General features: G+C 33.1%; 115 protein-coding genes, 1 tRNA gene and 1 pseudogene (2 of these 117 cut by a window edge). 46 read left to right on the top strand and 71 right to left on the bottom strand.

Going from position 1 to position 115,343, the window contains the following annotated elements; genetic code table 11:
• The 5 genes from ACNQF6_RS01080 to ACNQF6_RS01060 form a co-directional block, all read left to right on the top strand.
• A protein-coding gene (locus ACNQF6_RS01080; RefSeq protein ID WP_417962445.1) for a hypothetical protein crosses the window boundary here: on the top strand, positions 1–116 show its 3' portion. 55 nt of this gene lie to the left of the window's left edge; 116 of the gene's 171 nt are visible here — the last part of the coding sequence; its start codon lies off the left edge, out of view; the stop codon is at positions 114–116.
• 384 nt (positions 117–500) lie between these two features.
• Positions 501–917, top strand: coding sequence for an HlyD family secretion protein (locus ACNQF6_RS01075; RefSeq protein ID WP_417962443.1), 417 nt, complete (start codon positions 501–503; stop codon positions 915–917).
• Positions 918–1,312: 395 nt separating this feature from the next.
• Entirely contained in the window at positions 1,313–1,492 is a 180-nt protein-coding gene (locus tag ACNQF6_RS01070) for a hypothetical protein (RefSeq protein ID WP_417962441.1), read from the top strand.
• A gap of 643 nt (positions 1,493–2,135) precedes the next feature.
• A complete protein-coding gene (locus ACNQF6_RS01065) occupies positions 2,136–2,312 on the top strand; it encodes a hypothetical protein (RefSeq protein ID WP_417962439.1) in 177 nt (58 codons plus the stop codon).
• A 158-nt stretch (positions 2,313–2,470) separates the two neighbouring features.
• A complete protein-coding gene (locus ACNQF6_RS01060; protein WP_417962437.1) occupies positions 2,471–3,613 on the top strand; it encodes an HlyD family secretion protein in 1,143 nt (380 codons plus the stop codon).
• 43 nt (positions 3,614–3,656) lie between these two features.
• On the opposite strand, the gene ACNQF6_RS01055 is transcribed toward ACNQF6_RS01060, so the two are convergent.
• A complete protein-coding gene (locus ACNQF6_RS01055; protein WP_417962435.1) occupies positions 3,657–4,019 on the bottom strand; it encodes a four helix bundle protein in 363 nt (120 codons plus the stop codon).
• Between the two features lie 63 nt (positions 4,020–4,082).
• Here ACNQF6_RS01055 and ACNQF6_RS01050 point away from each other — a divergent pair, with 63 nt between their 5' ends.
• A complete protein-coding gene (locus ACNQF6_RS01050) occupies positions 4,083–6,233 on the top strand; it encodes a peptidase domain-containing ABC transporter (RefSeq protein WP_417962433.1) in 2,151 nt (716 codons plus the stop codon).
• Between the two features lie 91 nt (positions 6,234–6,324).
• Here ACNQF6_RS01050 and atpG read toward each other — a convergent pair whose 3' ends face one another.
• The 16 genes from atpG to ACNQF6_RS00970 form a co-directional block, all read right to left on the bottom strand.
• Complete coding sequence (gene atpG / locus ACNQF6_RS01045; protein WP_417962431.1) at positions 6,325–7,185, bottom strand: ATP synthase F1 subunit gamma; 861 nt, start codon at positions 7,183–7,185, stop codon at positions 6,325–6,327.
• Between the two features lie 71 nt (positions 7,186–7,256).
• Positions 7,257–8,834: a F0F1 ATP synthase subunit alpha gene (atpA, locus tag ACNQF6_RS01040; protein WP_035669021.1), complete on the bottom strand. Its 1,578-nt coding sequence runs from the start codon at positions 8,832–8,834 to the stop codon at positions 7,257–7,259.
• 38 nt (positions 8,835–8,872) lie between these two features.
• Positions 8,873–9,406: an ATP synthase F1 subunit delta gene (gene atpH, locus ACNQF6_RS01035; RefSeq protein ID WP_417962430.1), complete on the bottom strand. Its 534-nt coding sequence runs from the start codon at positions 9,404–9,406 to the stop codon at positions 8,873–8,875.
• Between the two features lie 5 nt (positions 9,407–9,411).
• Positions 9,412–9,912 (bottom strand): F0F1 ATP synthase subunit B, encoded by a 501-nt coding sequence (locus tag ACNQF6_RS01030; RefSeq protein ID WP_099713990.1) that lies wholly within the window; start codon positions 9,910–9,912, stop codon positions 9,412–9,414.
• Positions 9,913–10,028: 116 nt separating this feature from the next.
• Positions 10,029–10,220 carry an ATP synthase F0 subunit C gene (gene atpE, locus ACNQF6_RS01025; RefSeq protein WP_073353856.1) on the bottom strand — a complete coding sequence of 64 codons (192 nt, stop codon included), beginning with the start codon at positions 10,218–10,220 and terminating at the stop codon, positions 10,029–10,031.
• A 115-nt stretch (positions 10,221–10,335) separates the two neighbouring features.
• Entirely contained in the window at positions 10,336–11,466 is a 1,131-nt protein-coding gene (gene atpB / locus ACNQF6_RS01020) for a F0F1 ATP synthase subunit A (protein ID WP_417962428.1), read from the bottom strand.
• A gap of 120 nt (positions 11,467–11,586) precedes the next feature.
• Positions 11,587–11,979 carry a hypothetical protein gene (locus ACNQF6_RS01015; RefSeq protein WP_315205813.1) on the bottom strand — a complete coding sequence of 131 codons (393 nt, stop codon included), beginning with the start codon at positions 11,977–11,979 and terminating at the stop codon, positions 11,587–11,589.
• Positions 11,980–12,085: 106 nt separating this feature from the next.
• Entirely contained in the window at positions 12,086–12,313 is a 228-nt protein-coding gene (locus ACNQF6_RS01010; RefSeq protein ID WP_417962426.1) for an AtpZ/AtpI family protein, read from the bottom strand.
• Entirely contained in the window at positions 12,279–12,689 is a 411-nt protein-coding gene (locus tag ACNQF6_RS01005; RefSeq protein WP_305629049.1) for a bactofilin family protein, read from the bottom strand. The genes ACNQF6_RS01010 and ACNQF6_RS01005 overlap by 35 nt, the downstream gene beginning before the upstream one ends.
• Positions 12,690–12,691: 2 nt before the next feature.
• Positions 12,692–15,265 (bottom strand): type IX secretion system periplasmic lipoprotein PorW/SprE, encoded by a 2,574-nt coding sequence (porW, locus tag ACNQF6_RS01000; RefSeq protein WP_470303383.1) that lies wholly within the window; start codon positions 15,263–15,265, stop codon positions 12,692–12,694.
• A gap of 379 nt (positions 15,266–15,644) precedes the next feature.
• A complete protein-coding gene (locus ACNQF6_RS00995; protein WP_417962422.1) occupies positions 15,645–16,340 on the bottom strand; it encodes an ABC transporter ATP-binding protein in 696 nt (231 codons plus the stop codon).
• A 48-nt stretch (positions 16,341–16,388) separates the two neighbouring features.
• A complete protein-coding gene (locus ACNQF6_RS00990) occupies positions 16,389–17,858 on the bottom strand; it encodes a DUF5687 family protein (RefSeq protein ID WP_417962419.1) in 1,470 nt (489 codons plus the stop codon).
• A 214-nt stretch (positions 17,859–18,072) separates the two neighbouring features.
• Positions 18,073–18,612: a hypothetical protein gene (locus ACNQF6_RS00985; protein ID WP_417962417.1), complete on the bottom strand. Its 540-nt coding sequence runs from the start codon at positions 18,610–18,612 to the stop codon at positions 18,073–18,075.
• A gap of 6 nt (positions 18,613–18,618) precedes the next feature.
• Positions 18,619–19,287 (bottom strand): hypothetical protein, encoded by a 669-nt coding sequence (locus ACNQF6_RS00980; RefSeq protein ID WP_417962415.1) that lies wholly within the window; start codon positions 19,285–19,287, stop codon positions 18,619–18,621.
• Positions 19,284–19,964: a hypothetical protein gene (locus ACNQF6_RS00975; RefSeq protein ID WP_417962413.1), complete on the bottom strand. Its 681-nt coding sequence runs from the start codon at positions 19,962–19,964 to the stop codon at positions 19,284–19,286. Before ACNQF6_RS00975 ends, ACNQF6_RS00980 begins: the two co-directional genes overlap by 4 nt.
• A 10-nt stretch (positions 19,965–19,974) precedes the next feature.
• Positions 19,975–20,316 carry a PadR family transcriptional regulator gene (locus ACNQF6_RS00970; RefSeq protein ID WP_417962411.1) on the bottom strand — a complete coding sequence of 114 codons (342 nt, stop codon included), beginning with the start codon at positions 20,314–20,316 and terminating at the stop codon, positions 19,975–19,977.
• A gap of 172 nt (positions 20,317–20,488) precedes the next feature.
• Between ACNQF6_RS00970 and ACNQF6_RS00965 the strand changes: the two genes are divergently transcribed.
• Together ACNQF6_RS00965 and ACNQF6_RS00960 are read left to right on the top strand one after the other, a co-directional pair.
• Positions 20,489–21,541, top strand: a complete 1,053-nt coding sequence (locus tag ACNQF6_RS00965; protein ID WP_417962409.1) for a 2Fe-2S iron-sulfur cluster-binding protein — start codon at positions 20,489–20,491, stop codon at positions 21,539–21,541.
• A gap of 175 nt (positions 21,542–21,716) precedes the next feature.
• On the top strand, positions 21,717–22,262 hold the full coding sequence (locus tag ACNQF6_RS00960) for a GNAT family N-acetyltransferase (RefSeq protein WP_417962407.1): 546 nt from the start codon (positions 21,717–21,719) through the stop codon (positions 22,260–22,262).
• 237 nt (positions 22,263–22,499) lie between these two features.
• On the opposite strand, the gene ACNQF6_RS00955 is transcribed toward ACNQF6_RS00960, so the two are convergent.
• Both ACNQF6_RS00955 and ACNQF6_RS00950 read right to left on the bottom strand, forming a co-directional pair.
• A complete protein-coding gene (locus ACNQF6_RS00955; protein ID WP_417962405.1) occupies positions 22,500–23,519 on the bottom strand; it encodes a glycosyltransferase family 9 protein in 1,020 nt (339 codons plus the stop codon).
• 119 nt (positions 23,520–23,638) lie between these two features.
• Entirely contained in the window at positions 23,639–24,244 is a 606-nt protein-coding gene (locus tag ACNQF6_RS00950; RefSeq protein WP_417962403.1) for a DUF4254 domain-containing protein, read from the bottom strand.
• An 88-nt stretch (positions 24,245–24,332) separates the two neighbouring features.
• Here ACNQF6_RS00950 and upp point away from each other — a divergent pair, with 88 nt between their 5' ends.
• Positions 24,333–24,986, top strand: coding sequence for a uracil phosphoribosyltransferase (gene upp / locus ACNQF6_RS00945; RefSeq protein ID WP_417962401.1), 654 nt, complete (start codon positions 24,333–24,335; stop codon positions 24,984–24,986).
• On the opposite strand, the gene ACNQF6_RS00940 is transcribed toward upp, so the two are convergent.
• Entirely contained in the window at positions 24,981–25,910 is a 930-nt protein-coding gene (locus ACNQF6_RS00940) for a DUF6427 family protein (protein ID WP_417962399.1), read from the bottom strand. The two genes, upp and ACNQF6_RS00940, sit on opposite strands and share 6 nt — an antisense overlap.
• A 142-nt stretch (positions 25,911–26,052) precedes the next feature.
• Here ACNQF6_RS00940 and ACNQF6_RS00935 point away from each other — a divergent pair, with 142 nt between their 5' ends.
• Positions 26,053–26,283 carry a DUF6341 family protein gene (locus ACNQF6_RS00935; protein ID WP_099713975.1) on the top strand — a complete coding sequence of 77 codons (231 nt, stop codon included), beginning with the start codon at positions 26,053–26,055 and terminating at the stop codon, positions 26,281–26,283.
• Between the two features lie 31 nt (positions 26,284–26,314).
• Here ACNQF6_RS00935 and purD read toward each other — a convergent pair whose 3' ends face one another.
• Complete coding sequence (gene purD / locus ACNQF6_RS00930; RefSeq protein WP_417962396.1) at positions 26,315–27,589, bottom strand: phosphoribosylamine--glycine ligase; 1,275 nt, start codon at positions 27,587–27,589, stop codon at positions 26,315–26,317.
• A gap of 142 nt (positions 27,590–27,731) precedes the next feature.
• Between purD and ACNQF6_RS00925 the strand changes: the two genes are divergently transcribed.
• The gene (locus ACNQF6_RS00925; protein ID WP_417962394.1) at positions 27,732–29,042 is read left to right on the top strand and encodes a phenylacetate--CoA ligase family protein; all 1,311 of its coding nucleotides are present in this window, start codon (positions 27,732–27,734) and stop codon (positions 29,040–29,042) included.
• On the opposite strand, the gene ACNQF6_RS00920 is transcribed toward ACNQF6_RS00925, so the two are convergent.
• The 15 genes from ACNQF6_RS00920 to ACNQF6_RS00850 form a co-directional block, all read right to left on the bottom strand.
• Positions 29,032–29,808 (bottom strand): glycosyltransferase family 2 protein, encoded by a 777-nt coding sequence (locus ACNQF6_RS00920; RefSeq protein ID WP_417962392.1) that lies wholly within the window; start codon positions 29,806–29,808, stop codon positions 29,032–29,034. The genes ACNQF6_RS00925 and ACNQF6_RS00920 overlap by 11 nt on opposite strands.
• 1 nt (position 29,809) lies before the next feature.
• Positions 29,810–31,300 (bottom strand): undecaprenyl-phosphate glucose phosphotransferase, encoded by a 1,491-nt coding sequence (locus ACNQF6_RS00915; RefSeq protein ID WP_417962390.1) that lies wholly within the window; start codon positions 31,298–31,300, stop codon positions 29,810–29,812.
• A 220-nt stretch (positions 31,301–31,520) separates the two neighbouring features.
• Complete coding sequence (locus tag ACNQF6_RS00910; RefSeq protein ID WP_417962388.1) at positions 31,521–32,504, bottom strand: UDP-glucuronic acid decarboxylase family protein; 984 nt, start codon at positions 32,502–32,504, stop codon at positions 31,521–31,523.
• A 28-nt stretch (positions 32,505–32,532) separates the two neighbouring features.
• Complete coding sequence (locus ACNQF6_RS00905; RefSeq protein WP_417962385.1) at positions 32,533–33,681, bottom strand: glycosyltransferase; 1,149 nt, start codon at positions 33,679–33,681, stop codon at positions 32,533–32,535.
• A complete protein-coding gene (locus tag ACNQF6_RS00900; protein WP_417962383.1) occupies positions 33,668–34,846 on the bottom strand; it encodes a hypothetical protein in 1,179 nt (392 codons plus the stop codon). Before ACNQF6_RS00900 ends, ACNQF6_RS00905 begins: the two co-directional genes overlap by 14 nt.
• A complete protein-coding gene (locus ACNQF6_RS00895; protein ID WP_417962381.1) occupies positions 34,843–35,640 on the bottom strand; it encodes a glycosyltransferase in 798 nt (265 codons plus the stop codon). Before ACNQF6_RS00895 ends, ACNQF6_RS00900 begins: the two co-directional genes overlap by 4 nt.
• On the bottom strand, positions 35,633–36,637 hold the full coding sequence (locus ACNQF6_RS00890; protein WP_417962379.1) for an O-antigen ligase family protein: 1,005 nt from the start codon (positions 36,635–36,637) through the stop codon (positions 35,633–35,635). The genes ACNQF6_RS00895 and ACNQF6_RS00890 overlap by 8 nt, the downstream gene beginning before the upstream one ends.
• A 385-nt stretch (positions 36,638–37,022) precedes the next feature.
• The gene (locus ACNQF6_RS00885) at positions 37,023–38,105 is read right to left on the bottom strand and encodes a glycosyltransferase (protein ID WP_417962377.1); all 1,083 of its coding nucleotides are present in this window, start codon (positions 38,103–38,105) and stop codon (positions 37,023–37,025) included.
• Between the two features lie 11 nt (positions 38,106–38,116).
• The gene (locus ACNQF6_RS00880; protein WP_417962375.1) at positions 38,117–39,391 is read right to left on the bottom strand and encodes a flippase; all 1,275 of its coding nucleotides are present in this window, start codon (positions 39,389–39,391) and stop codon (positions 38,117–38,119) included.
• Between the two features lie 75 nt (positions 39,392–39,466).
• Positions 39,467–40,012, bottom strand: coding sequence for a hypothetical protein (locus ACNQF6_RS00875; protein WP_417962373.1), 546 nt, complete (start codon positions 40,010–40,012; stop codon positions 39,467–39,469).
• A gap of 107 nt (positions 40,013–40,119) precedes the next feature.
• Positions 40,120–41,109: a hypothetical protein gene (locus ACNQF6_RS00870; RefSeq protein ID WP_417962371.1), complete on the bottom strand. Its 990-nt coding sequence runs from the start codon at positions 41,107–41,109 to the stop codon at positions 40,120–40,122.
• Between the two features lie 9 nt (positions 41,110–41,118).
• On the bottom strand, positions 41,119–42,798 hold the full coding sequence (locus ACNQF6_RS00865; protein ID WP_417962369.1) for a DUF6909 family protein: 1,680 nt from the start codon (positions 42,796–42,798) through the stop codon (positions 41,119–41,121).
• 43 nt (positions 42,799–42,841) lie between these two features.
• Positions 42,842–43,720: a carboxypeptidase-like regulatory domain-containing protein gene (locus ACNQF6_RS00860; protein WP_417962367.1), complete on the bottom strand. Its 879-nt coding sequence runs from the start codon at positions 43,718–43,720 to the stop codon at positions 42,842–42,844.
• Positions 43,721–45,232 carry a GH3 family acyl-acid amido synthetase gene (locus ACNQF6_RS00855; RefSeq protein WP_417962365.1) on the bottom strand — a complete coding sequence of 504 codons (1,512 nt, stop codon included), beginning with the start codon at positions 45,230–45,232 and terminating at the stop codon, positions 43,721–43,723.
• A gap of 39 nt (positions 45,233–45,271) precedes the next feature.
• Entirely contained in the window at positions 45,272–45,769 is a 498-nt protein-coding gene (locus ACNQF6_RS00850; protein WP_417962363.1) for a peptidase, read from the bottom strand.
• Positions 45,770–45,981: 212 nt separating this feature from the next.
• On the opposite strand from ACNQF6_RS00850, the gene tatA reads away from it, so the two are divergent.
• The gene (gene tatA / locus ACNQF6_RS00845) at positions 45,982–46,155 is read left to right on the top strand and encodes a twin-arginine translocase TatA/TatE family subunit (RefSeq protein WP_131914599.1); all 174 of its coding nucleotides are present in this window, start codon (positions 45,982–45,984) and stop codon (positions 46,153–46,155) included.
• A 38-nt stretch (positions 46,156–46,193) separates the two neighbouring features.
• Here the strand turns inward: tatA and ACNQF6_RS00840 are convergent, their stop codons facing one another.
• Entirely contained in the window at positions 46,194–48,317 is a 2,124-nt protein-coding gene (locus tag ACNQF6_RS00840; protein ID WP_417962361.1) for a Tex family protein, read from the bottom strand.
• A gap of 64 nt (positions 48,318–48,381) precedes the next feature.
• Between ACNQF6_RS00840 and ACNQF6_RS00835 the strand changes: the two genes are divergently transcribed.
• Positions 48,382–48,651, top strand: coding sequence for a DUF1294 domain-containing protein (locus ACNQF6_RS00835; RefSeq protein WP_417962359.1), 270 nt, complete (start codon positions 48,382–48,384; stop codon positions 48,649–48,651).
• Here the strand turns inward: ACNQF6_RS00835 and ACNQF6_RS00830 are convergent.
• From ACNQF6_RS00830 to ACNQF6_RS00820, 3 genes are all read right to left on the bottom strand, one after another.
• The gene (locus ACNQF6_RS00830; RefSeq protein ID WP_417962357.1) at positions 48,630–49,772 is read right to left on the bottom strand and encodes an ATP-binding protein; all 1,143 of its coding nucleotides are present in this window, start codon (positions 49,770–49,772) and stop codon (positions 48,630–48,632) included. The genes ACNQF6_RS00835 and ACNQF6_RS00830 overlap by 22 nt on opposite strands.
• A 129-nt stretch (positions 49,773–49,901) precedes the next feature.
• Positions 49,902–50,330 carry a ribose 5-phosphate isomerase B gene (rpiB, locus tag ACNQF6_RS00825; protein WP_099713954.1) on the bottom strand — a complete coding sequence of 143 codons (429 nt, stop codon included), beginning with the start codon at positions 50,328–50,330 and terminating at the stop codon, positions 49,902–49,904.
• 743 nt (positions 50,331–51,073) lie between these two features.
• Entirely contained in the window at positions 51,074–51,307 is a 234-nt protein-coding gene (locus ACNQF6_RS00820; protein ID WP_417962355.1) for a DUF2007 domain-containing protein, read from the bottom strand.
• Positions 51,308–51,425: 118 nt separating this feature from the next.
• Between ACNQF6_RS00820 and rnr the strand changes: the two genes are divergently transcribed.
• The 3 genes from rnr to ACNQF6_RS00805 are packed head-to-tail and all read left to right on the top strand — an operon-like array spanning position 51,426 to position 55,074.
• Positions 51,426–53,615 (top strand): ribonuclease R, encoded by a 2,190-nt coding sequence (gene rnr / locus ACNQF6_RS00815; RefSeq protein WP_417962353.1) that lies wholly within the window; start codon positions 51,426–51,428, stop codon positions 53,613–53,615.
• 5 nt (positions 53,616–53,620) lie between these two features.
• A complete protein-coding gene (locus ACNQF6_RS00810) occupies positions 53,621–54,355 on the top strand; it encodes a head GIN domain-containing protein (protein WP_417962351.1) in 735 nt (244 codons plus the stop codon).
• A gap of 41 nt (positions 54,356–54,396) precedes the next feature.
• On the top strand, positions 54,397–55,074 hold the full coding sequence (locus ACNQF6_RS00805) for a LysE family translocator (RefSeq protein ID WP_099713951.1): 678 nt from the start codon (positions 54,397–54,399) through the stop codon (positions 55,072–55,074).
• A gap of 508 nt (positions 55,075–55,582) precedes the next feature.
• On the opposite strand, the gene ACNQF6_RS00800 is transcribed toward ACNQF6_RS00805, so the two are convergent.
• Positions 55,583–55,653 (bottom strand) — tRNA-Cys (locus tag ACNQF6_RS00800).
• 93 nt (positions 55,654–55,746) lie between these two features.
• Positions 55,747–56,106, bottom strand: a complete 360-nt coding sequence (gene folB / locus ACNQF6_RS00795; RefSeq protein WP_417962348.1) for a dihydroneopterin aldolase — start codon at positions 56,104–56,106, stop codon at positions 55,747–55,749.
• A 125-nt stretch (positions 56,107–56,231) separates the two neighbouring features.
• Here folB and ACNQF6_RS00790 point away from each other — a divergent pair, with 125 nt between their 5' ends.
• The 4 genes from ACNQF6_RS00790 to ACNQF6_RS00775 all read left to right on the top strand — a co-directional run bounded on the left by ACNQF6_RS00790 (position 56,232) and on the right by ACNQF6_RS00775 (position 59,616).
• Positions 56,232–58,334 carry a glutamine--tRNA ligase/YqeY domain fusion protein gene (locus tag ACNQF6_RS00790; protein ID WP_417962346.1) on the top strand — a complete coding sequence of 701 codons (2,103 nt, stop codon included), beginning with the start codon at positions 56,232–56,234 and terminating at the stop codon, positions 58,332–58,334.
• 303 nt (positions 58,335–58,637) lie between these two features.
• Positions 58,638–58,967 carry a YtxH domain-containing protein gene (locus tag ACNQF6_RS00785; protein WP_099713948.1) on the top strand — a complete coding sequence of 110 codons (330 nt, stop codon included), beginning with the start codon at positions 58,638–58,640 and terminating at the stop codon, positions 58,965–58,967.
• Between the two features lie 40 nt (positions 58,968–59,007).
• Positions 59,008–59,358 (top strand): phage holin family protein, encoded by a 351-nt coding sequence (locus tag ACNQF6_RS00780; RefSeq protein WP_099713947.1) that lies wholly within the window; start codon positions 59,008–59,010, stop codon positions 59,356–59,358.
• A 3-nt stretch (positions 59,359–59,361) separates the two neighbouring features.
• On the top strand, positions 59,362–59,616 hold the full coding sequence (locus ACNQF6_RS00775; protein WP_282713219.1) for a DUF6327 family protein: 255 nt from the start codon (positions 59,362–59,364) through the stop codon (positions 59,614–59,616).
• Positions 59,617–59,643: 27 nt separating this feature from the next.
• On the opposite strand, the gene ACNQF6_RS00770 is transcribed toward ACNQF6_RS00775, so the two are convergent.
• Positions 59,644–60,633: an SPFH domain-containing protein gene (locus ACNQF6_RS00770; RefSeq protein WP_121343140.1), complete on the bottom strand. Its 990-nt coding sequence runs from the start codon at positions 60,631–60,633 to the stop codon at positions 59,644–59,646.
• A 79-nt stretch (positions 60,634–60,712) separates the two neighbouring features.
• Here ACNQF6_RS00770 and ACNQF6_RS00765 point away from each other — a divergent pair, with 79 nt between their 5' ends.
• Entirely contained in the window at positions 60,713–61,354 is a 642-nt protein-coding gene (locus ACNQF6_RS00765) for a PorT family protein (protein WP_417962343.1), read from the top strand.
• A 29-nt stretch (positions 61,355–61,383) separates the two neighbouring features.
• On the opposite strand, the gene ACNQF6_RS00760 is transcribed toward ACNQF6_RS00765, so the two are convergent.
• From ACNQF6_RS00760 to gltX, 3 genes are all read right to left on the bottom strand, one after another.
• A complete protein-coding gene (locus ACNQF6_RS00760) occupies positions 61,384–61,683 on the bottom strand; it encodes an STAS-like domain-containing protein (RefSeq protein WP_417962341.1) in 300 nt (99 codons plus the stop codon).
• 64 nt (positions 61,684–61,747) lie between these two features.
• The gene (locus ACNQF6_RS00755; RefSeq protein ID WP_282715487.1) at positions 61,748–62,635 is read right to left on the bottom strand and encodes a hypothetical protein; all 888 of its coding nucleotides are present in this window, start codon (positions 62,633–62,635) and stop codon (positions 61,748–61,750) included.
• Positions 62,636–64,144: a glutamate--tRNA ligase gene (gene gltX / locus ACNQF6_RS00750; protein WP_282715489.1), complete on the bottom strand. Its 1,509-nt coding sequence runs from the start codon at positions 64,142–64,144 to the stop codon at positions 62,636–62,638.
• A gap of 153 nt (positions 64,145–64,297) precedes the next feature.
• Here gltX and ACNQF6_RS00745 point away from each other — a divergent pair, with 153 nt between their 5' ends.
• From ACNQF6_RS00745 to ACNQF6_RS00720, 6 genes are all read left to right on the top strand, one after another.
• Positions 64,298–67,600 (top strand): hypothetical protein, encoded by a 3,303-nt coding sequence (locus ACNQF6_RS00745; protein ID WP_417962338.1) that lies wholly within the window; start codon positions 64,298–64,300, stop codon positions 67,598–67,600.
• Positions 67,597–68,016 carry an rRNA maturation RNase YbeY gene (ybeY, locus tag ACNQF6_RS00740; RefSeq protein WP_417962336.1) on the top strand — a complete coding sequence of 140 codons (420 nt, stop codon included), beginning with the start codon at positions 67,597–67,599 and terminating at the stop codon, positions 68,014–68,016. Before ACNQF6_RS00745 ends, ybeY begins: the two co-directional genes overlap by 4 nt.
• A gap of 142 nt (positions 68,017–68,158) precedes the next feature.
• Positions 68,159–70,030 carry a tRNA uridine-5-carboxymethylaminomethyl(34) synthesis enzyme MnmG gene (mnmG, locus tag ACNQF6_RS00735; protein WP_417962334.1) on the top strand — a complete coding sequence of 624 codons (1,872 nt, stop codon included), beginning with the start codon at positions 68,159–68,161 and terminating at the stop codon, positions 70,028–70,030.
• A gap of 211 nt (positions 70,031–70,241) precedes the next feature.
• The gene (locus ACNQF6_RS00730; protein ID WP_417962332.1) at positions 70,242–71,090 is read left to right on the top strand and encodes a class I SAM-dependent methyltransferase; all 849 of its coding nucleotides are present in this window, start codon (positions 70,242–70,244) and stop codon (positions 71,088–71,090) included.
• A gap of 245 nt (positions 71,091–71,335) precedes the next feature.
• Positions 71,336–71,950 carry an OmpH/Skp family outer membrane protein gene (locus ACNQF6_RS00725; RefSeq protein WP_417962330.1) on the top strand — a complete coding sequence of 205 codons (615 nt, stop codon included), beginning with the start codon at positions 71,336–71,338 and terminating at the stop codon, positions 71,948–71,950.
• A 514-nt stretch (positions 71,951–72,464) separates the two neighbouring features.
• On the top strand, positions 72,465–74,732 hold the full coding sequence (locus ACNQF6_RS00720) for a helix-turn-helix domain-containing protein (RefSeq protein ID WP_417962328.1): 2,268 nt from the start codon (positions 72,465–72,467) through the stop codon (positions 74,730–74,732).
• Positions 74,733–74,789: 57 nt separating this feature from the next.
• Here ACNQF6_RS00720 and ACNQF6_RS00715 read toward each other — a convergent pair whose 3' ends face one another.
• Positions 74,790–75,737, bottom strand: a complete 948-nt coding sequence (locus tag ACNQF6_RS00715; RefSeq protein ID WP_417962326.1) for an HU domain-containing protein — start codon at positions 75,735–75,737, stop codon at positions 74,790–74,792.
• A 102-nt stretch (positions 75,738–75,839) separates the two neighbouring features.
• Between ACNQF6_RS00715 and dprA the strand changes: the two genes are divergently transcribed.
• Positions 75,840–76,940 carry a DNA-processing protein DprA gene (gene dprA, locus ACNQF6_RS00710; protein WP_417962324.1) on the top strand — a complete coding sequence of 367 codons (1,101 nt, stop codon included), beginning with the start codon at positions 75,840–75,842 and terminating at the stop codon, positions 76,938–76,940.
• Positions 76,941–77,137: 197 nt separating this feature from the next.
• Here dprA and ACNQF6_RS00705 read toward each other — a convergent pair whose 3' ends face one another.
• The 7 genes and pseudogenes from ACNQF6_RS00705 to trpS all read right to left on the bottom strand — a co-directional run bounded on the left by ACNQF6_RS00705 (position 77,138) and on the right by trpS (position 81,794).
• Complete coding sequence (locus ACNQF6_RS00705) at positions 77,138–77,536, bottom strand: hypothetical protein (protein WP_417962322.1); 399 nt, start codon at positions 77,534–77,536, stop codon at positions 77,138–77,140.
• A 26-nt stretch (positions 77,537–77,562) separates the two neighbouring features.
• The gene (locus ACNQF6_RS00700) at positions 77,563–77,925 is read right to left on the bottom strand and encodes a hypothetical protein (protein ID WP_417962320.1); all 363 of its coding nucleotides are present in this window, start codon (positions 77,923–77,925) and stop codon (positions 77,563–77,565) included.
• Positions 77,926–78,004: 79 nt separating this feature from the next.
• Positions 78,005–78,250, bottom strand: a pseudogene (locus tag ACNQF6_RS00695) (tryptophan--tRNA ligase); the annotation flags it as partial.
• Between the two features lie 241 nt (positions 78,251–78,491).
• A complete protein-coding gene (locus ACNQF6_RS00690) occupies positions 78,492–79,100 on the bottom strand; it encodes a hypothetical protein (RefSeq protein ID WP_417962319.1) in 609 nt (202 codons plus the stop codon).
• Positions 79,101–79,111: 11 nt separating this feature from the next.
• Entirely contained in the window at positions 79,112–79,720 is a 609-nt protein-coding gene (locus ACNQF6_RS00685) for a hypothetical protein (RefSeq protein WP_417962317.1), read from the bottom strand.
• 322 nt (positions 79,721–80,042) lie between these two features.
• The gene (locus ACNQF6_RS00680; protein ID WP_417962315.1) at positions 80,043–80,573 is read right to left on the bottom strand and encodes a hypothetical protein; all 531 of its coding nucleotides are present in this window, start codon (positions 80,571–80,573) and stop codon (positions 80,043–80,045) included.
• Between the two features lie 246 nt (positions 80,574–80,819).
• Positions 80,820–81,794, bottom strand: coding sequence for a tryptophan--tRNA ligase (trpS, locus tag ACNQF6_RS00675; RefSeq protein ID WP_417962313.1), 975 nt, complete (start codon positions 81,792–81,794; stop codon positions 80,820–80,822).
• A 137-nt stretch (positions 81,795–81,931) separates the two neighbouring features.
• Here trpS and ACNQF6_RS00670 point away from each other — a divergent pair, with 137 nt between their 5' ends.
• Positions 81,932–82,693, top strand: coding sequence for a lysophospholipid acyltransferase family protein (locus tag ACNQF6_RS00670; RefSeq protein WP_417962310.1), 762 nt, complete (start codon positions 81,932–81,934; stop codon positions 82,691–82,693).
• Here ACNQF6_RS00670 and ACNQF6_RS00665 read toward each other — a convergent pair.
• From ACNQF6_RS00665 to ACNQF6_RS00635, 7 genes are all read right to left on the bottom strand, one after another.
• Positions 82,677–84,122, bottom strand: a complete 1,446-nt coding sequence (locus ACNQF6_RS00665) for a hypothetical protein (protein WP_417962308.1) — start codon at positions 84,120–84,122, stop codon at positions 82,677–82,679. The genes ACNQF6_RS00670 and ACNQF6_RS00665 overlap by 17 nt on opposite strands.
• A complete protein-coding gene (locus ACNQF6_RS00660) occupies positions 84,119–84,661 on the bottom strand; it encodes an RNA polymerase sigma factor (protein WP_099716227.1) in 543 nt (180 codons plus the stop codon). The genes ACNQF6_RS00665 and ACNQF6_RS00660 overlap by 4 nt, the downstream gene beginning before the upstream one ends.
• A 14-nt stretch (positions 84,662–84,675) precedes the next feature.
• Positions 84,676–85,086 (bottom strand): lipoprotein, encoded by a 411-nt coding sequence (locus tag ACNQF6_RS00655; RefSeq protein ID WP_417962306.1) that lies wholly within the window; start codon positions 85,084–85,086, stop codon positions 84,676–84,678.
• Between the two features lie 135 nt (positions 85,087–85,221).
• On the bottom strand, positions 85,222–86,229 hold the full coding sequence (gene recA, locus ACNQF6_RS00650) for a recombinase RecA (RefSeq protein ID WP_099716226.1): 1,008 nt from the start codon (positions 86,227–86,229) through the stop codon (positions 85,222–85,224).
• Between the two features lie 198 nt (positions 86,230–86,427).
• Positions 86,428–86,937: an acyl-CoA thioesterase gene (locus ACNQF6_RS00645; RefSeq protein WP_099713930.1), complete on the bottom strand. Its 510-nt coding sequence runs from the start codon at positions 86,935–86,937 to the stop codon at positions 86,428–86,430.
• 47 nt (positions 86,938–86,984) lie between these two features.
• Positions 86,985–87,368, bottom strand: coding sequence for a DoxX family membrane protein (locus tag ACNQF6_RS00640; protein ID WP_417962304.1), 384 nt, complete (start codon positions 87,366–87,368; stop codon positions 86,985–86,987).
• A gap of 4 nt (positions 87,369–87,372) precedes the next feature.
• Positions 87,373–88,521 carry a DNA polymerase III subunit gene (locus ACNQF6_RS00635; protein WP_417962301.1) on the bottom strand — a complete coding sequence of 383 codons (1,149 nt, stop codon included), beginning with the start codon at positions 88,519–88,521 and terminating at the stop codon, positions 87,373–87,375.
• A 220-nt stretch (positions 88,522–88,741) separates the two neighbouring features.
• Here ACNQF6_RS00635 and ACNQF6_RS00630 point away from each other — a divergent pair, with 220 nt between their 5' ends.
• The 8 genes from ACNQF6_RS00630 (at position 88,742) to ACNQF6_RS00595 (ending at position 97,383) form a co-directional block, all read left to right on the top strand.
• Positions 88,742–89,797 (top strand): sensor histidine kinase, encoded by a 1,056-nt coding sequence (locus ACNQF6_RS00630; protein WP_417962299.1) that lies wholly within the window; start codon positions 88,742–88,744, stop codon positions 89,795–89,797.
• Positions 89,794–90,483 (top strand): LytR/AlgR family response regulator transcription factor, encoded by a 690-nt coding sequence (locus tag ACNQF6_RS00625; RefSeq protein WP_417962295.1) that lies wholly within the window; start codon positions 89,794–89,796, stop codon positions 90,481–90,483. Before ACNQF6_RS00630 ends, ACNQF6_RS00625 begins: the two co-directional genes overlap by 4 nt.
• Positions 90,484–90,628: 145 nt before the next feature.
• Positions 90,629–91,360 (top strand): dioxygenase family protein, encoded by a 732-nt coding sequence (locus ACNQF6_RS00620; RefSeq protein ID WP_417962293.1) that lies wholly within the window; start codon positions 90,629–90,631, stop codon positions 91,358–91,360.
• A 90-nt stretch (positions 91,361–91,450) separates the two neighbouring features.
• A complete protein-coding gene (locus ACNQF6_RS00615; RefSeq protein WP_417962291.1) occupies positions 91,451–92,137 on the top strand; it encodes a pirin family protein in 687 nt (228 codons plus the stop codon).
• A gap of 178 nt (positions 92,138–92,315) precedes the next feature.
• Positions 92,316–93,503: a phosphoglycerate kinase gene (locus ACNQF6_RS00610; protein ID WP_417962288.1), complete on the top strand. Its 1,188-nt coding sequence runs from the start codon at positions 92,316–92,318 to the stop codon at positions 93,501–93,503.
• 300 nt (positions 93,504–93,803) lie between these two features.
• Positions 93,804–95,864, top strand: a complete 2,061-nt coding sequence (locus ACNQF6_RS00605; protein ID WP_417962286.1) for a LysM peptidoglycan-binding domain-containing protein — start codon at positions 93,804–93,806, stop codon at positions 95,862–95,864.
• A 48-nt stretch (positions 95,865–95,912) separates the two neighbouring features.
• Entirely contained in the window at positions 95,913–96,890 is a 978-nt protein-coding gene (locus ACNQF6_RS00600) for a DUF4837 family protein (protein WP_417962284.1), read from the top strand.
• Between the two features lie 49 nt (positions 96,891–96,939).
• The gene (locus tag ACNQF6_RS00595) at positions 96,940–97,383 is read left to right on the top strand and encodes a GNAT family N-acetyltransferase (RefSeq protein WP_417962282.1); all 444 of its coding nucleotides are present in this window, start codon (positions 96,940–96,942) and stop codon (positions 97,381–97,383) included.
• On the opposite strand, the gene ACNQF6_RS00590 is transcribed toward ACNQF6_RS00595, so the two are convergent.
• The 3 genes from ACNQF6_RS00590 to rnpA all read right to left on the bottom strand — a co-directional run bounded on the left by ACNQF6_RS00590 (position 97,384) and on the right by rnpA (position 100,343).
• Positions 97,384–98,190: an OmpA family protein gene (locus ACNQF6_RS00590; RefSeq protein WP_417962280.1), complete on the bottom strand. Its 807-nt coding sequence runs from the start codon at positions 98,188–98,190 to the stop codon at positions 97,384–97,386. It lies immediately after the preceding gene.
• On the bottom strand, positions 98,190–99,824 hold the full coding sequence (locus ACNQF6_RS00585; RefSeq protein ID WP_417962278.1) for a S41 family peptidase: 1,635 nt from the start codon (positions 99,822–99,824) through the stop codon (positions 98,190–98,192). The genes ACNQF6_RS00590 and ACNQF6_RS00585 overlap by 1 nt, the downstream gene beginning before the upstream one ends.
• Before the next feature lie 108 nt (positions 99,825–99,932).
• Positions 99,933–100,343 carry a ribonuclease P protein component gene (rnpA, locus tag ACNQF6_RS00580; protein ID WP_417962276.1) on the bottom strand — a complete coding sequence of 137 codons (411 nt, stop codon included), beginning with the start codon at positions 100,341–100,343 and terminating at the stop codon, positions 99,933–99,935.
• A 125-nt stretch (positions 100,344–100,468) separates the two neighbouring features.
• Between rnpA and ACNQF6_RS00575 the strand changes: the two genes are divergently transcribed.
• The 3 genes from ACNQF6_RS00575 (at position 100,469) to ACNQF6_RS00565 (ending at position 102,947) form a co-directional block, all read left to right on the top strand.
• Positions 100,469–101,203, top strand: coding sequence for a lysophospholipid acyltransferase family protein (locus tag ACNQF6_RS00575; RefSeq protein ID WP_417962274.1), 735 nt, complete (start codon positions 100,469–100,471; stop codon positions 101,201–101,203).
• Between the two features lie 10 nt (positions 101,204–101,213).
• On the top strand, positions 101,214–102,203 hold the full coding sequence (locus ACNQF6_RS00570; RefSeq protein ID WP_099713914.1) for an acyl-ACP desaturase: 990 nt from the start codon (positions 101,214–101,216) through the stop codon (positions 102,201–102,203).
• 90 nt (positions 102,204–102,293) lie between these two features.
• Positions 102,294–102,947 carry an HD domain-containing protein gene (locus ACNQF6_RS00565; RefSeq protein ID WP_417962271.1) on the top strand — a complete coding sequence of 218 codons (654 nt, stop codon included), beginning with the start codon at positions 102,294–102,296 and terminating at the stop codon, positions 102,945–102,947.
• A 51-nt stretch (positions 102,948–102,998) separates the two neighbouring features.
• Here the strand turns inward: ACNQF6_RS00565 and ACNQF6_RS00560 are convergent, their stop codons facing one another.
• From ACNQF6_RS00560 to ACNQF6_RS00530, 7 genes are all read right to left on the bottom strand, one after another.
• On the bottom strand, positions 102,999–103,412 hold the full coding sequence (locus ACNQF6_RS00560; RefSeq protein ID WP_417962269.1) for a hypothetical protein: 414 nt from the start codon (positions 103,410–103,412) through the stop codon (positions 102,999–103,001).
• Positions 103,413–103,561: 149 nt separating this feature from the next.
• A complete protein-coding gene (locus tag ACNQF6_RS00555; RefSeq protein ID WP_417962267.1) occupies positions 103,562–104,344 on the bottom strand; it encodes an enoyl-CoA hydratase/isomerase family protein in 783 nt (260 codons plus the stop codon).
• Between the two features lie 11 nt (positions 104,345–104,355).
• A complete protein-coding gene (locus ACNQF6_RS00550; RefSeq protein WP_417962981.1) occupies positions 104,356–105,771 on the bottom strand; it encodes a sensor histidine kinase in 1,416 nt (471 codons plus the stop codon).
• A gap of 58 nt (positions 105,772–105,829) precedes the next feature.
• The gene (locus ACNQF6_RS00545) at positions 105,830–106,384 is read right to left on the bottom strand and encodes a CopD family protein (protein WP_282713249.1); all 555 of its coding nucleotides are present in this window, start codon (positions 106,382–106,384) and stop codon (positions 105,830–105,832) included.
• On the bottom strand, positions 106,371–107,726 hold the full coding sequence (locus ACNQF6_RS00540; protein ID WP_417962263.1) for an MATE family efflux transporter: 1,356 nt from the start codon (positions 107,724–107,726) through the stop codon (positions 106,371–106,373). The genes ACNQF6_RS00545 and ACNQF6_RS00540 overlap by 14 nt, the downstream gene beginning before the upstream one ends.
• A complete protein-coding gene (gene hemH, locus ACNQF6_RS00535; protein WP_417962260.1) occupies positions 107,727–108,782 on the bottom strand; it encodes a ferrochelatase in 1,056 nt (351 codons plus the stop codon).
• Between the two features lie 131 nt (positions 108,783–108,913).
• A complete protein-coding gene (locus ACNQF6_RS00530) occupies positions 108,914–109,789 on the bottom strand; it encodes a helix-turn-helix domain-containing protein (RefSeq protein WP_315205562.1) in 876 nt (291 codons plus the stop codon).
• Positions 109,790–110,017: 228 nt separating this feature from the next.
• On the opposite strand from ACNQF6_RS00530, the gene hemA reads away from it, so the two are divergent.
• The 6 genes from hemA to hemF all read left to right on the top strand — a co-directional run.
• Positions 110,018–111,274: a glutamyl-tRNA reductase gene (gene hemA, locus ACNQF6_RS00525; protein ID WP_417962258.1), complete on the top strand. Its 1,257-nt coding sequence runs from the start codon at positions 110,018–110,020 to the stop codon at positions 111,272–111,274.
• Complete coding sequence (gene hemC / locus ACNQF6_RS00520) at positions 111,271–112,236, top strand: hydroxymethylbilane synthase (RefSeq protein WP_417962979.1); 966 nt, start codon at positions 111,271–111,273, stop codon at positions 112,234–112,236. The genes hemA and hemC overlap by 4 nt, the downstream gene beginning before the upstream one ends.
• Complete coding sequence (locus tag ACNQF6_RS00515; protein ID WP_417962255.1) at positions 112,236–112,913, top strand: uroporphyrinogen-III synthase; 678 nt, start codon at positions 112,236–112,238, stop codon at positions 112,911–112,913. Before hemC ends, ACNQF6_RS00515 begins: the two co-directional genes overlap by 1 nt.
• Before the next feature lie 83 nt (positions 112,914–112,996).
• Complete coding sequence (hemE, locus tag ACNQF6_RS00510) at positions 112,997–114,064, top strand: uroporphyrinogen decarboxylase (RefSeq protein WP_417962253.1); 1,068 nt, start codon at positions 112,997–112,999, stop codon at positions 114,062–114,064.
• A 126-nt stretch (positions 114,065–114,190) separates the two neighbouring features.
• Complete coding sequence (locus tag ACNQF6_RS00505; RefSeq protein WP_417962251.1) at positions 114,191–114,742, top strand: transposase; 552 nt, start codon at positions 114,191–114,193, stop codon at positions 114,740–114,742.
• A 159-nt stretch (positions 114,743–114,901) separates the two neighbouring features.
• Positions 114,902–115,343 carry the start of an oxygen-dependent coproporphyrinogen oxidase gene (gene hemF, locus ACNQF6_RS00500; protein ID WP_417962249.1) on the top strand. It continues 467 nt past the right edge of the window, so 442 of the gene's 909 nt are visible here — the first part of the coding sequence; its start codon is at positions 114,902–114,904; its stop codon lies off the right edge, out of view.

Raw genomic sequence — 115,343 nt, 5'->3', positions numbered from 1 at the left:
AGGGTGGGGTTCTTCCTTTACTAGCAATACCTGTTTTAATTAAGGGTATCGGACTAGGATTTGCGGCTGCAGCTGCTGTATATGGTATGATTGCATTAGGAAATCAAATGGACTAGTTATGAAAAAAATTAATATAGAAAAAATATTTCATGGTATATGCAATGGGTTTTTATTAACTTCAGTTATCTATATTTGTATATTTTTATTAAGATTTTTTTGACACAAAAATTTCGATTTTTTACTTACATTCTAAATATTTAAATTGATCTCTAAATTAACTTCATGAATATAAAAATTCATGAAGTTAATTTTTTCTTAACAAGAAAAAATTGAAAATATCTTTTACAGTTTATAGCACAATTCAATCAAATTATATCTTATTGGGTAGTATTATTAGGCACATTTTTTTACTCTTGCACAAAATAAAAGCCAATTGATTATTTAAATTAATGTAGCTGTTTTATTGCTATTTTTCTTATAGCTTACCATTACACTTTATTATGAACATCACTCAAGACCCCATAAACACCCTCGAAAATCTTATTGCCAAAAACAAAACCAAGAGTATTTCTATTTACTTGGTATTGATTATGACTATACTTATTTTTCTGGCACTATTGCCTGTTATTAAAATCGATATCAGTAGCCAGAGTCGAGGCATAGTACGCAGTACCACGGATAATGTTCCGGTAACCAGCTTGGTGAATGGAAAAGTGACATTTGTCCATCTCAAAAACAATAGTATCGTGCAAAAAGGCGATACATTGGTGCAACTGACCCAGGAAAACCTGGATACGGAGAAAGCCACCAATCAGGAGGTTTCTTCAACTGTTCAAGATCAAGTTCATGATTTGTCTCTTGTAGTTTTGGGCAGAAGCAATACGCTACAATTGTCAAAAAATGACAATCACGCCTAAATCACTAATTTTTATACGTTTTTTACTAAAATGTTAATCCATTGTTTTTCAATTAATTAAAAATTACTAAATAAGAAATCCAGAAAATAAGTATCGGAATTCACGGAATTCCGATAACAACAGTTTGCGTAGAACCGCTTCTTACTCTAGTTTTGGCATCAGAAAAGTGAGATAGTTTTTTTTAGTAAGACGTTACTGTAAAAACGGAATCATTTTCTAAATTATAATCTGGCCGATTGTGAGGGAATAATACAGCTGTTTTGTAACCCTATAAAAAACAAAGCAAACGGAATTTACAGCTGCCGGAATAAAGACTGTACCATGAATAAAAAGAAAGTTCTCGAGAAACTCCTTTTGTTAGAAAAAAAAATGTTTAATTTTAAAAAATAGAGATTATGAATTTAAATAATTTGAATTTATTGGAGCTGAATGCTCAGGAAGTACAAGAAGTTGAAGGGGGAGGAAAAGGAAAATGGATTGAAAAAATTCTTAATGCCGCAGGTGTATACGATGCTATTGATGATTTTATGGCTGGTTGGAATTCCGTACCTAGTGGTAGTCAAGGTACTTGGTAATTAGAAAATTTAATTAAAAAAAACTTTAGTAAAATTATGAATAAGAATGATGTAGTATTTGTTTTAAGGCATTCATTTTTAATGATATCAACAATCTTATTAATAGAATTGCTAAAAAATATTTTTAATTATAATGAATCTTCTGTAAGTATTATTGAAGAAGAATTCAAAAAAAACTTTTTTTTCACTACTATTGGGGTGTTAATATTTGCACCAATAATTGAAGAATTAATCTTTAGGGTACCTTTAAAAAAAAACAGTTTAGTTTGGTACAGTGTTGTATTTATTAGTATTTATATTTTTTCGTCTAATTTATTGATAATAAAGATTTTGTGCTTGATTTATGTATTGAGTATAATTTTATATCAGTATTATGATAAATCAAAATTAATTCTTTATCTAATTATGATTTTATCTACAATATCATTCGTGGCTATCCACATTGATAATTATGATATTACTGCAATTGAACATTTTACTGTTTACAATTACATAGTCCTATTTTTACCTCAATTTTTTTTATCAGTAGTGCTCATCAAAGTTAGAATGCAAAAAAATGTATTAAGCGCAGTACTAACTCATAGTTTATATAACTCCGTCATGTTGCTTCTTGCATTATTATTTAACCTTTAATAATTAAATTATGAATTTATTAGAAAATATTACCGTAGAATTAGATTTTAATCAAATGATAGAAATCTCTGGAGGGGATGGTTTTTTTAATACTTTAGGGGCAGCAGCTCATAGAACTTGGAATTCTTTTGATGCATGGGCTGATTCCGTTAGAAGTACTCATGAACAGTATGGATATATTAAATAAAAATTATCCCAATTGAATTCAAAAAAGTAAGTTGCTTGAAAAAGCGACTTACTTTTGTACAATAAATTTAATTTAAATACTTGATTTTCTGAAATAACCAATAAATACATTATTCTGAATCGTATTTCAAGTTAAAAATTTTAAAATTACAATAGAAAATGAACTTCAGTTCAGACCCCATAAACACACTTGAAAATCTTATCGCCAAAAACAAAACCAAAAGTATTTCTATTTACTTGGTGCTGATTATCGCTATACTTATTTTTCTGACACTATTACCTGTTATCAAAATAGATATCAGCAGCCAAAGTCGTGGCATAGTACGTAGTACTACAGATAATGTTCCGGTAACCAGCTTGGTCAATGGTAAAGTGACATTTGTCAATCTCAAGAACAATAGTATCGTGCAAAAAGGCGATACACTGGTACAACTTACACAAGAAAACTTGGATACGGAGAAAGCCACTAATCAGGAGGTTTCATCAACTGTTCATGATCAAGTTCATGATTTGTCGCTGGTAGTTTTGGGCAAAAGCAATACGCTGAAAACACCTGCAATACAACAAGAGTGGTATAGCTATGCGAGCAAACAAAGTGAATTACAAAGTAAAATTGCCCAAGCCAAAATAGGCTATGACCGCAACAAGCAATTGTATGACAAAGGTGTGATTGCCAGAGCAGAATTCGAAAAATACAGTTTCGATTATACGTATGCCCAACAAGCACTTTCCGGATTCGAGAAAAACCAGCGCAGTGTGTGGCAAAACAAAAAAAGAGAACTCGAAGAGCAACTCAAAAACCTAAACGGAACGCTCCAAAAAATAACCGTTGAATCCAAGAATTACGTTATTACTGCCCCTTTATCGGGCACTATAGAAAACTTCTCGGGGATTCAAACCGGTTCTTTCCTAAATGCCTCTCAACCTATTGCCACTATTTCAGCAGTAGATCAATTGATTGTAGAAAGTACCGTTTCACCTAACGATATTGGAATGATCCAGAAAAACCAAAAAGTAAAATTCCAATTGGATGCTTTCAATTACAATCAATGGGGATTACTGGAAGGAAAAGTGATCGATATTGACCGTAATATTACTATTCAAGGGGAACAAGCTTTTTTTAAAGTACGATGCGCTCTGAATTCTACCGCAATGCAATTGCAATCCGGTTACAAAACCCAAATTACAAAAGGAATGACACTCACTACGCGGTACATCATTACAAGAAGAAGCTTATTTGATTTATTGTTTGATAAAGTAGATGATTGGCTCAACCCGAAACAATTAGAAATTAGGAGTTAGAAATTAGTAATTGGCGAAATTGCTAATTTCTAATTGCTAATTTTTAATTACCTAAACTTTCTTTTAATTTTTTTGTTATGGCCACCAATAGTTTTATTATTTCAAGACAATCATTAGACAAGGAATCAAATTCTATTTTTGTAATGTATTCCGTTTCAAACAATAGTTCAATCCAATATTGGGTTTCGTTTGCTTCCTTTAAAGCGATGTACAATTTGTTCAGAAAATCTTTTCTGCTTTGGGCAAATTCACTTTCTTTAATTAAAGCACCAATTGCTGTTCCGCTTCGAAGCATTTGTTTAGACAAAACAAATTCTTTTTTCTCTGTTTGTAAATACTTAAAAGTATTGATGATTCTAATTGCAAATTTTTTTGACTTTACATGGATAAAATTATCGTTTTTCATAAAGAAATTAATTTATAGAAAATCAAAATTACTAATTTCTAACTACTAATTTCTAATTATATAATGGCCTCGATAAAAATAAAACAACATGATATCAAAGATTGTGGTGCTGCTTGTCTCGCTTCTATTGGCAATCATTACAAAGTTAATCTGCCAATAGCGCGAATTCGTCAATATGCCAATACCGATAAACGAGGTACCAATGTGCTGGGGATAATTGAAGCTGCCGAAAAAATGGGGTTTTCTGCCAAGGGAGTAAAAGGAGGCATGGATGCTATTGATAAAATTCCACTGCCTGCTATCGCTCACGTTGTAGTAAAAGAACAATTGCATCATTATATTGTGGTATATGCTGTTAGCAAGACTAAAATTGAAGCAATGGATCCTGCCTATGGCAAAATGGAAACCTATACGTATGAAGAATTTCAAAAAATCTGGACTGGTGTATTGATTCTTTTTGCACCGAATGATGATTTCAAGGAATACAGCGAAAAAGTTACTCCATTAAAACGCTTTTGGAATCTGGTACAGCCGCATAAAACCATTTTAATTCAGGCTTTAGTGGGTGCTATACTTTTTACCGTTTTAGGATTGGCCATGTCCATTTATATTCAAAAAATTACCGATTATGTTTTGGTGGAAGGCAACAGAAATTTATTGAATCTGCTGAGTGTTTCCATGATTATTATCATCATATTGCAAGCCTACATTGGTTCTAAAAAGAGTGTTTTTGTCATGAAAACGGGGCAATTAATTGATGCCAAATTAATTTTGGGATACTATAAACATTTGCTCCATTTGCCACAACGTTTTTTTGACACGATGCAAGTGGGCGAAATCACATCACGGATTGGCGATGCCGTAAAAATTAGATCCTTCATCAATGAAGTGGCAATTGATATGATTGTCAATATCTTCATTGTAATTTTTTCCTTCACGCTGATGTTTACGTATTATTGGAAATTAGCGCTGGTAATTTTGTTGGTGATTCCTTTTTATGGAGCTATTTATTTTATTTTAAATAAGTTTAATAAAAAAGTGGAACGCGTTATCATGGAAAATGCTGCCGAGTTACAAACGCAATTGGTGGAAAGTGTCACGCATATCAGAACCGTAAAAGAATTTGGAATCGAAGAATTTTCAAATCTAAAGACAGAAAATAAATTTGTAAAACTATTGTTTACTACCTACAAATCAGGTTTAAACAGTGTTTTTTCGGGGACCTCTACCCAATTTCTAGCTTCCGTTTTTACCGTTATTCTAATGTGGATTGGTTCGGGTTACGTGATTGACAGAGCCATTACTCCAGGGGAATTGTTTTCATTTTATGCTTTGATTGGATATTTTACTTCGCCTGTTGCTTCGTTGATTGGGATGAACAAAACGGCGCAAAATGCACTGATAGCAGCCGACAGACTTTTTGAGATAATGGATTTAGAACGAGAAGAAACAGAAAATAAAGTCGAATTGCAACGAGAAAATATGGGAGATATAAAATTCGAAAATGTAACTTTTCGTTATGGCTCTCGAACAGAAGTTTTCAAAAATTTTAATGCTGTTTTCAAGAAAAATGAAACCACAGCTATCGTTGGCGAAAGCGGAAGCGGTAAAACAACACTGATTTCATTATTACAAAACTTATATCCCATAAAAGAAGGAAAAATTTATATTGGAGAGTATGATTCTCAATTCATACATTATCAAAGCCTACGAAATTGTATCGGCGTCATTCCGCAACAGCTCAATCTTTTTTCGGGAAATATTATCGAAAACATTGCTTTAGGTGATTCATTTCCTAATATTCAACGCATTTTAGATCTATCCAAACAATTGGGAATTACAGAATTTGTTGAAAAATTACCCAATGGTTTTGAAACTCAAATTGGTGAGAATGGTGCCATGCTTTCCGGAGGACAAAAACAACGTATTGCCATAGCAAGAGCGTTGTACAAAAAACCTGAAGTTTTATTAATGGATGAAGCCACTTCTTCATTAGACACTAATTCGGAGCGCACTGTAAAAGTAGTGATCGACAACTTTAAATCTCAAGGAAAAACAGTTATCGTCATTGCCCATCGTTTGAGCACCATAGCTAACGCAGATACTATTTTGGTAATGGAAAATGGAACTATAGTAGAGTCAGGAAACCATAATGCATTATTAGAACAAAAAGGAAAGTATTATGATTTATGGAGTAAACAAGGATTACAGTAGTTAAAAAAAATCCCTTAACAACAATTTATTTAAAACAAAAAAAGAGCCAACATCTGTTGGCTCTTAGAATATATTTTGAATCAATAATGTATTACCCATTCAATGCTTCAGCGCCACCAACAATCTCTAAGATTTCATTAGTAATAGAAGCTTGACGTGCTTTATTATAAGTCAACTTCAATTGATTTCTCAATTCCGTTGCGTTATCAGTTGCTTTGTGCATTGCAGTCATACGCGCTCCGTGCTCTGAAGCAAATGAATCACGAATTCCTTTATACAATTGTGTTTTTAATGATTTTGGAATCAAAGTCAACACAATTTCTTCTTTTGAAGGTTCAAAGATATAATCTCCAGTCGAAACTGTAAGATCTGATTTAATTGGTGCTAATGGCAAAAATTGTTCTGTTTGAACGATTTGTGTCGCAGCATTTTTAAATTGGTTGTAAATCAACTCAATTTTATCGTATTCACCAGAAACGAATTTCTCCGTTAACAGGTCAGCAATTTTAGCTACATTATCAAAAGTCAAATCGTCAAAAACAGTACTTTGATTATCTACTACTGACAATGTTTTGCTCAAAACATCATTTCCTTTTTTACCAATAGCAAAAATATCAACTTGTTTTCCAGCATAAAACTCGGAACGGCTTTTTGCTTCTTTGATAACATTTGTATTAAATGCACCACATAAACCTCTATTTGAAGTTATCGCTACCACTAAAACTTTTTTAATCTCACGTTGTGTTGTAAATTCTCCACCTGCATCACCTTCAAGGGTAGCAGAAAGATTTTGCAATAATTCCGTTAATTTTTCGGCATAAGGGCGCATTGCTGTGATTGCATCTTGTGCTTTCTTTAGCTTTGCTGCAGAAACCATTTTCATTGCCGATGTAATTTGCATCGTAGATGAAACGGAAGTAATTCTATTACGGATTTCCTTTAAATTTGCCATTTTATTTATAGTGAAGAGTGATTCGTGAAAAGTGAATAGCCAAAACTACTCACTTTTCACTTTTCACTAAATTAGTTATATTTTGCTGATAATTCTTTTGCTACAGTTTCGATTACATCTGTAATTTCGTCTGTTAATTTTCCTGCTTTCAACGCATCAAGAGTAGCTCTGTGTTTGTTGTTCAAGAATTCCAAGAAATCTTTCTCAAATTCTCTTACTTTGTTCACAGGAACATTTCTCAATAAGTTTTTAGAACCAGCATAGATAATCGCAACTTGATCTTCAACTGTATAAGGATCGTTCAAACCTTGTTTCAAGATTTCAACGTTTCTTTTTCCTTTTTCAATTACATTTAAAGTAACTGCATCTAAATCAGAACCAAATTTAGCAAACGCTTCCAATTCACGGAATTGTGCTTGATCCAGTTTCAAAGTACCTGCTACTTTTTTCATTGATTTAATTTGTGCATTTCCTCCAACACGAGATACCGAGATACCTACGTTAATCGCTGGACGAACCCCAGAGTTAAACAAATCTCCATCAAGGAAAATTTGACCATCTGTAATCGAAATTACGTTTGTTGGGATGTATGCAGAAACGTCACCAGCTTGAGTTTCAATAATAGGTAAAGCAGTTAATGAACCACCACCTTTTACAATTGACTTCAATGAATCTGGTAAATCGTTCATGTCTTTAGCAATTCCATCATCTGCAATTACTTTACAAGCACGCTCTAATAATCTACTGTGTAAGTAGAAAACGTCTCCAGGATATGCTTCACGTCCCGGTGGTCTTCTTAATAAAAGAGAAACCTCACGGTAAGCAACAGCTTGTTTAGATAAATCATCATAAACAATTAAAGCCGGACGACCTGAATCTCTAAAATATTCTCCAATTGCAGCACCCGCGAAAGGAGCATAAACTTGCATTGGAGCTGGATCAGAAGCATTAGCAGCAACAATAATGGTATACGCCATTGCTCCTTTTTCTTCTAACATTTTAGCAATTCCTGCTACAGTTGACGCTTTTTGTCCAATTGCAACATATATACAGAATACTGGTTTCCCAGCATCATAAAATTCTTTTTGATTTAAGATAGTATCGATACAAACAGTTGATTTACCTGTTTGACGGTCACCAATAACTAACTCACGTTGTCCACGACCTACTGGAATCATAGCATCTACTGCTTTAATACCTGTTTGTAATGGCTCAGTAACTGGTTGACGGAAGATAACTCCAGGAGCTTTTCTTTCCAAAGGCATCTCGTATAAATCTCCACCGATTGGTCCTTTTCCATCAATTGGAAAACCAAGAGTGTTTACTACACGACCTACCATTTGTTCTCCTACTTTAAGAGAAGCAATACGTTGTGTTCTTTTAGCAGTTGAACCTTCTTTGATTCCTGTTGATGGTCCTAAAAGTACCACACCCACATTGTCTTCTTCAAGATTCAAAACAATAGCTTCTAATCCATTGTCAAATTCAACTAACTCTCCATATTGAACATTAGAAAGCCCGTAAACACGAGCAATACCATCTCCAACTTGAAGTACTGTTCCTACTTCTTCTAGTGTAGCACCAGATTCAAAACCTTCTACTTGCTTTCTTAATATTGCTGAAATTTCAGCAGGTTTGATTTCCGCCATCTTAATTTATAATTTAGACACTTAAATGTGCAATAAAACTAATTACTTAACTCTCTTTTTAATACTTGTAATCTGTTGGCTACTGAAGCATTGTATTGCTTGTCGCCTATTCTTAGAATAAATCCTCCAATGATTGAAGCATCTACTATATTTTCTATAGTGATTTTTTTATCTGAAAGGGTTGCAATTTTAGCCAAAACTTGTGCTTCTAATCCTGCATCCATAGGAATTGCTGTAGTAACCTGAGCTACTTCAATACCATTCATAATATCAGATAATTTACTGTACTCTATTGCAATTGCTTCTAGAATTTCGAATCTTTTGTTTTCAAATAACAAATGAAACAACCCTTGAGTTACGCCATTGATACCTGCAAAAACTTCTAACAGTGCTTTCTCTTTCACTTCCACTTTCATGGTTGGATTTTGAATAAAAGTACTCAATTCCAAATTACCATTAATTGTCGAAGCAATGAATTTCATGTCGCTATTTACAACTTCGGCAACACCTTTTGAGTTTGCTAAGTCTAGAATTGCTTTTGCATAACGAATTGCTGCTCTTGTACTTGCCATAATTGTTAGTTTAACTTTACGTCACCTAACATTTTCTCAACTAATTTAGTTTGAGCTTCTTTGTTAGATAATTCGTCTTTCAATATTTTTTCTGCGATACTCAATGATAAAGTTGAAACTTGTAATTTCAATTCTGCCATAGCTGCATTTTTTTCGCTTTCAATTGCTGCTTTCGCTTGCTCAATCATTTTCAATCCTTGAGCTTGCGCTTCATTTTTAGCATCAGCAACCATTTTCTCTTTCATTTCACGAGCATCTTTAAGCATGTTGTCACGCTCTAATCTTGCTTCTTGTAAAATACGTTGGTTGTCAGCTTGAAGATTTTGCATTTCTTTTCTAGCATTTTCAGCAGAAAGTAATGCATTTTTAATTCCTTCTTCTCTATCATTAACTGCATCAAGAATTGGTTTCCAAGCGAATTTTTTTAATAAGAGTATTAATCCAACAAATATTGCTATTTGCCAAATAAACAAACCAAACGAAAAATCATTTATTAACTTATCCATTATATCTAATTATAAATTTTAAAGTATGAATTGCTTTTAATCGCAATTTGTAATGTTTTAATTTTAAAAACAATAGTTACAACCAACCGTTGTAACTATTGTTTTTTAAGTTTTAATTACGATGCGAATAACGCAGCGAAACCAATACCTTCAATAAGTGCAGCTGCGATAAGCATAGCTGTTTGGATTTTTCCAGAAGCTTCTGGTTGACGAGCGATAGCGTCCATTGCTGAACCACCAATTCTACCAATACCTAAACCTGCTCCGATAACAATCAATCCTGCTCCTACAATAGTTGGAATTTCCATAATATATATATTAAAAATTAAACATTCAATTTGATTTAAGATTGAAGATTAACGATTTTAGATTTCAGAATGGCGCAAATCTGCATTCAAAAATCTTAATTCAAAAATCTGCAATCTAATGAGCTTCGTCGTGATGATGCTCTTCGTTTCCTGCTCCAAAATAAAGTGCAGATAACATGGTAAAAATATACGCTTGTAAAAACGCAACTAATATTTCAAGGATAGAAAGTGCAAATGCCAATCCGAATGACAAAGTACTTCCAATCCAGCTTTTAAAGATAAACATTAAACCAATAATACTCATCAATACAACGTGTCCTGCTAAAATGTTAGCGTACAAACGTATCATTAATGAAAATGGTTTGATGATTGTTCCCAATAATTCAATTGGAGCCAAAATAAATTTCATTGGAGTTGGCACACCTGGCATCCAGAAAATGTGTCCCCAGTAATTTTTATTAGCCGTAAAAGTTGTAATTAAATACGTCAACAAAGCTAGTGATGCTGTAATAGCAATATTTCCAGTTACGTTAAATCCTAGCGGAGTTAATCCTAATATATTTAAAAAGAAAATAAAGAAAAATATAGTCAATAAATAACTCATGTATTTTTTATATCCTTTTTCTCCAATGTTTGGAATGGCAATTTCATCTCTTACATAAAGCACAAGTGGCTCAAAGAAACGACCAGCTCCTGAAGCTATACCGCCATTTTTAGCATACGATTTTGCTAAACTTGTAAACAATACAAACATTAAGATTGCTATTCCTAAAATACCAACAACGCTTTTAGTGATTGATAAATCTAAAGGTCTAACATTTGTAGGGTGACCGTGCTCTTCTGTTAAAGTTCCAGAAGCATCCGTTTTGTATATTTTTTCGTGGTGTAATACGTAGAAGTTTCCATTGTGTTCAGCAACTTCTTCACCATGATGAAATTTTGAAGAAGAAAATACTTGCAAACCATTATCCCAAAGAATAATTGGCAATGAAAAACCATAATGCGCGCCTGTTTCTTCATTTGCTGAAAAGGTAAAATCATGCGCATCCAAAAGGTGATGATTAATAAATGCCTTAATTTTAGATTTTACATCTGTTGGTTCAGCATGAGCTCCTTCGGCTGCCTCATGGGCAACTTCTGTTTTCACTTTTACAGTATCCTGTTCAGGATTTGCAAAACTAATTAAAGGAAGACACGCTACTAAAGTCGCTAATATAAATCTAAGTGGTTTGTTTGAAATCACCATAACAGTTAATTATCTTAATTTATTACGTTTCTGAAATTTGGTGCAAATGTACATCTTTTATTAATATTCAAAAGAATATAAAAAATTATTTTTGATGGATTTGTTCCTTGAATAACATATTTATTGCTTTTCGTTTAATATACGTATTGTTAGTATGGTTTCAATTGCTAAAAAGAGAATAAACATCATAAAAAAATTCTTTTTCTCTATTGCATTGTTTTGAGCTGTAACCTGCAATATAGGCTTTAAAATCAGATAACAAACAATCATTTTAATACTGGTACTCAAAAGAAATGACATCCCCACATTATCAAAACTGCGTTCTTTGACTTTTAACAGAACTACAAATACCATAATAGACAAAACCAGAAATAACATATAGAGGGTTTCTATCGAATAATAAAAAGTCGCATCATTTATATCTAATAGATAAAAAGCAACTCGATGAACCACATAAGCCAATCCCGCAAGTGCCAATAAAGGCAGAAGCGGTTTGTAATTTTTTAAATTCATTGTATTTATTTTTTGCCGCAACGGCACTAAGGCGCAAAGTTATTTTAATTTATTCGACCATCCGGACGCTTACAGCTCGTTTTTATTCCTTTTCCCTCTTGAAAAATTACTGCATTTTATTGATTTCGTTTACCTGTCGTATCACATTATACAAAGCCAGTGCAACGCCTACCATTACTAAAATTTTACTGTAATATACTTTTGGATGCGGATGATTTTCGTCTAACCAGTCTCCCAGATAGGAAAACAGAAAGATGATGGCCCCCATTTGAATCGGAATGTTAATCAGCGCAAGCCATTTATTCGCTCTTTTTTTGTTGGGATTGTTGTCCATCGTTCTGGATTAGATTTTTTACATTAGTCTTCATTGTACAAGAAGCGCTAAAATCAGCTCCCGGCTCCACCGATAATTTTCCAGTGGTAACTTCTCCATGAATACTCGCTTTTGATTTTACATTCAGCACTTCGGTTACTTGAATTTTTCCGTCAAATTTCCCTTCAATATCTGCATTTTTACACACAATATCTCCGGTAACGCTTCCAGCTGGGCCAATTACAATTTTCCCTCCAGACTGAAAATTACCTATCAAGTTTCCGTCTAATCTAAAATCAGCGTGCGAAATAATATCGCCTTTTATAGTAGTTCCTTCAACAATTCTATTGGTTTTACCCAAAAGATCGGTGTATGATTTTTGCTTTTTATCAAACATATTTATTGATTTTTTGGTGCTAAATAAGTGTCCATATTTTTCTTGATTTGAATCACTTTGTAGTTCTCACCCGAAACCACAATAGCAGGATCGACCAATTTATATTTTACATTATCCTTCAATACAAATACAATGTCTTTAGCATAAAGTTCTGATTTTATTCCGTGAATGGTGATGAAATTTTCTTTTTCAGTATAAATATCATAGGAATAATATAGTTTTTGAGGGCTTTCTGCAGCAACTAACATTTTGATTTTTTCGGCTATTGCTTTTGTATTTTCATCCTCTTGTGAACCTACTCGATATAAAATTTTCCAATTATATGAGTCCGTTGTACTCAACTCCATTTTCTCTAAAAACGGAATCTGACTCGTCAGGATTTCTTGTGCATTTTTGCCTTCTTCACTGTTCGGATAATTATCCGCTACTCCTTGTAATGCATTTTTGTAAGCAGTTAGTCCTTTTAGTTTTCCAATGGTATTTGCTTTAAGCAGTTCGAATTTTGATACAATTTCATCTCCCGAAAACTGATTAATCAAAGTGTCTGAGTTCTCTAAAACCGCTACAAATTGTTCTTGTTGGTATAATTTATACCATTTAGTATAGGCACTTTCCGGTGTTTCATTTACTGAAGCCACATTGGAGCTTGTGTTGTTCATAATTTGCGCATAACGAGAATCAGGATATTGAGCCGATATTCTTTTTCTCATCGCTTCTGCTTTGCTTGCATCCGTAATTTGGTGTAGTTTATACAAATTATACATCGATGGCAGTACTAGTTTCTCCTCTGGATTATTGTTTAATAATTGTTCCAGTTTAGCGATGGCCAAATTATTTTCTTTGAATTTTTCTTTATAAATAATCCCTAATTGGTAATACGCAAAATTACGCTCTTTACCTATGCTGTCTATCTCCGTTTGTGCTATGGGAAGTTGTTTCAAATAAAAATCAGTAGTGTATTGCTCCACGATTTTCTCCGCTGTGACTCCTTTCTCAAGGGTTTCTTTTTCATCACTTAAAGGATCTACCGATGTTGGGTTTCCAGTACTGGATGAAATTCTCCAATTGCCATTTGGAGTTCTGTCGCCCCACGTTTTTTTGAATTCTATTTTTCCAAAAGCTACGGTTGTAGGATTATAAAAATAGAAAATACTTCCTGCTTGTTGTGAGGAAACATTGGGAATAGCTGGCGGCATAAACGTTGATTTTTTGGCCGGTTTTCCAGGTTCCTGATTAGAAGCCGGATCAATAGAACTAGTTGTACTATTTCGTTCTATATTTTCTAGTTTTTCTTTTCGTTTTTCATCTAAAACTCTCTTGATTTCATCTTGCTCTTTTAATTTGACGATGTATTTTTCGAAATAAGCTATTTTATCACTCTCATTCAATGCAACCACATTCAAAATACTGTCATTTCTTTTGGCAAGAGCCTCATACAAAATCACTTCATCTAGATTAGTTCTAATTTTTTTTATTTTATTATGCTCTCTCGTTTTGTCATTGAGTTTTACCAATGTACTGTCATAATATTTTGCAGCAGCAGGATATTCCGCATTTCTAAAATACATATTTCCTAAATTTCGGTAATTTGAAGCTACTAAATAGGAATCTTTTGAATCTGTTCTTAAGGATAAATTGTAAAAATCCAACGCTTTCTTCTGGTCGTTTTTCTGATCATAAAAAACTGCCATCTGATGAAAAATTAAATCTTTATAGGGGCGGTTTTCTCTGTCTTTTGCCAGTTTATCAAAAGTTTTTGTAAAAGAATTGGAATCACCGTTTTGATAATCAAACAATTCTGCTTTTTTAGCATGCGCCTGAATGACAAATTTTCTATCCGCTTTTCGGTTCATGTCAATCACTGATTGATACGAAGTCACGGCACTATCCTTATATCCTAATTGCTGGTACAATTGTCCCAAAACAAAACGATATCGCGCTCTTTCCTGATTTACCTTGGTAAACGCTATGGCTAATTTTAGTTTAGCAACCGCACTATCTTTTTCTTCTAAATTTAAAAAAGACTCTGATAGAAGCGCATTTGCATCCGCAAAAACTTGTTTTTTTACTTCGTGATCTTCTAATAATTTACTTATATTTTTTATGACCAAAGCATCATTTCCTAAGCGCATGTTTGTTTTTTCACGCCAAATTTTAGCTTCATAAATCTTGCTGCTGTTGGGATATTTATATAAAATATAATTAAATGCGTCAAGTGCGGGAACAAATCGTTGGTCGTAATAACGGGCTTTTCCAAGCATAAGATACGCTTCGTCAATTTGAGTGTTTTTCTCTCTACCGCCAATATTCATGGAATGCTTTTGAATGGCTTTAGTCGCTTTAGCTTCTGCCAATTCAAAATTCGTATTTTTAGGTTTTGTTGTGGAAGTGAAGTCTTCTACAATTTGCATTTTTTCTATTGGCAGACGTTTCCAGAAATCGTCATCACTGTTGGATTTTATTTCCTTAACTCCTTTGTCTAAACCTACTTGACCGTTGTACAAAATATTATACTTTGTACTCAAGGCGTGGGAATTTCTGGCCATAAAAGTGTCTTTCTTAGTAGAACAGGCCACTAAAAAACCGAAAAATAAGAGGAAAAATAACTGTTTGAATCTATTGACTTTCAATGGAAAACGTTTTTATCAATTAACTTTTAAAAATGCATTTTAGTATACTGACTTGTAAAAATACGTTTCTTTTTGATATCGTGAAAATTATCGGGGTTTATTTGAGTCTCTTGTGCGCGTGAGGGATGTAACGGAAATCCTTTTTTATTCTTTTTTTTAAGAATAAAAAAGATTGAGAGTGAAAGCCCGACCCGGATTTTTTTTCCGGGTCACGCCCAAATTAAACTTTATGGATTTGAAGACTAAAAAAAAACCGCAAACTCGCTAATTACATAGACTCATTAGACTATATAATTAGCGAATTTGCGGTTGAGTTATTTTATGTTTAAACTGCAAAAAACAGCTCTAACTCCTTTAAGGTTTCCTCAGAAGTTTGAATGTCTTTAACTACTTCGCCTTTGTGCAACGCGACAATCCTGTCACTTACCTCAACGGTGTGCAACAAATCGTGGCTGGAAACTAGTACTGTAACATCCGGATTATCAGCTAAATCCTTGATTATTTTTTTTAATCTAAATTGTGTGGTTGGATCTAAATTAGCAAACGGTTCGTCAAGAATAATTACTTCCGGATTCCCGATTAAGGTGGCGATGATGCCCACTTTTTTCTGGTTTCCTTTGGATAAATCGCGTAAATATTTCTTGTTTTTAAGGATTTCTCCGTTGAAAAATTCTTCGTGCTTGGCCAATAAAGCATCGACATCGGCTTTATTTTGTCCGCGTAAATCGCCTATGAAATAAAAATATTCTTCGGGCGTTAAGTAGCCAATCAGGAAGCTTTCGTCCAAGAAAGAAGCCGTGAATGGTTTCCAGTTTTCGCTGGTGTTTACTTGTACCTCGTTGTTGACAATATTCCCTGTTGAAGGCTGGATTAAATCCAATAAAAGGCTGAAAAAAGTGGTTTTTCCGGCTCCGTTATTCCCCACTAATCCAAAGCTTTCGCCTTTTTTTATTTCTAAAGTATCTATTTTTAATACGGTTGTTCCGTTGTATGTTTTCGAAAGGTTGTTTACTTGTATCATTTTTGAAAAAGTTTATTCGGTTATTTGTTGATTTCGTTAATCGCTTGATTATCCTTTTTGTTTGTATGCAGCAATGGTCGCGTATTTCTCTGATTTATAGATTTTTTCAATCAAGAAAAATGCTTTCTCTTTGAAGGCAAATCCAATTACTCCTACCCCTGCTACTAGCGCTAAGCCTATGTTTGGGTTTCCAAATTTTGAACCCAACCAATACAGTAAAACCGGCAATCCTAATTGCGGAATTGAGATGAGCATGGTTTTTACGTTGAATGCTTTTTTGTCACCAAAAGCGCCTTTACCGGAACTCAAATCGATTGGTGTTTTAGTGTATGCACCACCCAGTAAAACCAAATGAGAATTGACTCCGATATTATAAATTGCACCTACAACAATGGTTAAATATACCTGAACTCCAAAATAGAGATAGAACGACGCAATGGTTGTGGTAACTATTGTAGCGATTACCATGAGCCACCATTTAGAACTCAAATAGCCTTTGTACGGAATGTTTTGGGTCATCATTAATGGATAATAAGCACTATCCCAGCTGGGTACAAATTGTCCGAAAGTGATAAGAAATCCACCAGAAACGAAAATCCCCGCAAAAATGTGCATTGTAGGATTGTTGTAAACTGCAATAGCATTGGTAAAGAAAAGAAAACCATAAAAAAGAAACATGACACTCAATCCAACAGTAGTTTTAGATCGTTTGTTTCTTTTGATTAATTTAATGTCATTTTTCAAAAAGGTTCCGATGGTTCCAAATTGGTTTAACCAAGTCAGCTCCTCTGTTTTGGCTTCATCGTGTTTGTTAGACAATCCCGCATCCAGATATAAATTCTTTTTGAAATACTGGAACGTGACATAATATAAAGCAATTAAAGCCACTACTGGAATGGCAAAAGTCCAATATGTATTGAAAATAGCATCAAAAAATGGCGCTGTATATTCTGTGATATTGAACAGTCCATAATACTGTAATCCTCCTAAAACGGCTGCTAATGCTAAGAAAATAGCAAATAAATTGTCTTTATTACTCAGTAGAATATTTAAAAAATTATTGATGTACAACAATGAAAACAACGCAGTATACCAAAGTACTACAGAGACAGGATCATAACCTTCGATAATTAAAACAACACTAAACGGAATCAGGAAAAAACCATGCACCAAATTAAAGAAGGACAAAACCGTCTTCCCTAAAGAGAAATGAACAATTGTGGATTTTTTTATGGGGAAAATCAACATCGGGCGAATGTTCATCACCGGGATTTTTTGCAACAGCAATCGGACGATTAAATCCATCAATACATAATAAATCATGAATTGATTCACGGTAACAATTGGGTCCAGATTCATTTTCTTTAGAATATAAAAGGCCCCGACTCCTAATGCCAAGAAAATTAAAATGAAATAAACGGCGACAAAACCCATCAGGATTTTCAAAGCCAGATTAGTTGCGAAGGAAGCCGACCTAAAAAATGCTTTCCATTCGAGATAAAGAAATTTTTGAATCATAGTTTGGTTCTTTTGGTTTTGTAATATGTAGTCAAAATAAGAAAACGTTACAAATTTTCTAATTTATATTCTGGGTAGGTTTGTTCTAGATAGGTTTGTGCTTTGGAAGGGATGACTCTGAATAAAATATAATTTAAAATTACAAAAAGCACTATCATAAAACTCAAGGTGAAAATCCAATACTCATTTAATAAATACCTTTCTGCACGACTGATTATTTGAATAAAAAAATAAAAGGAACCGAAAAAGCGCCTGAGGAAACACCATATTGGTTGATGATTTCTTCAAACAACCATTTCTTTTTATTGGTCTCTTTTTGTATCTTTTTGATTTTCTTATTCTTGTAAAATTCATGAAAAATAAATCCAAAATAAATAATACAAATACCTATTAAAATATAATCGTTGTAAATGCTTCTTTTCAGAATATTAAAAAGTAAAAAGGTCATTACTATCGTTAATAAAATTTTCGGCACTTTAAAAAAAGTTTTAAAATGTTGAAACACTAACCGATTGTATTTTTTCCCTAGAGCAGTTTGCCGACTTTCTACCACATCCATAAACCCAAAAACGCCAAATTTCTTGAATTCTTTGTTTAAAACTTCGTCAAAAGTTAGTTTAGGATTTTGTTCCCATTCAGTTTCAATGGCGTTTGCCAAATGATCGACTAATTCCGTTTGCAAATCGTAATATTCTACATAATGCTGGCGGGTAAAAAGGTAGAGTTGATCTATTTGTTGAGGGGTTAGTTTCATAAGTATTTAATTCAATTGGTATTGTTTTTTGATTTTCGCTACAATTTTAGTGTTAATATTTAAACCCGTGATACTAAATAAAACGCCTACAACCCAAAAACAAATAAATGGTATCACTAGTAGATGATTCCGTTGGATTTCCTCCTTAAATATTTCAGACAAGTTTGTTCCAAATTGAGGAAACACTATCACACTGATATAAAAATTCTGACCGTTAATTGCTAAAAAACGTTTCCCATTTATTTTTTGATTTTTAATCCAACTGTAAATAAATGGAATCGATAATGCCATAAGTAACATATTTAACCGAACAATAAATTCATGCGGCTTATCGAAGTAAAAAGATACTTGATAAGCTAGAAATCCCAACAGAATGCTTCCAAAAATTTTAGGGAACTTCAGATACTCAGTTATCATTTTTCGTTGAATTCGATTGTATTCTTTTCGAAGAATCTCGATTCTTTCTTTTTCTATGGCTTTAAAACCGTTGCGACCAAAATGATTTTCAGCATACTGTTTTACTTGATGAAAAGTAAGTTCCGGATCTTTCTCCCAAATTTCCTCCATACTATTTACCAAGTGATCCGTCAATTCTACTTGTAATTCATACCATTTGATATCAAAAGATTTGACATAATCAGATACATATTCTATTTGTTCGGTGGTTAGTTTCATGGTTTGGTAAATGATAATTTTTTTTCAAATTGAAAATGTTTGTAAAAAAGTTTTAAATTCCCAAAAATTAAAAACAAATAAGCTAAAGTTACAATCAAGGAACCGACTTTTATTTCTATATTTTTATTTGTAGGAAGGATAGGAAAAAAACCAAACCCAATGAGCAAACCGTAGAGCAGAATCAAATAAAAATTTTTCTTAAACCAGAATAAATATGTTGTTTTTGCTTTAGAATTTAAAACAAATAATCTTGCGCTTGTAATCAATAATGCACCTAGTACGGATGTCGTTTGTAAAACAAAAACAATGCTCGATAGAATCGAAGCGCTCTGAAATTTGTTCTTAATCAATAAAATTAAAACCGTAAGCATACAGACAGTAATTCCTGCAACAAAAAGTTCTTTTTTCTTGTCATCGGCAAATTTATCTGAAATAATCTTTGGGGCTAAAAACCCATAACCAAGCAATAAATTATGCGAAGTTGGTTTTAATTGTAGCTTCCATTTATCAAACACCTCTTTTAAAATAATCTCAAAAGGTTTCGCTTCACTCATGGCTTCCGCCTCAATTTCTGAAGCAATATGATCAATCAATTCTATTTTAATATCGTCATAAACAACGCCGTTCAAAACCAAAGTTTCTTCTATTTGAGCAATTTGTTGGTTGGTTAGTTTCATTTTCACAAAATTAAAATTCTAAACTAGGCTTTGGGTTCACTAAACTCTGCATGTTTCGAATGAAATCTTCGAGTTCTGTGAGTCGGTTTACGGTTTCTTTCTGACCGCTTTCCGTGAGTTTGTAATATTTTCGCATGCGGTTATCCACCTTTTCAATTTCTACATCCAGCAAACCTTCGGCTTCCAGCTTGTGCAAAGCCGGGTACAAAGCGCCTTCGGTGATGTTGAGTTCGCCTTGTGTAATCGCTTTTACTTTCTGGGTGATTTCATAGCCGTACATCTTGCCGTTTTCCTCCAGCAATTTCATGATAATTGTATTCAGACTTCCTTTATATAATTGTGAATTTTTCATTTTGTTGTCATTGCGAGTAGCCTGCACAGAGCGAAGTCGAAGTGAAGCAATCTCATTTTGAAAAACAAATATACATAAGATTCTTATACATAATAGTTTTAGGTATTAAAATTTTCAAATATTTTGAATTCAAAAAACCTATTCTGTTTACTATATTTGCAAAAAAAATATCATGTCATCCTTTCTGAAATTAATCATAAAAAAAGTAAAACGCGAAACCAAAGACGCTGTTTCCATACTCTTTAACGTGCCTGAGGAATTAAAAGTGAATTATGCTTTTGTTGCCGGTCAATATATCAATCTAAAATTAACCTTGGACGGTGAAGAAATCCGTCGTGCGTATTCTATATGCTCAGCTCCTGACAGTGGAGAATTACGCATTGCAGTAAAAGCAGTGAAAAACGGTGCTTTCTCTCAATTTGCTAACACAAAACTCAAAGCTGGAGATGTTCTTGAAGTAGGAAAACCAGAAGGGAAATTCACTTTTGAACCACAAGCGGACCGACAAAAAAACTACGCAGCTTTTGCTGCCGGAAGCGGAATCACACCTATGATGTCTATCTTAAAATCAGTGTTGAAAAACGAACCGAAAAGTTCTTTTGTGTTGATTTACGGAAACAAAACGCCAGAAGAAACCATCTTTCACCAAGAATTACACAATTTGCAATTGCAATATGTGGGTCGCCTTTTTGTACATTATGTTTACAGTCAAGCCAAAGTAGAACATGCTTTATTTGGGCGAATTGAGAAATCGACAGTGAATTTTGTTTTGAATAACAAACACAAGGAATTGGAATTTGACAAGTTCTATTTATGTGGACCGGAAGAAATGATCAATATCGTTTCCGGAGTTTTGAAGGAACATAATGTAAAAGAATCTAATATTAAATTCGAATTATTTTCTTCTTCTACCAAAGAAAATAAAATAGAGCAATCATTAGGCGGCCATTCTAAAATCACCATTATGGTGGATGACGAGGAAACGACTTTCGAAATGTCACAAAAACAAACCGTTCTTGATGCCGCTTTAAAGCAAGGCATTGATGCTCCGTATTCTTGCCAAGGTGGAATTTGCAGCAGCTGTCTAGCTCGGGTAACATCTGGAACTGCCGAGATGACTAAAAACTCCATCCTAACCGATAAAGAAATCGCAGATGGTTTGATACTTACGTGTCAAGCGCATCCCACCTCTGAAACACTTTATGTTGATTATGATGATGTTTAGGAAATAGTATAAATGATACTGAAAACTTCTCTGAAAAGGGAAGTTTTTTTGTTTTAAGAAGGTTTTGGTTTGTACTATATTAGCAGAATAATAGTACAGTGAAATTTACGCTGTTTTTGAATCCTATGAGGTAACACCTCATATATATTTACTTTGATAATCTTTTACAAAAAATATGAAAATTAAAAAAATTGAAATTGAACAACTGTTAACTAAAAATTTAATACTTAAACCTTTTACAATTCCATTTTGTCAAAACATTTTAAATAATGATTTTAGTGATTTAGAAAAATGGAGCTATCAAAAAGGGAAAAGTTGGCCAGACATGGATGTTTTAGAAACCTTGCCAAAAATTATTAATAATTTAACCAAAATAGGGTATCCAACCGGTTTTGAATCTTGGATGATAATCAAGAAAGATACAAAGGAAATAATTGGAGATTTAGGATTTAAAGGATTTAACAATAAAGAAGAAAATATTGATATAGGATATGGCATAATTAAAGAGGAAAGACGAAAAGGTTTTGCAGAAGAAGCCGTACGAGAAATAATAAAATGGGCTTTCTCAAACGAAATAATAAAAGAAATCACTGCAAATTGTTTAACCGAAAATAGTAGTTCGATAAATCTCCTCAATAAATTTAATTTTACACAAATAAGAATAGAAAATGATATGATATATTGGAATTTAATTAACAATAATGATAAAAAAACTAACTAAAATTACCTCTAAGGACAGTTTTACTTTATTTGATTTTAAGCTTAATTTGAAGTTATCTTATCCTTGAATATCGAGTAATCAATAAAATTCAGTATCTCCTTTTCCTAAGCTGCAAGAAACTGGGAAATATTAAGTTTTCAGGTGAAATATTTCAAATATTACTAAATTTTGTTGTTAGAAAAGCAATTAAAACTATTACATAATTAAGTTGCATCACACCTTAAATTTCTTAATGGTTCAAATAAAATTTTTTATTTTTAAAACTATTGTATCTGGCAAAATAGTTCGCATGGCACCTTCATAACCATTCACTTTTTTATTGCCATAAACTGAAGTGGGTAGTTTTGGAAACTGATTCCTATCCGAAACCAACGCATTTTCTAAAGGCTGATTAAAGGGAGAAAATCCCGCATATGGATGCGTAGCGCCCCAAAGCGTAATGACTTTAACGCCCAACATAGCCGCAATATGAGCATTCCCTGAATCCATGGAAAGCATCACATTTAGATTACCGATGAGTTGCAATTCCTGTTGGAATTTAATTTTGCCCGCCATATTGATGACGTTTTCTTTATTAACAGAAAACGAATCCAGAATTTCGATTTCCTTTTTCCCACCGCCAAAAAGTAAAATTTTATATTCTAAATTTTTCGATAATTGATTAATGACTTCCTGCATTAAATCCAGCGGATACACTTTGGAATCGTATTGTGCAAAAGGAGCAATCCCAATCAGTTTTTGATTTTCAGCTCCAATTAACGCTAGGATTTCCGTACTCAAAACTGCTTTTTTAGCAAAAACTGTCCCGACACTTCGGGATGATAAATCAACTATAAAACCAAGTTGTTCAAAAACCTTTACGTGTCTTTCAAACATAGTGGGCAGTTGCTTGAACACTTTGTTTTCGGGTTGCGTCAAGGCTTTTTTTTCTGCTCTTCCTTTATCCACCGATGCTGTTTTTTTTCCGCTTAAAGCAAAAAGGTTTCGAATGATTTTAGAGCGCAACACATTGTGTAAATCGGCAAAAGCATCAATATTTAAACCTTTTAAATCTTGGAACAAAAGCAACAACCCCAGAAATCCTTTGTGTCGTTCTTTTTCATCAAAAGCAAAAAAAGAAAGATTGGGAATTCCTTCAAAAAAAGGTTTGAAAAACGGTCTGGAAATAACCGTGATTTTAACTTGTGGATACTGGCTTACAAAAGCCCGTAAAACAGGAACCGTCATGGCGACATCTCCCATTGCGGAAAGTCTCATGACGGCTATATGTTTAATAGTGGTTGACAATAAATTATTGTTTAAAAACCATTAAGGTATTAAGGTTCATTAAGTTTCTCTTAATTTTCTTAATACCTTAATGGTTCAAAATATCTTTTTTACTTCTTGTTTTGGTACAAAACAGGATTCAAATCATCATCGTTGTACATTTTCATTTGCTTGTACACTTTCATGAATTTATCTCCATTTTCGATGTCTGTCAACAAATCATCAATGGCCAAAGACAAGTCTGTTCTTTGTTCCAATAAAATATTCAATTTTGCCTGACATTTATCTCTGTGCTCTTGTGAAGCTTCGGCACGAGTAGCTTCTTCTTGCATGTGATAAATTTTCAATGCTAAAATAGACAATCGGTCAAAAGCCCAAGCCGGACTTTCTGAGTTAATTTTTGCATGGTCTTTTACCTTTACAGAACTGTATTTTTGAAGAAAATAACTGTCAATATATTCCACCATATCCGTGCGTTCCTGATTAGAAGCATCGATTCTTCTTTTCAATGTCAAAGCAGCAACAGGGTCAATATTTGGGTCGCGAATAATATCCTCAAAATGCCATTGAACGGTATCAATCCAGTTTTTATGATACAACAAATGTTCAAATTTATCTTTTGGGAAAGGGTTATTAATCGATTGGTCAACATTGTCAAACTGATGATAATCTTTAATACTTTGTTCGAATACGGAGTACGCTAATTTTGAAAACATATCTTTATATTTTAAAGGACAAAGATACTTTTTTATACTTTTATAGATTATAAAACTATTTATAAGTTTAACAGCAAAAAATAAAAACATGCAAATTCACTATTTATCAGAAGACAATAGCATCCTAAATCATTTTTTGGGGCAAATACGAAATGTAAATGTTCACAATGACAGCATGCGTTTCCGAAGAAATATTGAACGTATTGGCGAAATAATGGCGTATGAATTAAGTAAAAATTTACAGTACAAAACTGTCGAAATCCAAACGCCATTAGGTATAAAAGCAACCTCTGAAATTAAGGATAAATTGGTATTATGTTCCATTTTACGTGCTGGATTACCCTTGCATTTAGGTTTTCTGAATTATTTTGACAATGCCGAAAATGGTTTCATTTCCGCCTTTAGACACCATCCTAATAATGATGATTACTTTGACATTTTAGTTCAATACCAAGCTATTGCTGCTATAAATGAAAAAAATCTACTATTAGTTGATCCTATGCTTGCTACCGGTCAATCTATTGTTGCTGTTTTCAACAAATTAATGGAAAGAGGTACACCTAAAGAGATTCACATTGCCGTTGTTATTGCCGCACCAGAAGGAATCGACTATCTTGAAAAACATTTGCCGGCAAACTGTCATCTTTGGGTTGCTTCTTTAGACGAAAAGCTAAATGAGCATAGTTACATAGTTCCAGGATTGGGAGATGCAGGAGATTTAGCATACGGTGAAAAATTATAATTGGGAGAAAAACGCAAAAAGAGTACAGGCAGTCAGCACATACATCACTAATTCCTGATTTAATTTTTCTTGAGGAATTTCAATGTGACTGGTTGCCATTATGGCCAATGGCGCAAATGTAAATAGCAACAAATCATTACTTTTGTTGGCCGAAATTAGAAAAATCACTACTCCAATAAAGAAAGACGCGATGACTTTTTTGAAGGAAGTATGTAACAATTGTGGTCTATTTGATAATGTGGCAAACATGGAAACCAAGAAAAACAAAGCTACAGTCGCGTAAATTGACAAAGCTCCGTTTTGATAATTATTCGTGAAATAGTTAATTTCAAAATTGATTTGTACACTTTTAAGGATGTATTCAAGAACATTCAAATTGAAAACTGTTGCATAAATCATAAATAGAATTCCAACAATAAAAAAAGCGATAAAAGGTAATATCCAGTTTCTATAATCTCTGGAAACATGAAAAATTATGGATATAAAAACCAAAACTATAAAAATTATACTCCAAAAATGAAATAATGCCGCTAAAAAAACCCATAAAGAGGCATCAAATATTTTTTCTTTTGAGGCTTTCAGGGATTGCAATGAAATCAATCGGCGAAGCGCCAAAAGAATGAAGAAATTAGATAATATGAGGTTTAAATTATCTAGTGCTGAAGGGAAAAAAAGTAAAAACAAAAAGTAAAAAAAAATCGTGTACGTACTGTCTTTACTCAATCCATTTTTCTTAGCAACAAAATCTGTAATAAAAACAGATGCTAATAAAACACAAAACAACATTCCCTTTTTTGAAATTAATAAAAAGGAATTTATCCAAAATAAATCTTGAAATTCATAGATAGAAAAGAAAACCAGCATTAAAATTACGACCAATGAAAAATTTAATGGTGTAGATTTTCTAAAAACACTTGTTATCATAAGGATATTTTATACTTTTGTGTTTGTAAATATAATACTTGTTTAAAAAAGTAAACCCTGCAAGTTCAAAAAGATTCTTCTAAATAAGAACTTTTAACACCCAGAGTTCCTCAAAACAATTAATAAATTAATTTTATACATTATGAAAGCATTTTTCGAAGGAATACAATACTTATTTGTAAATATTTTATTTGCTCCTCTAGACTTTTTACGCTCATTAGAGCTATCATCTTGGTTTGCTGCTAATACAATCAATTGGATTTTCATGATTATTTGCGCTTCGGCAATGGTATACTGGATCAAACAATTGAAAATTTTTGAAGACGCTGGAACTGAGAAGCAAGATACTACCGCTCACTCTTTCTTAAAATAAGAATTAAAAAAAAGTGAACGATAATTGGAAACTATTTTAAGTCGTTTCCAATATCTTTTCTAAAATACATCTTATCAAAATGTAGTTTATCTATGTTTTGGTAAGATTTTTTTATGGCCTCTTCGAAATTATTTCCATAAGAAGTTACGGTTAAAACCCTTCCGCCATTAGAAACAACATTTCCATTTTCTAATTTTGTTCCTGCGTGAAAAACAATCGAATCCTCAATAGTTTCTAATCCTGAAATTACTTTTCCTTTTTCAAAATCTTCTGGATATCCCCCAGAAACTACCATAATTGTAGTCGCACTTCTTTCGTCAATTTCCAGATTGATTTCGTCCAGTTTTTCATTGGCTACAGCCAAAAATAATTCCACTAAATCCGTTTTTAATCTTGGGATAACCACTTCGGTTTCCGGATCACCCATTCTCACATTGTATTCAATTACGATTGGCTCGTTTTTCACATTAATCAATCCAATGAAAACAAATCCTTTGTACGGAATTCCATCTTTCTGGAAACCATCAATAGTTGGTTTTACGATGCGTGTTTCTATTTTTTCCATCAAAACAGCATCAACATAAGGAACTGGAGAAACTGCTCCCATTCCGCCTGTATTTAAACCTGTATCGCCTTCACCAATACGTTTGTAATCTTTAGCCGTTGGCAATATTTTATAATTTTTTCCATCAGTAAGAACAAAACAGCTTAATTCTATTCCGTCCAGGAATTCTTCGATAACCACTTTAGAACTCGCATCACCAAATTTTTGGTGTACTAACATGTTTCTTAATTCTTCTTTGGCTTCTGCCAAATCTTGAATAATCAAAACCCCTTTTCCAGCTGCTAAACCATCGGCTTTCAAAACATACGGAGGTTGCAATGTTTCCAAAAATTCACAGCCTTTTTCGACCGTTTCAGCAGTGAAACTATCGTAAGCAGCGGTTGGAATGTTATGTTTGATTAGAAATTCTTTTGCAAATTCTTTACTTCCTTCCAGTTGCGCACCAATTTTTGAGGGACCGATAACAGGAATATGACTTAATGCGGCATCGTTTAGAAAGAAATCATAAATCCCTTTTACTAAAGGATCTTCTGGTCCTACGACAACCATTTCTACTTTTTCCTGGATAACAAACGTTTTTACAGCCTCAAAATCAGTTGGACTGATAGCAACATTAGTAGCTATAGAAGCAGTTCCAGCATTTCCTGGTGCTACAAAAAGTGTATCACAAAGCGGACTTTGAATCATTTTCCATGCAAAAGCATGTTCTCTTCCGCCCGAACCCAGTAGTAAAATTGTCATGTGTAGTTGTGTTTAGTTGTGTTTAGTTGTGGTGCAAAAATAATTGCTTTTGAACTTAAAAAATAATTAATTTTCAAAAAGTTGTTGGTTCTCCGTCATTAGTTGTTGGTAAATATTATTTTTGGTGAAATATCCCTTTAAAATGTTTCGACTATTCGACTTATCGTTGCATATAAATGGCTTCCAAATGAAGGAAGCTAAAGCCGAATTGCGTAAAATTGTGGCACTTTCTGAAAAAGAAAATGAAGTTTTCGTTGAAAACAAAAAAATGGAAATTGTCCATTTTCATTTGCAAAATAATGCTTTTTATAAAGATTTAGTAGGAATGACAACTTTTACAAACTGGGAAGAGTTACCCGTTTTGAATAAAAAAAATTTACAAAAACCTTTAATGGAAAGGCTTTCGGAAGGCTATTCCGCTAAAAACAGCTACATCAATAAAACGTCTGGTTCTAGCGGTACTCCGTTTATTTTTGCCAAAGACAAATATTGTCATGCCTTGACTTGGGCTTCAAACATGTACCGTTTTGGTTGGTATGGGATTGATTTTAATACTTCCTATCAAGCGCGTTTTTATGGTATTCCGATGGATTTTATCGGAAACAAAAAGGAACGTTTCAAGGATTTTTTGAGCCATCGATTTCGCTTCTCCATTTTTGATTTATCGGATGAAATTTTAGAAGGGTTTTTGAATCATTTTAGAACTAAAAAATTTGATTACATCAATGGTTATACGAGTTCCATTGTTTTATTTGCTAAATTTTTACAAAAGAGAAATATCGTATTAACTACAGTTTGTCCCACTTTGAAAGTATGCATGGTAACTTCTGAAATGCTTTTTGAAGAAGACAAACTCCTTTTAGAAAAACAATTTGGTATTCCTATTGTTAATGAATACGGTGCTTCGGAATTAGATTTGATTGCTTTTCAAAATAAGGCAGGAGAATGGCAAGTCAATTCAGAAACGTTGTTTGTAGAGATTTTGGATGATAATAATAAAGTGGTTCCAAATGGTACTTCTGGGCGTATCGTCATAACTTCTTTGTTCAATAAAGCGCATCCATTTATACGCTATGACATTGGCGATATTGGAATTCTGGATGAAAAAAGCACGTTACAAAAACCGATTCTCAGAAAATTAATAGGCCGAAACAATGATGTTGCCATTTTACCTAGCGGGAAAAAATCACCTGGACTGACCTTTTATTATGTGACAAAAAGCATCATCGAAGACGATGGAAACGTAAAAGAATTTGTGATAAAACAAACCAAAATAGATACTTTTGAAATTGAATATGTGAGCGAAACCGAATTAAATTTGGCACAAATTGAAAAAATTGAAAATGCGATTGCTTTGTATTTGGAACCAAATTTAAAATTTAGTTTTCTTAGAAAAAAATCTTTAGAAAGAAGCAACAGAGGCAAATTGAAGCAGTTTAAATCTATGCTTTGATTTTCTTACTGTAGCCTGGTTTTATGATTAGTTGAGTGAATAAAAATCCTGTCATACAAAGTGTCGAAAGAACTGTATTATATCCATGAAACTTCCTGTAAACGGCAAAATTGTGTTTTAGAAGCTCATATTTAGAAGCCGAAATTGAGTTTTCTCTAATTCTATATAAAGCTAAACTTTCCGCAACAGGTTGAGCGGTTTTTAATTTCTTGAGAATAATAAGCCAGTGTATCCAATCTTGGCGTTTTCGAAAAGAAGAAATGGTGATTTTTCCAAAGTAGTTTACATCGTAGATTCCCGTTAGATTCCCGATATAATTACAAAAAAATAACTGACGATAAGAGAGATTCCTTGGTGATTCTATTCTTCTATTCAGCGATTCTCCTGCTTCATTAATGCATTCGTAAAAGGAAAAAGTAAACGGTAAATTATGTTTTTTGAGAAAATCAATTTGTAGTTCTAACTTAAGCGGCTTCCACAAATCATCTGCGTCTAAAAAGGCTATATATTTTCCAGTTGCTTTAGCCAAAGCAAAATTTCTGGCAATTCCAGTTCCAGAATTTGTCTCAAGTTGAAAAAGTTGAATTCTATTATCCTGACTGGAAATCTCTTTTATTATTGAAACCGTTTTATCAGAAGAACAATCATCTACGATAATCATTTCCCAGTTTAGGTAGCTTTGATTCTGAACGGACAAGATTGTGTTTGCGATAAATTTTTCGCAGTTAAAGGATGGTGTTATTATGGATACAAGAGGTTTTTCCATTCTAATAAGCTTTTTCTTCTCCTTTAAAAATATTGATAACCGTTTGGAAAATTATTTTTAAATCTAAAATTAAGGACCAATTCTCAATATAAAAAACATCAAATTTTATTCTGTTAATCATATCGGCTTCTGTCTCAATTTCGCCACGGAAACCACTCACCTGAGCTAATCCAGTAATTCCTGGTTTAACATAATGGCGTACCATATATTTTTTAACTTTATTTCCATAGACTTTATTTTGAGCCCAAAGATGTGGACGCGGCCCCACAACTGACATGTCACCCAGTAAAACGTTTAGAAATTGAGGCATTTCGTCTAAACTTGTTTTTCTCATAAACTTCCCTATTTTAGTAACACGCGGGTCGTTTTTCGAGGCTTCTTTTTCTGTTGTTTTATTGATTTTCATAGAACGAAATTTATAACAGAAAAATTCATTTTCATCAATTCCAGGTCTTCCTTGTTTGAAAAAAACCGGACCTCTGGATTCTAACTTTATTAAAATTGCTAATAATGGAATGAGCCAGGATAAGAGAACTATAATAATTATACTGGAGAAAACAATGTCAAAAACCCTTTTAAATACCATTGTAGCAGGTTCATGAAGCATGGTTTTTTTTAAAGATAGTACTGGGAAAAATTCGTAATAGTCAATTTTCAAATTTTTAGAAAAAATCTCTTTTGTATCCGGTATAAATTTTATCGTTTTATTGTTTTCATCAGCAAAATCAATTAAATCTTTCAAATGCTCATTGGAAATTTCGTTTAGTGAGCAATAAATTTCATCTACACAGTTTTGAATTACAAAAGGTTTTAAATCTGCTAATTTTCCTTTAATATTTTGATTTGTTTTGCTATCTGAAAAATAACCTAAAAAACGATAGCCATAATCTTTTCTGGCTTCGAAAAGATTTTTTAATTCTATTGCCTCAGGAGTATATCCAATAATGACAGCGCTTCTATAATTACTTCCAGTTATTATTCTGTATTCTTTTAAATAGTAAAATAATAAAAATTTTGAAATAGTAATTAGTAACATTACAAAGGAGATAAACATGGCAATCACCATTGCGTTAAAAACAACTTGCTTTGAAAACGGAAAAAAAGCTATAGTTATTAAAAGAAACAGAACTCCTTGTTTAACTAGTTTTGATATTATTTCAAGCGGAGTTGTAAAGCGGTATATTCCGTAGAATCTTATGAAAAACGCAATTATACTCCATCCAATTAGCTGGTAAATAATAAATTGCTCAATCTTAAAATTGAGGTCTTTGAAAAAGAAAAAACCAAGAATCATAATAACGATTAGATCTATTGAGATACTAATGGGTCTAATGTACTTTGAATATCTTCCTGTTTGAGATGCACTCATAATTAACGAATATAACCTATTTGGTTTTTTATCGGTTTTAAAAAATTTCCTGTTACTATTGAATTGAAATAGTTGCAGGTAATACCTGTCATTTCTGATAGTTTTACTTTCGTTTGCTAACATATCATTTGTTTTTACTTTTGGTAGCAAGTGAAAATTATAAAATGCAACGAACAAAAAAATGGATAGAATTCACTTTATTGGATTTACCGTTCGCTTGATTTTTTAACCTATTGAAATAGCTACGCAAAATTTAGTGCAGTAAATATGTTACTATTTTTTTATTTTCAGTTACATTCAAAGTATATTAAAACTATACAATACAAACATTAAATAAATTCATTTACTTAATATAACTGGAAAAATCTTTATGCTCCTCTTTAGAAAGCTCCTCTTTAGATAAGGATTTAAAATAATCATAAGTAATTTTCATTCCCTCGGCGCGACCTATTTTAGCTTCCCATCCAAGCAGTTCTTTTGCCTTAGTAATATCAGGCTGACGTTGTAAAGGATCATTTATTGGCAAAGGATGGTATACTACTTTTTGATTGGTACCTGTCAGTTTTATAATTTCTTCTGCAAAATCTTTGATAGTGATTTCATCAGGGTTTCCAATATTTACCGGATACACATAATCAGAATGTAATAATCTAAAAATACCTTCTACCTGATCATCTACATAGCAAAACGAACGGGTTTGCATTCCGTCTCCAAAAATAGTTAAGTCTTCCCCACGAATTGCCTGACCTATAAAAGCGGGAATTACTCGGCCATCATTAAGACGCATTCTTGGTCCATACGTATTGAAAATTCTAACAATTCTTGTTTCTACACCATGAAACGTATGGTACGCCATAGTTATAGATTCCTGAAAACGTTTTGCTTCGTCATAAACTCCTCTTGGACCTATGGTGTTTACGTTTCCATAATACTCTTCCGTTTGTGGATGAACCAATGGATCTCCGTAGACTTCAGAAGTAGATGCAATAAGGATTCTAGCCTTTTTAACACGTGCCAAACCTAAAAGATTATGCGTTCCTAGTGAACCCACTTTTAAGGTTTGTATCGGGATTTTCAAATAATCTATTGGACTTGCAGGCGATGCAAAATGAAGAATATAATCTAGTTGACCCGGAACATGAACAAATTTTGTAATATCATGATGATAAAATTCAAAATTCTCTAGTTTGAACAAATGTTCTATATTTTTTAAATCTCCTGTAATGAGATTATCCATTCCAATAACAAAATAACCTTCTTTAATAAAACGGTCACAAAGATGTGATCCTAAAAATCCAGCTGCTCCGGTGATGAGTATTCTTTTCATAAACGTTGTTTGTTTAGACAAAATAAGACTATTTATGCGACTTTTTATATTTTAAATTTGATTGTTTTAGGTAAATAGTTTCCAGATTCACAATTTTTTTTAAAATATTATACTCTTGTTCAAAGGATTTTTTTGTGTTTTTTGAAAACACTGACTGTGTTTCCTCTTCGTTCCATAATTTAATACATTTTGCCGTAAAATCTGCGGTATTATTTTCTTCCACTAGATACCCATTAAAATCATTGGTTATCAAATCTCTATTCCCATCACAATCTGAAACTATGCAAGGCGTTCCCAATGCCATGCTTTCGATAATAGAATAAGGCAATCCTTCATATCGTGCAGTTGAAATATAAAATTTGGCGTCATTAATTATATTAAAAACATCCGTTCTTTTCGTCCAATTCAAAAGGGTGATGTCAGTTGACATGTCTAACTCCTTTATAAGGTTTTTAACGGAATCTAAATTATCCGAAACTGGTCCTACTCCCATTAAAACTAAATGAATATTGGTCGTTTTCTTTATTTCGTATAAAACCCTTATCATGAATTCAATATTTTTCTGATAAGACGGACGACCGACGGTGCAAATATAATTATCAGGCCAGCTTTTTTTTATCGATAGTGAATCGATTGCATTAATAGGTCTTATTGCATTATTAAAAAGCAACACGTTTTCTTTTTTAAATCCTACTTCTTCGATTGCTCGTTTCATTTCACACTTTGAAGAAGCTAAAAGAGTGCTTTTTCCTTTGGATAATAATTTTTCAATTAACAGAAAAGCTGATCTTTTCAAGTTATTATCTGTACTTAAATAGGAAAATGCCTGTGGAGTATATACAACTGGAATTCCTGTTAAAATTGCAACTATTCTTCCAATTACGCCTCCTTTTGCACTGTGGCTGTGAATTAAATCCGGGTTTTCCTTTTTTATAATTCGGTACGTTTTTACTATCGAGATAAGATCATTTACAACCGCTATTTCTCTGGATATAGGCAATTTATATTCCTTAACAAGTACTTTATTTTTATCATAAAAGCACTCTTTTGTATCAACAATTCCGTGAATTACGATGTTTTCGAATTGTGACGGATTGCTGTTTTCAAGAATTAGCCGTAAGGAAACATCAACACCTCCTATGGAATGAAGAATATGGGCAATTTTAATTTTTTTCATCTCTATATTTTGCGGTTATAGAAAATACGATTGCGGTCAAATAACAACCAAATTGCCTGTGCAATACATTTTCCATTAAAAAAAATAACGTTAAAGAAACAACAATTGAAAAAAAGTAAAAATTTCCTTTAGCATTTTTCATCATAGAAAACACAAAAAATAAAAACAGTCCCAATCCTAAAAAACCACCAATTAGAAAAAAATCAATAAATTGGTTATGAGAATTATATTTTATAGCTAAAAACCATGCTTTTTTACTTTCATTTGCAATAGAATCAGCATAGCATTGAACATATTGTTCCTGCATCCAATTGAAGCTTTTACTTCCAAAAATTAAATTAAAATCAGAGGAACGAATTATCTCTGATGCACAACTCCAAATTACAACTCTTGGCTCATAATCTTGCATCGTTTGAAAACTGTCGGCAATAAAAAATCTATTTGACAAATTTTTATAACTCAACAAAGCGGTAAATACAGCCATAAAACAAACTGTAATAATGACTGCTTTTTTTACAGCGGATAAACCTGAATAGAATAAAAGATAAATTAAAGCGACTCCAATTAATGTTATTAAAGACAATCTGGCCGCAATAAAAAAGATAAAAATTCCAAAAAACAAACCCAAAGCTAATAGTGCTTTTTTAAATTTCGGATATTCTTTTGCCATGAATAAACATAAAATTAATGCAACAAGACATATAAATCCCATGTAAGGCCTTTCTATTATCAAAATTCTATTTACGTCTTCTCCAGTACTGAAAGGAAGTGTTTTATTGTGTAAATAATAAATGAAGGTATGAATTAAAGCAATACTGACAGCGATAAAAACCGATGCTATAAAACCCCAAATTATTTTATTTCTTGGAACGGGAATAAATACTATTGGAAGTACAATTACCATTAAAAATCGACTGAATACATTTACTTCGTTACCAATTGAGGATTGGAAAACTGCCTTAATCAGCAGGTACAGCAAAAGTAATCCAAAGGGGAAAAAATAGTGCTTTTTTGGAAAAACTACTTCTTTCTGATAAAGCAATACGGCATAAAACAACAGAGCAACCCCTAAAATAATATTGGGTATTGATTTTGAAAAAGACAATGCCAATAATAGTAAGAGAATAATGTTGTTGTAACTTTCTTTCTTTAAAAATATGCTCATTCTTTTAACCTTTTTATTTTTTGAATGATTGAATGGGGTAAAATATACAAAATCAGGTTTCTTATAATTCCATAAACAGGCCAAAAACCAAAATAAAAATTATCCTTAATAACCTTTATTCTGCTCCAGACCTGTACTTTCCTCTTCGAAAAGGAAATCCCTAATGGATTAATTTCATATTGCAGCAGAAATTCCGGCAGATTAGCCGTTTCGAATTTTTTTACAATTTTAAAGAAAAAAGCATAATCTTCAGCTGCTTTATAATTTGTGGGATACTTCCCCACAATAGCTATAATTTCTTCTGAAAACATAACCGTTGGATGAAGAAACATAGCGTTAATAAACATTTTGTTCTTTATATCTTGGTTCATTTCCGGAAATAAAGTCTTGTATAAAAAGTTGCCCTTTGGGTCCACCGCAATAGCATTCGAACCCACTAATTTTATTTCAGGATTTTCAATTAGAAATTTTTGTTGTATTTCAAACCTTTTACCAATGCAAGTATCGCCACAATCCAATCGAGCAATAAATTGATATTGATTTGTTTTTACAATATAATCCAAGCCATGATTCAGCGCAGACTCAACACCTTCATTGTTTTCTAAATAAATATAAGTGATTTTTCCTGTTGATTTGAAAGCCGCATTTGTAGCTGTTTCGTTAATACTTTCATTGATGCTCCCATCGTCCACAACAACAATGTCAACTGTTTCTGAAGCCTCTATTGATGCCACAGATGCCATTAATCCAAGCGGATTATTATAGTGCGGAATTAATAGAACGACCTTATTCATTTATCATTATTTTTTCTTGAGACAATCGTATCAAAATAGCTAGGGAAAGCCAAATGCCATAAATTCTAAAAGTATCAATCTGCAACCAATTAATAAATAGACCTGACAGAGAAATTAATAGTATATAAGACAGTATTTGCTTCTCTCCAGTACTGTTTTTTATAAATCTTTTTGTTTGCTTTATAGAATAATAAATCAATACCAATAGAATCAAAAAACCAATTATACCCGTTTCTGCCAACAATCTGGTATAAAGATTATATCCCGGAGGGAATGATTTTACATTCTTATTCTTATACATCAAATCAAACTCATAATTATCTTTTGTAGCCCAAGTTGGATAATGTGTTCTGCTATGATACGTCTGTTGTCCAAAACCAACCCCAATAATAGGATTTTCCTTGAAAACTTGTAAGGAAGCATATTGCAACCCAAACCGGGACTGATTAGATTTATTGCTTTTTAAATTTCCAATAAAATTTAATGAAACTACTTTTTCTGAAATAGCTTTTACTGTTTTTTCTCCATTGAAAATAAGCAACATCGAAAATAGAATCAAAAACCCGTAAAAGGATTTTACAAAATAACTTCTAATTTTTCTGTTTTTGTAGACAATCGTTACAAAAATAATAAATTGGAAAAGAACAACCATTAAACCTGTTCTTGATCCTGAAAAAAAGGTAAGCACTAAAACCAAAATGGCTGGTAGAAATTTCCAACTCTTTTTTTCAGTCAGAATATAACTAAACATCCAACCGGTAATTGTGATTAAGTAAATTGCAAAAAAAGGTGGTTCATAAGCAATGGAAGAAATACGTCCTTTATCATGAATTAAGACTTCCAAAAAAGGAAAATAATCAAATAATTTTAAAATCGGATAAAAGAATCCCAACCCAAAATAAGAGACTAAAATTTCCAAAAAACCATAAACAGAAGCCACAATTAAAGACCAGAAAAACACTTTCCTTATTTTAAAAAGTAGGCCTTTCAGTTCCATTTTTCGGAGAACATTATAGTAAAAAAGGAAGAATATAATACTCGAAAGTAATAAGGCAAAATATTGTCTGATAAATCTATTTATTCCTCCTGTGTGCTTAAAATAATTAGATTCTACCGTTTGAATATTTAATATTGTAGTAATAAAACACCAAAACAGAAAAAGTAACACGATTTGAAAAATTGGGTTTTTTAAAGGAACCATAATTTTTTTAGCAAAACCAGATTCAATAATTAATAGTAAAAATCCCAACAAAAAGAAAACTGCACCAGCCTCACTTTTAAACTCTCCAAGTATTGGCAGACCTTCATATTCGTTAAACGAAAAAAAGAAAAGGCCTAGAAAAAAAAGGGTTGTATATGATTTTCTGAGCAATTTTTTGTTTTTAGGTGTTTTGTATTCTTGGATTATTTAAAAACCGAATGGTTTCTGAAATTTTGGGATGGTAAAACGTTTTAATTGATAAAACTAATAAATTTAAACCAACAATCGACTTGTTTTTTATAATTTTCAAAACCAGAAATTCGAATTTCCCTTTATTATTCAATATTTCATTGCTGTATTGATTTGACAAAGAAAAGACTGTTGGGTGAAAAACCATGTTTTTAATATAGCTTGATTTTTTGTCGAAAGTAGTTTCTGCTGTGGCGCATTTAAATACTAAATAACATACTCTATGGATGAAACGAATGGCTTTTAGCTTTTCTAATTCTTGATAAGTGATGGAAAGATTATATTCCTTTTTATAATCAAAATGGAATTTTTGCAGCGCCTTGTCAAAATAATCATTTTCAATTGTTTTCTTAGATTCGCCTGTAACTACCTCTCTATAAAAATAACCACTGTAGTCTATGAAAATCACTTTAGAAGCCTTATTAAATGCTTGAATATTAAACATATTGTCTTCTTCAATAACCCTTATTTTTGGGAATCGAATTTGCTGCTGAAACACTAAACTGCGTTTGTAAATTTTATTCCAAACGGCAAATAAATCTTCCTCGCGCAATAAACTTGGAATAATATTTTTCTGGATAAACTCCCCATCATATATTTTTTCTACAGGGAAAACGGCTTGCTTAATGATATACTTACCATCTCTGCCTAAAATGGTTTTAGAAACTACAATGTCGAAATCGTTGTTTATGGCGTTGTTGTATAACGTTTCAAACATAGTTTCCTTTACTGAGTCATCATTATCAACAAACCCAATATAAGTGCCTGTTGAGGCCTCAATTCCTGTATTTCTGGCGCCGCTAATGCCTTTATTTTCTTGATTAATCAGGATAATCCTATTGTCTTTTTTCTGAAATTGTTCTATAATTTGTTGGCTGGAATCCGAGGAGCCGTCGTTGACAAAAATAAACTCACATTCCTGTAATGTTTGACTTATCAAGGATTGAATACAATCCCCTAAAAATCCTTCTGCATTGTATACAGGAATAATGACGCTTACTTTAATTTGTGTCATGGCTCATTTTATTAGCTGAATTTATCCGTTTCTATTTTTGCATAAAACCACATTCCTACTACTATAAAAATTTGTGTTACAGTAAGTGCAATGGCCGTTCCAAGTGCTTCATAAAAGTAGGTTAATCCTAAATTTATACAGATATTTAAAACGGTTGCCCATAAAATGACACGAAAATATAAATTATCCTTCCCTAAATTTAATAAAATTTGTTTACCGAACATCGTATCCAGAAATGAAGCAAGTGGAATAATTATCAATATTTTAAATAAAATGATCGCTGGATTCATCGCTTGTCCATAAACTAACGTTATAATTTCCTTAGCAAAAAAGAATCCTAAGAACATTATAATCGAAAAAAATAGTGCGCCAATTCTTGTTATCTTATTTATTTTATTAATCGTATGTGTTTTATTTGAAATCATTTCATTTGCCAAAAAAGGAAATAAGGCATTGGAAATAGGATTTTGAAAATTTCCAATTGCTCTGGCTAATTTTTCTGCAGCGCTAAAGTAACCAACTGCTTGATTGCCTACAAAAATCCCTAATATCAATGTATTGGTATTGGTAAACAAAGAAATTTTTAATTCGGACAAAAAAACATACTTCCCTTTAATTAATTGGTTTTTGATTCTTTGAAAGGATTGTAATTTTAATTGTAAATCAAAGTGTTTTTTCACAAAATAAAAAGATAGAATTCCAGCGGTTATAAAGCCCAAAGCATTGAAAATAGGGACTAAAAAATAATCCTCTCGTTGTTTAACAAAAACAAAAATTGCGATTGTGAAAATGATTTTTGTAAATAGATTCAGATAAGTAATATACCGCATCTTTTGCATTCCTTGGAAAAACCAAACTGGAAAAATAGCCTGTCCAAGAACAGATCCAAAAGAGAAAAAATAAATTTCCCAATGATTCCTGAATATTTCAAAACTAAAAACGATAATTGACATCAAAAGGAAACACAAAAAAAGCAAAAATAACTTTGTAGACATTACATCATTAAAGATATCTTGCTGCATTTTTTTGTCTTCAATTGCCACTGAAATATCTCTGGTAGCAATTGAGTTGAATCCAAAATCTGTAATAATCTGAAAATAAGTAATTAATGCCAATGAAAAAGACAGTAATCCAAAATTTTCTATCCCTAAAACTCTGACTAAATAAGGGAAAGTAATTAATGGTAAAAGTAAATTTAAACCTTGGAGTATAGCAAGGTAAACAAAATTAGAAACTAATATTTTGTGCTTTTTATCGTATAGAACTTTATTAAAAAAACTAAACATTATTTCATCTGTTTTTTATAAAAAGAAGGCTAAACCTTGTCAGGAATAGCCTTTGAAAATTTTGTTTATTATGGACTATAATTTAACCCCTCTAACTTTTTCTAACTCTACGTAAATTGCTGGTTTTGTATTAAAAATTGGGTCATATTGATCTCCTTTTAGAATAAAGGTCGCTGTTGAAGAAGCTTCATCAAATGTTATAAATTCATTCGGTGTAAAATATTTCAGTAAATCCTTTTGATCAACTCTGAATGTTCTTCCTTCAAAACTTAAAGTTATGGCGTTAATTTTTACCGGTTCTTGCTCTTTTTTCGAACTTATATCAAAACGAATATCATTTGGTAAAACTCCTTCAGGAATGCTGAATATTACGGTTTGTGACTCTTTTTTACCTTTTAAACCATAATAAACGGTATTTTTTTCGTCAAAATAATTAATTGAGGGGTCTTTATAAAAAAGGATTAATTCGTCATCTTTTTTTATCACCAACTCAACTGCAACATCAAATGTGTTGGCTTTTACTTCTTCAACCGGGGCAACCACACCTTTATTATCTTCTTTTTTACAAGAAACTAATGCTAACGTTAAGAAAAAACTTGCTACTATTAATTTTATTTTCATCTGTGTTTTTTTACAAAAATATATTTTATTTATTAAAGAGAAATCTGTTTTTATATATTTATCTGTTCTTGAATTATTTTTTACTTTATAATCGTTTACCCAAACAATTAACTGTTTTGTAGTGCTTTCAAAGATTGTTTTCTATAAAAAGCACCAAACAATCGAAAAAGAATAAAGCATAGGATAAACAAAATTGGCAGAACAAATTTTAATTTTCCGTTGATTGAACTCTTATTTTCAATATTTAGTGTTGAACTATTGTCTTTAACAATTTTATCTAATCCTATCAAACTAACTCTATTGGTTCCTTGTTCATTAATTAGAGCTTCTTTAGTCTTGATAATATCATTAAGCTGCGTGTTTTCATTATAATAAACCAGCTTATCACTTTTTGTAGCACCATTCATCCTAGTAGAAAAGCCGTTTAAAACTCCATTTATTTGTGAAATAATAGAGTCATTTTGAACTATCTTAATTTGAATATTGTTTATTACTCCTTTCTGAATTTTCTTGTAATAATCCGTTTCGTTCAAAAAGTTTAATAAAGGTTGAACTGTTTCTTTATCATTGGTTAATTTACCGGTGATCAATGACAACTTATGAAATGTATAATTTTTACTGGTCAATTTATCCTCGACGGTTTTTTTAATATCTCCATCTTCGGCCATCAACTTGATTAGTTCAAAATTTTCTGGTTTATTTTCAATAAATTTATAAACATCTTCTATTGGATTGATTTCTATTTTCTTAATTTCTTTAGGTTTTTGTATCCCGACCACTTCTTTCAAAAAAACAGTGTCCTCCTCTTGGATTTTTGATTCAATCAAGTCTATTCTTGAATATAAATAATCCGTGCTGCCAAAATTTGGAGTTACTGTAATTTGATGATTATAGCTTTTTTTTGTCACATCTAAATAAAACCCTACTCCAACTCCAATTACTAACAGAATTGAAATTACAATCGCATTTTTTACAAAAAACTGAATACAGTTAAATAAAAACGTATTAATATTTTGAAAAAAACTTCCTATTTTTTTAGAAATTTGCATCAAATCAATCTCTTGATCCTCTTGGTTATTGGGTTGGTTTTTGTTCATCCTATGTTTTTATTTTACGTTGAAAATTTGTTCCAATATTTTAATAGTAATCAAATATGTTGGCTTTACACCCGTAGTTCCAAGTCCGCCTGAGGCCAATGTACTTCCAGTTTCTAGCGGATTATCAGAGGCATAATACGCGTATCTCACCTTCACATCATGAGGAACACTTTTTCTAATTTTTGAAGCCGATTGAATTGCTTTTTGATAGTAAGAACCTTCCATTTCTAATCCAATAACTCCCCAAGTTGATTCGTAGAAAAATTTTAATAACTCTCTATTTTGTAATGAAGTTCCCAAAACAGTAACCATTGGTCCGGCAAAAACAGCAATATCATTTCCTTCAAACATTTCGGCAGTCAATTCATTTTCGAAAAAATAATTATCTGCTGTTCCCTCATTGATGTGAGCATTGGGAATCATAATGTCCCCTTTACCGCCTTCCAGAATTCCTGCTTTCCCCATGATAGAAACTGATTCTACATTAAGCAAAATCGCTTTTTTATACGGTTTCAATAACTCATCAATGGTTTCATACGCTTGTTCCCCAAAAGCGTAATCCATAACAATCAGCACTGGTTTTTTATCTCCGGTATTTGCCCTTGGAAACGATGTTTTAGACCAGTCAATTTTGGCAGTATCAAAAATCTGTACATCTATATTTGTTCCTGAAGTATCCGGCAACGAAATCATTCCTTGTTTCAACGCTACTGCCGAAACTTGATTTCGAACTTCATTAGCTCCAGACTTACTCAATTCTTCATAAATAAAGAAATCAGACCTGTCTTTAAACTTCGTTTTTAAAACATCGGTGGCAAAAATAGAATTCATCACACTGTGCATGTTCGCACTAATCACATGAATTGGTCGGTCTAAAAGTTGGTTTTCTTTTAAAACCTCCTTGATATTTGTAGCCCAAATTTCGCCGTGAATATGATGTCCCAAACGTTCTCTTAAAATAGGACTAAACGTTATTGTTCTCTTGTTATCGTCAACTATTTCTTCAATGGCTAGTTTTCCTAACCAAAAAATAACATGCAAAAATCGATCTGGCGCCGTAGTTGAACCAAATGCATCATAAATATCCAACACTTCCTCAAATGTTCTTCCCAGAATATTTGCAGCATGTGAAATGGCTTTTTCTTTTTCTACCAGAGTCAGTTTTTTCTTTTGAGAGACGGCTTGTTCCAGTTTGAACCAATCGCGGGAAACTTCGCCGGCATCATCCAGTAAAACTCTGTTTCTAATTTTGTGAGACTCAATGAAAATAAACGTCAAATGCGTCAAAATATCATAAATATCGGAGCGTCCGCGGGTAATTTCCACGTTCATTTGTTCCTCATCTATACGGTAACAATTGCGTCTTCTTTTTGGAGGAACAATCGCTTGAAAATGAGATTTTGAATACCCTTCTTCCGAAGTTAAATTGATAAATCTACATTCTTCAATTCCTACCGGAAGACGCTCTATAACATACAAAAGTCCATTTAATTCTACTTTTTCATCTGCAATATTTCCATATATTTCTGGTCTTAATGCCAATAATGCTTCTCTCAATGTATCTCCGGAAACTCCCATTGGCTTATAAAATCCTCTATTGAAAAGATGGCGCATGGTGATGTACATCTTTTCAATTGCCGCCGATGATTCTTGCGCTCTGGAGCGTGATATATTTTTAGTCTCTTTCATTTTCTACTTATTTTCTAACCTTCAAAGGTAGTTTTTTTATTTTCTAATTCGTTAAAGTAAGATTAATTGCAGGTTCAATAACTTTATTTTTATAAATATTTTCAGTAACTGATTTTTTTCTTTGAATCCATTTCCCTCCACTATATTCAAACGTATTTTCTAGTTCTACTGCATTGCAAACAATATTGGGAGCGTATGCTACTTGTTCTCTTATTTTTTTTGAATTGCTTTCTTTATATTTGAATTCAAACTTATTGCTTTCTATAATCATTGATTCGAAAGCTATAAAAATTCCGTTTTGGGGAATTAGCAAATTATAATTAGTTAAATCAATTTTATTTTCTCTTTTCCCTTTTTTAACATTTACAATAATATCTTCATTTAATAAATCTAAACCTGGGCCACCTTCTTTGTCTACTCCATAAATTCTTAATTTGAAATTGGCATTTTTTATTTCATTTTTCGTAAAAATAATAGTGTTTTTAATATATGGTGTTTTTGAAAAATCACTACTATAATTAAATCGTTTAGCAAAAATCAAAGGTTTAGCAACTGATAAATTTGACAAATTTTTATTTTTAGAGCCTCCAATCTCTATTTCTACTGTTCTTCTACTTTTAGAAATAACCACTTCATCCAACTGAAAAGTTATTCCTTTCAAGACTACTTTTTCTGCTTCCGAAACTTTAACTTTCTTGGTTTCAAAACCCAAAGCGGAGAAAATCAAAACCTTATTTTGATTTTCGACATGAATAGAAAACGAACCATTTTCCTCGGATGTCGTCCCGATATTTTCATTTTCCACCCAAATATTAACATAGGGAATGGATTGGTTTTTGTCATCAACTACATAACCTTTGATTTGAGCCGTAATTGAGAAACAAGTTAAAAATAATAATACCCAATATCTTTCTTCTTTCATCTATTCTCTTTTTAACAAATCCACTATATTTCTATCATTAGAGAGTCTCGGGATTTTATTTTGGCCACCCAGTTTACCTATCGATTTCATATAATTTTGGAAGCCATTTTTAGCCACTTTGGTGACAACCACTTTGCGCAACACTTTACCCACAATCAAATCATCATAATACATATTTTGTTTTCGCATCGCGTTGTCTATCGCTTCCGCAAAACACTTTAAATCTTCTGGTTCACCCGATGATTCGGTATCAAATTCGATGAACCATTCGTGATACGGCAATCCTTCTGCCGGCGTGATTTGTGGCGCCACCGTAAATTCATTGACGCGTATATCTGTTCCAATAATTGCTTCCTGCAACGCACTTTCCACTTCTTTACCAATGACATGTTCTCCAAAAGCCGAAATATAATGTTTGATTCTTCCCGATACTATAACTCTATAAGGTTTTAAACTCGTAAACTGAACGGTATCGCCTATATTATATCCCCAAAGTCCCGCATTGGTAGAAATGATTAAAACGTAATTTACGCCCAATTCTACTTCGCCAATCGTATAACGTCTTGGTCCCGTCCCGGCGGAATCAGTATAGAATTCGTCACTTTTTATAAATTCATAGAAAATTCCAGATTTCAAAAGCAGCAACATTCCTTTTTCTTTTTGCGAATCCTGATAGGCAAAAAATCCTTCCGAAGCAGGAAATAATTCAATACTATCGACTTTTCTTCCTATCAAATTCTCAAATTTAGCGCGATACGGTTCATAGTTCACACCGCCGTAAATAAACAAATTGAAGTTTTTGAAGATGTCTCCTACTGGCTTCCCTCCTTTTTGATGCAATTTCTCAAAATACATTTGAACCCAAGACGGAATTCCGGAAATAACCCTCATGTCTTTATTAAATGTTTCCTCGACAATTGCGTTTACTTTGGTTTCCCAATCTTCGATACAGTTGGTTTCCCAAGAAGGCATTCTATTTTTTTGAAGGTATTTTGGAACAAAATGAGCCACAATTCCAGACAATCGGCCTAATTTAACGCCGTTTTTTTCTTCTAACAATGGGCTTCCTTGTAAGAAAATCATTTTACCATCAACAAAATCAGCGTTTCCAGTTTCATGAATGTAATGTAGAATTGCATTTCGAGCCGCCTCAATATGAAAAGGCATGGATTCCTTAGTCAACGGAATGTATTTTGCCCCAGAAGTAGTTCCTGAAGTCTTGGCAAAATAAAGCGGCTTTCCTTTCCAAAGGATGTTTTCCTGACCTTTTACCACCTTATCAACATACGGTTTCAAAGCCTCATAATCTCTTACTGGAACTTGCTTTGCAAAATCCTGTTCGTTTTTTATTTGATCAAAATGATGGTCAATACCAAATTGTGTTTTCTTCGCATCTTTGATTAATTTTTGTAAAACTTTCTTTTGAGTTTCAACAGGATTATTGGCCCAAAGTTGTGTTTTCTTGTATATTTTTTGTGCAAATAATTTTGCAGCAGTAGATTTTATTGACATTTTTATTTTTGTTCTTTAAAAGATAAAAGTCGGTTTTTTTTACTCCGTTTTTGATTTTTTAGAAAGCGATTTTTTTTCCTCTTTCGTTACTTGCTCTCTCAATTCTAATTCTTTCTTTGATGCCGATAAATCCGCTTGAGAAAGCACTTCATCCGCAGCCGAAAGTATTGAATCTTTATTGAATTTTGCATATTCTAACTCTCCTATCAACACTCTTTGAATCGACTGAATGTATGCTTCATTTTTCTTTAAAGCACGAGACAAAGAATCTGATTTTAAAGCAAGTTCCATTGCTTCTTTCTTTAATTTTGAGGAAGAATATCCTGGTATAAATTCTCTTAATGGTGTAAAAGCAATAATAAAAGTAGTAATAAATATAATAATTATTGCTCCCAAAGTCGCTACAACAAAAACATTCATTAAAGTAAGTTTCAAAGAAAATGTCTCTTCAAAAGTATCTTCGTTAAGTATTATTAAACGTCGTTTATTGAATAAATTTTCTTTGAGTTTGCGCCGTTTTAGTCGTTTTTTTAACATACTTTTTTATTATTGAACAAATATAAACAATTATTGTGATTGATTGTATTCGCTTGTTTTTGTAGTGTTTTCCTAAGCTAAATTTATTTTTAATAAATTTTTAACGCTTTTGAAACCAAATAAATGAACCAAAATGAGTTTCCGTTAACTAATTCTATATACCTTTGCCTCTAAAGTTATTACAAATTTGCTCCGGCATAAATTATCGTATTATGAGTAGTATAGGTGTTACAGAAATCCTTGTTATATTGGCCATTGTTTTATTACTTTTTGGAGGTAAAAAAATTCCAGAATTAATGAAAGGTTTAGGAAGCGGAATTAAAGAATTCAAAAACGCTGCTAAAGACAGTCAACCAGCTGATAAAAAAGAAGAAGAAACAAAATAAAAAAAAGGCTTTTCAATTGAAAAGCCTTTTTTTTATTTTTAAAGTATCATACTCAACTGAATCCGTTTTCTATCCTCATCGACTTCAGTCACTTTTACTTGTACATGTTGATGCAATTTCACTACTTCATTCACATCGCTTACAAAACCCGCTTTGAGTTGGGAAATGTGAACCAAACCACTTTCTTTCACTCCAATATCCACAAAACAACCAAAATTGGTAATGTTATTCACTATTCCAGGTAAAACCATTCCCGTTTTTACATCTTTTATCGTTTTTACATTCGAGTCAAATTCAAATACTTTAGCTGATTTTCTTGGGTCTAACCCCGGTTTTTCGAGTTCTTTTATAATGTCTTTCAATCCCAATAAACCTATTTCTGGAGTACTGTAATTTTCTGGTTTTATTAAAGCTGTTTTTTCTTTATTGGCAATCAAATCATGCACCGTTAATTTCAAATCTTTTGCCATTTTTTCTACAATTCCGTATGCTTCTGGATGTACCGCCGAATTATCCAACGGATTTTTCGCATTCGAAATTCGGATAAAAGCAACCCCTTGCTGGTACGCTTTCTCGCCCAAACGCGGCACTTTTTTGAGTTGTTTTCGATCAGTAAAAGGACCGTTTTCGGAACGATATTGCACGATATTTTCAGCGAGCTTCTCTCCTATTCCACTCACATAACTCAACAAATGTTTACTTGCCGTGTTGATGTTCACCCCAACTGAATTTACGCAACGAATCACCGTACTGTCTAATTCTTCTTTAAGTTTGGTTTGGTCAACATCGTGTTGGTATTGGCCTACGCCAATGGCTTTTGGGTCAATTTTTACCAATTCAGCTAAAGGATCACTCAATCGTCTTCCGATAGAAACAGAACCTCGTACCGTGACATCATAATTAGGAAATTCATCTCTAGCTATTTTTGAAGCTGAATACACCGATGCTCCCGCCTCAGAAACTATAAAAACCTGCACCACTCTATCAAAAGCTATTTTCTTAATAAAGAATTCCGTTTCACGTGAAGCCGTTCCATTTCCTATGGAAATCGCATCTATTTTATACGAATTCACCATCGAACGGATTTTTTTCATCGCCATCGCTTCCTCTTTTTGAGGCGCATGTGGATAAATGGTTTCGTTGTATAACAAATCCCCTTTTTCGTCCAGACAAACAATTTTACAACCGCTTCTAAATCCAGGATCAATGGCCAAAATTCGTTTTTCTCCCAAAGGCGGCGCCAGTAATAATTGCCCCAGATTATTCGCAAAAACCTGAATAGAATTGGCATCAGCCTTAGCTTTTGCTTCTTGCAAGGCTTCATTTGAAATGGCTGGATTCAACAATCTTTTGTAACTGTCTTCAATTGCTAATTGAACATGTGGCGTAGTTTTATTTTGACCTTTTAAAACTAACGCATCAATAATATCATACGCTTCATCAATATCAACTGCTACTTTAAACTTGATAAAGCCTTCATTTTCGGCACGAAGCATCGCTAATAACCGATGGGACGGTGCTTTAGTCAATGGTTCAGACCAATCGAAATACTGATTGAATTTCTGCGCCGCTTCGTCGTCTTTCTTCGTTTTTACTACTTTGGTGGTAATGGTTGCTTTGCGTTCGTACAATCTTCGGAGTTGCTTTCGAACATAAATATTTTCATTAATCCATTCGGCAATAATGTCTCTTGCTCCTTGCAAAGCTGCTTCTTCATTGATGACATTTTCATTCAAATATTGTGTTGAAATGAAATCGACATCATCATTATTTTGCGCCATGATGATTTTTGCCAACGGTTCTAATCCGTTTTCACGGGCAACATCGGCTTTCGTTTTTTTCTTCTTTTTGAATGGCAGATAAAAATCTTCCAATTCTTGTAAATCGAAGCTCTGTTGGATTTTTTTTTCTAATTCTGGACTAAGCACATTTTGTTCCTGAATCGATTTTAAAATCGCTTCTTTGCGTTTTACAATAATCTCGTATTCTTTTTGAAGCTTTGCAATTTGTTCTATTTGTACTTCATCCAGATTTCCTGTTGTATCTTTTCGATACCTTGAAATAAAAGGAATCGTACAATCTTCCTGTAATAATTGAACAGTTTTTTCAATGTTTATTGCTGCAGTGGCAACTACTTTTGATATGAATTGTATGTTAGTCATTTTAAATTTAAGATTATAAAATCATGTTGCTAAAATAGTATCTTTGAGTCAAAACTCCTTATTTATGTCTTTTTTATTCTGGTATTTTCCACTTATTAATTTAGTTGCTTTTTCAATAATAGGAGTTGACAAACGGCTCGCCGTAAAGCAAAAAAGGCGCATTTCTGAACGTAATTTATTGCTTACGAGTCTAATCGGCGGAACAATTGGTTCCGGTTTAGCGATGCTTTTTTTTCGACACAAAACTTCTAAAATGTCTTTTTTATGGAAGTTTTTTTTAATTGGGATATTGCAGGTTTTTATTGTGTATTTCTATGTTATAAAATCTAAATAATTACTCTTGTTGATTACTTCAAAAGTAGCTTCCGGATAGGCTTTTGCGAAAGCAGCAGGAATTTTGACTTTTTTGGTTTCACTCCACTTAAACTCAAATCCAGCCAGTTCTTCGCCTTTTTCCTCAAGCCAGTCTAGTTCTTGCTGATCATAAGTCCGCCAGAAATAATTATTTGTTTTTATTTTTAGGTAATTTTGCTTTTTAACGCGTTCTACTGCCAAGTAATTTTCCCATAAATCGCCCACATCTGTTCTAGAATCCAATCGGTTGAAATTATTAATGATGCCGTTTCTAATGCCATTGTCATAAAAATACCAACGGCTGGATTTTACAATTTCTTTTCGAAGATTGCGACTGAACCCTTCTACTTTGAAGATAATAAACACTTTAGAAAGTAAATCTAAATAGTTAGCAACTGTGTTTTTAGACATTTGCAACTGATTTGCTAATTCCTGCAACGAAACTTCTTTTCCTAATTGATAGGCTATCAAACGCAGCAAATCATATATTTTATCGGCGTGTTTTATTCCTTCAAAAACTAAAATATCTTTCAGTAAATACGAATTGATGATTTCATACAAATACTCTTTTTTATCTTCCCAATCTGAATATTGAATCAGTTCCGGATAACTTCCAAAGAGTAATCTTTCCTCTAATTTTTCTGTAGTTTGTTTATAATTTTCGTACTGGGAATATTCCATTTGTGCCAATGGAAAAAGAAACAACGTGTTTTTTCGTCCTACTAATGGTTCACCAAGATTGTTGTTTAAATCAAATATTGAGGAACCTGTAGCAATGATTTTGATTCCATCAATAGCATCCACAATCAATTTTAGAATCAAACCAATATCAGGAATCGTTTGGGCTTCGTCTATAACCAGTAAATCAATATTGAGTAATAATCGCTTGTAATTCGCTACGGAACGTTCTTTGAGTAAATTAGCGTCATTGATATCTTCTCCGTTCAGTTGCAAATAACTTCCATCAGGAATAGTTTGAAGATAATTTTTTATTAGTTCGGTTTTTCCAACACGACGAGCACCTAGTAAAATCAATACTTTATTAGGAAGTACTTTTTTACCAAAATCTTGAAAAACTGCTCTTTTTAAATAATTTTCCATTCTATTTGATTTAGAAATCTAAACCAAATATAATCAAAAAATAGTAATTCAGTCAGTACGTTGACTAAATTAATGTAAATTCAGTCAACGTACTGACTGAATTAATGTAAATTCAGTCAATAAAAATTTCTAACAAGAAATTTTATCTACTCTATTTTGGTGTCTTCCACCTTCAAATTCGGTGTTTAAGAACGCTTCTACCATTTCTACTGCTTGTGGAATTGAAGTAAAACGAGCGGGAATACTAATAATATTCGCATCATTGTGTTGACGCGCCAAAACTGCAATTTCTTTCATCCAACATAAAGCAGCGCGAACTTTAGACTGTTTATTCACTGTCATAGAAATTCCGTTTCCGCTTCCGCAAATAACAATTCCAAAATCAGCTTTGCCCTCAGCAACATCAGTCGCAACCGGATGACCAAAATCAGGATAGTCCACACTGTCTGCTGAATCTGTTCCGTAATTAGTTACCTCATGTCCTTTTGCTTTAAGCATTTCAACAATTGCTTTTTTGTAATCTGGTCCTGCGTGATCGTTTCCTATGGAGATTTTCATCTTGTATGTATTAAGTTGTGTGGTGCAAATTTAAATAAAGAAATCTAGTTTTGTAGAATTTAAATTTCGCTTCTTTAATTGATTATTACAATTGATATAAGTCAGTAAAATATAAGTTAACAGGATATTTTATAACTATCAGATTGCTATCATATTAGCGGTTATCAACAATTCTAATAAATTTATAAATAGCTGTGAATCAATGTATATTTTATATTTAAAATGTTAAAAATTTACATTGTTAATAGCAAAACGCAATCACTTGATATTCAGTTAACTTTAAATTAACATAGAATGTTCATAACTTTAGATAGAATATTAGAAGTTTTTTATGGTTGTATCTAAAAAATAAGTAATCCAAAACCCGCATTAGAAATCCAAATTAAGTTCGTTGAATTTTTAGAATAGTTATCATTATTAAAAAGTAGTTTATCAACAAATTTTAGAAAAGTACTTATTTACAAAATCAATTCTTTTTAGATTATTAACCATTGTTAATTAAAATTAGAAAAGACTTTAAAACGAAGACTTTAGTATAAAATAACTATGTTGATAAGTCCGTATAACATCTTTTAACTTGGTTTCAATACATTTTAAAATAAATTTATTGCCACTATTAACACACTATAATAACAACCAAGAAAGAATTTAAATTTAATTTTTCTTTTTGTTTATTTAAATATATGTTGACAACTTTGAAAAAATTAAAATTTAAAAAATAGATTTTACTGTTCTAATTTCCTTTAAACGATTTTTAGATTGTTATTCAAGTCATCAAGAAATTCTTGCACTTTTTCAAAATCATTGATGTGAATTTTAAGTTTGATTCCACCGTAGGCAAAACTCCCAAATGGATCTAAGGAAACTAAGGTTTCGTTTTCAAAAAAATAATTAATTTTTTCTTGTTCTAATAAATGCTTCAGCACTACAATTTCATGTGAGTAATTAAAAATCGCAATTGTTTGAAAGTCTTCCATTTTAATTGTTTTTATAAAGATACAACTATTCTTTAAAGTTATATTTTCTTTAAAACTGTGCACTCTGTACTAATAACAGTTAAGTATTTTGTAATTTTAAACTTTTAAGAAAAGATATATGAGTAAAAGATTAAGAAAGCCGATAAAAAAAGAGAAAGACTACTCTGATAAAATAGTAAAAATATTATCGCAAAGTGCTAATAAAGCATTCAATTATAAACAAATAGGAGCAAAGCTGGAACTCGACGATACCCAAAGCAGAAATCAAATTATAAAAGATTTGAAGATTCTGGCTTCTCAAAATAAAATTATAGAATCTGAACCTGGAAAATATTTAGTAAAAGCAATAAGCAAAGACTATTACGAAGGTAAAATTGACATGACGGGACGTAAAACAGCTTATTTTGTTTGCCCAGATTTAGAAGAAGATGTTTTTATTCCTACCAATAATTTGAACCATGCTTTAGACAAAGATATTGTCAAAGTGTATGTTTACAATCGAAGAAAAGGTAAAAGACCTGAAGGTGAAGTTATTGAAGTCATTGAAAGAAATAAAACGGACTTTGTTGGTGTAATTGACATTCAAGCTAATTTTGCTTTTGTTTCTACTGCAAACCCAAAAATGTACACTGATATTTTTATTCCAAAGGATAAAATAGGTGAGGCAGAGCAAGGTGATGTAGTTTTGGTTCATATCGAAGATTGGCCAGCCAGAGCTGATAGTCCTTTTGGTTCCGTAATAAAAGTTTTAGGGAAACCAGGAGAACACGATACAGAAATCCATGCGATTTTGGCTGAATACGGTTTGCCATCAGAATTTCCTATTGAAGTGGAGACGTTTGCACAAAAAATAGATACTTCCATAGAGGAAAGTGAAATTGCCAAACGTCGCGATATACGTGACACGTTGACTTTTACGATAGATCCAAAAGATGCGAAGGATTTTGATGATGCACTTTCATTTAAAAAATTAGAAAACGGTAATTACGAAATTGGTATTCACATTGCCGATGTTTCGTATTATCTTCAGGAAGGAACAATCCTGGATGATGAAGCGTATCAAAGAGCAACTTCGGTTTATTTAGTAGATAGAGTAGTACCAATGTTACCCGAAGTATTATCAAATTTTGCTTGTTCCTTGCGTCCAAATGAAGAAAAATATACGTTTTCGGCCATATTTGAAATTACAGAAACTTCACAAGTGGTCAATCAATGGTTTGGTCGAACAGTTATTTATTCTGATCAGCGTTTTGCTTACGAGGAAGCGCAGTATATCATAGAAACGAAGGACGACACGATTCCAGAAGAAATTTCGATTACTGGAACTTCATATCAAGTTTCAGCAGAAATTGTTGCTGCAACTCTAAAAATGGATGAATTAGCCAAAATTCTTAGAAAACAAAGAATGGCCGATGGAGCGATTTCTTTTGATAAAGTTGAAGTAAAATTCAATTTAGATGAAGCCGGAGAGCCACAAGGTGTTTACTTTAAAGTTTCAAAAGATGCCAATCATCTGATTGAAGAATTCATGCTTTTGGCTAATAAAAAAGTAGCAGAATTCATTGGTAAACAAAAGAAAACATTCATTTATAGAATTCATGATGAACCAAATGAAGATAAACTTTTTGCAATGCAAGCTGTTATTGCTAAGTTTGGACATAAAATAGATTTTAAGCAAGGCTCTATTTCGCAGGCTTTAAATAAATTAATGGAAGATGTAAATGGTAAAAAGGAGCAAAACCTTATTGATACTCTAGCGATTAGGAGTATGAGTAAAGCCAAATATTCTACAGATAACATAGGACATTATGGTTTAGCTTTTGAGTATTATTCTCATTTTACCTCACCAATTCGTCGTTATCCAGATGTTATGGTGCACCGATTGTTGCAATATTATCTAGATGGAGGTAAATCAGTTGATGAAGAAACGTATGAAACGAAATGTTTGCATTCATCAACAATGGAAGGTTTAGCAACCAATGCGGAAAGGGATTCTATCAAATATATGCAAGTAAAATACATGCAGGATCATCAGGATCAAGAATTTTTAGGTGTAATTTCTGGTGTTACCGAATGGGGAATTTATGTAGAAATCATCGAAAACAAATGCGAAGGAATGTGTAGAATTCGAGATATAAAAGACGATTATTACACCTTTGACGAAAAACAATATGCACTAACTGGCGCAACTTCTGGTAAATTATTACAATTAGGAGATGAAATTTACGTTAAAGTAAAAAATGCCGATTTAGTTAAAAAACAACTGGATTTTAATTTTTTAAGAAGAATTGAAGAACCAATTAAATAAAAAAAATGAAATCAAAGATTCACAATAAGAGCGTTAATGAACTAGCAAAGCAATACCAAAAAAGAAATAGTGGTATAAAATTAGTGATAATTGCCTTTGTATTTTTAAGTCAAATTGCAAATGCACAAGTAACCAGAAACTTAGGAGATTTTGATGAAGTAAAAGTATTTGATAAAATCAATGTAAAATTAATTTCAGCTTCAGAAAACAAAATAGTTATCACTGGAGACCGAGCAGATGAAGTGGAAACTGTAAATAAAAATGGTGAATTAAAAATTAGAATGCCATTATCACAATTGTTATCAGGTGATGCTATTACAATAAAACTATATTTTAAAAATATTGAAAGTATCAGTGCCAGCGAGGGAAGCTATGTTTCAAGTGATACTGATTTCAAACAAACAATGTTAGATTTGAATGCAAAATCAGGAGCAGAGATTAACATTGAAATAAATGTTGATAAAGTGAATGTAAAAGCCAGTGCAGGTGGAATAATTGATGTTTCTGGTAAAGCTATAAATCAAGATGTTGTTATTACATCAGGTGGAATTCTAAAAGCAATTGATTTACATACTACACAAACTAAAATAAGCGTTGCTGCCGGAGGAAAATCTGAAATTCATGCAACTACATTAGTTGATGCAAAAGTGAAAGCAGGAGGCTCTATTTTTATCTACGGTAAACCAAAACAGATTAATAAGGAAGTTTTCATTGGCGGTACCATTTTAGAAAAAAATTAGTACTTTGGTTTAGATTTTATGGTAATAAATTTAAATTTTTAATGATAAACGATATTTTATCTGGTATTCCTTGGGGAATTTTCTTGAGTTTTATGATTGGCCCTGTTTTTTTTATTTTACTGGAAACAAGTATTATAAAAGGGTTCAGAGCTGCTTTAGTATTTGATTTAGGAGTAGTTTCAGGAGATATTGTTTTTATTGGAATTGCTTATTTAGGAAGTTACAGGTTGATTCAAAGTTTAAAAGATCAACCGGCACTTTTTATTTTTGGAGGTGTATTGATGCTGGTTTATGGTATAATTTCCTTCATACAATTAAAAAAAGAAGAAAAAATAAATACTGATATTATTGACAGGGAAATAGTCAAAAAAAACTATTTAAGTCTTTTTATAAAAGGGTTTTTGTTAAACATTATTAATATTGGTGTTCTTGGTTTTTGGTTGGCTATTATTATTTCAGTAGGACCAAAATTAGAAATGCAAACCTCCAGAATGATAACTTTTTTTACATCAGTTGTGGTTTCTTATTTACTTATTGATTGTATTAAAATATTATTAGCCAAGCAATTAAAAACAAAACTAACACCGGTAAACATTCTTAAAATTAAGAAAGGAATCAGTATTGTAATGATGGTTTTTGGGATGGTTTTAATAACTCAAGGTTGGTTCCCGGAAGAAAAAGCAATGGTTAAAAAAGCATTTGACAAAATAGATAATTAATAAAATTTTTATAAAATAGTAAAAGCCTTGACTCTAATTGATTTAGATTCAGGGCTTTTTTTAATTAAACATGTAAGTCATTTAAGTTTTTAGTTACTAAATTATCAATTAAAATTATTTTTAAACCATTAAGGAATTAAGTTTCATTAAGAATTAACACTTAATTTTTCTTAATTCCTTAATTTTTTTAATCAAACAAATTTGGTTCCCGGAAGAAAGAAAAATGGTTTTGACTCAAGGCATTTTATTTAACATTATAAGTTATTCAAGCATTATTTAAAACCATTAAGAAATTAAGTTTCATTAAGAATTAACACTTAATTTTTCTTAATTTCTTAATGGTTCATATTATAATCTTCTTTAATTTTTCTTAAAAATTAGACATAAAAAAAACCTCCAAATTACTTTGAAGGTTTTAGATTTTTCTGCGGATTCGAACTATATCTTTATTTAATTTTTCTTAAAAATTAGACATAAAAAAACCTCCAAATTACTTTGAAGGTTTTTGAGGCATCGTCCGGATTCGAACCGGAGTAGGAGCTTTTGCAGAGCCCAGCCTAGCCGCTCGGCCACGACGCCAATTATTTATTGGTGTGCAAATATAGTAAAAAAGTTAAAAAGGGAAAGCTAATAACTACAAAGTTTTAAAAATTCATAATTTGTAATTTGTAATTAACTTCTATATTCTTCCATTTCTATAGTAACTGCTTCAACATCACCACCAATAGGAGGATTGAGTTTAGAAACTGCAACAATAATTCTGGAAACCTCAGGAATTTCCTCAAAAATTCGAGTTATGATTCGGTGTGCAACATGCTCTAATAAGTCCGAACGAATCGCCATTTCTTCTACAACAATGCGATTTAAAAGCACGTAATCTACGGTATCTTTCAAATCATCTGAGATACTGGATTTTCTCAAATCAGTCTTAACTTCTAAATTTACTATATAGTCAGATCCTATTTTTCCTTCCTCGATTAAACAACCATGATAGGAGTAGGTTCTTATATTTTTAAGTTTTATGATTCCCATTATTTTATTTTATTTGTTTAAAGCGTAAAGTTTAAAGCGGAATTACTAACTTTTCATAGGTTTATATGGAAACAGTAAACATTAAACCTTAAACTTTTTTACCTTTGCTAAAATAAAACAAAAAAATGTCAACTGAAGAAAAATCACTCCATTTTATAGAACAAATCATAGAAGACAGTTTATCAAACGGTTTTCCCCAAGATAAATTACGTTTCCGTTTTCCACCAGAACCTAATGGGTATTTACACATTGGTCATGCCAAATCGATTTGCTTGAATTTTGGATTGGGATTAAAGTACAATGCGCCAGTTAACTTACGTTTTGACGATACAAATCCTGCTAAAGAAGAGCAGGAATATGTTGATGCAATAAAAGAAGATTTACATTGGTTGGGCTTCAATTGGGCCGAAGAACGATATGCATCTGATTACTTCCAACAATTATACGATTGGGCTGTAAAAATGATTAAAAACGGTAAAGCGTATATTGACAGTCAATCTTCAGAGGATATGGCTGCGCAAAAAGGAACGCCTACACAACCTGGAGTTGATGGACCTTACAGAAACCGTTCAGTTGAAGAAAATCTTACTTTATTCGAAGGAATGAAAAATGGAGATTTTGAGGAAGGAAGCCATGTTTTACGTGCCAAGATTGATATGACTTCGACTAATATGTTGATGCGTGATCCGTTAATGTATCGTGTTTTACACCGCCATCACCACAGAACAGGAAACGATTGGAAAATCTACCCAATGTATGATTTCGCACACGGAGAAAGTGATTATATAGAACAAATTTCACATTCTATCTGTACGTTAGAATTTGTCATGCACAGAGAATTATACAACTGGTTTTTGGACCAAATTTATGATGACTCAAAAGTAAAACCACATCAATATGAATTTGCGCGTTTGAACTTGAATTACACCGTAATGAGCAAGCGAAAACTGTTGCAATTGGTACAGGAAAATATAGTTAATGGTTGGGATGATCCAAGAATGCCAACGATTTCCGGATTAAGAAGAAGAGGCTATACAGCTAATTCTATTCGTAAGTTTTGTGATATTATTGGTGTTGCCAAAAGAGAAAATATAATCGATTTTTCACTTTTGGAATTTTGCTTGCGCGAAGATTTGAATAAAACGGCTCCAAGAGTTATGGCGGTTTTAGATCCAATAAAATTAGTCATCACGAATTATCCGGAAGATAAAGAAGAATGGCTGGAAGCAGAAAATAATCAAGAAGACGAAAGTGCAGGATTTAGAAAAGTTCCTTTTTCAAGAGAATTATACATTGAAAGAGAAGACTTTTTAGAAGATGCTCCAGCTAAGTTTTTCCGATTAAGTTTAGGCCGAGAAGTACGACTAAAAAATGCGTATATCATTAAAGGAGAAAGTGTTGTAAAAGATTCAGCAGGAACTATTACGGAGATTCATGTAACCTATGACGAAGATAGTAGAAGCGGAAGTGGGAGCGAAGCTAGTCAACGTAAAGTGGCCGGAACCTTGCATTGGGTTTCGATACAACAGGCGCTAGAAACAGAAGTTCGTCTCTACGATCGCTTGTTTATTGATGAAGCGCCAGACAGTCATAAAGAGAAAAATTTCTTGGAATTTATGAATCCTAGTTCGTTACAAATTGTAAAAGGATTTGTAGAACCAAGTTTAGCAACGGTTCAATCTGGAGAGAAATTCCAGTTTCAACGTTTGGGTTATTTCAATGTGGATAAAGATACAACCGAAGGTAAAATTGTCTTTAATAAAACCGTTGGATTGAAAGATGCTTGGGAAGAAAAAGGCAAAAAAGAGGAAAATTTATTGATGAACACTCAAAAAGAAATCAATAAATATGTAAAAGAAAAGGATGAAAACAATGCCAGTTTGATTTTAAATAACATTGTTGATAACATCAAAAGTATTGATAATTACAGTTTAATCATTCAGACTATTGTCAAAAATATCAAGAATGATAATAACTCGTTGTTGTTTTCAAATTTGATTTTACATCATTCAGATAAAGTGCAGGTAAAAGATATCGAAGAAGAAGCTTTGACAAAACTATACACGATGTCGTTAAAAAGTCAAATGGCAGCCGTTAGAATTTTAGCTGTTGAAAATTTGCAAAATGATTTGAATAATTTTAGTCTTTTCGAAACGCAACTTTCAGAATTAAAAATGAACGATAAAAACGAAAAAGTGTTACAATTATTAAACGATCTTAAAATATAAGGTTTGTTTTTTAAATAGATTTTATCAATCAAAAGCTCTCTTCTTAGAGGGCTTTTTTTATTATTGTAATTTCTTATAAAAATACTGTTTTTAATACTTTTTTTCAATTAAAAACAACGCACATAAATTGATTTTAAGACGATTTTTTAGAATAAACAACACTCAATACAAAATTCAAATAAACGTGAAACAGCTCGCTTTTATTTGCTTTTTGTCTTATAAAATCACACTTTAACGAGTTGTTAACGGGTAGTTGTTAATAAATCCGTATCTTTATGAAACAAACTTTTAAAATTAAGAATCATGTCGAATAATACGGGAAATACATTATTGGCTCTTTTGACAGGAGCAGCTATCGGAGCTGGAATCGGAATTTTATTTGCTCCGGATAAAGGTTCTAAAACAAGAGGAAAAATTAAAGATGGTTTTGATGATGTCAAATGTGAATTAAAAAATAAATTAGACAATGCATCTTTAGAATTGAAAGATAAATTCACAAGTGCAAAATTTGATTTAGAAGAAACTTATGAAGAACTGGTTTCAAATATGAGTCACAAGACCGAAGATGTAATTTCATTCTTAGAAGAAAAATTAGCGGAGCTAAAGAGGCAGAACGCAAAACTTCAAAAATAATTTTGATTTACCTATTGTATCAAATCCTAAAAACAAATCCATGGCCTTTGAAGAACTAAAAGAAAACACAGAAAACATTCAAGAACAAGCCAAAGCTTATTTAGAAAGTACTGTGGCGTATTATAAATTGTGGGGTTTCAAGGTTGCAATGAAATCAACAACGATGATCATAAAATTTTCATTGATTTTATTGTGTTTCAGTATGGTTTTATTGTTTTGTTCTGTTGCCGCTGCGTTAGCTATAGGTATCGCTTTAGATAGTTACGCTTTGGGATTTTTAATCGTTGGAGGAGTTTATCTTGTGATTACAGGAATTTTATTTTCTATAAAAGATAAAATCGTTGAAGGACCAATTTTAGAGAAATTTTCAGAAATATTTTTTAACGACTAACTTATGGAAACCAAAAAATATTCTTCGTATGCTCAAATTGAAAGGGAACTTGAAATTTTAAAGATTGAACAAGAAATCAGTTATCAGAAATTGGCTTATGGTTTTCAAAAAACAAAAGAAAGCATAACGCCAATGAATCTTGTAAGTGGAGTTGTTGGTTCTGGTTTATCTGCATTTTCAGGGTCATACGGAACAATCTTAAACATTGCATTACCGTACATAATCAAATGGATTAAAAAAATAAAAAGAGGCAATTAAGCCTCTTTTTTTATGAATTCTAGTAAATTATTCTTCTGTTTCCGGGCTTTCTGGAGCTTCTGGTTTTTCAGGAATTTCTATATTTTTTTCTCTTCTTGAAGTTCCTTTTTCACCTCTTTTTTTCATCAATTCACCCACTTGATTGGAAGCACTGAACGAAGCAATCATATTGTTCAGCATATCACTTCCAGCTTGTGGAGAATTAGGCAATAAAATCAGATTTGAATTTGCGTCAGCACCAATAGCCTGTAGTGTATCGTAATGTTGTGTCACTACAATCAATGCTGAAGCTTCCTGAGAATTTATCCCAACTCTGTTCAAAACATCTACACTTTCCACTAAACCTTTTGCAATTTCTCTTCTTTGGTTGGCAATACCTTGTCCTTGTAATCGTTTGCTTTCGGCTTCAGCTTCAGCTTTGGCTACAATTCTAATTCTTGATGCTTCAGCTTCAAATTCAGCTACCGTTTTTTCTCTATCAGCCGCATTAATTCTATTCATGGCATTTTTTACTTGAATATCCGGATCAATATCTGTTACCAAAGTATTGATAATTGTGTATCCGTAAGTAGTCATGGCTTCATTCAATTCTCTTTTTACAGCAATGGCAATATCATCTTTTCTTTCAAAAACATCATCCAATTTTAATTTAGGAACTTCAGCACGAACGACATCAAATACATAAGAAGTAATTTGATCGTGTGGATATTCCAGTTTATAAAAAGCATCATAAACGGTCTCTTTAATAACCATAAATTGAACTGAAACTTTAAGCTTAACAAAAACGTTGTCTTTAGTTTTTGTTTCAATGATAACGTCTAATTGTTGAATTTTTAGATTCACACGTCCTGCAATTCTATCTATCAAAGGAATTTTTAAATGCAAACCGGATTGTCTGATACTTAAAAATTTTCCAAATCGTTCTACAACAACAGCTGTTTGTTGTTTTACCGTAAAAAAAGAAGACAGTAAAATAAAGAACCCAAAGACTAGTAGGATAATTAATGCAATATTCATAATATTTTTTGTTTTTAGTTAAAAATTATCTCACAATTTACAAAAAAACTTTAGGTTTGTCTTTGTAAATTTCAATTATATGAGAAAGATATCGTTTACTTTATTTTTTGTTTTCATTTCCATAACAGCCTTTTCCCAATATAAATACAGGGATTCAAATAGGATAGGAATCAGTTTTGGAGTCAATCAATTTACCTTGAACACTGATAATTTCCAAACTAAACCTGAATTGGGTTGGAATGCCGGACTTTCTATGCGGGGAAATTTCTATAATAATTGGGACATGGTGTATAACATTCAATTTAGCGAGAATAATTTTTCTGTTGTAACAAACACTTTTACTTTGGCTAAAGAAGATGTTAACTATAAATTGGCGTCAGCTCAAGTGTCTTTACAAGTGAGTTATAAACTTGTTGAAAATCATTTGAGTATTGAGTTTGGACCCATTGTTCAAGTAAATGGAAAATTAAATATTGATAATACAGATGAAAATAATGTTATTTCTGGTACAACGTTGTTAGCCAAAGATATTAGAGAGATTTCTAATTTTAATTTTTATCCAACGGTTGGAATCACGTTTGGTGTTCGTCATTTCAGAGCCAATGTTTCCTATCAATATGGTGTCAATAACATGCTTGAAAACTTGAACAACAAGAATTTAGGAGTAAATTTCAAAGGGAATCCAGGAATACTAAACGGGAATTTGATTATTTATTTGTAATAAAAAAGCTCCCAACTTGGGAGCTTTTTTTATTTTTGATATATGCCATTATACTTATATAGATAGGAACTTAACCTATTATATTGTGCTTTACTACATTTTAATTTTAAATTACTTTTTAGAATATTAAAACCATAATTATCAATAATATTACCTAAAGAAGAATTTAAAAACGAAGATGTTAATTGCATATCATTTTCAATTTCTAAAGTTATAATATGTTTTTCTTTTAGTGATTTATCTAATACACAATAAAGCTTTATACCTTCAACGTTAGTTTCGGTGTTTGATACAATGTTTTTTACTGATATTTGAGTAGTGTTGTTCATAATTATGGTACAAATATAAATATAAAAATTATTAACAAAGTAAAAAAAATGTTAATAAGCTTAATTAGATCTCATAAACATCATTTTCTTGGTCAATTTCATCAAATTCTAATGTGCTAATTTCTACTTTGATTAAAGTTCCTGAAAAATTCAGATTTGTTTCTTTTAAATAATAATCATCATTAAATTCTTTTAATAAATATCCATTATTTGAATATATTGTCAATAGACCTTTAAAATTTTCAGTAAAATCTAAAACATTACTTAGACCAAAGCCTTTATTACGTAGTGTTGAGAAAGATGATACCCCCGTTTCTAATGAATTTTTTATTGCTTGAGAATCTGAAACCCTATCTATTCCTTTTTTATCATAATAGTTATTCAATGAATTTGCTATACCTACACCGAAATCACAAACAGAAAAGGATAATAATTTTTTTACAGGCGAGTATTGGGTAATTATATACCCATTAACTGGAGATTTAGAATGATCAAAAATATTGTTGAAAATTTCAGACATATTTGTTGCAATTGGTAGAAGATCTTTCCCTTTAAAAAATGTTCTTTCAAAATACTTCTTTGCATATTCTGAATAACTAGTTATCATTGTAGGAGATATATGCCATAAGCAAAGTGTATTTTTGTTATGTGTTTCTGTAAAATTATCTCTATTAAAACCATTACTCCAATATTTTTTAAATTTGATACCTCTTAAATGTTTGGTCAGTTTACCTCTTCCATTTATAAATTGAATTTTAATTTTTTCATTGTTAAATAGATCCATTAAACAACCTAATAAAACTAGATCATCAGTATCTAAATAAGTTAAATCATTAAAATCTACTATTAAAGTATCAATATCAGAATTTAGTTTAGATTTAGAATTATTAATAAAATTAAACCAAGCAATTGGATTACCATTATTAGGTGTTTTAATCGTTAGGTTGGCCATTTATTTAGAGTTATGATTTATTGCTTTTAATATTCTATGGGTTGTTTCTTGTTTACCAATTAGTTCAGATAATTCAAATAAGTCAATTCCTTTCATTTCTCCTACCAAAGAAATTCTAAAAGGAGGCATTATTTGTCCAAATCCTAAACCTTCTTCATTAATCCAATCTTTTACTTTAATTTCTATTTCACTGCTGATAAAATTTTCTATTCCGTTAATTATTGTTAATAAATTAGTCATTAAAAAAGAAGTGTTTTCTTTCCAATTTTTCTCCATAGCCTTTTCATCAAACGACTTAGGTTTTTCAAAAATATAATTACTCAATTCCCATAAATCACTTATGAACACGGCTCTATCTTTTGTCAATGTAACAATTTTCTCAACAAAAACAATTGATTTATTATACCCTTTTTCCGATAAAATCACATTAAATTTTTCCGCAATTTCATGATTATTTTTGACATGTAAATATTGTTGGTTAAACCACTTTGCTTTATCTGGATTAAATTTTCCTCCTGATCTAGTTACATGCTCTAGTGAAAATGCTTTAATTAACTCCTCTAGTGAATATATCTCTTTTTCTATTCCCAATCCCTCATTCCACCCCAGCATAACTAACATATTTAATAAAGCTTCTGGAAAATATCCATCTTCTCTAAAACCTCTTGAATCGTTCCATTTTAAAGGAAATACAGGGAATCCTCCTATATCACCATCTCTTTTTGATAATTTGCCTTTTCCATTTGGTTTCATAATCAATGGTAAATGTGCAAATTCTGGAGCTTCCCAACCAAATGCTCTGTACAATAAAACGTGTAAGGGCATTGATGGCAACCATTCTTCACCACGAATTACGTGAGATGTTTCCATTAAATGATCATCCACAATATTAGCCAAATGATACGTTGGCATCCCGTCACTTTTGAACAATACTTTATCGTCTAAAAGATTCGTTTCAAACTTTACATCACCACGAATGATGTCATGCAAATGAAGCGTTTCATTTACCGGGGTTTTAAAACGGATGACATAATGTTCGCCATCAGCAATTCTTTTAGCAGTTTCGTCTGCAGAAATAACTAACGAAGTGTCCAGTTTTTCTCTGTTAGTATGATTGTATATAAAGGTTTTTCCTTGTTCTTCTTCTAATTTTCGTGCTGCATCCAAAGCTTCTGCTGTATCAAAAGCATAATACGCATTCCCGGAATTAATTAATTCAGCTGCATATTGTTGGTACAAATCTTTTCTTTCGCTTTGACGGTATGGACCAAATTTTTCATTTTTACCAATAGTCTCATCTGGCGCAATTCCTAACCATTCTAGTGCTTCCATGATATATTCTTCAGCATCTGGAACAAAACGATTTTGGTCCGTATCTTCAATTCTCAGGAAGAAAACACCATTGTTTTTTTTGGCAAACAAATAATTGAATAATGCGGTACGAACTCCGCCAATATGTAAAGGTCCTGTTGGACTTGGTGCAAAACGCACCCGAACTTGTTTAGACATTGCTATAAATTTTTTGCGAAGATACAAATTCGATTTCTCTTGTTATTATCTGTAAATGAGATAATGTAAGATTAATGAGTTTGATGATTTTTAACATTTCTTTATTCATATAAATTATTACTTTTATTGGTTATAAAAAACAAAGCATAAATTTTGGAAAATCAGCAATTTATTTATCAAAAACTAGAAGCTTTCATCAGGAAGTTTTATACCAACGAATTGATACGGGGAACTATTTTCTTTATCGGTTTAGGATTGTTGTATTTTCTATTTACGCTTTTTGTCGAATATTTTCTTTGGCTCAAGCCAATGGGAAGAACCATTTTATTTTGGACTTTCGTTGGAGTAGAAGTGTATTTGTTGTTTCGTTTTATTTTGTTTCCAATTTTTAAATTATTCAAACTTCAAAAAGGAATCGATTACAATCAGGCTTCGGCAATTATTGGAAATCATTTTACAGAAGTGAGCGACAAGCTGACTAACTTTTTGCAATTATCAAATCCCAGTGAACATCAAATCAAATCGGAATTATTGGCCGCATCAATTGAACAAAAAGCGAATGCGTTGCAACCAATTCCTTTTGGGAATGCCATTAATTATAACCGAAACAGAAAGTATTTTCCTTTGGCTTTAATTCCAATATTATTGTTTACTTTCTTTTATGTCTCGGGTAACAGCAGCGTGATTTCTCAAAGTTTGAATAGAGTAGTACATTTCAATTCGGCTTTTCTGCCGCCGGCTCCTTTTAAATTTGTAGTTCTTAATTCGAATTTACAAACGGAGCAAGGAAAGGATTTTATTCTTCGAATAAAAACCGAAGGAAAAATTGTTCCTGAGAATGCGATGATTTTTATTGATGATGAAAGTTATTTTATGGAATCTACTAAAGCTGGAGAATTCCAATTTAAGATTGCGAAGCCTTCAGAAAACATTTTGTTCCACGTGGAGGGAAATGCTATTTCTTCTCCAGATTATGAATTGAAAGTGATAACCGTTCCATCGATTGCAAATTTTGAAATGCAGTTGAACTTTCCTTCGTATTTGAATAAAAAAGCTGAAACTATAAAAGGAACAGGAAATGCTGTTATTCCGGAAGGTACGCGTGTGACTTGGAAAATGAACACACAAGCCACAGAAAATGTAGCGTGGATGGATGGGATTTCCAAAGCTACTTTTTCGAAAACTGAAAATACCTTTGTTTTATCTAAAAATATAGTTCAAAATACAGATTATCAAATATTTACTTCAAATGAGAAGGTGAAAAATTATGAAAAACTCAATTATCAGCTTACAATTGTCAAAGATCAGTTCCCAACGATTAATGTAAATAACGCACCGGACAGTTTGAGGGTGGCTAAGAACTATGTTTTAGGTCAAATTTCTGATGATTATGGTTTGTCTAAACTTCAGATTGTCTATTACGAAAGAGAGAAACCACAAACTGCCAAACGTGGAACAATTGCTATTAAGAAAAGTGCTTTTGACCAATTCGTATTTTCGTTTCCAAGTAATCTTCCGGTGGACCAAGGCGTGTCTTATGATTATTATTTCGAAGTTTTTGATAACGATGCCATCCATAATTTTAAAAGTACAAAGTCTTCGGTTTTCTCTAATCGTGTTTCCACAAATGAAGAAAAGGAAGATCAAATTTTGCAACAGCAAAATGATAACATTAACAGTTTAGAGAAGTCTTTAAAAAATCAGGATAATCAAATTTCTGAAATGGAGAAGTTGCAAAAAACTGGAAAAGAAAAAGAAAATCTGGATTTCAAAGATCAGCAAAAAGTAAACGATTTCATCAAGCGTCAAATGAAACAGGATGAGATGATGAAAGAATTCATTAAAAAAATGAACGATAATTTGGAGCAATTCAAAACCGTTAAAAAGGATGAGTTGAAAGAAGAGCTTCAAAAACGAATGGACAAAGCCGAAAAGGAATTGGAAAAAAATCAGAAACTTTTAGAGGAACTGAAAGAACTTAACGATAAAATTTCGAATGAAGAGTTGTTGTCTAAGTTGGATAAATTCAAACTAAATAGTAAAAACCAAACTAAGAATTTAGAACAGTTGGTTGAATTGACAAAGAGGTTTTATGTAGAAAAAAAAGCACAACAATTAGGGGATAAACTGGACAAGCTTTCTGAAAAACAAGATAAACTATCCAATGACGAAAAAGAAAATAAACTGGACAAACAAGAAGGCATCAATACTGAGTTTGACAAATTACAAATAGATTTAAATGATTTAGAAAAAGAAAACAAGGAATTAAAATCACCTTTAGATTTGCCAAAAGACGATGCTAAAGAAAAAAGCATTGATGAAGATTTAAAGAAAGCATCTGAGGAATTGAAAAAAGACAAGAAAGATAAAGCCAAACCTAGTCAAAAAAGCGCTTCAAAAAAGATGAAAGAGATGGCGCAAAAAATGGAGCAAACTTTGGAGGAAGGGGAGATGGAACAGTTGCAGGAAGATGTTGCCATGTTAAGACAAATCTTGGACAACCTATTAGCATTTTCTTTGACACAAGAAGACTTGTTGAACCAGTTTAAAAAGCATAAATCAGGGTCTCCGGTTTTTAATAAAAACATTAAAATTCAACAGGATTTAAAACAACAGTTCAAGCATGTTGACGATAGTTTATTTGCGATGTCGTTGCGTAATCCTAAAATTGCCGAGGATATTACTAAAGAAATTGGCAATGTAGTTTACAACGTAGATAAGTCTTTGTCCAGTTTAACAGATGCTCAAGTTCCAAAAGGTTTGTCGCATCAACAATATACCATTTCTGCTGCTAACAAATTAGCAGATTTCCTAAGTGATTTGCTTAGCAATATGCAAATGCAAATGTCAGGAATGGGTTCTGGGAAACCAAAGCCAGGTCATGGTCAAGGAATGCAATTGCCTGACATCATTAAAAAACAACAAGGTCTTGGTGAGAAAATGAAAGATGGAATTAAAAAAGGGGAGAAACCTGGTGAAGGCCAAAAAGGACAAAATGGCAAACAAGCTAAACCTGGAGAATCGGATCAAGAAGGTGAGGGTGGTGAAGGTGATGCTCAAGCTATAATGGAAATTTATAAAGAGCAAAAACAATTGCGCGAAGCATTGCAAAACGAATTGAACAAACAAGGATTGGGGGGTAATGGACAAAGCGCTTTGGAACAGATGAAGCAAATTGAAAAGCAATTATTGAACAAAGGTTTTAAGAACGAAACACTTCAACAAATACTGAATATAAAACAGGAATTATTGAAATTGAATTCTGCCATACAACAACAAGGAGAGGAAAATAAGCGCCAATCTGAAACCAATAAAAAGGAGTTTAATAATCAATCTAATGCGCTGCCAGCTGCTTTATTAGATTATTTGAATAGCATAGAAATATTAAATAGACAATCCTTACCTTTGCGCTCGAATTTTAATCAAAAGGTTCAAGAATATTTTAATAAAAAATGATCAATTTTAATTACGAAACCGACTTTAATTTAGACAACGAAGAAGCCATTGAGGCTTGGTTGGGAAATGTTATTGTGTCGGAAAAGAAAAAAGTAGGAGAGATAAATTACATCTTTTGTGACGATGAGTATTTGCACAAAATCAATGTTGAATATCTTGATCACGATACATTAACAGATATTATCAGCTTTGATTATTCTATGGGTAATGAATTGCATGGTGATATTTTTGTTTCTGTCGAAAGAGTAAAAGATAATGCAACTGATTTTAATGTTTCCTTTGAGGAAGAATTAAAGCGAGTATTGGTTCACGGAATTTTACATTACTGCGGTTACAAGGACAAAGGTGAAGCCGAAGAGCTTTTAATGCGTTCTAAAGAAGATGAAAAAATCGCTATGTTTCACGTGGAACAATAGTGTCTTTCAATTTTTCAAATCAAAAGTGTTTCACTTGGAACATATAGAGTTGGTTTAAAAATAGGTTTGCAATGTTTCACGTGGAACAAAATATAGATTTCAAAAATCACAATCCTGAACAAGGATTAAATTATAAAAGAAGATGTTTCTAAGTGAATATGATGTAATCGTTGTGGGCGCAGGGCATGCAGGTTCAGAAGCTGCTGCCGCTGCCGCAAATCTGGGTTCAAAAACTTTATTGGTAACAATGAGTTTGCAGAATATTGCCCAAATGTCATGCAACCCAGCGATGGGCGGCATAGCCAAAGGACAAATTGTGCGTGAGATTGATGCGCTTGGAGGATACTCAGGAATTGTTTCTGACAGAACTGCAATCCAGTTCAAGATGCTGAACAAATCCAAAGGTCCTGCAATGTGGTCGCCGCGCGTTCAAAGTGATCGTATGCGTTTTGCTGAGGAGTGGAGAATGATGTTGGAAGGAACTCCAAATCTTGATTTCTATCAAGAAATGGTTAAAGGTTTGATTATTGAAAATGGAAAAATAAAAGGAATCCGAACTTCGCTTGGAGTAGAGATTCGTTCTAAGTCTGTTGTGTTGACCAATGGAACTTTCCTGAATGGTTTGATCCATATTGGTGAAAAACAATTTGGTGGAGGAAGAGCAGGCGAGAGTGCCGCGTATGGAATTACCGAAGATTTAGTTGCGGCTGGTTTTCAATCAGGACGAATGAAAACGGGAACGCCACCAAGAGTAGATGGACGTTCTTTGGATTATTCAAAAATGAACGAAGAAAAGGGCGATGCTAAACCGGATAAGTTTTCCTATTCGGATGTGACTTCACCGTTGGTTCATCAAAAGTCTTGTCATATGACATATACGTCTCTTGATGTTCATGATATTTTGAGAGAAGGTTTTGATCGTTCACCAATGTTCAACGGAAGAATAAAAAGTCTTGGACCAAGATATTGTCCATCGATCGAAGATAAAATTAATCGCTTTGCTGATAAAGAAAGACATCAGTTGTTTGTGGAGCCGGAAGGATGGAATACGTGTGAAGTTTATGTAAATGGTTTTTCTACATCGCTTCCTGAGGATATTCAATTTAAAGCGTTGAGTTCTGTTGCGGGATTTGAGAAAGTAAAATTCTTTCGTCCGGGTTATGCAATCGAATATGATTATTTCCCACCAACACAATTGAAACATACTTTGGAAACAAAGCTTGTTGAAGGACTATATTTCGCTGGACAAATAAATGGAACTACCGGATATGAAGAAGCGGCTTCTCAAGGATTGATGGCTGGAATTAATGCGCATTTAAAAGTGCATGAAAAAGCACCATTAATTTTAAAAAGAGATGAAGCGTATATCGGAGTTCTGATTGATGATTTAATTACAAAAGGAACAGAAGAGCCTTATCGAATGTTTACTTCTCGTGCAGAATACAGAACGTTGTTGCGTCAGGATAATGCCGATTTCAGATTAACACCAATGTCACATGAAATAGGTTTAGCTTCTGAAGCGCGTTTGCGCAGAATGGAACACAAATTAAATGAGTCAGAAAAAATGGTGGCTTTCTTCAAAGAAACGAGTGTTTCGATTGCTGAAGCAAATCCTATTTTAGAATCAAAAGATACGGCGTTGATTACGCAAGGAGATAAAATGTTTAAAGTATTCTCTCGTCCGCAAATTGATTTGGAAGATGTCATGAAATTTGAAAAGGTTGCAGCTTATGTTGCAGAAAATAATTTGGACCAAGAAATTTTGGAACAAGCCGAAATTCAAGTAAAGTATTCTGGTTACATAGAAAAAGAAAGAAATAATGCAGATAAACTGCTTCGTTTAGAAGATGTAAAAATCCCTGAGAATTTTGATTATGAAAAAATCAAATCAATGTCAATTGAAGCAAAACAGAAATTAAGCAAGATTCGTCCGGTAACTATTTCACAAGCATCAAGAATCAGTGGTGTATCACCAAGTGATGTTTCGGTGTTGTTGATTTACATGGGACGTTAGGGATTGTAGATTTTTGATTGCAGATTTATGAAAGATCTGAAATCAGAAATCGTTAATCCTTATTCTTAAATCAATTTGTTCCACGTGAAACTACGTTGTGAAGCCTTGCTATAACTGAAGAATCATAAAAATAAATAAGTCAGCCCTGAAAGCATCCGTTGGTGTTTTCAGGGTTTAGTTTAAAATTAAAATATAAAAGCACTATTAATTAATGGACATTTCAAACCAACAGCCTTTTTTAACCGTTAAAGATTATTCTGTTTCTCAGGAAATTTTCGATTTATATCATGATGATAAATTGGACATGCTGATTACGTCTCCGCAACCCAGTTTAGAAAATTTAGGAAAGTATTACGAAAGCGTTGATTATATTTCGCACACGGATAGTAAAAGGTCTTTATTTGAAAAAGCATATCATTTTGTAAAAACCATTGCGCTAAAAAACAAATTGAATTTAATCAATTCACTGCAACAAAATAAAGGAAGCATTTTAGACATTGGTGCCGGAACAGGAGATTTTTTATCTGTGGCGAAAGAAAATGGTTGGCATACGATAGGAGTAGAGCCAAGTGAAAAAGCAAAAGCGATTGCAAAAAAGAAAGGCGTTTCATTTGTTGGAGCAACCAGCGAATTAGAGAATCATTCTTTTGATGTGATTTCGATGTGGCATGTTTTGGAACACGTTCCAAATTTGGAAAACCAAATCAATGAATTGAAACGATTATTAAAACCAAATGGAACTTTAATTATTGCCGTTCCAAATTTTAAATCTTTCGATGCAAAACATTACGGAAAGTTTTGGGCTGCTTATGATGTGCCAATTCATTTTTGGCATTTTTCTAAAACAGCTATAAAAATGCTTTTCGAAAAAGAAGAAATGAAATTGGTAAAAATACTTCCTATGAAATTTGATTCTTTTTACGTGAGCTTACTTTCGGAAAAATACAAAACAGGCAAAATGAATTATATAAAAGCCTTTTTCATCGGTTTGCAGTCGAATTGGAAAGCGAAGAACAATTTCGAGTATTCTTCACACATTTACATCTTAAAAAACAACTAAAAATCATTTTAAGCGCATTTAAGGATAGTTTTTAATGAAATCGAGGGTGATTATAGGATTTTTAAATTAATTCCTTTAGTTGAAAGATATGAAGCTCGTTTTTAATAGTCGTAAATTATTCATTCATCAATCATAATAAGAAAATCTTATATCATAAAAAAGTAGCATTTTTTAAACTTTATGTCAATGCTGTCTATTTTTTTATATTTTTGTCAACAATACTTAAAAATTAGAAATTAACCAAAATGAAATCGAAGATTCAAGAATACCAAAAAATAAATATTAAAGACATGAGTAAAAAAGCATTATTAATTATCGCACTTTCAATTTCACTAGTTGCTTGTAACAAACCAGCCGAAGCAGCTAAAGAAGTAAAAACAGCTTACGTAGACACTTCTGAATTAATGAAAGAATATACAGAGGCAAAAGACCTTGAAGCAAAATATAAAACTAAAGCAGAAGAAAAAGGAAGACAGCTAGAAGCTGAAATTAATCGTTTCAAACAAGAAGCTGCAAATTTTCAAACTCAAGCACAAGCAAACGGTCAAGCGTGGGCACAGCAAAAAGGTGCTGAATTACAAAAGAAAGAACAACAATTAAGTTACGCACAACAAGCGTTGTCTCAGGAATTGCAAGTTGAAAGCGGAAAAGAAATGGATTCTTTAGTAAGCGGTGTGAAAAAATTCATCAAAGCGTACGGTAAAGAAAAAGGATATGCGTACATCTACGGAACAGGTGACGCAGCTTCAATTCTATACGCTGAAGACAAATTTGATATTACAAAAGAAATTATCAAAGCTTTGAACGACAAATATAAAGCACCTGCTAGGACAGAAGAAAAAGCAGCAGCTAAAAAATAATTTTTTATATTAATTCAAAAAATTGCCTTCGTCTACCCTTAGATTGAAGGCATTTTTTTTGAATCTATTTACTTCGTCAGTTCGCTTCGCTTGTGTCTCGCTATCTGCTGTAAGCGTAGTTAACTGAACTCCAACTAAATAAAAGCATACTAAGTAATCTCTCGTTTAGAAAGTGTTTTTTCTTACCCATAAAAGGAGCTTCCGTTGGTCGCTCTTTTCCGGCTAGAAAAAAATCACTTTCTAAATACCTAGGATTTCTCCCAATCCCGAAGTTTCGTGACGGGACTATCGTGGCTAAAAAATAGTCGAATTATAATCTTATGGCATTCGTTATTATAAAATTGTCCAATTGTCAGTTTGAGCGCAGTCGAGAACCATTATTACATCTCGACTACGCTCGATGTGACAAAAAAGAATTGGCCTTTAATGAACTAATCAATGGTATTAAAATGTTTCTAAAAATTAAAATAGTATTATTAATTTTCAATACTTTAGCTTTATATATACACGCCTAATGCAAACCATTTCAGAAGCCGCCGCTTACACCTTACGATTCATCAATCAAACCCATCGATCCGTTTTCCTTACCGGGAAAGCAGGAACGGGAAAAACGACCCTTTTACGAGAAATTATCCAAACCACGCACAAGAACACAGTTGTTGTGGCTCCAACAGGAATTGCCGCTTTAAATGCTGGCGGAGTTACGATTCACTCGATGTTTCAGTTGCCGTTTGGAGGATTTATTCCGGATAATTCATCGCCTCAATTTTCCGAAAGCACCAAATTTGAAACCAAAGCAACCCTGCGCAGGCATTTCAAAATGAGCGGATTGAAGAAATCAGTGATTCGCAATATGGAGTTGTTGATTATCGATGAAGTCAGTATGCTTCGTGCGGATTTGCTGGATGCTATGGATTATATGATGCAAACCGTCCGAAAAAAGAATACTGCTTTTGGTGGCGTTCAAGTCTTATATATTGGGGATTTATTGCAGTTGCCACCAGTAATTCGGGACGAAGAATGGCGTACGCTGAAAACCTATTACAAAGGAAAATTCTTTTTTCATTCGCACGTAGTACAGCAACATCCGCCTTTATACATTGAACTATCCAAGATTTTTCGTCAAACTGATGATACGTTTATTTCGGTTTTGAATAATCTTCGCAACAACCAGATTTCACAGCAAGACATTCAAACCCTAAACCAATACGTAAAACCTGATTTTGATTTAAAAGCAAACAAAGGATACATCACGTTAACCACCCACAACAACAAAGCCGATTCTATGAATGCGCAGGCTTTGGAAGATCTGGAAGGAAAGTTGGTGACGTACAAACCTGAAATAACGGGAGATTTTCCAGATAAGATTTTTCCCGTGGAACAACAATTGCAGTTGAAAGTAGGCGCGCAAATCATGTTTGTAAAAAACGATTTGTCGTTTGATAAGCACTATTTCAATGGAAAAATGGGTGTTATCAAATCGCTTTCGAGTCAGGAAATCCTGGTTCATTTTCCAGAAGAGAACAAAACCATAGAAGTTGAAAAATACGAATGGCAAAATATCCGCTACAAGGTAGACGAAACAACCAAGGAAATTGAAGAAGAGGTTTTAGGGACTTTTGTGCATTATCCTATCAAATTAGCATGGGCAATTACGGTTCATAAAAGCCAGGGATTGACATTTGATAAAGCTGCACTTGATGTTTCGCAAGTTTTTCTTCCTGGACAGGCGTACGTCGCATTATCGCGTTTGCGCTCGTTAGAAGGGCTTATTTTGCTTTCTCCGCTGCGTATGAATGGCATTTCAAACGATCAGGATGTGATGGATTATTCGTTAAACAAAGCTTCAGATTCGTTTTTAGAGAATGCCTTGCATTTTGAAACTAAAAATTTCATCCATAACTATCTGATAAACACATTCGATTGGAGTGATTTGGCTCAGGAATGGCGCAATCATAAATTCAGTTACAACGAAAAATCAGAAATATCAGAGAAATCCAAACATGCAGTTTGGGCTAGAAAACAGACTGAAGTCATCGAACAGCTTTTGGATCCATCCAAAAAATTCATATCACAATTGAATAAGCTTTTTGGTCAGGAAACTGTCGATTTGAATCATGTTTCGGAACGTATTCAAGCCGCTTTCAGTTATTTCTTGAAACCAATGGATGATTTGGTTTTTGAAATTCTTTGGAAAATAGAAGAAGTAAAACGCATCAAAAAAGTAAAAGCGTTTTATGATGAATTAATTGTATTGGAAGAATTGCAAACCAAGGCCGTTCTGCGCTTAATGAAGGCCAAATTATTGATAGAAACCGTTGTTGCAGGAGAAACCATTTCGAAAGAGAAATTGACGTCCTCAGAAATAAAAAAATACATCAGCCGTAAAACGGAAGCCATACAAAATCAGTTCAAAGAATTAAATATTACGTTGATTGAAGATGAAAAAGACGTGGAACGCTATACTTCGAAAAAATCAAAAACAGCAGCGCCTAAAAAATCAACGGTTCAGGAAACCTATGAATTATGGGTAGAAAAGAAATCAATTGAAGATATTGCGACAATCAGGGTGTTGACGAAACAAACGATTTACTCGCATTTTGTGAAGTTGATACAAACCAAAGCAGTATCCATTTCGGAAGTTTTACCTGAGGATAAAATGCAGGATTTAGCCACTGCTTTTACGGGATACAAAGAAGAATCACTGAATACTATGATGGAAAAACACGGCCATAAATTCTCTTGGGAAGAAGCGAGGATGTACAAAGCGAGTTTAAATTAAAAACAATAAAGTGTTAAAACTAAAAAACCCTATTCGGTAAGAATAAGGTTTTTGTTTTTATAGTGATTGAATCAATATCCAAGCCTCTGGATTGTGCTTTTCATTGATTTCTTTTTTTGCTTGTTCTGCTTCAGCAAATGTGGCGTAACTACCATATAAAACTGGAAAATAACCGTTTCTGTTAGGAGCAATTCGTTTGGCATCATATCCTAAACGAGTCAAAATTCGCAATGTTTTATCAGCATTTTTCTCTTCGCGGTACACTCCAGCCATAATGTGATATGGCATTTTCATTTCCTTGTCGGATTTTAAAGTAAGCGTAACGGCAGGAACTGGACTTTCAATGAAGAAAGTGGCTTGCTGAATTTTATTTTGAACTTGTTTTTGAACGGCAGTTTCAACAAGAATCGTTTCTGAGGCGATTTGGTTTTGATATATTGGATAACCAACGCTTCCTGCAAGTCCTAATCCTAATACAAAAATAGCAGCGTATTTTAAATATGGATTTGCTGTTCTGGTTTGTTCAGGAACCATTGTGATAGTTGCTTTTTCTTCAATTGCTTCTACTTCTTTTTCGAAGATTGCTCTTTTTACAAGTGGTGAAACAAAAGGAGCCAATCCAAAAGAACTGGTTAAATAATTCGTTTGATCGTAAGGTGTGAAAACAATGTTTTTATCCGCGTTCAAACGAAGATCACCTACATTTTTTATAGAAAAAAGTTCATTTTCTTCTAATGCTTTTTTCCAATTAAAAACTTCATATTGAATCGCGCTTACGGCATATTCATAAGACGTTTTCTCTGCTAAAGCGATATGACTGGCCAATAAACCATCATTGTTTTTCAAATTAGCATTAAAGGCGATCATTTTTTTGGGAGGAGAAAATGAATTTGTACTTTCGTTTAGTTTAGCCGATTGAATTTCGGTCAAAAAAGCTCCGAAACCAGGAATGGTTACACATTGATAACGGTATAAAAGCTGCGCGATGTATAGTTCGATTTTCATACTTACAAAGTTATACAACGAAAATAGTTATCAAAATTTTATTCACAATTTTTATTAACAATCCGCATAAAAATTTATACATTTCACTCTCAAATAATTAGCATGAAAGAGCAGGATTTATTTTATTTATTGGCATTGCAAAGAATAGAAGGCGTGGGCGACATAATGGCTAAAAAACTGCTGACTCATTTTGGAACTGCAGAAGCCGTTTTTAATACTAAGGCATCGCAACTTGCTGCTATTGATGGAGTAGGCTCTGTTTTGCTGAAAAATTTAAAGGATAAATCGGTTTTCGAAAAAGCAACTCAAGAACTGGAGTTTATAAAAACAAATGAAATCAATGCTGTTTATTTTCAGGACGAAGACTATCCGGAACGTTTGAAACATTGTATTGACGGACCACTTTTATTATTCACCTCTGGAAAAATCAATTTAAAAAACAGAAAAATAATCAGTATTGTAGGAACACGCCAAATTACCTCGTACGGAACTGAATTTTGCAGAAAATTGATAGAAGATTTAGCTCCGCTAGATCCTATAATCGTAAGTGGTTTTGCTTATGGAGTCGATATTGTTGCACATCAACTGGCAATCGAACATAATTTACAGACGATAGGAGTCGTAGCGCATGGTTTGAACCAAATTTACCCAAAAACCCATAAAAAATACGTTGCTAAAGTCGAGCAAAACGGTGGTTTTATGACCGAGTTTTGGAGTTCATCCAATCCCGATAAAGAAAATTTCGTTCGAAGAAACAGAATCGTTGCGGGAATGTCTGAAGCGACCATAGTAATTGAGTCAGCCGATAGAGGCGGTTCGTTGATTACGGCAAATATGGCAAATGATTACAACCGTGATGTTTTTGCAGTTCCGGGACGAGTTACGGATAAGTACAGCCAAGGTTGTAACAACCTGATAAAAACCCAAAAAGCAAATGTGTTGACAAGTGCTGCGGATTTGATTTATATTTTGAATTGGGATATCCAGAAGGAATCCAAACCCGTACAGAAACAACTCTTTGTTTCTCTCGATGATGACGAACAAAAAGTCTATGATTACCTCCTTAAAACTGGAAAAGAACTGATGGATATTATTGCTTTGCGCTGTGATTTTCCTATTTATAAAATTTCAGGAATGTTGTTGAATATGGAATTGAAAGGTGTGATAAGACCTTTGCCGGGGAAATTGTTTGAGGCGATATAAAATAATGACCCTTTCTAGTTGGAATAGGAAGGGTAATTATTTATTTTTAAACTAAATATCTTCAAAGCCTAATTTTTCTCTCACTCTCGATAGAAAGTTAGGTAGGATAATTTTATTTTTCTATCTGAAAAACGGGACCTACTTAATAGAAAAAAAAGATAGCATAAATAAAATATATGTTTTCATGATTAATAGTTTTATTCAATCTCAAAACCTGATTCAACATGAATATATTCAGTTTTTCTATGATTATTTTTAACTAAAAGAACTACATAGTCATTAAAATATTCCCAAAGCATATAATCATTTAATTTTTGTTTTTTGTTTTTATTATAAAACTTTGAAGAGCGTATAAATTTTTTAAGGGAGAGTATTTCTTTTGGATTTAGATTATTTATGACTCTAACTTCTTCAAAGAAAAAAGACCCATTGCTACCTCCACTACTATCATCTAGATAAAAATGATGTGGGATTTCAGCATGTGTATTTATATACTTATTATCATAATTAAAAAAAAGTGTGTCTTTTGATTTTTCTTGAGCCTTTAGAGAGTTAAGAAAAAAGAGCGATAATATAACTAAAATATGTGTTTTCATAAATTAAATAGTTTTATAATAATTAGTTAAGGGCAAGGAACAGTTCTGCTAAAACCATCAACTCTCTTAGCTAGTGCTTCTATTGCTGCTTTTTTTTCTGCGGGTAAATCGGCCCAGGCTTTAACATTATTTTTTCTTAGACCGCTCCAAGCCAGCGCTTCATAAAAAGCATCGCTTGGTGCTTCTCCATAGTTATTGATATATTTATTATAATCATCTATAAGAGCAGTTTTATGAAATCCTTTTAAAGCTTCTTTCATACTATTGAGATATAATCCTGCTATGGTACCGTGTTGATTTCCATATGCTTCAAACGTGTTTTTAAAATCCAATCTTTCTAGTCTATTAACTAAAAAGGTATTTCTATAAACGCGATTTGATTTTAACATATAAGTCATTTAAGCTTTCATGAAATAGTAATAAAACTATAAAAAACGTAAATGACTTATATGTTTTAAAAATAGATTGTTACACCTCAAATCCTAGTTTTTTTCTAACTCTTCCTAAAACACTATTGGCAACAGCCGAAGCTTTTTGAGCCCCAATCTTTAAAAGCGATTCAACTTCAGTAAGATTATTGATATAGTAATTGTATTTTTCTCTTTCGGTTTTGAAAGTTTCTGTAATCAAATCGAACAACGCTTGTTTGGCGTGCCCACAACCGTAACTTCCACCAACGTAATTGGCTTTCATAGCTGCGATTTGTTCTTCATTTACTGATACAATAAATAGTAAAAGCATGTCTAATATCAGGTTTTTATAGTTTTTTCAAATTCTTAAAAATAAACCCCATAAAAAAAGTCTTTTATAACTACCCATTTCCCCTCTTTTTTCTCTAAGATGTAAATACTTCTATTAGCTGTATCCCCAAAAATAAGATTATAAGAATAAAAATCTATCATTGCATATTTATTTTTTGCAGGGGTGAAATTGAGTATGCAAGGCTGCTGCATTTTTAATAGTATTCTCCATCCATAATTTCTTGAATTACAATCCACTTTCCTTTTTCTTTTTTCATCACAACAATAGAATTAGGAATAATGAATTGTTTTTTAGTGGTGGTTTCCGCTTTTGCAAACAGTACAAATTTTTTATTTTTATAAAAAATTGGTTCTGAAAATGAAAATACAATAGCTTCAGCCATTTTTTCATTCATGTATTCGTCATAAATATATGGTTTTGGAAAATTTTCTTCTTTTATAAATTTAATTTTAATATCAATAAAATCATTTTGCCTCCACAATCTGTTTTTTAACCAAATTTCATCGGTATTCTGATTTCTATATTTTTTATTCATTTTAGACCAATATTTTTCTTCGAATAATAATGTTTTTAAAACAATACTGTTTTCAATTGTATTAGCATTTATTGGCGTAATGGACCTTTTTTTAAAAAGATCTATTGTGTAGCTGTTGTTTATTTTATTTTCAATAACAATAACCACGACATTATTATCAAGTTTAGATTTTAAATATGTATTTATTGGAGATATGTTTTCTTTGACAGAGGAACAGCTTGAAATTAACAATATCACAATAAATAAACAGGCAAAAGTATTTTTCATAATAAATTTATTTAATTGCATGGTTTACATACAACAGTTTGTCGATTAACGGTAAAGTTAACACTTTCACTATTATACCTTCCTACTATACGGTTATACTCTGAGCTACCAACAGGGTATTTTTCTTTAAAGATAGGGGCTTCTTGTAATCCTCCCCAAGCCAAATCAGTATACACCTGAAAAGGTATAATTCCATTCGGATCATCAGATTTATTATATTCTTGCAATGCTGATGCTATTGCGTTTACGTAAGTATTGGCCATTTCATCATGGTGTGCAAGATCTTTAGATCCAGGATATCTATTATTAACAAATTTCTGGAAGAGTGTTGGAAAATCGTTAAAAATGGCTGGATTGTGCGTAGCTGTATAGTTATCTACTAAACTAAAAAAATAACAATGTATAATTTCATGTAATAAATTTGAAGCTCTAAATAATCCTGAAGCACTGGTATAATTAGAACTTATCTTAATGTTATAGCTATTTTTTCCAGAGGGATCTGGAGCTGATGTAGCTGGTCTAGATATATTTGAATCTGAAACAATATTCACGTTGTATACTTTACTGGTCCCTAGTTTTTTTAAAATTGCAGCAATATCATTATTTGTAGTATTTTTCAATTTATCTAAATCTCCTTTAGGGCATGGATCAAGCGAGTCTTTAATTTGATCTTCTATTACCTGCGATACATCATCAACAACATCTCTATAAGTACTTATTCATTTAACGATATCATAGGAATCACTATTTGTATCACAAGGATAAGGAGAGCTCAAATAGGAAGTAGTTGTACTAGTTTCTAAAGTGGTTTTAACAAATGTTAAGTGTGTGTAGTTTCCAACGGTTACTGAGGAATAATGGTCCGTATAGGCATTGGCGACCGTAAATACTATGTATGCTTCGTAACAGGCAGGTATTTTATTGCTTTTATTTTGTTTGAGGTTAAATAAATTTATTAAGCGGTTCTATTGTACTCTTACCGGATGTCTTTTTCGCAGTTCCGTTAAAAATAAGAAGCTGACCTATTAAATTTCCATTTAATTCATATACATTCAGCGTTCCTGTGAAATTTTTTAAGCTTTGTATGGAATTAGGAAATAAATCATGATTCAAATTTGAGTATGCTTCTATTAAATAAGAATTAACCTCAGTGCCATTTTTTATAGCTATCAATTCATATTTTAATTTGCTTTGAAATAAATTAGATTCTATTGTGCTTGGTTTTTTTTCATTGGCTTCAATTTCATATATTTCAAAATCCTCTTTCTCGATTTTAGAAAAAGCTTCCCAATTTATAACTAAATTATCAGGAATGTTTTTATTGGCAAATTTTTCGAGTTTTAAATCGTTTTTTAGTTGATTAGTAATAGAAGTTGTCGTGTTGTTTTCTAAATCATCCTTGGTACAAGAAAAGAGCATTAAAACAAAGAAAAGTCCTAAAAAATGGGGGGGGGTAAATAATTTTACTTTCATAGTATGGGTTTAAATTATTGCTGTTTTTTATTACAATCAGCGATGTCAAACTTAAACAAAAGGAGTTCTAAATGAAATACCCACTTTTAGCGATATTTAAGAAAAAACACACTTTCTAGTCTCTGAACTACAAAAGGTTAGCTATAAACGCGATTTGATTTTAACATATAAGTCATTTAAGCTTTCATGAAATAGTAATAAAACTATAAAAAACGTAAATGACTTATATGTTTTAAAAATAGATTGTTACACCTCAAATCCTAGTTTTTTTCTAACTCTTCCTAAAACACTATTGGCAACAGCCGAAGCTTTTTGAGCCCCAATCTTTAAAAGTGCATCAACTTCAGGAAGGTTATTCATGTAGTAATTGTATTTTTCTCTTTCGGTTTTGAAAGTCTCTGTAATCAATTCAAATAACGCTTGTTTGGCGTGACCATAACCGTAATTTCCGCCAAGGTAATTGGCTTTCATCGCTGCGATTTGTTCTTCATTTGCCAGCAAAGAATAAATAGCAAAAGCATTGCAGGTATCTGGATTTTTAGGTTCTTCCAGCGGCGTGCTATCCGTTTCAATACTCATCACCTGTTTGCGTAAGGCTTTGTCATCTAGAAAGATATTGATAATATTATTGGCTGATTTACTCATTTTTCCGCCATTGGTTCCAGGAATCAACATGCTGTCTTCTTGAATTTTAGCTTCAGGAAGAACAAATGTTTCGCCCATTTGGTGGTTGAAACGTGACGCTACATCACGAGTGATTTCAAGGTGTTGCAATTGGTCTTTTCCTACGGGAACAAACTCTGCGTCGTATAATAAAATATCGGCAGCCATCAGCATTGGATACGAAAATAAACCAGCGTTTACATCTTCGAGTCTATCGGCTTTGTCTTTGAAAGAATGTGCTAATGTCAAGCGTTGAAAAGGAAAAAAACAACTCAAATACCAAGATAATTCAGCTGTTTGAGGAACATCAGATTGTCTGTAGAAAACTACTTTGTCCACATTCAAACCACACGCCAACCAGGCAGCAGCAGTACTGTAGGTATTGGTTCGTAGGGTTTCGCCGTTTTTTATTTGTGTTATCGAATGTAAATCGGCAATGAAAAGAAACGATTCGTTTTCAGGTTTATTTGATAATGCTATTGCGGGAATGATTGCGCCAAGTAAGTTTCCTAAATGTGGTGTTCCGGTACTTTGAACGCCGGTAAGTATTTTTGCCATTATTTCTTTTTTCTTAACCGCAAAGTTCGCAAAGATTTTCGCAAAGTTTGCAACGATTGTAAAGTTTTTCTAATAGTTAGATTTCCAAAGCAAATTCTTTTATTATTATTCGCCTACGATTTCTTACTTTTGAACTTATGAGAGGATTAAAAATTATTTTTTGGGTTTTGTGGCGCGTATGGTTTTATATTTTGATGGCCATTCCCATATTGGTGATGTTTCCTTTTCTGGTATTGTCTATTTTGACAGAAAGCGGTTATCCTTATTTTTTTAAGATGGCTCGTATTTGGGCAAAATTTATTCTTTTCGGTATGGGATTCTATTATAAAATAGATAAAAACCAAGAAATGGAATACCAAAAAAGTTACATGATTGTTGCTAACCATACTTCTATGGCCGATATTATGCTGATGCTTGCACTGACTAGAAATCCGTTTGTTTTTGTGGGTAAAAAAGAACTCTCAAAAATTCCTTTGTTCGGGTTTTTCTATAAAAGAACCTGCATTTTAGTGGATAGAAGCTCTTCAAAAAGCAGAATGGAAGTTTTTAATCGTGCTCAAAAAAGAATAAATCAAGGATTGAGTATTTGTATTTTCCCCGAAGGCGGCGTTCCGGATGATGAATCGGTGCTGTTGGATACTTTCAAAGACGGTGCTTTCCGATTGGCGATAGAACACGAAATTCCTATTGTTCCCATTACTTTTGCCGATAATAAAAAAAGATTCTCCTATACTTTTTTCAGCGGAAGTCCGGGAATTATGCGTGTAAAAATGCATTCACATGTAGAGACTTTGGGGAAAACGGGTGTTGATCGCAAAGAAATTCGGGATGAAGTACGCGAAATAATATACAACCAACTTATAGCTTTCGATTCTGAACCAATTAAAAGCTATAACTAATACCGGAATACAAACCGATAAATAGCGGTTTAAAGTCGCCCGAGTTGTTTGAAAATGTATTCAATTGATATTTAACCATTGGTTCCACATTAATTTGGAATGATTTTATAATCTGGTATTTAAATCCTAACCCCACATTAGTACTGAAATGAACTTGATTTAGGTTTTTTGCTTCTCCTAATTTTACATTGGTTTCAGAGGAAACTAATGATATTTTATTCAGGCTGAGAAACAAAGTACTTACACCTCCAATAACGTTAATGCCAAATTTTTTATCCAAAACAGCATAGGAAACTTCTAAAGGGACTTCATAATATCCCATTTTTTGATTGATGGCACCTGTATTGGTTTTTTGTAGGTCTTTTTCGAAAGAGATTAAACCGCTCATAGCAGATTGGTTTTTAATCTCAATTAATGCATTTGAAGAATAATTAATATTTACCAGATTATTATTGGCCAAACCGGTTGAGTAGACTACGTTATTCGTGTTGTATCCTAACGAGAGCTTGTTAATTCCGCTTCGTAAGGCTACTTTTTTAGAAACAGCATAATTTACCCCAACACCAAAACTTAAGCTGTTATCGGCCGTTTTTTGATTTTCTGAAAATTGTGGGTCAATGGCTGAACCGCCTGAATTCGAATTCAGATATACAGCCGCGATATTTGGCGTAATTTGCCACTTGTTTTTTTGATTGAGAGCCACAGCCTCTTTTTCTTCTCCTTTTTTCTTTTTAAGGATTTCTTCTAATTCGTTTGGTTTATCAATACTATTTTCGGGCTCTTTTTTAGTTTCTATTGCTGCAATTTTAGCGTTTTCATTCTCTTTTAAGTTGCTTTTTTCCAGTGTTTGATTTTGTTGAATGTTTTCAAACGGATTATAGTTTTTTGTATTGTTTTTTTCAGCAGTAACAACCGTAGCGATTTGGTTGTCATTATTTGCTGATGTTTGTTTTAGCGGTGAATTATTTTTTTGGAAATAAACAACAGAACCGTTTTGATTCTTCTCTTTGTTCGAATTGATTTTAAATCTATCAGAAGATATAATTTCTTTTTCATCTGTTTTTCCTGTTTTAATTTTGTTAACTACGACCTGAGGAATTGTTTTCACTTCTAAAGGATTACGCTCTTTTTTTGTTTTATCAAGAGTAGAATCCTTCCCTTCAAACGAATTTTTTAAAACTTTCGTGTCTATAACGACACCATTTTTTATTTCAAATTTATTGTTTACAATGGTGTTCAATGCAAAAAAACCTAAAAGGAAAGCGGCGGCTATCCCAGAAGATTTCATCCAAAAAGGAATTACTTTTCGGTCCTCCTCTTTTTCTTTTAAAGAGTCCTGGATATTTATCCAAACTTGTTTACTGGGCTCTGATTCAAAATCTTTGAATCGCTCTTGAAACAATCGGTCTATATTTTTTTTATCGTTCATTTTGCCAATGAATTTATTTTAGTTTTTGTATGATGATCAATTTTTTCTTTCAAAATCCCTCTTGCTCGCGCCAAATTTGATTTTGTGGTTCCGGTACTGATTTTAAGCATCTCGGAAACTTCTTTATGAGAATATCCATCAAGTACATAGAGACTAAAAACTAATCTATACTGGTCTGGTAACTCTTGAATGATTTGCATTAGATACTCGATAGAAATATTTTCGTCTTCAATTTCGACTTCTTCCTCAGGAATATTGTCGTTTATGACTTCCATATATCTAACGCCTCTGAATTTTTGAAGGGCATTGTTAATTAATATTCTCTTTGCCCATCCTTCAAAAGAACCTTTAAAATTATACTGCTCAATTTTATCAAAAATGATCAAAAACCCATCCTGTAGATTGTCTTCGGCATCTGCATAATCAGTGGAGTATTTTAAACACACCCCAAAGAATTTTTTAGAAAACAATTGGTACAATTGCTCTTGTGCCTTGGGGCAGTTTTTTTTACATTGATTAATTATTTGATCTAATACCACAGTTTTTAAGGACATTAATTAATCACTGGAATTTCAACCTGTTCAAATATATTTTGACCATTGGCATCTTCACCTTTGTAAAATTTAAAAATATAGGAACCGGTATTGGTTACATAAAAATTGAAAGAAACCTCTGATGGTGCAGGAATTTGTTGTGTACACACTTGATTAGTATTCACGGCCGTTTGAATTCCTATGGTTCGTATATTTAAATTTTTATCATAATATATCCCTTGGAAAAAATGACATTCAGAAGGTCTTGTATACTTTAATTTTATCTCATAGGTGTTCCCTAATATAAATTTTTCGGGTAATGTATAGCTATCTACAGGTAGCACTTCAAAGCTGTAATTGGGTTGATCATCGTCAATACTACAGCCCGTCAGGGTCAACAAAAACAGGGTGAGTAAAACAATTTTTTTCATCTTTACTAATTTAAAAGTTAATACTATTCCGTCAGTTTAAAAGTTTTTATTGACGGTTTTCTTATTAGATGAAATTTTTTAAAAAGGTTGCGTTGTAAATTAAAAAAACCCGATATTCTCGGGTTTTTAGTTCTTTTATGCTTCAGCTAGTTCTTTTATTCTGGCTTTAATTTTTTCTTCAAGTTCATCCGCTAGTTCCGGATTGTCTTTTATTAAAGACTTAACAGCATCACGGCCTTGTCCTAATTTGGTTTCACCATAACTGAACCAAGATCCCGCTTTTTTGATGATTTCAAATTCTACAGCTAAATCTAAAATTTCCCCTGTTTTTGAAATTCCTTCACCATACATGATGTCAAATTCAGCGATTTTAAATGGCGGAGCAACTTTGTTTTTCACCACTTTTACTTTGGTTCTGTTTCCAAGGACATTATCGCCATCTTTAATTTGTGTGGAACGACGGATGTCTAAACGCACCGAAGCGTAAAACTTCAATGCATTTCCTCCAGTTGTAGTTTCTGGATTTCCAAACATTACACCGATTTTCTCTCTTAACTGGTTAATAAAGAAAACAGTACAATTTGTTTTACTGATGGTTCCTGTTAATTTACGCAATGCTTGAGACATCAAACGAGCGTGAAGCCCCATTTTAGAATCTCCCATTTCTCCTTCAATTTCACTTTTTGGAGTCAAAGCGGCAACCGAGTCAATTACTACAATGTCAATCGCTCCTGAACGAATTAAGTTCTCCGCAATTTCTAAAGCTTGTTCTCCGTTGTCTGGTTGCGAGATGATTAAGTTTTCGATATCTACACCTAACTTCTCTGCGTAATTTCTATCGAAAGCGTGTTCTGCATCAATAAAAGCAGCAATTCCACCCGCTTTTTGAGCTTCGGCAATAGCATGAAGTGTTAAGGTTGTTTTTCCAGAAGATTCCGGACCGTATATTTCAATGATTCTACCTCTTGGATACCCGCCAACGCCTAATGCTAAATCGATTCCTAAAGATCCTGATGAGATGGTTTCCACTTCTTCAATGGCTTTATCTCCCATTTTCATCACCGTTCCTTTTCCGTACGTTTTGTCAAGTTTGTCAAGCGTAAGTTGTAGCGCTTTTAATTTGGATTCTTTCTCTGTACTCATCTTCTCTTTTACCTTTTCTTTCATCTATTTGTATTATTTTATAATTCTAAGAAACTGACAGAATGAGTAATTATCCTGAAAATTTCATTTATATGCAAAGATTTATTTTCGTAAAAATACTTCTTTTTTTAATGTAAATTTTCTCTTTCAAGAATATTTTAAATCTAAATTTCAATAAAAATAAGTTGATTATACGTGTTACTGAAACAATGCCTTCAATTCAGTAGCTTCGTGAGGATTTAATTTTCCAGCTAAAACTAAACTGAGTTGTTTGCGTCGTAATGCGGCATCAAAACGTTGTTTTTCCAGCTCTGTTTCTGGAATTAATTGAGGTACTTCTACCGGTCTTCCGGTATCATCAACCGCTACAAAAGTATAAATTGCCTCATTGGCTTTGGTACGGTTTCCGGATTGTCGGTCTTCAACCCAAACGTCAATATATATTTCCATTGAACTTCTAAATGATCGGGAAACTTTGGCCTCTATAATAACCACGCTCCCAAGAGGGATAGCTTTATTGAAAGCCACGTGATTTACTGATGCGGTCACACCAATTCTTCTAGAATGCCTTCCTGCGGAGATACTGGCTGCGCGATCCATTCGGGCCAATAATTCACCACCAAAAAGATTATTCAAAGGGTTGGTCTCACTTGGTAAAACCAAATCAGTTAATATTGTCAGGGATTCTGAAGGATGTTTTGGAGTCATGTTTTTTATATAAAAGGGAATCGTTGTTTTTAAATAATAATTGGGTTTTAATTTAACCAATAAACCGCCAATATAGCTGGTATGAAATAGATAACAATTGTTCTGGCACCATCGTAATCCTTTGCCAATCGCTGTCCGAAAAGTAACATTAACAAGGTGATACAAGAGAAAACCGCTCCATAGAAACCGAAGATTCGGCCATTATTTATGAATAATTCGATGCAACCCACTACGCATAAAATACCAGAGATTAATTCTAATATTAAAATGTTGAGCAATGCTAACGGCACATGGTTTTTTAATGGTGTTTTAGAAAAATGACCTTTCAACCAGTCCACATTATCTTTCCAATAAAACAGTTTGTCGTAACCAGATTGCAGGAAAGTAATGGCCAGAAAAATTAAAATTAAAATCGAAGTAATGTTGTTCATTTTTTTATTTTTTGTGAATTAAACGGGTAAGTTTTATAGATAAATCGGTTAAAATAATTTTTGCGTTTCCGTTGCGCTCAATGTGATACATGGCATCCGAAAGTTCTTTGAAAATATCATTTATGTTGTTGCCATTTACGAAAGGGGCAAAATTCTCCAGTTTGAATTTTTCCACTGTTGGTTCCATATAAACCAAGCTTTCCGTTTGGTAATTGAGCAACATGGCCTGACGGAACATATCGATACAAAAATGTAAAAACTTCTTTTGGGTTTCTCTTCCTAAACTGGCAATTTGCTCGCTCCATTGAATCAAATCCTGAATGGCTGCTGCATTTCCTTTGGCTCTAAAAGCAGCACGAACCCAATCAACAAACCACTTTTCAAAAAAAACCGATTCGCTGTCCGGCTGTAATAGTTGCAATGCTTTGTTATAATTTCCCTGTGCTTGATGTGCTATTTTTAAAGCTTCTTTAGGCTCTGTATTTTCTCTTGAAACCAAAGCTTCAGCAATTACGGTTTCATTTAATCCGTTAAAATGTAGGACTTGACATCGGGAACGAATGGTTTGTATTATATCTTCTTCGTTTTCTGAAATCAGGATAAAAACGGTTCTGTCCGTAGGTTCTTCGAGTAATTTCAATAGTTTATTGGAAGCGGCAATATTCAATTTATCAGCCATCCAAATAATCATGACTTTGTAACCCCCTTCATAAGATTTTAATGCGAGAGATTTTAAGATTTCCTGGGCATCATCAACCCTAATTTCTCCTTGTTTGTTCTTAACGCCAAGAGTTAAATACCAGTCAAACAAACTTCCGTATGGATTTTGAGTCAAAAAGGCTCTCCATTCCGTTATAAAATCAATACTTTTTGGTTTGGTTTTTACATCTTCGGTACTTACAGTTGGGTAAATAAAATGCAAATCGGGATGCGAAGTTTTCTGGAATTTGATATTGCAGGCTTCGTTTGAACCCGAGTTTTCGGCGTTTTGATTGCTGCAAATAATGTATTGTGCATAAGCAATTGCCATGGGTAAAGTACCACTTCCTTCAGGGCCAACAAACAGTTGCGCATGTGGAATTCTTCCCAAATCAGCACTTCTTGTCAAATGACTTTTAATGTGTTCTTGTCCTAAAATTTCTGAAAATTGCATAAAGCAAAGATAGAAGAAAATGGTTTAGTCTAAAATTTTCGGATGTAAACTTTCACGTTAGAAAGTTTGTAAAATGATTCTTAAAAAGGGACTGAATTTCATAGTCAAATACCGTGTTTGTTTAAAGTAATTTGTAATTACCTCAATAATTAATGTTTTTACCGTAATAATTTGAATGCTTCCAATAAGAATCATAAATTTGATTGGTTAAGTGGTATTCATGAAAAATAACAGTTCCTTTTATGTGTTGCATTTTTGCTTGTGTCTAGCATTTATGTTGTTGCCGTATGCCTTTACTTCATCAGGAAGTGTTTTTAGTTTACCTAATTTAGTAAGTAATGGCCATGATAGAATTTATTTTCTGATCTATTTTATGTTGTTGCTGTTCTTTTATTTCAATTATTATTACCTGATTCCGAAAGTTTATTTTTCAAAAAAACTGATGTTTTATTTTAGCATCATTGTCTTGTTTTTATTATTCTTTCTGTGGGTTTCAACTTTTTTAGATCATCCGGAGCGTAATTTTCTAGATTTTGGACATGGAAATCCGCCGACAGGAGGAATGCTTCCGCCAAAACCAAAGGATTTAAGGACAATAGGAGGTCCACCAACGCAATATGGTCATACAGCATTAGTGTATTTAATAGGAGTTGTTTCCAGTTTATTATTGGCCATTAATATTCGGTTGCAAAAAGTCGAAAAGGACAAAATGAAATCAGAATTATCTTTTTTGAAAGCACAAATTAACCCTCATTTCTTATTTAATACCTTGAATAGTATTTATTCATTGGCCATAAAAAAAGATGATAAAACGGCTGATGCGGTAGTGCAATTATCGGAATTAATGCGGTATATCATAACAAATGCTAACGATGATGTGATTGCTTTGGACAAAGAAATTAATTACATCAATAATTTTGTTCAGCTTCAAAAAACGCGTTTGGGCAACACTGTAAAAGTTGATTATTTTGTAGAGGGGAATGCTTATGGCAAATGCATCACGCCACTTATTTTAATTTCATTTATCGAAAATGCATTCAAGCACGGAGTGAATCCAAATCAGAATTCTGATATTGGTATTCGAATTTCAATTGTTGGAGATTTTTTAACTTTATTTGTTTCTAATTATAAAGTGCAATCCATTCAATCAGATAGCGGGATTGGACTGCAAAACACAATCGAGAGATTGTCACTTTTATATCCCAATAATCATGTGCTAAAAATTGATGACAATCCCGATGATTATGAAGTAACCTTAACGATAAAAGTAGGATGATAAAAGCAATTGCTCTTGATGATGAACCGCCAGCATTGGATGTTTTACAAAGTTTTTGTGATAAAATCGAGTACGTTAATTTGCAAAAAACATTTACTAAATCAGATGAAGCATTCAAATATTTGAAAAAATACCCAGTCGATTTATTGTTTTTGGATATTAATATGCCATCCATTTCAGGTATAGATTTCTTTAAAAAATTACCGCATAAAACAATGGTTATTTTCACAACTGCGTACTCTGAATATGCCGTTGAAGGATTTACATTAAGTGCTACGGACTACATTTTGAAACCATTTTCATTTTCACGATTTCAACAAGCGGTGGAAAAAGCCTTTTCGCAATGGAAATTACAAAATCAGGATCCGGAACAACGCTATCTCTTTATTCGTGCCGATTACAGTTTGATGAAAATCCTTTTTTCGGATATTTTATACATTGAAGGGTTAGACGACTACCTGAAAATTCACATGCAAAATCAAAAAACGATTGTCGCCAGAATGACTTTGAAAACAATACTTCAAAAGTTACCTATTCCGGAATTTATAAGAGTGCATCGCTCTTTTATTGTTCCCATTTCTAAAATTGACAAGGTGCGTAACAAAATAATTTACATCAATCAGGAAGAGATTCCGGTGAGTGTGAGTTATGAAAGTGCTTTTTTTGCTGTAATAAATAAAGATTAATCAGGTTGTATTATTGTTAAAAAATTACAAATTTAGACTGATTTTTATTGATTTACCGCATAAAACCTTTCGGTTACCTCATAAATTTTAGCACTTATTTAGATTTAAATACTTTTATACTTGTAACATTAAAATGGTATTTGCTATGGAAAGGAAAGAATTTTTAAGAGGATTGGGATTGTTAGGGTTAGGATCTCTGGTCATTCCTATAATTAAGGCCTGTAACAATGATGATGCGGATTCCCAGATAGGGACTTCAGGTTCTACTTCTACATCAGGAAATTGTACTGTAACTTCATCAGAAACTGCAGGGCCGTTTCCTACCAAAACACCTTCGTCATTAGTAATGACTAACATTGTGAGTGATAGAACGGGAGTAGGATTTACCATTAATGTTACCATAAAAAACACCAATGCTAATTGTGCTGCGTTAGCCGGAGCCATAGTAGATATTTGGCATTGTGATAAGGATGGCTATTATTCAGAATATGGAGGAACTGGAATGCAATCAGTAGATTTTACGGGAGTTCATTTTTTAAGAGGACGACAAACTTCAAATGCTAACGGAATGGTAGGTTTCAAATCTATTTTTCCGGGTTGGTATAGTGGTAGAGCAACACACATTCATGTCCATGTTTATAGTGCTTCAGGAACCTCGTTATTGGTTACTCAAATTGCATTTCCTGAGGGTTCAGGTAGTGCCGTTGTGTTAGTAAATGCTTCTATGGCAAATGGATATTCTAAAGGAATGTCAGGCTATACTTATAATGCTTCTGACAATGTGTTTTCGGATGGCGTAGCCAATGAATTGTCAACGATTACAGGAAGTGTTTCCGATGGATTTGTCTTGGAACACACCATAAATGTTGCGGGTTAAGTTTTTTGAATTAGTAAATAAAAAGCAATGCCAAAACCTGTAAGATTTTAAAATTTTGCAGGTTTATATTTTAATTGCAAAAACCATTTTATGATACAACAAAATCTTGCACAAATATTTAAATCTGAATCGAGAGGCCGATTCGAATCAAATGGACACAACTGTTTTTCTACTTTTAATTTTGGAAGTTATTTTGAAGAAAGTAGAAAGCCATTCGGTTCCTTACACGTTGTAAACGAAGTAATAATTGCGCCTCAACGGACAATTCAAACGGTTTTGGAAGCCAATACAGTAGTACTTGTTTTACCGCTGTTTGGTGGAGTAGACTACAAAGACAGTTTGGGAAATCAAAGTTTTATTGGAGTAGAACAAATCCGAATTGTTTTTGCTAGAAAAGAAATGTCTTTCGAGCTTGCGAATGGATATGAGAGCGAAAATGTCAGTTATTTACAAATAGGATTCAATGCTGAAACTCAGGAATACAAAAATAAATTTCAGCAGTTTAATTTTGGTTTAACCAATAAAAACCAACTGATTCCATTATTCAAAATTTCAAACGCATTGGGCTTTATAGGAATGTATGGCGCTAGAAAAGAGGGGTTTTATTCGTTGAAAAGCGATTCAAAATGCGTTTTTATTTTTATAATTAATGGTGCTTTTGAAATCGAAAATCGATTGTTAGAATCAAAAGACGGATTAAGTTTATCTGGAATTGATTCCTTAGAATGGGAAGCATTATCCGAAAATGCACTTCTGGTTGTTTTAGAAATTCCATAAAGGAAAGATTTCAGCACAAATATTCTTTGAAATTAATTTTAAAAAACAAATAAATTGAGATTATTACAACGTTTTCGTTAGTGAATTTCCCTAATTTTCAAACTATTCTTATTTTTAAGTTCCTGAAAAGTTCTATATTTGTTATTCTTTCAAAACAAACAAACTAAAAATATACTTAATGAAAACTTTAAACGATTTTGATTTTGCAACTAAAAAAGCGATAATACGTGTTGATTTTAATGTGCCTTTGGACGAAAACTTCAATGTAACAGATGCAACCCGTATCGAAGCGGCAAAACCTACAATTGATGCTATTCTGGCTCAAGGCGGAAGCGTAATTTTGATGTCACATTTAGGCAGACCAAAAGGTGTTGAAGAAAAATATTCATTGAAACATATCTTGAAAACAACTTCAGAAGTACTTGGAGTACCTGTTCAGTTTGCTTCAAACTGTATTGGTGAGGAAACTAAAACTGCTGCAGAAAAATTACAAGCTGGAGAAGTTTTATTATTAGAAAATTTACGTTTTCATGACGAGGAAGAAGCTGGTGATGTTGCTTTCGCAAAAGAATTAGCGTCACTTGGTGATATTTATGTAAACGACGCTTTTGGAACTGCACACAGAGCACACGCTTCGACTACAATTATCGCTCAGTTTTTCCCAACAGAGAAATGTTTCGGATTATTATTGGCTAAAGAAATTGAAAGCTTGAACAAAGTTTTGAAAAACAGTGCGAAACCAGTAACAGCAGTTCTTGGTGGATCTAAAGTTTCTTCTAAAATTACGGTTATCGAGAATATTTTGGATAAAGTAGACCACATGATTATTGGTGGTGGAATGACATTTACTTTTGTGAAAGCATTAGGAGGTAAAATTGGAGATTCTATTTGTGAAGATGACAAACAAGAATTGGCATTGGAAATATTAAGATTGGCTAAGGAAAAAGGAGTTCAAATTCACATTCCGGTTGATGTTGTAGCAGCAAATGATTTCTCAAATACTGCCGATACTCAAATAGTTGATGTAAAAGAAATTCCTGATGGATGGCAAGGATTGGATGCAGGACCAAAATCTTTGGAAAACTTCAAAAAAGTAATTATGGATTCTAAAACTATCCTTTGGAACGGACCATTAGGTGTTTTTGAAATGGAAAGTTTTGCTAACGGAACGATTGCTTTAGGGAACTTTATTGCTGAATCTACTGCAAACGGAGCGTTCTCACTTGTAGGTGGAGGAGATTCTGTAGCAGCAGTAAAACAATTTGGTCTGGAAGACAAAATGAGTTATGTATCAACGGGTGGTGGTGCTATGCTTGAAATGCTTGAAGGTAGAATATTGCCTGGAATAGCAGCTATTCTTGACTAATACCGTATGGCTAAATAAATATAATCCACTTTGATTTGTAATGATTCCAAATTAAAAACGGGTAACAGAATTCAATGAAAACCTTAGCGATACTATTTATCGCTGAGGTTTTTTTGTTTTAAATTTTAAGAATTGATTTTTTAAAGGGATTTTTGCCTCTAAAACCACTGAAAATTCTTTATAAATGAACGAAAGATTACATTTTTAACAATATTTATAGAATTTTTTAGTTTAAACCTGTTAAGTTTGTAAAAACAAGCTTTGTAATCATTTGAAATATAGGTCTTTGATCGTAAAAATATGAATATAAAAAATACCACATTATCGTTTTTTCTATTAGCATCCGTGCATTTATTTTCGCAAGAAACAGTTGTAAATAAAGACGTTGTAAGAGTAGAAACAAAATTATCCTATTTAGATTCCATCAAGAAAACCTTCATAAAAGATGACTTAGCATCTTGTGTTGACAGTTTGTGGATGAAAGAATTGACAAACCTGGATTTATACAACAACCTATCAGAGGATATTAAGAACATTAATATTGACCAAATAGTCGATTATGAATTGCCTACTGCTCTTTTAAAAGAAAGACTGGCGGCAATGGATGCCAAATCACCTTTCAATATTGAGTACAATCAAGGTCTGGAAAATATCATTAAATCATTTCTAAAAAATAGAAAAAAATCTTTTGAGCGCTTGATGGGCACATCAGAATATTATTTTCCGCTTTTTGAAGAAGCTTTGGCGAAACAAAATGTTCCTTTGGAGATAAAATATTTAGCTATTGTGGAATCAGCTTTGAATCCAAAAGCAGTTTCTAAAATGGGCGCCACAGGACTTTGGCAGTTTATGTATCAAACCGGAAAACAGTATGGTTTGAAAATCGATTCCTATGTTGATGAGCGAAGTGATCCATTGAGGGCCAGTGAAGCCGCAGCGCAATATATGACAAATATGTATAAAATATTTGGCGATTGGGATTTGGTTTTGGCCTCTTATAATTCTGGTCCGGGTAATGTTGCAAAAGCCATTAGACGTTCCGGAGGACAGCAAAACTATTGGAACATCAGAAAAAATCTTCCTAAAGAAACACAAGGATATGTACCTGCTTTTCTCGCTACAATGTACATTTATGAATACCATAAAGAACACGGAATTGTTCCTAACAGAGCATCAGTGAAGCATTTTGCCACAGATACTATTATGATTAAGAAGCAAATGACGTTCAAGCAAATCTCAGATTTATTAGATGTTCCGGTGGCACAATTGCAGGTTTTGAATCCGTCATATAAGCTAAATGTGATTCCGTTTTACCATGATCAAAACCATTATTTGAGATTACCACAAGAAAAAATAGCCGTTTTTGCGTCTAATGAAGCTCAGATTTATGCCTACACTCAATATGAATCAGACAAACGTGAAAAGCCATTTCAGATTGAAAAAGCAATGGCTGTAAAGGACACTGCGAATTACATGATTCAGAAGATTGCACTGCCCAAAACAAGTTATTATAAAGTAAAACGTGGAGATAATCTGAGTATGATTGCCAGTAAATACGACGTTGATGTTTCAGACATAAAAAAATGGAATAAACTTAAAAGCAATGCTTTGGTTTATGGAAAAAGTTTAAAAATAGCGATTGGTGCTGATGTGACAACTCCAAAGAAGGAGGCTAAAACGGAATTGGTTCCGTCAGAGAAAATTTTGAACAATCAAAGAATAGTTGCTTCTGAAATGAAAGTCAATAAGGAAGAAAAAACTAAAAAAACTCTGCAACAAGAGACAGCAGTATCGAATGTATCTGCACTTTATGTGGTTCAAAAAGGAGATAATTTAGGAAGTATTGCCAAGAAATATGATGTTACTGTTGCCGAAATCCAAGAATGGAATCACCTTTCTAATGATAATGTGCAATTAGGAGCTTCATTGCAGGTTGCAAAAAAAGTGTCAGACAGTAAAGAAGAATTAGTTTCAGGTCCTGAACGAAAAGACATTGAGTATGTTGTTTTGCAAGGAGATAATTTAGGGAATATCGCTAAAAAATTCGGTGCTTCATTAGCGGATTTAAAACAATGGAATAATTTACCGGATAATACGATTGGCATCGGCGCTACTTTAATTGTTGCCAAAGATGAAATAGTTATCAATACCAATAAAGCAACGGTAAGTTCATTCAAGAAAAAAACGAATATTGCCAATTCCTCTAAGAAAGAAGCGATTGATTATTATGTAAAAAAAGGAGATTCGTTATATAGCATTTCTAAAAAATATCCAGGAGTAACCATTTCTGACATAAAAAAATGGAACGGTATTCGCAGTGAAGAACTCAAGCCCGGAATGAAGTTAAAAATAAACGGATAATACGATAAACTTCTATAAATTTGGGTTTTATTTTATAATTGAATAGCAATGAATAAAGCCCATTTTTTACTTGTTCTGATTTCTTTGATGTTATTTTCCTGTAAAAAGGAAAATGAATCTTTGCCACGAAAAACATCGGGAAAAATTAATACTATTTCAGTTATTATTGACGATCAGTTATGGAATGGTGATGTAGGGGACAGTATTCGAAACAAGTTTGCATCTCCGGTAATTGGACTGCCACAGGAAGAACCGCTGTTCAACATCAATCAATATCCAGTCAAGCTTTTGGAAGGTTTCATGACGGATACTAGGGCGATTATAGTGGTAAAAAAAGGAGAATTAAATAAATTTGAGATTGCTAAAGATCAATATGCATCTCCTCAGAATGTATTTCATATCTCCGGCAAAACTAGTGCGGATATTATAGCAGGCATTGAAAAAAATGCACCCAAAATGATTCAGCTGATCAAGGAGGCAGAAATAGCCGAAAGCCAGAGAATTAATGGTCAATCCCATATTGACCCAAAGGTAATTTCTAATAAATTCCACATCACACTACAAGTTCCTTCGGGTTACGCATACGTGCTTCACAAAAGCAATTTTATGTGGTTAAAAAAGGAAATCATTGGAGGAAACACAAGTCTTCTAATTTATCAAGTTCCTTTGAACACCATAAAAAAAGAAGGTAATTTAATCACCAGTATTATTAAAATGCGAGATTCCATCGGGAAATTATATATTAGTGGAACCGAGTCCAGCACAATTATGATTACTGAAGAGGCTTATGCGCCGTATCTTTCCAAGATTACTCTGGATGATAAGGAAACCTATGAAACTAAGGGAACTTGGGAGTTAAATAATGATTTCATGTCGGGTCCATTTATCAATTATGCCATTGTCGATAAGGAGTACAATCGGATTCTGGTTTTAGAAGGTTTTTGCTATGCACCGTCTAAAGAAAAACGCGATCTCATGCATGAACTAGAAGCTATCATAAAATCAGTAGATGTGTTGAAAAGATAATCTTATTTTCTTTTATTTGTACAATACAAAAAACATAAAAACAGGCACAATGTTACAATGGAAAATTAAGGAGTTTGATACACTAACGGTTCACGAACTATACGATGTACTACAATTAAGAAGTGAGATCTTTGTAGTAGAGCAAAATTGCGTTTATCTTGATCTGGATGGTAAAGATAAAGTAGCGTTACATCTTATTGGCGAATTTGAAGGTAAAATTGTGGCTCATTCTAGATTGTTCAAACCCGGAATTAGTTTTGACAATGCTTCTATCGGAAGGGTAACTGTTGCTGCTAATTATCGCGATAGAAAATGGGGACATGACTTAATGCGAGAATCAATTGCTGGAATCGCTCATTATTTTGGCGAAAGCAAAATCACTATTGGAGCACAGTTGTATCTAAAAAAATTCTACGAAAATCACGGATTTGTTCAAACTAGCGACATGTATCTGGAAGATGATATTCCGCATATTGAGATGAAAAGAGAATAATTAAATTTTCACAATAAGAAACTCGACTCTTCGGTCTAATGCTTCTCCTAAACCCGTTGGGAATTTGTTTCCACATCCTATATATTTCATTCTAAGGCTGTTTATGCCTTTAGAGATGAGGTACTTGTATACGCTTTTAGCCCGATTCAAAGAAAGTTTTCTTTCGTGGCTGTCTTTGTCGATGGCATCATCGTAATAGCTTGGAGTGCAACATACATGGCCTTTAATCTCGAACTGTATGTTCTTTTGCTTTTGCAAATTTTTTGAAATTTTGTCTAATTCTAGTTTGGATCGTTCCGTTAATTTGCTACTTCCCAAAGGAAATAAAATAGTTTCTAGATAAACTCTGTCACCCACTTTATGATTGTCCTGAAAAGAGTTATAAATTCCTTTACCAAAACTGTTTTTCTTTATAATTAGTAAATCAACACGCCTATTTTTGGAACGGATTTCATTTAAATTTTCAAAAGTATCGTTTGTTAAAATCACCCGGCCTTTACCCTCGATGATAATAATTTTGTTTTTATTAAAACCATTGGAAGTCAGGATATCTTGAACGGTTTTTACTCTATTGTCAGATAATTTATAGTTGTAATCGTTATCGCCTCTATCGTCACAATAGCCATAAATCTGGATGGATTCGACTTTTGCAGTATCTACTGTCTTTATAAAATTGACTATAATTTGTATTTGATGGTTATCAAGGTTGTATTTATCAAATTCAAAATATACGGTTTCTGCGGTTTTAGTTTGAGCGGATAAATAACTAAAAAAAAGCAAAAAGAGTAGACTAAATAAGTTTTTCATTATATTTTTAAAATAGTCTTATACTCTAAGGTATTGTTCAAAATACTAACCGATTTCTTAATTTCGAAGTTGTTTTTGACGTAATATTGATACAATCCTTCTTGATATTGATAGCGTTTAATAATTTCATCCAAAATCAGATTTTTAATTTCTTTTTGGTTTTTATCCAATAAAGCATTCTCACTTTTTTGAAGTGCAGTAAGCAGTTGTTGGTATTCTGTAAGGATGGATTCCTCTATTTTTTCTTTTTTGGCTATAGCCAAAGTGTTTTTCAAAGCGAGTTCTGTTTCAGTGTCAAAAGAGAATTTTTGTACTTTTAAAAACTGTTTGAAATCCAGAAAATCAGCATCGGTAATAATAGGAATGCGGTTTCCTAAATCGGGATTTTTATAATAATAACTGGTTACGTAATTAAAAATCCCATCATTTTTTATCAAAGCATCCGTTATTGGACTTGATTTTGCTTCCTCCAGTTCCACATCGGGCTGAATACCGCCGCCATCATAAACCGTCCTTCCTTTTCGGGTTTTAAAAGCATTGTAGTTTTTCTCTTCGGTCTTTATGGCTTTCCCATTTGTATCTTTTCTGGTATAATCTAATGCTTGAATGCATCTTCCTGACGGTGTGTAGTAGCGCGAAATGGTTACTTTTAGTTGTGTTCCGTAGGTTAAATCCACCGGTCTTTGTACGAGTCCTTTTCCAAAACTACGGCTTCCTACCACCACAGCACGATCTAAATCCTGCAAGGCGCCAGCCACAATTTCTGATGCCGAAGCACTTTTGCCGTTCACAATAATAATCAAAGGGATTTCAGTGTCTATAGGATCTTTGGTTGTTTTATAGGTGCTATTGTGTTTCTCTATTTTTGATTTTGTAGTAACAATAATCTCGTTTTTTGGAACAAATAAATTACAAATATTCACTGCTTCATTCAAAAGTCCTCCGGGATTATCTCTTAAATCCAGTATAATTCGTTCTGCACCGTCTTTTTTTAATTGTTCCAATGCTTCTTTGGTTTCGAATGATGCTTTTTTGTTAAAATGAGATAACACAATATATCCGGTTTTGTCGTCTATTTTTGCAAAAAAGGGAACCGATTTGATTTCGACTTCATCAAGGACAATTTGAGCAGTAATCATTTTTCCTTGTCGGATGTATTTGATGTCGATTTTTGTGTTTTTCGCACCTTTAAAAAGTTGTGAAGCATCTTCTTTGAAATCAGATAATAATACATCGCCTATTTGAGTAATTTCGTCACCCGCTTTAAGTCCTGCTTTATCTGCAGGGAAATTTTTATAGGCTTCCTTAACTATTAATTTATCTTCTTTCCGAGTTAGTAAAGCGCCTATTCCAGTATATTCTCCAGTGTTATTTATCTTGAAGCGCACAACATCCTGTTCGTTGAAATAAACGGTGTATGGGTCTAAATTAGCTAACATGCCTTTGATGGCTTTATCCATTAAGTCACCAGGATTCGTTTCATCGACATAATTTCGGTTCAATTCCTTGAAAAGGGTCGTGAATATCTCGATTTGCTTGGCGATTTCAAAAAAATCGTCTTTGAAACTAGCACCAATAAACAGAAATGCCGAAGCGACAACGGGGATTATGAATTTTTTTTTGAAGAAGTTCATAGGTTTAATTAACTAAATTTGAGGCCACTAAAATAACAATAAATCACTAAATAATTATGTATGACTAAATCTAAACGCAACTTTGTTCAATTAGAATATATCAAATGTTTAAATTTCAGAAATAGAATCGCTTTCTGATGCTGGTTTTTTAATGTTTTGAGCAATAAACTTCTCAAATAATTGAATGGTTTTGGTATTAATTTCCTCGTACGTCAATCGGTCCTTCGTTTGGTAAAAAAACATAAAGGAATATGGTTGGTCCAGATTATCAATCAATAAGTGTTTGTTCAGGCGATAGGTTTCGCGCAACACACGCTTGAAATAATTGCGGTCTACGGCTTTCTTAAAATTCTTTTTGGAAACAGAAACGCCCATTTTTATTTTTTCACTCGCGTCAAAAGAACCGGCTTTATACACCAATCGCAACGGATATTTAGATACTGATTTTCCTTCGGTAAACAATAATCCAATGGTTATTTTACTTTTTAGCTTTTCGTTTTTTGGGTAAGTGAAGTTCATTTTAATATAAAAAAGACATAGATTTTGATGCGCAAAGTTACGATTAAACGTTGAGCCTGTATATTGTTTCGGATTTAAATACCGCTAAAAATATATTTCTTACTTTTGTGACAAATTTTTAAAGCATGCAAAAACTAATTTCGTATCCCATTTCCGTAATTTATTATTTATGTTTCGGTCTTACATTGGTTATTTTTCATCCAATTCAGTGGGTTTGCTTCAATGTTTTTGGCTATCAAGCCCATAAAAAAAGTGTCGACTATTTGAATTTTTTCTTATTGAGATGCACAAATCTTTTGGGAACAACGTACAAATTTGAAAACATAGAAAGCATTCCAAAAAATGTTCCTCTGATTTTTGTATCCAATCATCAAAGTATGTACGATATTATTGCTATGATTTGGTTTTTCCGCCGATTTCATTGTAAATTTGTCAGTAAGAAAGAATTAGGAAAAGGCATCCCAAGTGTGTCGTTTAATTTACGTCATGGAGGTTCTGTTCTTATCGATCGTAAAGATCCCAAACAAGCCATTCCGGCCATCAAAGGATTGTCTGAATATATTGAAAAAAATAATCGTTCCGCAGTTATTTTTCCGGAAGGAACACGAAGCAAGACGGGTAAACCAAAAGAGTTTGCACAAAGCGGGTTGAAAATTTTATGTAAGTATGCGCCCTCGGCATACGTTGTTCCAGTAAGCATAAACAATTCTTGGAAAATAGTTAAATACGGGTTTTTCCCTTTAGGTTTAGGAAATCGCCTTACCTTTGTAGTTCATAAACCATTGGCGGTTGCAGCTTATGATTTTGCTGAGTTGATGGAGAATACAGAAGCAGCAGTTGTTCAAGGAATAAAAATTTAATTTATATATAATGTCAATAAAAAACATTCGATTAGAAGTAATGCAGTTTTTGGAAAAAAACGTAGACAGCTTTGTCGATCAGTATCTAATTCCAGTGGAGAAAATATGGCAACCAACTGATTTTTTGCCTAATTCCCAAAGCGATACTTTTTTTGATGAGGTCAAAGAATTACGTGAAATTGCAAAAGAATTACCTTATGATTTCTGGGTGACTTTAGTAGGTGATACCATTACTGAGGAAGCTTTACCAACTTACGAATCCTGGTTAATGGACGTAGATGGAATTGATAATGTAGAGCGTAACGGTTGGTCTAAATGGATCAGACAATGGACCGGTGAGGAAAATCGTCATGGTGATTTACTGAACAAATATTTGTATTTATCAGGTCGTGTGAACATGCGTGAAGTAGAAATGACAACGCAACACTTGATCAACGATGGTTTTGATATTGGAACAGGAAGAGATCCATACAAAAACTTTGTGTATACCAGTTTTCAAGAATTAGCAACCTATGTTTCTCACAACAGAGTAGCACAAATGGCTAAGAAATATGGCGATAACAAATTGTCTAAAATGTGTAAAATGATTGCTGGGGACGAGATGCGTCATCATCATGCATACAGCGAATTTGTAAACCGTATTTTTCAAGTTGATCCAAGTGAAATGATGCTTGCGTTTCAATACATGATGAAAGCAAAAATCGTTATGCCTGCGCATTTCTTGAGAGAATCCGGTGAAAAAATCAGCACTGCTTTCGAACAGTTTTCTGATTCGGCACAAAGAATAGGGGTTTATACCGCAGCAGATTATGTGGATATCATGCAAAAATTAATTGACAAATGGGAAATTGACAAAATTTCCGGTTTGACCGATGAAGCAGAGAAAGCCCGTGATTACTTGATGAAATTACCAGCAAGAATGGCAAAAATATCAGAAAGATTAGTAATTCCACAAGAATCACATATCTTCAAATGGGTGGAGCCAGCTTTAGTAAGATAGATTTTTGATTTCTAAATAAAGAATAAAAATGTTGAATTTTGAAGTTGGAGAACTTTGAAATTCAACATTTTTTTTAAAATATAATAAACAATGATAAATCTTGATTTAATAGACAAAACGATTCTTTTTGTAAAAGAAAAACTAGAAAATGCAGAAGGCGGACACGACTGGTTCCATATCGAAAGAGTGTTTAAAAATGCTGTTCTGATTTCAAAAAATGAAGTTTGTGATGCTACTGTTGTAAAACTTGGAGCTTTGCTTCATGATGTTGCCGACAGTAAGTTTCATGATGGTGATGAAACCGTTGGACCAAGAATAGCGCGTGAATTTTTAGAATCAGAAAATGTTGACGAAGAAATCATCACACATGTGGTAAATATCATTGAAAACATCTCATACAAAGGTGGTAATTTCGAAAAAAAATTCTCTTCAATTGAACTAGATGTGGTGCAGGATGCAGATCGTTTAGACGCGATTGGCGCCATTGGAATTGCCAGAACGTTCAATTATGGCGGATTTAAAAATAGAGCGCTTTACAACCCTAAAATCGCTCCAAATTCCAGTATGACAAAGGAAGAATATAAGAAGAATGATTCTCCAACGCTCAATCATTTTTACGAAAAGTTATTGCTTTTGAAAGACAAGATGAATACCGAGGCCGGAAAACAAATTGCGCAAGAAAGGCACCGTTACATGGAAGGATTTCTGGCACAGTTTTATGCGGAATGGGAAGGGGAAAAGTAATATTTTTGATTGTGAAGACGCACGATAGTAGAGACGCACTGCAGTGCGTCTCTACAATGCAAATTTTTTTTTAATTCCTTTTTCTTTCATTTCCAGTATCACATCTGAAGCGTTTTTAAAAGTGGGCGCTTGCTCAATAATGGTTCCCACTCTTTTTTTATTAAGTTTAAAGGTGATATCATTCTCCGTTGTAAACAACAAAGCCGTTAAAAAAGGATTATTCATATACGGAGCCAATATAATAAAGGCTTCGTCAAGCGAATGGAAACTTTCTATTTCTTCGGTTTTGTAACGCGCCGTAACTGAAAGACTAAAAACGTCATCGTTCAAAACGGGACGAACATAAATATTTTTCAGTTCCGTATCACCAATGGTTTTAGCAAGTGTTAGTTTGGCGTACGTATGGTTTTCGATACTTTTTTTTACCTTTTCCCAGAAAAGTACAAATACAGGTTGGAAGGACATAAGTTTAATTTTATAGGGTGTGTTATATTCCGAAACGGGTCTGTAAAATTAAGTGTTGTAAACCAAACAATCCGTTTTTGAGGAAAGAATATTTTAAAGGATGATCACTTGCAAACTAAAAAGAGAACCAATGTGGCTCTCCTTTGTTATTATTTCCCGGTAAACACTGCTTTTCTTTTCTCTAAAAAGGCGGTTGTACCTTCCTTAAAATCTTTTGTTCCAAAGCATTTTCCAAAGGCTTTTATTTCGGCTTCATAGCCATTTTTTCCTTCTTTGAAATTAGCATTTACTGCTTTTATGGCTTTGCCAATGGCGTAAGGAGAATTTTTGATTATTTTGTTTGCAAGGTTTACGCAGTAGTCTAAAAGTTCAGCTTCAGGAACAACGTGATTTACTAATCCAGTTCTATACGCATCTTGTGCAGTTACCATTCCTGCGGTCATAATCATTTCCATCGCACGTCCTTTTCCTATTAATTGTGGCAGGCGTTGTGTTCCTCCGTAACCCGGAATTACACCCAGTGAAACTTCAGGCAATCCCATTTTTGCATTTTCCGAAGCGATTCTGAAATGACACGCCATCGCCAGTTCTAATCCGCCACCCAATGCAAAACCATTGACCGCTGCAATTACTGGAGTTTTTAAATTCTCTATAAAATCAAATAAATTCTCTTGTCCTTCTGCCGCTAATTGCGTTCCTTCTTCAATCGAAAAATTAGCAAATTCTGAAATATCGGCTCCGGCTACAAACGCTTTTTCACCACTACCAGTTAGAATAATAGCACGAATCTCATCATTTTTCCCTAATGTTTTGAAAGCTTTGTTCAAATCAGAAATAGTTGCAACATTCAAAGCGTTTAGTTTTGTAGGACGATTAATGGTAATCGTTGCGATGTTGTTTTCAGTTGCAATTAAAATGTTTTCGTAATTCATAATTGTAATTTTTAAGAGTTAATTATTGGGAGTGAGACAATAAAAGTAGTTCCTTTTCCAAATTCAGTTTCAAAGGTAATCGTTCCTTTATAATTTTCGATAATGTTTTTTATAATACCGAGACCAAGACCCATACCGCTGCTTTTGGTGGTAAATTTTGGTTCAAATATACGGTCGATGTCTTTGGGTTGAATACCAATTCCGTTATCTGCAACAGTAATCAGAACGTTGTTTAATTCTTTTTTTACCGATACAATAATGGACTTGTTTTCCTGCTGTTCCGGAATGGACTGAATGGCATTCTTTGCTAAATTTGTGATTATTCGAATGAGTTGTGTTCGGTCAATTTTCGAAATAATTTCGGGAGAATCGCGGTGAAATTCAATGTATTCTTCGTTGAAAATATCCATGGCAAGTTCTACTACTTCCACCACGTTTAAGGTTTCATTTTGCTGTGCCGGCATCGATGCAAAATTCGAAAAAGCTGAAGCCACCGCACTCATCGTATCAATTTGCTGTATTAAAGTTTCGGAATAGTCATTCATTTTTTGCTTTACATTGGGATCAGTCGGGTCAAATTTTCGCTGAAAACTCTGCACTGTTAGTCGCATTGGCGTAAGAGGATTCTTGATTTCATGCGCCACCTGTTTCGCCATTTCGCGCCAAGCTTCTTCACGTTCGCTTTGCGCTAGTTTGATGGCACTTTTCTCGAGTTCATCCACCATTCCGTTGTACGCTTTTATCAAAAGATTTATTTCCTTACTGTTGGCTTCTAAAACAATTTTCTCGTTTTTTTGATTCAAACTCGTTTCGCTCAACTTATCAGAGATTGTTTTCAACGATTTAGTGATGTACGAAGAAAGGAAATAGGCCAATGCAAACGCGACGATAAGCATAAAGGAATACACTTGTCCCAGGCGGATTAGAAAGCTTTTTAATTCGTTTTCATAGTAACCGTCGTCTTCAACGTATGGAAGATTTAAAATTCCTAATGGTTTAAATTTATCGTCTTTGATTTGACTGAAAGCAGAGCGGTTCTTTTTGCCATCAATGGTTTTAATGTCCACGTATCTTTTTTCAATCGAAGAGCGAACCAGTTTTAAAATGTATTTGGGAATTGGCGGAGCTACTTTATCTACAGAAAATGATTCTTTGGAGGATTTTAGCAATTTTCCGTCTAAACTGTAAATGTTAATTTCAATACTGTGGATTTGTGCCAGTTCGTGAATTTTATCTTTAAAAATCAAACCTAAATTCTCCGTTATTAAAGGATATGTAGTGGTCGAAAGCACATAATTTATATGTTCTTTTATCGCATCTTCTTTTCGTTCTAAGCGCTCTTGGTGGTATTCTTTGGCTTCGTTTTTAAATTGAATAATAGAAATAGAAGCTAACAAAACGGAAGCCATGATTATCAATACAATCATCGAAAGGAAAATCCTGATTCGTAATGATAGCATTGATATTTTGAAGCTTTTAAACATATTAAGATTGATTTCTTTCTCTTATTTTTTTATAAAATTTAAATCCAAGCATGATTAAAACAGAAAACAAAATAATTCCTATTACACCATAAATCCAGTTGAAAGCATTTTTTAAAATAACTAAAAAAACGACTGCAAAAAGGATAATCGTTGCTCCTTCGTTCCATAAGCGCATGAAATTAGAGGTGTAGTTGACTTGATTATGTTGCAATTGCTTGAATATTTGGTGGCATTTTGCATGGTATAAATACAACACAAATACAAAGCCAAGTTTTACATGCATCCAAGGCATTTTTAACCACGCTTGCCCTAAATCTGTGAAAAACAGCATCCAAAAAGCAAAAATACTGGCTAAAATAGCCGAAGGCCAAGTGATAATGTACCACATCCGGTAGGTCATTATTTTAAATTGTTTTTGTAAAATTTCTTTTTCAGGCGAGGGTTTATCTGCCGCTTCTATTTGGTAAACAAATAGTCGAACAATATTAAATAAACCTACAAACCATGTGATTACAAAGATGAGGTGTAAGGATTTAAGGTAATTATAGTATTCCATCGTTAGTTTGAATCAGTTTTGTGTTCATTTCTTTTTTTAGAAAATAGCCAGTTAATATAGTTGATAAAATATCTGCGATTGGGAATGCAATCCACACGCCAAAAATACCTAAAAAATTTGGTAGAATCAGCACTAACGGAATTAGGAAAAATCCTTGTTTGCTTAGCGTCAAAAGCAACGCTTTTTTTGCTTTTCCTGCTGCTTGAAAATAAGCTGCACCAATTAACTGTACCGCTATGATTGGCGAAGCCGCAAAAACCCAACGCAACGCTTCCGGAGTTTGGTCAATTACGAGTGGATCAGTTGTAAAAACGGCAACTATAGGTTTGGCAAAAATTAGAATAACCACAAAAATCAACGAGGCTAGAATTGCTGCATATTTTATTGAAAGCAGTACACTTTCTTTGACTCTTGAATAATTTCCCGCACCATAATTGAATCCTGCAATTGGCAGAAATCCCTGCGTAATCCCCAGAATTGGAAACAAAGCAAACATCAACATTCGGCTAATAATTCCATAAATTGCTACAGAATGTTCGCCTCCGTACGTGTACAAAGTATGATTCAGGATTATGGATAAAATACTCACGACTCCTTGTCTCGAAAACGTGACAAAACTTAATTCGGTTATTTCCTTTACAATGGGAATGTTGAATTTAAAATGTCTTGTTTTTAATTTTAGTTCGCTTTTAAAAACAAAAAACCAAAGTACAAACAAGAAGCAGGTAAAATAAGATATGGCTGTAGCCAAAGCCGCGCCAAACATTCCTAAATCTAAGTATTTGATAAAAAGAATGTCCAAGGCAATATTGACAAATGCGGGGATAATCATGGCAACCATCGCAAATTTTGCCTTGCCTTCTGCACGAATCACGTTATTGCCCATCATGCAAAGTGCTAAAAATGGAACACTAATAATTATGGGAATAAAAAACTCTTTGGCGGGTTCCATTATAGCTCCTTTAGCACCAAAAAGCGTCAGCATTTCGTCGCTAAAAAAAAGACCAAATACCACAAAAACTGACGCCAATAAAAAAGTCATCATTATTTGATTGCCAAAGGTATGCAATGCTTTTTCTTGGTGATTGGCTCCCAATGCTCTGGAAAGTACTGAGCCTCCGCCCACACCAATCGCCATTCCCAAAGAAGAAATCAAAAAGGTGATGGGCAAAACTACGGTTACCGCCGCAATGGCCAAAGAACCTATCCATTGACCCACAAATATGGTGTCAATTAAAATATTAACCGACATGAATAAAATCCCAATAGAAGACGGAACTGCTTGTTTTATCAAGAGTTTTTTGATTTTCTGAGTTCCTAACTCATCGGCGGTAACAGCCATTTAAGCATTAATTTTTTCAGAGTCAATTGTAACGGTTGAAGAGGCGTTTGACCAATTTGAAATCCAGTTACTTACGGTTTTACACCAGTCATCACCATCATTTAAACATGGAATTGCTTTGAAGTTTTCTCCTCCGTGAACTTTAAATTCATGATTGGCTTCCATGGCAATTTCTTCCAAAGTTTCCAAACAATCAGATACAAAAGCAGGTGTTACAACAGCAAGATTTTTAATTCCTTTTTCAGGCATTTTGTTCACTTCAACATCTGTGTAAGGCGTCAACCACTTGTCACCCGCTAATCGAGATTGAAAAGTCTGGCTGTATTTCCCTTCTGGTATTCCCAGTAATTTTACCACTTGTTTGGTCGTTTCGTAACATTGGTGACGGTAACAAAATTCATGTGCCGGCGAAGGCGTGTTGCAACAAGAACCGTCAATTTTACAATGTGATTTCGTAATATCCGTCTTGCGAATGTGACGCTCAGGGATTCCGTGGTATGAGAATAATAAATGATCGTAATCAAAACCTTCTAAATGTCCTTTGATGGAATCAGCCAGGTTTTGCAAGTAATCAGGTTTGTTATAAAAAGCAGGAACAATTGTAAATTTCATTTCTGGAAAATATTTTTTACGGTGTTCTTCAGCTAATTCTAGTATAGTAGTCGTAGACGCCATAGCATGTTGTGGGTACAAAGGGAAAAGCAGCACTTCGGTCACGCCTTTGTCATGCAGTTCTTGTAGACCAGACAATAAAGACGGATTTCCGTAACGCATGGCTAAGGAAACGGGAACGTCAACTAATTTTTGTACTTTTTCGTGCATTCTTTTGGAAATAACAACCAATGGAGAACCTTCGTCCCACCATATTTTAGCGTAAGCGGCAGCTGATTTTTTAGGTCTGGTTTGCAAAATAATTCCACGAACTAATAATGCTCGCAATAAAAACGGAACGTCAATTACGTATTTGTCCATTAAAAATTCATCTAAATATGGTTTTACATCTTTTGGAGTTGGACTTTCCGGAGAACCTAAATTAACTAATAATACACCTTTCATAAATTATATTTTTTTTCATTATTGTCATTCGGAAGAATGAGGAATCTAGGCACAAAAGTAATTAAACTTACTTTTTTATAAATTGTGATTAACTATTTTTTATTTATTGTTTAATATAAGAAATCAATTGTTTACGGCATATTTGGGTTGATTGACATCAAATATTTTTTGGGCGTAGTGGCAAATTTCTTTTTGAATGCCGCTATGAAATGACTTCCGGTGCTGTACCCAATTTTCAATCCTACTTCATTAACGTTATACGACCCGCTGTCGAGTAATTTTCGGGCAAAATCCATTTTGTAGTCAAATAGAAAGCCATAAACCGTATCGCCATAAATTTGTTTGAAACCCATTTTTAGTTTCTTTAAATTCAAGCCTATTTCATCTGCTAATTCCTGTAATCCTGGCGGTTCGGCCATGTTAGCAATGATGATTTCTTTGGCTTTTCTAATTTTCATTACATTTTCCTCGTCTATTAAAAACGGACATTGTTCTGCATTAGGATCTTCGGTTCTATTGAAATACAAGCTCAATAATTCGTATCCTTTTCCTTTGTAATACAGGTTTTTAATCGACGGATGCAAGCTGTAATGGAACAGTTGCGATAAAACAATTGCCATCGATGGACTGATGTTTCCTTCGTTATAATATTTTTTATCTTTATTATCGGCACTCAAAAAAGTAATATAATCAGCTTCTGTTGAAAATAAAGCATGAAACTTCTTTATCGATATGATCACAGAAATCACCCAGGAATTTGGTGCTAATTCCAAGTTTAAAGGCAGTTCCTTTTGTGGGTTGTATAAAAGCAACGATTTTTCTTCTTTCAGTTCCAAAGCATAATTCCCTTGATTAAAGATGAATTTGGCGCTTCCTTTTAATCCAAAATGAAACTGAATCAGGCCACTGCTGACTTCACGTTGGGCGTTAAAATTTTCGATGCCGTCATTTTGAAAACGGATAAGTGTAAAGTCATCTTCAATTTTTATAATTTCCTGAGAACCCATAGCGATATTTTTTTAATATGAAAATCATAATTATCAAACCTTTTTATTTAGAACAACTCTAAATAACTCAATTCAAATGACTTGAATTCATTACAAAAATAGATTTTTTTACCATAAAATAAGCCATTAGAATTAAAAAATCACGAAGCGATACAAAAAGAACTTCTAGCGTTACTTTTATAAAAACTATAATGATAATTTTGTTCCACTTTCTTGAAAAGTGCAAATATGGAAAACAATAACACATCAAAGCATCACTATTTTTACGCAGTTGGATTGAGCTATAAAAAAGCAGATGCTGAGATTAGAGGTAAGTTTAGTTTAGACGCTGCTTCAAAAACGCGTTTGCTGGAACAAGCTAAGAATGAAGGAATAGAGAGTTTAATAGTCACTTCTACCTGCAACCGTACTGAAATTTACGGTTATGCGGAACATCCCTTTCAATTAATCAAATTAATTTGCGAGAATAGTCAAGGCTCTGTTGAATCATTTCAAAAGGTAGGTTTTGTCTATAAAAATCAAGAAGCCATCAGCCACATGTTTCGTGTAGGAACTGGTTTAGACAGTCAGATTCTGGGTGATTTTGAAATTATCGCACAAATAAGAAATTCCTTTTCACAGTCAAAATCGTTGGGTTTAGCCAATGCTTTTATGGAAAGACTGGTGAATGCCGTTATCCAAGCCAGCAAAAAAATAAAAACAGATACAGAAATTAGTTCAGGCGCTACTTCGGTTTCTTTTGCCGCAGTTCGTTATATTATCAACAATGTGCAAGATATTGGAAACAAAAACATTCTCTTGTTTGGTACCGGAAAAATTGGTAGAAATACATGTGAAAATTTAGTGAAACACACTAAAAACGAACATATTACGCTAATCAACAGAACCAAAGAGAAAGCAGAGAAATTAGCCGGAAAATTGAATTTAATCGTAAAAGATTATTCTGAACTGCATTTGGAGCTGCAAAAAGCAGATGTTGTTGTGGTAGCAACCGGCGCGCAAAATCCTACTATTGACAAAGCAATTCTGAATTTGAAAAAACCAATGTTGATTTTGGATTTATCGATTCCGAAAAACGTGCATGAAAATGTAGAAGAAATTGAAGGCGTTACGCTGATTCACATGGATTATTTGTCGCAACTTACGGACGAAACTTTAGAAAACAGAAAAAAACACATTCCTGCTGCGGAAGCCATCATTGAAGAAATAAAAGAGGAATTTATTACGTGGACCAAAGGCAGAAAATTTGCACCGACAATCAATGCGTTGAAAGCAAAATTGAATGCGATAAAAACATCTGAATTAGATTTCCAAAGTAGAAAGATTTCAAATTTTAATGAAGAGCAAGCGGAGATTATCAGCAACAGAATTATCCAAAAAATAACAACTCATTTCGCTAATCATTTGAAAGATGATGATACTATGGTAGATGAAAGTATTGAATGGATTGAGAAAGTTTTCAAAATAGGAGCGACTACAAGATAATGAGCAAAACAATACGAATAGGAACTCGCGATAGCGAACTCGCGCTTTGGCAAGCCCATACCGTCGAAAAAAAGCTAAATGATTTAGGCTATAAAACCGAAATTTTAGCGGTAAAATCACAAGGAGATATCATCCTTGACAAACCACTTTACGAATTAGGAATCACAGGAATTTTTACTAAAACGCTGGATATTGCCATGATAAATGGTGATGTAGATATTGCGGTGCATTCCATGAAAGATGTTCCTACGGCTTTGCCAATTGGGATTGTTCAGGCAGCAGTTTTGGAAAGAGCAAATACGTTGGATATTTTGGTACACAAAGGAAACCTTGATTTTCTTAATGGCGAAGGTACAATTGCCACAGGAAGTTTGCGTCGTCAGGCGCAATGGCTGAACAAATATCCCAATCACAAAGTAGTGGATTTACGTGGAAACGTCAATACGAGAATGCAGAAATTGCAGGAAAGCGATTGGAACGGAGCCGTTTTTGCGGCAGCAGGATTGGAGAGAATCAACTTGAAACCAATCCTCACCCCAGCCCTCTCCGAAGGAAAGGGAGAAAACAGGAATTTATCCTATATTGATTTGGATTGGATGATTCCCGCGCCGGCTCAAGGAGCTATGGTTGTTGTTGCAATGGCAAATGACGAATTTTGTAGACAAGCGCTAAACGAACTCAACGATATTGATACCGAAGTTTGTACCCATATCGAAAGACAGTTTTTAAAAACACTCGAGGGCGGTTGTACGGCACCAATTGGCGCTTTAGCAGTTTTTGTAGAAGATGATATTTTGTTTAAAGGTGTTTTATTTTCTATCGATGGGAAGCAAAAAATCGAAATAGAAAAAACCGTTCCGATGCAAGAATGGAAGAAATTAGGTTTTTATTGTGCCAAAGAAATTTTAGAAAATGGCGGAGCAGAATTGATGACAGCAATTAAAATTAATTTGAAAAAATAATGAGTCAAACAAGCATTTTATCCACCAAAACATTGTCGGCAGAACAAAGGCAAGTATTTCTTGACGCTAATTTTGATCTTTTAGAACAAGATTTCATCGAAATAAAAAATAACCTTTTTGAATTAAAGACCATCAACAACAACTTGATTTTTAGTAGCCAAAATGCTGTTTTAAGTTTGATAGAACAAAACGGCTGGGAAGTTTTAAAGACGAAACCTGTTTTTTGCGTAGGTATTAAAACCAAGGAATTACTGGAATCGCATGGCTTTACAGTAGACGTTTATTTAGATTACGCCTCTGAATTAGCTGAAATAATCACTTTAATTTACAATAAGGAAAGCTATACTTTTTTGAGCGGAAATTTGCGTAAAGAGACTTTGCCTGAAGCATTAAAAAGCGCCGGGATAACTTTTAATGAAATCGAAGTGTATCAAACAACGCTTGCGCCTTTTAAAATATCGGATCAAGAAAATTTTGACGGAATTCTATTTTTTAGCCCATCTGCCGTAGAAAGTTATTTGACAAATAATAAAATCAAGAATGAAGTGTGTTTTTGCGTAGGCACTACCACAGCATCAGCATTAGAAGCAAAGAAAATTAAAAACATAGTAATTGCCGAAACGCCAACTATCGAAGAGGTGATTGAGGAAGTTATTGAATATTATAAAGCCCCCTAACCCCTCGAAGGGGAATATGGAAGGAATAAAATATTATTAAATTAAAATTAGACGAAATAAAATATTCATAAAGTAAAATATAAATGAACATTAACGATAATCGAATTCCCCCTTCGGGGGTTAGGGGGCTTAAAAACGACCTATTTTTAAGAGCACTAAAAGGAGAAACTGTACAACGTCCACCAGTTTGGATGATGCGTCAAGCGGGAAGATATTTGCCGGAATTCATCGCTTTGCGTGATAAATATGATTTCTTCACCCGTTGTCAAACTCCCGAATTAGCTGCTGAAATTACCGTACAACCGATAAGAAGAATTGCTCCGGATGCTGCGATTTTGTTTTCGGATATTTTGGTAATTCCTCAAGCAATGGGAATCGAAGTAGAGATGAAACCTAATTTTGGTCCGTATTTACCAAATCCAATTCGGACGATTCAAGATGTGGAGAAAGTAATCGTTCCCGATGTTAATGAAACATTAGGATACGTTTTTGATGCGATTAAATTGACCAAAGAAATGCTGAATGATGAGGTGCCATTAATTGGTTTTGCAGGTTCTCCATGGACGATTATGTGTTATGCAGTAGAAGGGAAAGGTTCTAAAAGTTTTGATATGGCTAAAGGATTTTGTTTCCAACATCCAGAAGCAGCGCACGTTTTATTGCAAAAAATCACGGATACCACTATTTTATATTTGAAAGAAAAAGTAAAAGCGGGAGTAAACGCCGTTCAAATTTTTGACTCTTGGGGTGGAATGCTTTCGCCAGTGGATTATCAAGAATTCTCATGGAAATACATCAACCAAATCATTGAAGCCTTGGCAGATGATGCACCAGTTATTGTTTTCGGAAAAGGATGTTGGTTTGCATTAAATGAAATGGGAAAAAGTAGAGCTTCTGCACTTGGAGTGGATTGGACTTGTTCTCCAAGAAATGCAAGATACTTGTCTGGTGGAAACATCACATTACAAGGAAATTTTGATCCATCAAGATTATTATCTCCAATTCCGGTGATTAAGAAAATGGTACACGAAATGATTGACGAATTCGGAAAAGACAAATACATCGTGAATTTAGGTCATGGAATTTTACCAAATATTCCTGTGGATCACGCGAAAGCGTTCATTGATGCAGTGAAGGAGTATAATCAATAATATTTATTTTACTATATTTCCTGCAAGGTTTCTTTTGAACCTTGTAGGTGTTTTTTAAAATTTTGCTGACATGGTTTATACCTACAAGGTTAAAAAACCTTGCAGGATCAACTTAAAATGTATAATATGAAATTAGAAGTTTTAGAAAAAGATTGCTATTATCATATTTACAATAAAGGAATTAATGGTGCTCCTATTTTCGAAAATGATGAAAACAAAATTTTCTTTTTAAAACAACTTTCAAAATATTTATTGGGTAAAATCTCAATATTTGGATATTGCTTAATGGATAATCATTTTCATTTAATTATCCGATTAAATGAAGATGAGAAAATAGTGACACAGGCATTTTCTAATTTTTTTAATTCTTATGCTAAAGCTTTTAATAAACATATAGACAGAACCGGAAGCTTATTTGAAAAACATTTTAAGAGGATAAAGCTAAACGATGAAAATTATTTGAAACAATTGATACTATATGTGCATTTGAATCCGAAGCATCATTTAGATTTAAAATTTCAGGATTATAAGTATTCTTCCTATCAAGCTTTTATTTCAAATAAAGAAACAAAAATAGAGAAAGAAGAAGTGTTGAAGCTGTTTGGAGGTGTAGAAAATTTCGTTTTTTGTCACAATCAAAAAAATAATTTTTTAACTGAAAAACACACATTTGAGTAATATTGTTGCAATCTTGTAAGGTTTTTTTAACCTTACAGCTAAGTTAGATTAGGAATATCATCACTAGTCATACCTACAAGGTTTTGGAAACCTTGCAGGAAAGCAAGATGTTTACATTTGAAATATTTAATAAGTTAGTTGCTGCAAAGCAAATTTACAATGAAACAACAATTTTACACCTACATACAAAACCTTCAAGATCAAATCTGTAAAGGATTGGAAGATGTTGAAGGTCAAGCCAAATTCCGTGAAGACCTTTGGGAACGTCCGGAAGGCGGAGGCGGAAGAACACGCGTGATAGAAAACGGAAAAGTTTTCGAAAAAGGCGGAGTTAATATTTCTGCAGTTCACGGGAAATTACCCGAAGCCATGCAGAAAATGTTCAATGTAGGTGAAGCTGATTTTTTTGCCTGTGGATTGAGTTTGGTTTTGCACCCAAAAAACCCAATGACACCAACCGTTCACGCGAACTGGCGTTATTTCGAAATGTACGATGAGAACGGAAATGTAATTCAGCAATGGTTTGGTGGCGGACAAGATTTAACACCGTATTATCTGTTTGAAGAAGATGCAATTCACTTTCATCAAACGTGTAAAACCG

This window comes from Flavobacterium pasteuri (genome assembly GCF_048286615.1).
Classification (GTDB): Bacteria; Bacteroidota; Bacteroidia; order Flavobacteriales; family Flavobacteriaceae; genus Flavobacterium.
This window is presented reverse-complemented; position numbering and strand designations above follow the sequence as displayed.

Excerpts from the sequence above, each read along its gene's own strand:
- ACNQF6_RS00840 (WP_417962361.1), bottom strand. The coding sequence starts at position 48,317 with ATGACTAACATACAATTCATATCAAAAGTAGTTGCCACTGCAGCAATA.
- gltX (WP_282715489.1), bottom strand. The coding sequence starts at position 64,144 with ATGTCTAAACAAGTTCGGGTGCGTTTTGCACCAAGTCCAACAGGACCT.
- ACNQF6_RS00910 (WP_417962388.1), bottom strand. The coding sequence starts at position 32,504 with ATGAAAAGAATACTCATCACCGGAGCAGCTGGATTTTTAGGATCACAT.
- atpA (WP_035669021.1), bottom strand. The coding sequence starts at position 8,834 with ATGGCGGAAATCAAACCTGCTGAAATTTCAGCAATATTAAGAAAGCAA.
- ACNQF6_RS00965 (WP_417962409.1), top strand. The coding sequence starts at position 20,489 with ATGTCATCCTTTCTGAAATTAATCATAAAAAAAGTAAAACGCGAAACC.
- ACNQF6_RS00925 (WP_417962394.1), top strand. The coding sequence starts at position 27,732 with ATGTTTCGACTATTCGACTTATCGTTGCATATAAATGGCTTCCAAATG.
- ACNQF6_RS01070 (WP_417962441.1), top strand. The coding sequence starts at position 1,313 with ATGAATTTAAATAATTTGAATTTATTGGAGCTGAATGCTCAGGAAGTA.
- ACNQF6_RS00880 (WP_417962375.1), bottom strand. The coding sequence starts at position 39,391 with ATGTTTAGTTTTTTTAATAAAGTTCTATACGATAAAAAGCACAAAATA.
- purD (WP_417962396.1), bottom strand. The coding sequence starts at position 27,589 with ATGACAATTTTACTACTGGGTTCGGGCGGAAGAGAACATGCTTTTGCA.
- ACNQF6_RS00820 (WP_417962355.1), bottom strand. The coding sequence starts at position 51,307 with ATGGAAGACTTTCAAACAATTGCGATTTTTAATTACTCACATGAAATT.
- tatA (WP_131914599.1), top strand. The coding sequence starts at position 45,982 with ATGAGTAGTATAGGTGTTACAGAAATCCTTGTTATATTGGCCATTGTT.
- atpB (WP_417962428.1), bottom strand. The coding sequence starts at position 11,466 with ATGGTGATTTCAAACAAACCACTTAGATTTATATTAGCGACTTTAGTA.
- ACNQF6_RS00960 (WP_417962407.1), top strand. The coding sequence starts at position 21,717 with ATGAAAATTAAAAAAATTGAAATTGAACAACTGTTAACTAAAAATTTA.
- ACNQF6_RS00850 (WP_417962363.1), bottom strand. The coding sequence starts at position 45,769 with ATGTTAAAAAAACGACTAAAACGGCGCAAACTCAAAGAAAATTTATTC.
- ACNQF6_RS00585 (WP_417962278.1), bottom strand. The coding sequence starts at position 99,824 with ATGAACTTCTTCAAAAAAAAATTCATAATCCCCGTTGTCGCTTCGGCA.
- ACNQF6_RS00985 (WP_417962417.1), bottom strand. The coding sequence starts at position 18,612 with ATGAAACTAACCCCTCAACAAATAGATCAACTCTACCTTTTTACCCGC.
- ACNQF6_RS00725 (WP_417962330.1), top strand. The coding sequence starts at position 71,336 with ATGAAATCGAAGATTCAAGAATACCAAAAAATAAATATTAAAGACATG.
- ACNQF6_RS00900 (WP_417962383.1), bottom strand. The coding sequence starts at position 34,846 with ATGAGCATATTTTTAAAGAAAGAAAGTTACAACAACATTATTCTCTTA.
- ACNQF6_RS00915 (WP_417962390.1), bottom strand. The coding sequence starts at position 31,300 with ATGTTAGCAAACGAAAGTAAAACTATCAGAAATGACAGGTATTACCTG.
- ACNQF6_RS00940 (WP_417962399.1), bottom strand. The coding sequence starts at position 25,910 with ATGATAACAAGTGTTTTTAGAAAATCTACACCATTAAATTTTTCATTG.
- ACNQF6_RS00560 (WP_417962269.1), bottom strand. The coding sequence starts at position 103,412 with ATGTCCTTCCAACCTGTATTTGTACTTTTCTGGGAAAAGGTAAAAAAA.
- ACNQF6_RS00640 (WP_417962304.1), bottom strand. The coding sequence starts at position 87,368 with ATGAACAACATTACTTCGATTTTAATTTTAATTTTTCTGGCCATTACT.
- ACNQF6_RS00545 (WP_282713249.1), bottom strand. The coding sequence starts at position 106,384 with ATGGAATACTATAATTACCTTAAATCCTTACACCTCATCTTTGTAATC.
- ACNQF6_RS00530 (WP_315205562.1), bottom strand. The coding sequence starts at position 109,789 with ATGGGTTCTCAGGAAATTATAAAAATTGAAGATGACTTTACACTTATC.
- ACNQF6_RS00975 (WP_417962413.1), bottom strand. The coding sequence starts at position 19,964 with ATGAAACTAACCAACCAACAAATTGCTCAAATAGAAGAAACTTTGGTT.
- ACNQF6_RS01015 (WP_315205813.1), bottom strand. The coding sequence starts at position 11,979 with ATGAATTTAAAAAATTACAAACCGCTTCTGCCTTTATTGGCACTTGCG.
- ACNQF6_RS00665 (WP_417962308.1), bottom strand. The coding sequence starts at position 84,122 with ATGAACGATAAAAAAAATATAGACCGATTGTTTCAAGAGCGATTCAAA.
- ACNQF6_RS00805 (WP_099713951.1), top strand. The coding sequence starts at position 54,397 with ATGATAAACGATATTTTATCTGGTATTCCTTGGGGAATTTTCTTGAGT.
- ACNQF6_RS00595 (WP_417962282.1), top strand. The coding sequence starts at position 96,940 with ATGTTACAATGGAAAATTAAGGAGTTTGATACACTAACGGTTCACGAA.
- ACNQF6_RS00990 (WP_417962419.1), bottom strand. The coding sequence starts at position 17,858 with ATGATTCAAAAATTTCTTTATCTCGAATGGAAAGCATTTTTTAGGTCG.
- atpE (WP_073353856.1), bottom strand. The coding sequence starts at position 10,220 with ATGGAAATTCCAACTATTGTAGGAGCAGGATTGATTGTTATCGGAGCA.
- ACNQF6_RS00730 (WP_417962332.1), top strand. The coding sequence starts at position 70,242 with ATGGACATTTCAAACCAACAGCCTTTTTTAACCGTTAAAGATTATTCT.
- ACNQF6_RS01005 (WP_305629049.1), bottom strand. The coding sequence starts at position 12,689 with ATGTTTGATAAAAAGCAAAAATCATACACCGATCTTTTGGGTAAAACC.
- ACNQF6_RS00775 (WP_282713219.1), top strand. The coding sequence starts at position 59,362 with ATGGAAACCAAAAAATATTCTTCGTATGCTCAAATTGAAAGGGAACTT.
- ACNQF6_RS00920 (WP_417962392.1), bottom strand. The coding sequence starts at position 29,808 with ATGGAAAAACCTCTTGTATCCATAATAACACCATCCTTTAACTGCGAA.
- hemE (WP_417962253.1), top strand. The coding sequence starts at position 112,997 with ATGAACATTAACGATAATCGAATTCCCCCTTCGGGGGTTAGGGGGCTT.
- ACNQF6_RS00890 (WP_417962379.1), bottom strand. The coding sequence starts at position 36,637 with ATGGAACTGAAAGGCCTACTTTTTAAAATAAGGAAAGTGTTTTTCTGG.
- ACNQF6_RS00670 (WP_417962310.1), top strand. The coding sequence starts at position 81,932 with ATGAGAGGATTAAAAATTATTTTTTGGGTTTTGTGGCGCGTATGGTTT.
- ACNQF6_RS01050 (WP_417962433.1), top strand. The coding sequence starts at position 4,083 with ATGGCCTCGATAAAAATAAAACAACATGATATCAAAGATTGTGGTGCT.
- ACNQF6_RS00690 (WP_417962319.1), bottom strand. The coding sequence starts at position 79,100 with ATGAAAAATACTTTTGCCTGTTTATTTATTGTGATATTGTTAATTTCA.
- ACNQF6_RS00765 (WP_417962343.1), top strand. The coding sequence starts at position 60,713 with ATGAGAAAGATATCGTTTACTTTATTTTTTGTTTTCATTTCCATAACA.
- ACNQF6_RS00625 (WP_417962295.1), top strand. The coding sequence starts at position 89,794 with ATGATAAAAGCAATTGCTCTTGATGATGAACCGCCAGCATTGGATGTT.
- ACNQF6_RS00935 (WP_099713975.1), top strand. The coding sequence starts at position 26,053 with ATGAAAGCATTTTTCGAAGGAATACAATACTTATTTGTAAATATTTTA.
- ACNQF6_RS00620 (WP_417962293.1), top strand. The coding sequence starts at position 90,629 with ATGGAAAGGAAAGAATTTTTAAGAGGATTGGGATTGTTAGGGTTAGGA.
- ACNQF6_RS00980 (WP_417962415.1), bottom strand. The coding sequence starts at position 19,287 with ATGAAACTAACCACCGAACAAATAGAATATGTATCTGATTATGTCAAA.
- ACNQF6_RS00610 (WP_417962288.1), top strand. The coding sequence starts at position 92,316 with ATGAAAACTTTAAACGATTTTGATTTTGCAACTAAAAAAGCGATAATA.
- ACNQF6_RS00790 (WP_417962346.1), top strand. The coding sequence starts at position 56,232 with ATGTCAACTGAAGAAAAATCACTCCATTTTATAGAACAAATCATAGAA.
- ACNQF6_RS00565 (WP_417962271.1), top strand. The coding sequence starts at position 102,294 with ATGATAAATCTTGATTTAATAGACAAAACGATTCTTTTTGTAAAAGAA.
- ACNQF6_RS00705 (WP_417962322.1), bottom strand. The coding sequence starts at position 77,536 with ATGAAAACACATATTTTAGTTATATTATCGCTCTTTTTTCTTAACTCT.
- ACNQF6_RS00700 (WP_417962320.1), bottom strand. The coding sequence starts at position 77,925 with ATGTTAAAATCAAATCGCGTTTATAGAAATACCTTTTTAGTTAATAGA.
- folB (WP_417962348.1), bottom strand. The coding sequence starts at position 56,106 with ATGGGAATCATAAAACTTAAAAATATAAGAACCTACTCCTATCATGGT.
- rnpA (WP_417962276.1), bottom strand. The coding sequence starts at position 100,343 with ATGAACTTCACTTACCCAAAAAACGAAAAGCTAAAAAGTAAAATAACC.
- mnmG (WP_417962334.1), top strand. The coding sequence starts at position 68,159 with ATGTTTCTAAGTGAATATGATGTAATCGTTGTGGGCGCAGGGCATGCA.
- ACNQF6_RS00855 (WP_417962365.1), bottom strand. The coding sequence starts at position 45,232 with ATGTCAATAAAATCTACTGCTGCAAAATTATTTGCACAAAAAATATAC.
- ACNQF6_RS00870 (WP_417962371.1), bottom strand. The coding sequence starts at position 41,109 with ATGAACAAAAACCAACCCAATAACCAAGAGGATCAAGAGATTGATTTG.
- ACNQF6_RS00780 (WP_099713947.1), top strand. The coding sequence starts at position 59,008 with ATGGCCTTTGAAGAACTAAAAGAAAACACAGAAAACATTCAAGAACAA.
- ACNQF6_RS01060 (WP_417962437.1), top strand. The coding sequence starts at position 2,471 with ATGAACTTCAGTTCAGACCCCATAAACACACTTGAAAATCTTATCGCC.
- ACNQF6_RS01030 (WP_099713990.1), bottom strand. The coding sequence starts at position 9,912 with ATGGATAAGTTAATAAATGATTTTTCGTTTGGTTTGTTTATTTGGCAA.
- ACNQF6_RS00570 (WP_099713914.1), top strand. The coding sequence starts at position 101,214 with ATGTCAATAAAAAACATTCGATTAGAAGTAATGCAGTTTTTGGAAAAA.
- ACNQF6_RS00770 (WP_121343140.1), bottom strand. The coding sequence starts at position 60,633 with ATGAATATTGCATTAATTATCCTACTAGTCTTTGGGTTCTTTATTTTA.
- ACNQF6_RS00835 (WP_417962359.1), top strand. The coding sequence starts at position 48,382 with ATGTCTTTTTTATTCTGGTATTTTCCACTTATTAATTTAGTTGCTTTT.
- ACNQF6_RS00885 (WP_417962377.1), bottom strand. The coding sequence starts at position 38,105 with ATGACACAAATTAAAGTAAGCGTCATTATTCCTGTATACAATGCAGAA.
- ACNQF6_RS00810 (WP_417962351.1), top strand. The coding sequence starts at position 53,621 with ATGAAATCAAAGATTCACAATAAGAGCGTTAATGAACTAGCAAAGCAA.
- ACNQF6_RS00715 (WP_417962326.1), bottom strand. The coding sequence starts at position 75,737 with ATGAAAATCGAACTATACATCGCGCAGCTTTTATACCGTTATCAATGT.
- ACNQF6_RS01065 (WP_417962439.1), top strand. The coding sequence starts at position 2,136 with ATGAATTTATTAGAAAATATTACCGTAGAATTAGATTTTAATCAAATG.
- ACNQF6_RS00680 (WP_417962315.1), bottom strand. The coding sequence starts at position 80,573 with ATGAAAGTAAAATTATTTACCCCCCCCCATTTTTTAGGACTTTTCTTT.
- ACNQF6_RS00905 (WP_417962385.1), bottom strand. The coding sequence starts at position 33,681 with ATGAAAAAAATTAAAATTGCCCATATTCTTCATTCCATAGGAGGTGTT.
- ACNQF6_RS00630 (WP_417962299.1), top strand. The coding sequence starts at position 88,742 with ATGAAAAATAACAGTTCCTTTTATGTGTTGCATTTTTGCTTGTGTCTA.
- ACNQF6_RS00995 (WP_417962422.1), bottom strand. The coding sequence starts at position 16,340 with ATGATACAAGTAAACAACCTTTCGAAAACATACAACGGAACAACCGTA.
- ACNQF6_RS01075 (WP_417962443.1), top strand. The coding sequence starts at position 501 with ATGAACATCACTCAAGACCCCATAAACACCCTCGAAAATCTTATTGCC.
- ACNQF6_RS00830 (WP_417962357.1), bottom strand. The coding sequence starts at position 49,772 with ATGGAAAATTATTTAAAAAGAGCAGTTTTTCAAGATTTTGGTAAAAAA.
- ACNQF6_RS00785 (WP_099713948.1), top strand. The coding sequence starts at position 58,638 with ATGTCGAATAATACGGGAAATACATTATTGGCTCTTTTGACAGGAGCA.
- ACNQF6_RS00635 (WP_417962301.1), bottom strand. The coding sequence starts at position 88,521 with ATGCAATTTTCAGAAATTTTAGGACAAGAACACATTAAAAGTCATTTG.
- ybeY (WP_417962336.1), top strand. The coding sequence starts at position 67,597 with ATGATCAATTTTAATTACGAAACCGACTTTAATTTAGACAACGAAGAA.
- ACNQF6_RS00540 (WP_417962263.1), bottom strand. The coding sequence starts at position 107,726 with ATGGCTGTTACCGCCGATGAGTTAGGAACTCAGAAAATCAAAAAACTC.
- ACNQF6_RS00755 (WP_282715487.1), bottom strand. The coding sequence starts at position 62,635 with ATGGCCAACCTAACGATTAAAACACCTAATAATGGTAATCCAATTGCT.
- rpiB (WP_099713954.1), bottom strand. The coding sequence starts at position 50,330 with ATGAAAATCTCCATAGGAAACGATCACGCAGGACCAGATTACAAAAAA.
- upp (WP_417962401.1), top strand. The coding sequence starts at position 24,333 with ATGCAAATTCACTATTTATCAGAAGACAATAGCATCCTAAATCATTTT.
- ACNQF6_RS00875 (WP_417962373.1), bottom strand. The coding sequence starts at position 40,012 with ATGAAAATAAAATTAATAGTAGCAAGTTTTTTCTTAACGTTAGCATTA.
- rnr (WP_417962353.1), top strand. The coding sequence starts at position 51,426 with ATGAGTAAAAGATTAAGAAAGCCGATAAAAAAAGAGAAAGACTACTCT.
- ACNQF6_RS00600 (WP_417962284.1), top strand. The coding sequence starts at position 95,913 with ATGAATAAAGCCCATTTTTTACTTGTTCTGATTTCTTTGATGTTATTT.
- ACNQF6_RS00555 (WP_417962267.1), bottom strand. The coding sequence starts at position 104,344 with ATGAATTACGAAAACATTTTAATTGCAACTGAAAACAACATCGCAACG.
- ACNQF6_RS00970 (WP_417962411.1), bottom strand. The coding sequence starts at position 20,316 with ATGAAAAATTCACAATTATATAAAGGAAGTCTGAATACAATTATCATG.
- ACNQF6_RS00865 (WP_417962369.1), bottom strand. The coding sequence starts at position 42,798 with ATGAAAGAGACTAAAAATATATCACGCTCCAGAGCGCAAGAATCATCG.
- atpH (WP_417962430.1), bottom strand. The coding sequence starts at position 9,406 with ATGGCAAGTACAAGAGCAGCAATTCGTTATGCAAAAGCAATTCTAGAC.
- ACNQF6_RS00645 (WP_099713930.1), bottom strand. The coding sequence starts at position 86,937 with ATGACTCCAAAACATCCTTCAGAATCCCTGACAATATTAACTGATTTG.
- ACNQF6_RS00895 (WP_417962381.1), bottom strand. The coding sequence starts at position 35,640 with ATGAATAAGGTCGTTCTATTAATTCCGCACTATAATAATCCGCTTGGA.
- ACNQF6_RS00615 (WP_417962291.1), top strand. The coding sequence starts at position 91,451 with ATGATACAACAAAATCTTGCACAAATATTTAAATCTGAATCGAGAGGC.
- ACNQF6_RS00590 (WP_417962280.1), bottom strand. The coding sequence starts at position 98,190 with ATGAAAAACTTATTTAGTCTACTCTTTTTGCTTTTTTTTAGTTATTTA.
- ACNQF6_RS00605 (WP_417962286.1), top strand. The coding sequence starts at position 93,804 with ATGAATATAAAAAATACCACATTATCGTTTTTTCTATTAGCATCCGTG.
- ACNQF6_RS00655 (WP_417962306.1), bottom strand. The coding sequence starts at position 85,086 with ATGAAAAAAATTGTTTTACTCACCCTGTTTTTGTTGACCCTGACGGGC.
- recA (WP_099716226.1), bottom strand. The coding sequence starts at position 86,229 with ATGAGTACAGAGAAAGAATCCAAATTAAAAGCGCTACAACTTACGCTT.
- ACNQF6_RS00860 (WP_417962367.1), bottom strand. The coding sequence starts at position 43,720 with ATGAAAGAAGAAAGATATTGGGTATTATTATTTTTAACTTGTTTCTCA.
- ACNQF6_RS01055 (WP_417962435.1), bottom strand. The coding sequence starts at position 4,019 with ATGAAAAACGATAATTTTATCCATGTAAAGTCAAAAAAATTTGCAATT.
- dprA (WP_417962324.1), top strand. The coding sequence starts at position 75,840 with ATGAAAGAGCAGGATTTATTTTATTTATTGGCATTGCAAAGAATAGAA.
- ACNQF6_RS00760 (WP_417962341.1), bottom strand. The coding sequence starts at position 61,683 with ATGAACAACACTACTCAAATATCAGTAAAAAACATTGTATCAAACACC.
- hemA (WP_417962258.1), top strand. The coding sequence starts at position 110,018 with ATGGAAAACAATAACACATCAAAGCATCACTATTTTTACGCAGTTGGA.
- ACNQF6_RS00955 (WP_417962405.1), bottom strand. The coding sequence starts at position 23,519 with ATGAGACTTTCCGCAATGGGAGATGTCGCCATGACGGTTCCTGTTTTA.
- atpG (WP_417962431.1), bottom strand. The coding sequence starts at position 7,185 with ATGGCAAATTTAAAGGAAATCCGTAATAGAATTACTTCCGTTTCATCT.
- ACNQF6_RS00950 (WP_417962403.1), bottom strand. The coding sequence starts at position 24,244 with ATGTTTTCAAAATTAGCGTACTCCGTATTCGAACAAAGTATTAAAGAT.
- ACNQF6_RS01010 (WP_417962426.1), bottom strand. The coding sequence starts at position 12,313 with ATGGACAACAATCCCAACAAAAAAAGAGCGAATAAATGGCTTGCGCTG.
- ACNQF6_RS00550 (WP_417962981.1), bottom strand. The coding sequence starts at position 105,771 with ATGATTGTATTGATAATCATGGCTTCCGTTTTGTTAGCTTCTATTTCT.
- ACNQF6_RS00515 (WP_417962255.1), top strand. The coding sequence starts at position 112,236 with ATGAGTCAAACAAGCATTTTATCCACCAAAACATTGTCGGCAGAACAA.
- ACNQF6_RS00720 (WP_417962328.1), top strand. The coding sequence starts at position 72,465 with ATGCAAACCATTTCAGAAGCCGCCGCTTACACCTTACGATTCATCAAT.
- ACNQF6_RS00505 (WP_417962251.1), top strand. The coding sequence starts at position 114,191 with ATGAAATTAGAAGTTTTAGAAAAAGATTGCTATTATCATATTTACAAT.
- trpS (WP_417962313.1), bottom strand. The coding sequence starts at position 81,794 with ATGGCAAAAATACTTACCGGCGTTCAAAGTACCGGAACACCACATTTA.
- ACNQF6_RS00575 (WP_417962274.1), top strand. The coding sequence starts at position 100,469 with ATGCAAAAACTAATTTCGTATCCCATTTCCGTAATTTATTATTTATGT.
- hemH (WP_417962260.1), bottom strand. The coding sequence starts at position 108,782 with ATGAAAGGTGTATTATTAGTTAATTTAGGTTCTCCGGAAAGTCCAACT.